The organism is Aeromonas sp. FDAARGOS 1407 (assembly GCF_019048725.1).
Lineage (GTDB): Bacteria > Pseudomonadota > Gammaproteobacteria > Enterobacterales > Aeromonadaceae > Aeromonas > Aeromonas enteropelogenes.
Genome location: NZ_CP077399.1, coordinates 2917249 through 3032591, shown reverse-complemented (window position 1 = coordinate 3032591; position 115343 = coordinate 2917249). Strand labels below are relative to the sequence as shown.

At 59.7% G+C, this 115343-nt stretch carries 106 protein-coding genes, 4 tRNA genes, 1 pseudogene and 1 riboswitch (2 of these 112 only partly in view); of the genes and pseudogenes, 37 read left to right on the top strand and 74 right to left on the bottom strand.

The window, feature by feature from the left end:
* Together I6L37_RS14410 and I6L37_RS14405 are read right to left on the bottom strand one after the other, a co-directional pair.
* Positions 1-540: the 5' portion of a thiopurine S-methyltransferase gene (locus I6L37_RS14410; RefSeq protein WP_216992197.1), read on the bottom strand. The gene continues 108 nt to the left of window position 1, outside the view; only the first 540 of its 648 coding nucleotides appear in the window; its start codon is at positions 538-540; its stop codon lies off the left edge, out of view.
* 249 nt (positions 541-789) lie between these two features.
* Positions 790-2115, bottom strand: a complete 1326-nt coding sequence (locus I6L37_RS14405; RefSeq protein WP_216992196.1) for a leucine-rich repeat-containing protein kinase family protein — start codon at positions 2113-2115, stop codon at positions 790-792.
* 287 nt (positions 2116-2402) lie between these two features.
* Between I6L37_RS14405 and I6L37_RS14400 the strand changes: the two are divergent.
* Positions 2403-3436 (top strand): annotated as a pseudogene (locus I6L37_RS14400) (IS481 family transposase).
* A 153-nt stretch (positions 3437-3589) separates the two neighbouring features.
* Here the strand turns inward: I6L37_RS14400 and I6L37_RS14395 are convergent.
* From I6L37_RS14395 to guaB, 3 genes are all read right to left on the bottom strand, one after another.
* A complete protein-coding gene (locus I6L37_RS14395) occupies positions 3590-4507 on the bottom strand; it encodes a hypothetical protein (protein ID WP_216992195.1) in 918 nt (305 codons plus the stop codon).
* 732 nt (positions 4508-5239) lie between these two features.
* Entirely contained in the window at positions 5240-6829 is a 1590-nt protein-coding gene (gene guaA / locus I6L37_RS14390; RefSeq protein WP_216992194.1) for a glutamine-hydrolyzing GMP synthase, read from the bottom strand.
* Positions 6830-6899: 70 nt separating this feature from the next.
* Positions 6900-8363, bottom strand: coding sequence for an IMP dehydrogenase (gene guaB / locus I6L37_RS14385; protein ID WP_026456761.1), 1464 nt, complete (start codon positions 8361-8363; stop codon positions 6900-6902).
* Between the two features lie 400 nt (positions 8364-8763).
* Between guaB and I6L37_RS14380 the strand changes: the two genes are divergently transcribed.
* The 3 genes from I6L37_RS14380 (at position 8764) to xseA (ending at position 13154) form a co-directional block, all read left to right on the top strand.
* Positions 8764-9681 (top strand): IS5 family transposase, encoded by a 918-nt coding sequence (locus I6L37_RS14380; RefSeq protein ID WP_216992193.1) that lies wholly within the window; start codon positions 8764-8766, stop codon positions 9679-9681.
* A gap of 286 nt (positions 9682-9967) precedes the next feature.
* Entirely contained in the window at positions 9968-11503 is a 1536-nt protein-coding gene (locus I6L37_RS14375) for an EAL domain-containing protein (protein ID WP_216992192.1), read from the top strand.
* A gap of 283 nt (positions 11504-11786) precedes the next feature.
* Entirely contained in the window at positions 11787-13154 is a 1368-nt protein-coding gene (gene xseA / locus I6L37_RS14370; RefSeq protein ID WP_216992191.1) for an exodeoxyribonuclease VII large subunit, read from the top strand.
* A gap of 109 nt (positions 13155-13263) precedes the next feature.
* On the opposite strand, the gene I6L37_RS14365 is transcribed toward xseA, so the two are convergent.
* Entirely contained in the window at positions 13264-14253 is a 990-nt protein-coding gene (locus tag I6L37_RS14365; RefSeq protein ID WP_042029184.1) for a D-alanine--D-alanine ligase, read from the bottom strand.
* 201 nt (positions 14254-14454) lie between these two features.
* On the bottom strand, positions 14455-15063 hold the full coding sequence (locus I6L37_RS14360; RefSeq protein ID WP_216992190.1) for a 2OG-Fe(II) oxygenase: 609 nt from the start codon (positions 15061-15063) through the stop codon (positions 14455-14457).
* A 290-nt stretch (positions 15064-15353) separates the two neighbouring features.
* On the opposite strand from I6L37_RS14360, the gene I6L37_RS14355 reads away from it, so the two are divergent.
* Together I6L37_RS14355 and I6L37_RS14350 are read left to right on the top strand one after the other, a co-directional pair.
* Positions 15354-15830 (top strand): glutathione peroxidase, encoded by a 477-nt coding sequence (locus I6L37_RS14355; RefSeq protein WP_216992189.1) that lies wholly within the window; start codon positions 15354-15356, stop codon positions 15828-15830.
* 162 nt (positions 15831-15992) lie between these two features.
* Positions 15993-17384, top strand: a complete 1392-nt coding sequence (locus I6L37_RS14350) for a DEAD/DEAH box helicase (RefSeq protein ID WP_216992188.1) — start codon at positions 15993-15995, stop codon at positions 17382-17384.
* A gap of 86 nt (positions 17385-17470) precedes the next feature.
* On the opposite strand, the gene hutW is transcribed toward I6L37_RS14350, so the two are convergent.
* Entirely contained in the window at positions 17471-18847 is a 1377-nt protein-coding gene (hutW, locus tag I6L37_RS14345; RefSeq protein WP_216992187.1) for a heme anaerobic degradation radical SAM methyltransferase ChuW/HutW, read from the bottom strand.
* Positions 18848-19109: 262 nt separating this feature from the next.
* On the opposite strand from hutW, the gene I6L37_RS14340 reads away from it, so the two are divergent.
* Positions 19110-20705 carry a methyl-accepting chemotaxis protein gene (locus I6L37_RS14340; RefSeq protein ID WP_216992186.1) on the top strand — a complete coding sequence of 532 codons (1596 nt, stop codon included), beginning with the start codon at positions 19110-19112 and terminating at the stop codon, positions 20703-20705.
* A 95-nt stretch (positions 20706-20800) separates the two neighbouring features.
* Here the strand turns inward: I6L37_RS14340 and aroG are convergent, their stop codons facing one another.
* The 5 genes from aroG to I6L37_RS14315 all read right to left on the bottom strand — a co-directional run bounded on the left by aroG (position 20801) and on the right by I6L37_RS14315 (position 26490).
* The gene (gene aroG, locus I6L37_RS14335; protein ID WP_216992185.1) at positions 20801-21856 is read right to left on the bottom strand and encodes a 3-deoxy-7-phosphoheptulonate synthase AroG; all 1056 of its coding nucleotides are present in this window, start codon (positions 21854-21856) and stop codon (positions 20801-20803) included.
* A gap of 194 nt (positions 21857-22050) precedes the next feature.
* Positions 22051-23334: a 3-phosphoshikimate 1-carboxyvinyltransferase gene (gene aroA, locus I6L37_RS14330; protein WP_216992184.1), complete on the bottom strand. Its 1284-nt coding sequence runs from the start codon at positions 23332-23334 to the stop codon at positions 22051-22053.
* A 164-nt stretch (positions 23335-23498) separates the two neighbouring features.
* Complete coding sequence (serC, locus tag I6L37_RS14325; RefSeq protein ID WP_216992183.1) at positions 23499-24587, bottom strand: 3-phosphoserine/phosphohydroxythreonine transaminase; 1089 nt, start codon at positions 24585-24587, stop codon at positions 23499-23501.
* Positions 24588-24811: 224 nt separating this feature from the next.
* Entirely contained in the window at positions 24812-25741 is a 930-nt protein-coding gene (locus tag I6L37_RS14320; RefSeq protein ID WP_216992182.1) for an electron transfer flavoprotein subunit alpha/FixB family protein, read from the bottom strand.
* Positions 25738-26490 (bottom strand): electron transfer flavoprotein subunit beta/FixA family protein, encoded by a 753-nt coding sequence (locus I6L37_RS14315; protein WP_216992181.1) that lies wholly within the window; start codon positions 26488-26490, stop codon positions 25738-25740. Before I6L37_RS14315 ends, I6L37_RS14320 begins: the two co-directional genes overlap by 4 nt.
* A 137-nt stretch (positions 26491-26627) precedes the next feature.
* Here I6L37_RS14315 and I6L37_RS14310 point away from each other — a divergent pair, with 137 nt between their 5' ends.
* Complete coding sequence (locus tag I6L37_RS14310; protein ID WP_216992180.1) at positions 26628-28286, top strand: electron transfer flavoprotein-ubiquinone oxidoreductase; 1659 nt, start codon at positions 26628-26630, stop codon at positions 28284-28286.
* Positions 28287-28442: 156 nt separating this feature from the next.
* Here the strand turns inward: I6L37_RS14310 and I6L37_RS14305 are convergent, their stop codons facing one another.
* Positions 28443-28637, bottom strand: a complete 195-nt coding sequence (locus tag I6L37_RS14305) for a hypothetical protein (protein ID WP_156130761.1) — start codon at positions 28635-28637, stop codon at positions 28443-28445.
* Positions 28638-28718: 81 nt separating this feature from the next.
* Here I6L37_RS14305 and corA point away from each other — a divergent pair, with 81 nt between their 5' ends.
* Positions 28719-29666: a magnesium/cobalt transporter CorA gene (gene corA, locus I6L37_RS14300; RefSeq protein WP_026456618.1), complete on the top strand. Its 948-nt coding sequence runs from the start codon at positions 28719-28721 to the stop codon at positions 29664-29666.
* A 133-nt stretch (positions 29667-29799) separates the two neighbouring features.
* A complete protein-coding gene (locus I6L37_RS14295; RefSeq protein ID WP_026456619.1) occupies positions 29800-30261 on the top strand; it encodes a DUF2919 domain-containing protein in 462 nt (153 codons plus the stop codon).
* A 14-nt stretch (positions 30262-30275) separates the two neighbouring features.
* Here I6L37_RS14295 and I6L37_RS14290 read toward each other — a convergent pair whose 3' ends face one another.
* A complete protein-coding gene (locus I6L37_RS14290; protein WP_216994174.1) occupies positions 30276-31010 on the bottom strand; it encodes a hypothetical protein in 735 nt (244 codons plus the stop codon).
* A gap of 203 nt (positions 31011-31213) precedes the next feature.
* Here I6L37_RS14290 and I6L37_RS14285 point away from each other — a divergent pair, with 203 nt between their 5' ends.
* Together I6L37_RS14285 and I6L37_RS14280 are read left to right on the top strand one after the other, a co-directional pair.
* Positions 31214-31765: a lipoprotein gene (locus tag I6L37_RS14285; RefSeq protein WP_042029199.1), complete on the top strand. Its 552-nt coding sequence runs from the start codon at positions 31214-31216 to the stop codon at positions 31763-31765.
* Positions 31766-31966: 201 nt separating this feature from the next.
* The gene (locus tag I6L37_RS14280) at positions 31967-33964 is read left to right on the top strand and encodes a hypothetical protein (RefSeq protein WP_216992179.1); all 1998 of its coding nucleotides are present in this window, start codon (positions 31967-31969) and stop codon (positions 33962-33964) included.
* A 72-nt stretch (positions 33965-34036) separates the two neighbouring features.
* Here I6L37_RS14280 and glgC read toward each other — a convergent pair whose 3' ends face one another.
* Entirely contained in the window at positions 34037-35311 is a 1275-nt protein-coding gene (glgC, locus tag I6L37_RS14275) for a glucose-1-phosphate adenylyltransferase (RefSeq protein ID WP_216992178.1), read from the bottom strand.
* Between the two features lie 192 nt (positions 35312-35503).
* On the opposite strand from glgC, the gene I6L37_RS14270 reads away from it, so the two are divergent.
* Positions 35504-37144, top strand: a complete 1641-nt coding sequence (locus tag I6L37_RS14270) for an EAL domain-containing protein (protein ID WP_042029203.1) — start codon at positions 35504-35506, stop codon at positions 37142-37144.
* Here I6L37_RS14270 and I6L37_RS14265 read toward each other — a convergent pair.
* From I6L37_RS14265 to lrp, 15 genes are all read right to left on the bottom strand, one after another.
* A complete protein-coding gene (locus tag I6L37_RS14265; protein WP_216992177.1) occupies positions 37107-37601 on the bottom strand; it encodes a hypothetical protein in 495 nt (164 codons plus the stop codon). The two genes, I6L37_RS14270 and I6L37_RS14265, sit on opposite strands and share 38 nt — an antisense overlap.
* Positions 37602-37783: 182 nt before the next feature.
* Positions 37784-38146: a DUF2750 domain-containing protein gene (locus tag I6L37_RS14260; RefSeq protein WP_026456412.1), complete on the bottom strand. Its 363-nt coding sequence runs from the start codon at positions 38144-38146 to the stop codon at positions 37784-37786.
* Positions 38147-38258: 112 nt separating this feature from the next.
* Positions 38259-39890 carry a methyl-accepting chemotaxis protein gene (locus I6L37_RS14255; RefSeq protein ID WP_042069605.1) on the bottom strand — a complete coding sequence of 544 codons (1632 nt, stop codon included), beginning with the start codon at positions 39888-39890 and terminating at the stop codon, positions 38259-38261.
* 154 nt (positions 39891-40044) lie between these two features.
* Positions 40045-41349 carry an inosine/guanosine kinase gene (locus I6L37_RS14250; protein ID WP_026456414.1) on the bottom strand — a complete coding sequence of 435 codons (1305 nt, stop codon included), beginning with the start codon at positions 41347-41349 and terminating at the stop codon, positions 40045-40047.
* A 186-nt stretch (positions 41350-41535) separates the two neighbouring features.
* Positions 41536-41922 carry an MAPEG family protein gene (locus I6L37_RS14245; protein ID WP_042029207.1) on the bottom strand — a complete coding sequence of 129 codons (387 nt, stop codon included), beginning with the start codon at positions 41920-41922 and terminating at the stop codon, positions 41536-41538.
* 40 nt (positions 41923-41962) lie between these two features.
* A complete protein-coding gene (gene hemH / locus I6L37_RS14240; RefSeq protein WP_216992176.1) occupies positions 41963-42937 on the bottom strand; it encodes a ferrochelatase in 975 nt (324 codons plus the stop codon).
* A gap of 93 nt (positions 42938-43030) precedes the next feature.
* The gene (adk, locus tag I6L37_RS14235) at positions 43031-43675 is read right to left on the bottom strand and encodes an adenylate kinase (protein WP_042029209.1); all 645 of its coding nucleotides are present in this window, start codon (positions 43673-43675) and stop codon (positions 43031-43033) included.
* 300 nt (positions 43676-43975) lie between these two features.
* Positions 43976-44734: a tRNA-(ms[2]io[6]A)-hydroxylase gene (locus I6L37_RS14230; RefSeq protein WP_216992175.1), complete on the bottom strand. Its 759-nt coding sequence runs from the start codon at positions 44732-44734 to the stop codon at positions 43976-43978.
* A gap of 184 nt (positions 44735-44918) precedes the next feature.
* Positions 44919-46439, bottom strand: a complete 1521-nt coding sequence (gene purF, locus I6L37_RS14225) for an amidophosphoribosyltransferase (protein ID WP_042029210.1) — start codon at positions 46437-46439, stop codon at positions 44919-44921.
* Positions 46440-46460: 21 nt separating this feature from the next.
* The gene (locus I6L37_RS14220; RefSeq protein ID WP_042069609.1) at positions 46461-46949 is read right to left on the bottom strand and encodes a CvpA family protein; all 489 of its coding nucleotides are present in this window, start codon (positions 46947-46949) and stop codon (positions 46461-46463) included.
* Positions 46950-47136: 187 nt separating this feature from the next.
* The gene (serS, locus tag I6L37_RS14215) at positions 47137-48432 is read right to left on the bottom strand and encodes a serine--tRNA ligase (RefSeq protein ID WP_216992174.1); all 1296 of its coding nucleotides are present in this window, start codon (positions 48430-48432) and stop codon (positions 47137-47139) included.
* A gap of 304 nt (positions 48433-48736) precedes the next feature.
* Entirely contained in the window at positions 48737-50074 is a 1338-nt protein-coding gene (locus I6L37_RS14210) for a replication-associated recombination protein A (protein WP_042029213.1), read from the bottom strand.
* Positions 50074-50682 (bottom strand): outer membrane lipoprotein chaperone LolA, encoded by a 609-nt coding sequence (lolA, locus tag I6L37_RS14205; RefSeq protein WP_042029278.1) that lies wholly within the window; start codon positions 50680-50682, stop codon positions 50074-50076. The genes I6L37_RS14210 and lolA overlap by 1 nt, the downstream gene beginning before the upstream one ends.
* A gap of 73 nt (positions 50683-50755) precedes the next feature.
* Complete coding sequence (locus I6L37_RS14200) at positions 50756-53260, bottom strand: DNA translocase FtsK (protein WP_216992173.1); 2505 nt, start codon at positions 53258-53260, stop codon at positions 50756-50758.
* Positions 53261-53462: 202 nt separating this feature from the next.
* Complete coding sequence (lrp, locus tag I6L37_RS14195; RefSeq protein ID WP_005300047.1) at positions 53463-53954, bottom strand: leucine-responsive transcriptional regulator Lrp; 492 nt, start codon at positions 53952-53954, stop codon at positions 53463-53465.
* A gap of 149 nt (positions 53955-54103) precedes the next feature.
* On the opposite strand from lrp, the gene ald reads away from it, so the two are divergent.
* From ald to I6L37_RS14180, 3 genes are all read left to right on the top strand, one after another.
* Positions 54104-55219 carry an alanine dehydrogenase gene (gene ald, locus I6L37_RS14190; RefSeq protein WP_042069613.1) on the top strand — a complete coding sequence of 372 codons (1116 nt, stop codon included), beginning with the start codon at positions 54104-54106 and terminating at the stop codon, positions 55217-55219.
* Positions 55220-55402: 183 nt separating this feature from the next.
* Positions 55403-56353: a thioredoxin-disulfide reductase gene (gene trxB / locus I6L37_RS14185; RefSeq protein WP_026456807.1), complete on the top strand. Its 951-nt coding sequence runs from the start codon at positions 55403-55405 to the stop codon at positions 56351-56353.
* 63 nt (positions 56354-56416) lie between these two features.
* A complete protein-coding gene (locus I6L37_RS14180; protein WP_026456806.1) occupies positions 56417-57664 on the top strand; it encodes a diguanylate cyclase in 1248 nt (415 codons plus the stop codon).
* Between the two features lie 81 nt (positions 57665-57745).
* On the opposite strand, the gene I6L37_RS14175 is transcribed toward I6L37_RS14180, so the two are convergent.
* Positions 57746-58219, bottom strand: a complete 474-nt coding sequence (locus I6L37_RS14175) for a glycine zipper 2TM domain-containing protein (protein ID WP_216992172.1) — start codon at positions 58217-58219, stop codon at positions 57746-57748.
* A gap of 19 nt (positions 58220-58238) precedes the next feature.
* Here I6L37_RS14175 and aat point away from each other — a divergent pair, with 19 nt between their 5' ends.
* The 3 genes from aat to infA all read left to right on the top strand — a co-directional run bounded on the left by aat (position 58239) and on the right by infA (position 59946).
* Positions 58239-58946: a leucyl/phenylalanyl-tRNA--protein transferase gene (aat, locus tag I6L37_RS14170; protein WP_201978776.1), complete on the top strand. Its 708-nt coding sequence runs from the start codon at positions 58239-58241 to the stop codon at positions 58944-58946.
* Positions 58943-59659, top strand: coding sequence for an arginyltransferase (locus I6L37_RS14165; RefSeq protein ID WP_201978775.1), 717 nt, complete (start codon positions 58943-58945; stop codon positions 59657-59659). Before aat ends, I6L37_RS14165 begins: the two co-directional genes overlap by 4 nt.
* Before the next feature lie 68 nt (positions 59660-59727).
* Positions 59728-59946, top strand: a complete 219-nt coding sequence (gene infA / locus I6L37_RS14160; RefSeq protein WP_005300033.1) for a translation initiation factor IF-1 — start codon at positions 59728-59730, stop codon at positions 59944-59946.
* Positions 59947-60014: 68 nt separating this feature from the next.
* Here the strand turns inward: infA and clpA are convergent, their stop codons facing one another.
* The gene (gene clpA / locus I6L37_RS14155) at positions 60015-62270 is read right to left on the bottom strand and encodes an ATP-dependent Clp protease ATP-binding subunit ClpA (RefSeq protein ID WP_042029222.1); all 2256 of its coding nucleotides are present in this window, start codon (positions 62268-62270) and stop codon (positions 60015-60017) included.
* A 59-nt stretch (positions 62271-62329) separates the two neighbouring features.
* Positions 62330-62647 (bottom strand): ATP-dependent Clp protease adapter ClpS, encoded by a 318-nt coding sequence (gene clpS, locus I6L37_RS14150; RefSeq protein WP_026457984.1) that lies wholly within the window; start codon positions 62645-62647, stop codon positions 62330-62332.
* A gap of 228 nt (positions 62648-62875) precedes the next feature.
* Between clpS and cspD the strand changes: the two genes are divergently transcribed.
* Entirely contained in the window at positions 62876-63094 is a 219-nt protein-coding gene (cspD, locus tag I6L37_RS14145; RefSeq protein WP_216992171.1) for a cold shock-like protein CspD, read from the top strand.
* A 127-nt stretch (positions 63095-63221) separates the two neighbouring features.
* Here cspD and folD read toward each other — a convergent pair whose 3' ends face one another.
* Entirely contained in the window at positions 63222-64076 is an 855-nt protein-coding gene (gene folD / locus I6L37_RS14140; protein ID WP_216992170.1) for a bifunctional methylenetetrahydrofolate dehydrogenase/methenyltetrahydrofolate cyclohydrolase FolD, read from the bottom strand.
* Positions 64077-64290: 214 nt separating this feature from the next.
* Here folD and I6L37_RS14135 point away from each other — a divergent pair.
* The 4 genes from I6L37_RS14135 (at position 64291) to I6L37_RS14120 (ending at position 66274) form a co-directional block, all read left to right on the top strand.
* Positions 64291-64367: transfer RNA gene (locus I6L37_RS14135), tRNA-Pro, on the top strand.
* A 36-nt stretch (positions 64368-64403) separates the two neighbouring features.
* Positions 64404-64480 (top strand) — tRNA-Arg (locus tag I6L37_RS14130).
* Positions 64481-64529: 49 nt separating this feature from the next.
* A tRNA-His gene (locus I6L37_RS14125) sits at positions 64530-64605 on the top strand.
* Positions 64606-65110: 505 nt separating this feature from the next.
* Positions 65111-66274, top strand: coding sequence for a PLP-dependent aspartate aminotransferase family protein (locus tag I6L37_RS14120; RefSeq protein WP_216992169.1), 1164 nt, complete (start codon positions 65111-65113; stop codon positions 66272-66274).
* Between the two features lie 73 nt (positions 66275-66347).
* Here the strand turns inward: I6L37_RS14120 and I6L37_RS14115 are convergent, their stop codons facing one another.
* The 3 genes from I6L37_RS14115 to I6L37_RS14105 form a co-directional block, all read right to left on the bottom strand.
* Complete coding sequence (locus I6L37_RS14115; RefSeq protein ID WP_216992168.1) at positions 66348-68009, bottom strand: AMP-binding protein; 1662 nt, start codon at positions 68007-68009, stop codon at positions 66348-66350.
* Between the two features lie 98 nt (positions 68010-68107).
* Positions 68108-68386: a YfcL family protein gene (locus I6L37_RS14110; protein ID WP_042029226.1), complete on the bottom strand. Its 279-nt coding sequence runs from the start codon at positions 68384-68386 to the stop codon at positions 68108-68110.
* 109 nt (positions 68387-68495) lie between these two features.
* A complete protein-coding gene (locus I6L37_RS14105; protein ID WP_216992167.1) occupies positions 68496-69611 on the bottom strand; it encodes an ATP-NAD kinase family protein in 1116 nt (371 codons plus the stop codon).
* Between the two features lie 109 nt (positions 69612-69720).
* Here I6L37_RS14105 and I6L37_RS14100 point away from each other — a divergent pair, with 109 nt between their 5' ends.
* On the top strand, positions 69721-70449 hold the full coding sequence (locus tag I6L37_RS14100) for a TerC family protein (RefSeq protein WP_216992166.1): 729 nt from the start codon (positions 69721-69723) through the stop codon (positions 70447-70449).
* An 82-nt stretch (positions 70450-70531) separates the two neighbouring features.
* Here I6L37_RS14100 and I6L37_RS14095 read toward each other — a convergent pair whose 3' ends face one another.
* The 18 genes from I6L37_RS14095 to pspA all read right to left on the bottom strand — a co-directional run bounded on the left by I6L37_RS14095 (position 70532) and on the right by pspA (position 86916).
* Positions 70532-71020, bottom strand: coding sequence for an OmpA family protein (locus I6L37_RS14095; protein WP_042069630.1), 489 nt, complete (start codon positions 71018-71020; stop codon positions 70532-70534).
* Positions 71021-71046: 26 nt separating this feature from the next.
* A complete protein-coding gene (locus I6L37_RS14090; protein ID WP_201941194.1) occupies positions 71047-72288 on the bottom strand; it encodes a diguanylate cyclase in 1242 nt (413 codons plus the stop codon).
* The gene (locus I6L37_RS14085) at positions 72285-72854 is read right to left on the bottom strand and encodes a YfiR family protein (RefSeq protein ID WP_254203583.1); all 570 of its coding nucleotides are present in this window, start codon (positions 72852-72854) and stop codon (positions 72285-72287) included. The genes I6L37_RS14090 and I6L37_RS14085 overlap by 4 nt, the downstream gene beginning before the upstream one ends.
* Before the next feature lie 175 nt (positions 72855-73029).
* Positions 73030-74577 (bottom strand): transcriptional regulator TyrR, encoded by a 1548-nt coding sequence (gene tyrR, locus I6L37_RS14080; RefSeq protein ID WP_216992164.1) that lies wholly within the window; start codon positions 74575-74577, stop codon positions 73030-73032.
* A 134-nt stretch (positions 74578-74711) separates the two neighbouring features.
* Positions 74712-74804: a 4a-hydroxytetrahydrobiopterin dehydratase gene (locus I6L37_RS14075; RefSeq protein WP_268854648.1), complete on the bottom strand. Its 93-nt coding sequence runs from the start codon at positions 74802-74804 to the stop codon at positions 74712-74714.
* Positions 74805-74832: 28 nt separating this feature from the next.
* Positions 74833-75171 (bottom strand): 4a-hydroxytetrahydrobiopterin dehydratase, encoded by a 339-nt coding sequence (locus I6L37_RS14070; protein ID WP_061475363.1) that lies wholly within the window; start codon positions 75169-75171, stop codon positions 74833-74835.
* Between the two features lie 51 nt (positions 75172-75222).
* Positions 75223-76017, bottom strand: a complete 795-nt coding sequence (phhA, locus tag I6L37_RS14065) for a phenylalanine 4-monooxygenase (protein WP_061475365.1) — start codon at positions 76015-76017, stop codon at positions 75223-75225.
* 146 nt (positions 76018-76163) lie between these two features.
* Positions 76164-77594, bottom strand: a complete 1431-nt coding sequence (locus I6L37_RS14060) for a gamma-aminobutyraldehyde dehydrogenase (RefSeq protein ID WP_005305495.1) — start codon at positions 77592-77594, stop codon at positions 76164-76166.
* A gap of 29 nt (positions 77595-77623) precedes the next feature.
* A complete protein-coding gene (locus I6L37_RS14055; RefSeq protein WP_017779087.1) occupies positions 77624-78442 on the bottom strand; it encodes an ABC transporter permease in 819 nt (272 codons plus the stop codon).
* The gene (locus tag I6L37_RS14050) at positions 78432-79400 is read right to left on the bottom strand and encodes an ABC transporter permease (RefSeq protein WP_017788200.1); all 969 of its coding nucleotides are present in this window, start codon (positions 79398-79400) and stop codon (positions 78432-78434) included. The genes I6L37_RS14055 and I6L37_RS14050 overlap by 11 nt, the downstream gene beginning before the upstream one ends.
* Entirely contained in the window at positions 79397-80410 is a 1014-nt protein-coding gene (locus I6L37_RS14045) for an ABC transporter ATP-binding protein (protein ID WP_216992163.1), read from the bottom strand. Before I6L37_RS14045 ends, I6L37_RS14050 begins: the two co-directional genes overlap by 4 nt.
* Positions 80411-80472: 62 nt before the next feature.
* Positions 80473-81618 (bottom strand): ABC transporter substrate-binding protein, encoded by a 1146-nt coding sequence (locus I6L37_RS14040; protein WP_216992162.1) that lies wholly within the window; start codon positions 81616-81618, stop codon positions 80473-80475.
* 204 nt (positions 81619-81822) lie between these two features.
* Complete coding sequence (locus I6L37_RS14035; RefSeq protein ID WP_216992161.1) at positions 81823-82746, bottom strand: LysR family transcriptional regulator; 924 nt, start codon at positions 82744-82746, stop codon at positions 81823-81825.
* 177 nt (positions 82747-82923) lie between these two features.
* Complete coding sequence (locus I6L37_RS14030) at positions 82924-83967, bottom strand: YcjF family protein (protein WP_216992160.1); 1044 nt, start codon at positions 83965-83967, stop codon at positions 82924-82926.
* A gap of 52 nt (positions 83968-84019) precedes the next feature.
* Positions 84020-85426: a YcjX family protein gene (locus tag I6L37_RS14025; protein WP_216992159.1), complete on the bottom strand. Its 1407-nt coding sequence runs from the start codon at positions 85424-85426 to the stop codon at positions 84020-84022.
* A gap of 174 nt (positions 85427-85600) precedes the next feature.
* A complete protein-coding gene (gene pspC, locus I6L37_RS14020; protein WP_216992158.1) occupies positions 85601-86005 on the bottom strand; it encodes an envelope stress response membrane protein PspC in 405 nt (134 codons plus the stop codon).
* Positions 86002-86238, bottom strand: a complete 237-nt coding sequence (pspB, locus tag I6L37_RS14015; RefSeq protein WP_025326779.1) for an envelope stress response membrane protein PspB — start codon at positions 86236-86238, stop codon at positions 86002-86004. Before pspB ends, pspC begins: the two co-directional genes overlap by 4 nt.
* A 3-nt stretch (positions 86239-86241) precedes the next feature.
* On the bottom strand, positions 86242-86916 hold the full coding sequence (gene pspA, locus I6L37_RS14010; protein WP_216992157.1) for a phage shock protein PspA: 675 nt from the start codon (positions 86914-86916) through the stop codon (positions 86242-86244).
* A 196-nt stretch (positions 86917-87112) separates the two neighbouring features.
* Between pspA and pspF the strand changes: the two genes are divergently transcribed.
* From pspF to I6L37_RS13980, 6 genes are all read left to right on the top strand, one after another.
* Positions 87113-88177: a phage shock protein operon transcriptional activator gene (gene pspF / locus I6L37_RS14005; RefSeq protein ID WP_216992156.1), complete on the top strand. Its 1065-nt coding sequence runs from the start codon at positions 87113-87115 to the stop codon at positions 88175-88177.
* Between the two features lie 69 nt (positions 88178-88246).
* A complete protein-coding gene (sapA, locus tag I6L37_RS14000; RefSeq protein ID WP_216994173.1) occupies positions 88247-89842 on the top strand; it encodes an ABC transporter substrate-binding protein SapA in 1596 nt (531 codons plus the stop codon).
* Positions 89843-89844: 2 nt separating this feature from the next.
* Complete coding sequence (locus I6L37_RS13995; protein ID WP_026456296.1) at positions 89845-90804, top strand: ABC transporter permease subunit; 960 nt, start codon at positions 89845-89847, stop codon at positions 90802-90804.
* 35 nt (positions 90805-90839) lie between these two features.
* Positions 90840-91733 carry an ABC transporter permease subunit gene (locus tag I6L37_RS13990; protein WP_042029244.1) on the top strand — a complete coding sequence of 298 codons (894 nt, stop codon included), beginning with the start codon at positions 90840-90842 and terminating at the stop codon, positions 91731-91733.
* A gap of 82 nt (positions 91734-91815) precedes the next feature.
* Positions 91816-92814, top strand: a complete 999-nt coding sequence (locus tag I6L37_RS13985; protein WP_042029245.1) for an oligopeptide/dipeptide ABC transporter ATP-binding protein — start codon at positions 91816-91818, stop codon at positions 92812-92814.
* Positions 92811-93638 carry an ABC transporter ATP-binding protein gene (locus I6L37_RS13980; RefSeq protein WP_061475377.1) on the top strand — a complete coding sequence of 276 codons (828 nt, stop codon included), beginning with the start codon at positions 92811-92813 and terminating at the stop codon, positions 93636-93638. The genes I6L37_RS13985 and I6L37_RS13980 overlap by 4 nt, the downstream gene beginning before the upstream one ends.
* Before the next feature lie 66 nt (positions 93639-93704).
* On the opposite strand, the gene htpG is transcribed toward I6L37_RS13980, so the two are convergent.
* Both htpG and recR read right to left on the bottom strand, forming a co-directional pair.
* A complete protein-coding gene (gene htpG / locus I6L37_RS13975) occupies positions 93705-95618 on the bottom strand; it encodes a molecular chaperone HtpG (RefSeq protein ID WP_061475379.1) in 1914 nt (637 codons plus the stop codon).
* Positions 95619-95786: 168 nt separating this feature from the next.
* On the bottom strand, positions 95787-96389 hold the full coding sequence (gene recR, locus I6L37_RS13970; protein ID WP_061475381.1) for a recombination mediator RecR: 603 nt from the start codon (positions 96387-96389) through the stop codon (positions 95787-95789).
* An 824-nt stretch (positions 96390-97213) separates the two neighbouring features.
* Here recR and alr point away from each other — a divergent pair.
* Entirely contained in the window at positions 97214-98335 is a 1122-nt protein-coding gene (alr, locus tag I6L37_RS13965) for an alanine racemase (RefSeq protein WP_061475383.1), read from the top strand.
* Positions 98336-98439: 104 nt separating this feature from the next.
* On the opposite strand, the gene I6L37_RS13960 is transcribed toward alr, so the two are convergent.
* Positions 98440-98527, bottom strand: a tRNA-Ser gene (locus tag I6L37_RS13960).
* Between the two features lie 134 nt (positions 98528-98661).
* Positions 98662-99087: a YbjN domain-containing protein gene (locus I6L37_RS13955; protein ID WP_042029255.1), complete on the bottom strand. Its 426-nt coding sequence runs from the start codon at positions 99085-99087 to the stop codon at positions 98662-98664.
* A gap of 188 nt (positions 99088-99275) precedes the next feature.
* Between I6L37_RS13955 and I6L37_RS13950 the strand changes: the two genes are divergently transcribed.
* Positions 99276-100613 (top strand): flavohemoglobin expression-modulating QEGLA motif protein, encoded by a 1338-nt coding sequence (locus tag I6L37_RS13950; protein ID WP_216992155.1) that lies wholly within the window; start codon positions 99276-99278, stop codon positions 100611-100613.
* Positions 100614-100680: 67 nt separating this feature from the next.
* On the opposite strand, the gene I6L37_RS13945 is transcribed toward I6L37_RS13950, so the two are convergent.
* Entirely contained in the window at positions 100681-101262 is a 582-nt protein-coding gene (locus I6L37_RS13945) for a thymidine kinase (protein ID WP_042069658.1), read from the bottom strand.
* Positions 101263-101353: 91 nt separating this feature from the next.
* On the bottom strand, positions 101354-102934 hold the full coding sequence (locus I6L37_RS13940; RefSeq protein ID WP_042029257.1) for a Na+/H+ antiporter NhaC family protein: 1581 nt from the start codon (positions 102932-102934) through the stop codon (positions 101354-101356).
* An 87-nt stretch (positions 102935-103021) separates the two neighbouring features.
* Positions 103022-103193: riboswitch (Lysine riboswitch) on the bottom strand.
* Between the two features lie 307 nt (positions 103194-103500).
* Between I6L37_RS13940 and I6L37_RS13935 the strand changes: the two genes are divergently transcribed.
* Complete coding sequence (locus I6L37_RS13935) at positions 103501-103905, top strand: H-NS family nucleoid-associated regulatory protein (RefSeq protein ID WP_042029258.1); 405 nt, start codon at positions 103501-103503, stop codon at positions 103903-103905.
* Between the two features lie 57 nt (positions 103906-103962).
* On the opposite strand, the gene I6L37_RS13930 is transcribed toward I6L37_RS13935, so the two are convergent.
* The 5 genes from I6L37_RS13930 to I6L37_RS13910 form a co-directional block, all read right to left on the bottom strand.
* A complete protein-coding gene (locus I6L37_RS13930) occupies positions 103963-104538 on the bottom strand; it encodes a cob(I)yrinic acid a,c-diamide adenosyltransferase (RefSeq protein WP_201978719.1) in 576 nt (191 codons plus the stop codon).
* Positions 104535-104765 carry a DUF3820 family protein gene (locus I6L37_RS13925; RefSeq protein WP_026458128.1) on the bottom strand — a complete coding sequence of 77 codons (231 nt, stop codon included), beginning with the start codon at positions 104763-104765 and terminating at the stop codon, positions 104535-104537. The genes I6L37_RS13930 and I6L37_RS13925 overlap by 4 nt, the downstream gene beginning before the upstream one ends.
* Position 104766: 1 nt before the next feature.
* Positions 104767-105438 (bottom strand): 7-carboxy-7-deazaguanine synthase QueE, encoded by a 672-nt coding sequence (gene queE, locus I6L37_RS13920; RefSeq protein ID WP_216992154.1) that lies wholly within the window; start codon positions 105436-105438, stop codon positions 104767-104769.
* Positions 105439-105499: 61 nt separating this feature from the next.
* A complete protein-coding gene (gene queC / locus I6L37_RS13915; RefSeq protein ID WP_216992153.1) occupies positions 105500-106189 on the bottom strand; it encodes a 7-cyano-7-deazaguanine synthase QueC in 690 nt (229 codons plus the stop codon).
* 21 nt (positions 106190-106210) lie between these two features.
* Positions 106211-106834, bottom strand: coding sequence for a tRNA-uridine aminocarboxypropyltransferase (locus tag I6L37_RS13910; RefSeq protein WP_216992152.1), 624 nt, complete (start codon positions 106832-106834; stop codon positions 106211-106213).
* On the opposite strand from I6L37_RS13910, the gene rrtA reads away from it, so the two are divergent.
* Positions 106833-107411: a rhombosortase gene (rrtA, locus tag I6L37_RS13905; protein WP_061475390.1), complete on the top strand. Its 579-nt coding sequence runs from the start codon at positions 106833-106835 to the stop codon at positions 107409-107411. The two genes, I6L37_RS13910 and rrtA, sit on opposite strands and share 2 nt — an antisense overlap.
* Here rrtA and pyrF read toward each other — a convergent pair.
* The 6 genes from pyrF to cmk all read right to left on the bottom strand — a co-directional run bounded on the left by pyrF (position 107389) and on the right by cmk (position 112662).
* On the bottom strand, positions 107389-108087 hold the full coding sequence (pyrF, locus tag I6L37_RS13900) for an orotidine-5'-phosphate decarboxylase (RefSeq protein ID WP_042029264.1): 699 nt from the start codon (positions 108085-108087) through the stop codon (positions 107389-107391). The genes rrtA and pyrF overlap by 23 nt on opposite strands.
* A gap of 122 nt (positions 108088-108209) precedes the next feature.
* The gene (gene lapB, locus I6L37_RS13895) at positions 108210-109376 is read right to left on the bottom strand and encodes a lipopolysaccharide assembly protein LapB (protein WP_201978708.1); all 1167 of its coding nucleotides are present in this window, start codon (positions 109374-109376) and stop codon (positions 108210-108212) included.
* Between the two features lie 9 nt (positions 109377-109385).
* Positions 109386-109670, bottom strand: coding sequence for a LapA family protein (locus I6L37_RS13890; RefSeq protein WP_026457385.1), 285 nt, complete (start codon positions 109668-109670; stop codon positions 109386-109388).
* Between the two features lie 157 nt (positions 109671-109827).
* Entirely contained in the window at positions 109828-110112 is a 285-nt protein-coding gene (ihfB, locus tag I6L37_RS13885; protein ID WP_026457386.1) for an integration host factor subunit beta, read from the bottom strand.
* A gap of 92 nt (positions 110113-110204) precedes the next feature.
* On the bottom strand, positions 110205-111875 hold the full coding sequence (gene rpsA / locus I6L37_RS13880; protein WP_026457387.1) for a 30S ribosomal protein S1: 1671 nt from the start codon (positions 111873-111875) through the stop codon (positions 110205-110207).
* Positions 111876-111969: 94 nt separating this feature from the next.
* Positions 111970-112662, bottom strand: coding sequence for a (d)CMP kinase (gene cmk / locus I6L37_RS13875; RefSeq protein WP_061475394.1), 693 nt, complete (start codon positions 112660-112662; stop codon positions 111970-111972).
* 244 nt (positions 112663-112906) lie between these two features.
* On the opposite strand from cmk, the gene ribA reads away from it, so the two are divergent.
* Positions 112907-113500 (top strand): GTP cyclohydrolase II, encoded by a 594-nt coding sequence (ribA, locus tag I6L37_RS13870; RefSeq protein WP_042029267.1) that lies wholly within the window; start codon positions 112907-112909, stop codon positions 113498-113500.
* A gap of 172 nt (positions 113501-113672) precedes the next feature.
* On the opposite strand, the gene I6L37_RS13865 is transcribed toward ribA, so the two are convergent.
* Complete coding sequence (locus I6L37_RS13865) at positions 113673-114566, bottom strand: LysR family transcriptional regulator (protein ID WP_061475396.1); 894 nt, start codon at positions 114564-114566, stop codon at positions 113673-113675.
* A 94-nt stretch (positions 114567-114660) separates the two neighbouring features.
* Between I6L37_RS13865 and I6L37_RS13860 the strand changes: the two genes are divergently transcribed.
* Positions 114661-115343: the 5' portion of an MFS transporter gene (locus tag I6L37_RS13860; protein WP_216992151.1), read on the top strand. Its footprint extends 535 nt past the window's final position; 683 of the gene's 1218 nt are visible here — the first part of the coding sequence; its start codon is at positions 114661-114663; the stop codon falls past the right edge of the window.

Below are 115343 nucleotides of genomic sequence, written 5' to 3'. Positions count from 1 at the left end.
GAATTCCCGCTCAAAGAGGGAGCGCACTTCCAGCTCCCCCACCGAGAAGGGCGGCTGTACCTGCTGCTCGGGTTGATACTCCAAGGTCACCAGCAGGATCTGGCCCCCTGCCTCCACCAGACGACTCATCAGGGCCGCATATTGGCGGCGCATGGCCGTCGGCAGGGCGATCAGCGCCGCCCTGTCATAGACCAGCCGATAACGGCGACCGAGCTCCGGAGCGGCGAAAAAATCCCCCTGATAGATGCGCAGGGTATCGTGCTGATGGCAGTGATAGGGTCCCACCTCACTCACCGTTTCGGATAGCCCGTTTTCACTGAAAAACTGGCCGATGGCGAGCTCCGAGAGTTCGAAACCATCGACCGGATGCCCCTGCCCCTTGAGCCAGAGCATGTCGCGGGACTTGCCGCACAAAGGAACCAGCACGGGTTCATCCGGTTGCTGGGCCGACCACCAGGATTGCAGCCAGCGGTTGAAATCTGCCTGATGAAAGCCAATCCGGTTCTCTTCCCAACGTTGATGCCAAAACGCAGCTTCCATCCTCATTACCCTTGTTACTTAAAGATGCTTCAATATCACAACTTAACCGGCGCGGTGCAAGCCCTGGCAAGGTTGCCCCCCTTTTTGCCTGATAGCCGGCCGCCAAACAAAAAGAGGCAACAAGGCCTCTTTTTCAACGTTTTCATGATGTTTGGCAGCGCCGGAATGCAAACCCGGGAGAAGATGACAAGCACAGCACCTGGGGCGATATTCCCGTCGGCGCAGCGCTTATCCTCTCGCCTTTTCCCGTTAGAGCTCGATCTCATCCAGCACGGTACAAATGTGGGCAAAATCCGGCCTGACCTGGGGCTGTTCTGCCAGACAGGCGGCCTTGAGGCGATGCAAGGAGGCGAGCCCCGCCTCATCGGCCTCGCAGCGCGCGAGCAGCTCTTCGAGCAGGCAACCGAAGGCCCGCACCTCGAGCCGCTCCAGCCCGAAGGCCCGCGTCTGATCAGCTCGCTCATAAAAAGAGGCCGCGCCAAAATCGGAGAGCAACACCCGCACCTCCCCACATGGCGCAGCGGCATAAAGCATATTGTGGCCATAGAGGTCCCCGTGCATGATGCCGGCGCCGTGCAGATGGCGCGCCACCGAGGCAATCCCCCGCACCAGTGCCATCATCCCGGGCAAGGTAAAGCGCAAGTCAGCGGCATAGATATCGCGAGTACAGGATTCCAGGCTCGGCGGCCCCGCCAGATTGGCAAACGCGGGATCTATCAGCCCCATTACCAGCGCCGGAATGCCGGAGGGGTGATCCGCCACCCGCCCCACCACCTCGACCAGGTTGGGATGATTGCCAGCCGCCAGGGATGCCGTCATCTCGCAGCGCGGCAAACCATCGCTGGTCACGGCCCCCTTGAAGAGCTTGACCGCCACCGCCTGACGCTCGCCCCCGTTCCAGCTCGCACCATGGATGACGCCGGAGGCGCCCTGCCCCAATGGCTCACCCAGCGCCAGCTCATGCCAGCGGATATCTGCCACCTGCGCACTCGCCGCCATGCGCGACTCCAGCGCATCGCTAAAGGGGTTACCGGAATAGGCGAGCCAGGTGAGGCGCGGTAGCGACAGCAGCCATTCGGGAAACGCCTCGAGCTGGTTGGCTGCGATACGCAGCAGCTCCAGACGGCGGCAGTTGGCAAGGGTCTCGGGGAGCGCAGTAAGGCGATTGCCCGCCAGCATCAGCTTTTGCAGGCCGTCGCACTGGCCCAGCTCATCGGGCAGGCTTTCAATTGCGTTGTCGGTCAGGATCAGCCAGCGCAAACTCGCCGGCAGCGATTTGGCCGACACGCGAGCAATCCGGTTGGCCTTGAAGCCCACCATGGTGAGCGCCGGGCAGCGCCCAAGCACCTCGGGCAACTCGGTAAAGCGGTTCTCTGAGCAGAAAATGATGCGCAGCTTGCTGAACCCGGCCAGCTCGTCCGGAAGTGTACTTAGCTGGTTGCCGGTGAGATCCAGCACCTCCAGCGTCTCTTTCAGGCTCAGGATCTCGGGTGGGAAAACCGCGAGGTTTTCAGAGATTTTCAGATGGCGAGCGCCGCTTAAGGCTCCTGAGCGCAGCTGTTCCAGAGTATGCATAACCGTTTCTCAATCCTGGTGATCTGTCTGATGGCGCAACGCGGCCATCAGAGCGCGCCGAACCCGGGTCCGGCGATTTTAAAGGGGGGCATTATAAAGAATTCGGGACGCAGATCGCCCCTTTTGTTGCCTTGGCAAGGTATGGCGCTCAGCAACACCACCCCAGCGGATTGACGAAGTGTATGGAGATGGTATTCACCTGACAGTTGCCCACAAAAGGGAGTGGTCATACGGCTTCAAACCGGATAACAAAACGGTACCCCTACCGTGTTATCCGGAGTCACCGTATGACCACCAACGAGAAAGTAGCACGTCGCAAACTCAGCCTGCTAGAGCTCGCCAAAGAGCTCAATAACGTCAGCAAAGCCTGCAAGCTCATCGGCTACAGCCGCCAGCAGTTCTACGAAATTCGCCGTAATTACCAGACCTATGGCGCCGAGGGGTTACTCGACAAATTGCCCGGTTGTAAAGGGGCTCATCCCAACCGGGTTGCGCCCGAGATTGAACAGGCCATCCTCGATTACTCCCTCACCAGACCAACCCATGGCCCGCTGCGTGTCGCACAAGAACTGGCTCTGCAAGGTATCAACGTCAGTGCCGGTGGGGCGTGTGGCAACGGCACGACTTGCTCTCCAAGCACGACCGCTTGTTACGCCTCGAGAAAACCCACCGGGAGCAGACCATTGAGCTCAACGACGAGCAAATTCGCCTGTTAGAACGCTTCAGCCCCGAGTTTCGCGAACGCCAGATTGAGGTCCACTACACCGGAGAACTGGTGGCGGTCGACACCTTCTTCGTCGGCGCGCTCAAGGGGGTGGGCAAGGTGTATCTGCAAACCGTGCTGGACTGCTACAGTCGCCACGCCTGGGGACGGCTCTACACCAGCAAGCTGCCGGTGACTTCGGTCCATGTACTCAACGAAACGGTGCTGCCGTTTTTCGAGGCCCACGAGGCACAGGTCTATACCATCCTGTCGGACAATGGGCGCAAGTTCTGCGGGCGCCCTGACCATCATCCCTACGAGCTGTTCCTGCAACTGGAGGGGATTGAGCACCGGACCACCAAGGTACGCAGGCCACAGAGCAACGGCTTTATCGAACGGCTGCATCGAACCTTGTTGGATGAACACTTCCGTATCAAAGGGAGGACAACCTGGTATGAGTCGGTGGAGCAGATACAGACAGACCTGGATCGCTATCTGGATCACTACAACAACCAGCGACCACATCAGGGCAGGATGATGGAGGGTCAGACCCCCTACAGCATGTTCAAAAAGGGTCTGAAATTGATACCGAAGGAAGTGCGCACTAAAGTAGCGTAAACAAGACACCGGTTTGAGGCCGGTGTCAGGTGATAACTAGATCTGTACACCCCGAGTGTAGCGGTCACCAGGAGCTGGGGAAGTCATGACTTGCTGGCTGATTTGGGAAACAACGCCGTGTCATATGATAACTAGATCTGTACAATCTATGCTCTATATAAACACCGAGCTAAATACATACCAACCGCCAATACCTACTATAATAAGACAAACTATAGCACCAGCTAATGGAGCTTCATTAGAAAGATCCATACGCACTTGCAATATCAGCTCATCTGCTTGTTCTTGGGATAGAGTGTCCACCCCTGTTGGTATCATGTTATGCAGAACCTCCCTTTTCTTTGTCGTCAACATTGACAAATCAGTATCTATATATGAGCGGACTACATTTATAGATTCTCCACTATGGAGCGGAGTATGACAATCACGAATCGCTTTTACTTGCTTCTTCAATTTTGGCACCTCTGCAAGCAGAGTCATGAATACTAAAAGGAAGAGCAATGAAAATGCAGCAACTACATATACCCAAAAACTAATGTTACCACTTACTTTAACCTGATCTTCGACCTGAACAACCTGCAACTCCTTAACATTTTTAATCCTTGATGAAGCTAAAAAAACTGGATTACTAGCATCTGTCAATACACTGAACTTTATGTAATCACCCGGATTTAAAAGCTCAAACTTCAGAGTTATTAATGACCCTGCATTTGAAATTACTGCGTCATTATTATTTGGGTATGTTTCATTTATTTCAACCTCAAGGATTCTCCCCCCTTTCAATTCTAACTTAGGGTCAGAAATTAGGTCACTAGCGGTTATTGCAGTTCTTCCTGTATTCTTTAATTCGAAACTAGATTTAGATAGCGTATTTATCTTTTGATCATCATAAAGAATTGTTAGGTTTTCAACATCAGTTTTTTTCTCCACTATTGTTACTGTATGTGCCGTGGTCAAAGTAATCTCAGCTGAAGAACTCCACCAATCCCATATTATAGGTGCTAATACACCAATTATCGCCACAATTAAACCTATAAGAGTTAAAGATATTCCATTTTTGTTATCTGCCATATTCTCCGATCCTATTTTCTATTTAATAGTGATTAGATGGAAGGTAGTACTTGTCCAATAGCAGAGCCTTTCATATAACTCAGCACTACCTCTATAACCACCATAAAAAACTCATTTCAAATCATAACACTATCAAATCGTCACTGGTATCAGACCGCATTCACTTATATTCACAGCGGTCCCACTGACATTCAGCTTGCTCTTTAGATTCCCGAATAACAGCCAAGCTACCGCCCGGAAGCCATCAGTTTGCTGCCAGTGACCAAGCGGTGTATCTGGCCTGACTCATAGGTGACTCCAAAGAGGCCATATCCAGACGGCTATCCTAGCGAGCATGAGAGACAAGAAAAAGCGGAAGGTGAGCATTTCCCAAGCCAGATCAAGAAATTACCTCATCTTGGGGGGCACATCAGCAACTCGTATCACCCTCTTGCATCAAGATGGGGTATCCAAGCAGCGGGTAGCCGGCTCCATTGCCCGCGCGGCTCCTGACGGACAGGGCTTGCTCCCCCTCCCCTGCCCGAAGAAACAACAGCCTGCCGCCCTGTGTGGACGCGATGGATGACACTCTGCCGATCGACTCGGGCACTCACCACGACAACATTGGCAACAGAGCCCTCACCCCCTTCGCCAGGGGCAAAATTTTCTCGCAAACGATTGGAAAAAGAAAAGGCACCTCAAGGGCGCCTTTTTGACAGTTTTGCGTTATCCGCAGGGAGAAGCGTTAGCCGCTTATTCCCATTCGATGGTTGCGGGCGGCTTGCCGGAGACGTCGTACACCACGCGGGAGATACCGTTGATCTCGTTGATGATGCGATTCGACACGTGGCCGAGGAAGTCATACGGCAGATGGGCCCAGTGGGCGGTCATAAAGTCGATGGTTTCGACGGCGCGCAGCGCAATGACCCAGTCATATTTGCGACCATCGCCCATCACGCCAACGGAGCGCACCGGCAGGAAGACGGCGAATGCCTGGCTGACCTGGTTGTAGAGATCGGCCTTGCGCAGCTCTTCGATAAAGATGGCATCAGCCTTGCGCAGCAGATCGCAGTACTCTTTCTTCACTTCGCCAAGCACGCGCACGCCCAGACCCGGGCCCGGGAACGGGTGACGGTAGAGCATGTCGTAGGGCAGACCCAGCTCGAGGCCAACGCGGCGCACTTCGTCTTTGAACAGTTCGCGCAGCGGCTCGACCAGACCCATCTTCATCTCTTCCGGCAGGCCGCCGACGTTGTGGTGGGACTTGATGACGTGGGCCTTGCCGGTCTTGCTGGCGGCAGATTCGATCACATCCGGGTAGATGGTGCCTTGCGCCAGCCACTTGGCGTTTTTCAGCTTCTTGGCTTCATCGTCAAACACCTCGACGAAGACACGGCCGATGATCTTGCGCTTGGCTTCCGGCTCGTCTTCACCGGCCAGGGCGGAGAGGAAGCGCTCTTCGGCATCCACCTTGATGATGTTCAGACCAAAGTGATCGCCAAACATCTCCATCACCTGCTCGCCTTCGTTCAGGCGCAGCAGGCCGTTGTCAACGAAGACGCAGGTCAGGCGATCGCCGATGGCGCGGTGGACCAGCATGGCCACCACGGAGGAGTCGACACCGCCGGAGAGGCCCAGGATCACCTCGTCGTCACCTACCTGCTCGCGGATGCGGGCAACGGCATCGTCGATAATGGTGGCCGGGGTCCACAGGCACTCGCAGCCACAAATGTCTTTGACGAAGTGCTCCAGCATGCGGGCACCCTGACGGGTGTGAGTCACTTCCGGGTGGAACTGCACGCCGTAGAAGCGCTTGGCTTCGTCGGCCATGGCGGCGTGGGGGCAGGTCGCGGTCTGGGCGATGGTAACGAAATCCGCCGGGATCTCGCTGACCTTGTCGCCGTGGCTCATCCAGACATCCAGCAGGGCGTTGCCGTTGTCGGCAATGGCATCTTCAATGTTGCGCAGCAGGGCGCTGGTCTTGCCGGCGTTGCCCAGCACTTCCACCTTGGCATAACCGAATTCACGCAGGTTGGAGGATTGCACCTTGCCACCCAGTTGCTCGGCCATGGTCTGCATGCCGTAGCAGATACCGAATACCGGCACGCCGGCATTGAACACGTACTCGGGGGCGCGCGGGCTGCCCGCTTCGGTCACGGACTCGGGACCGCCGGAGAGGATGATGCCGTTCGGATTGAATTCGCGGATCTGCTCTTCGGTCACATCCCAGGCCCACAGTTCGCAGTAGACACCGATCTCGCGCACGCGGCGGGCGATCAGCTGGGTGTACTGGGAACCGAAATCCAGGATAAGGATACGGTGAGCGTGAATATTTTTAGTCATTTTATTCCTGCATCATGCTGGTGTGGGGATAAAAAACGGTGACAAAACGGGGCCGCAGCCCCGTCTTTCATCAGCCCATCCGGTAGTTGGGGGCTTCTTTGGTAATGGTCACGTCGTGGACGTGGGACTCTTTCATCCCGGCGCCGGAGATGCGCACGAATTCGGCCTTGGTGCGCATGTCGTCGATGGTGGCGCTGCCGGTCAGGCCCATGGAGGAGCGCAGACCGCCCATCTGCTGGTGAATGATCTCCTTGAGGCGGCCCTTGTAAGGTACACGCCCTTCGATCCCTTCCGGCACCAGCTTGTCGGCGGCGTTATCGGTCTGGAAGTAGCGATCGCTGGAGCCCTTGGACATGGCGCCCAAAGAGCCCATGCCACGGTAGGATTTGAAGGAGCGGCCCTGATAGAGCTCGATCTCGCCCGGCGCCTCTTCGGTACCAGCGAACATGGAGCCCACCATGACGCAGCTGGCGCCAGCAGCGATGGCCTTGGCGATATCGCCGGAGAAACGGATGCCGCCATCGGCAATCACCGGAACGCCAGTGCCTTCCAGTGCGTCAACGGCGTCGGAGATGGCAGTGATCTGGGGCACACCCACACCGGTCACGATACGGGTAGTACAGATGGAGCCCGGGCCGATACCGACCTTGACGGCGTTGACGCCGGCGGCGACCAGCGCCTTGGCGCCAGCGGCGGTCGCTACGTTGCCACCGATGATTTGCAGATCAGGATAGGCTTCACGGGTCGCCTTGATGCGCTCAAGCACACCCTGGGAGTGACCGTGGGAGGAGTCGATCAGCAGCACGTCGACACCGGCTTCCACCAGAGCGGCGACGCGCTCTTCGTTGCCGGCACCGGCGCCGACGGCGGCACCGACCCGCAGGCGACCCTTGTCGTCTTTACAGGCGTTGGGCTTGCGCTCGGCTTTCTGGAAGTCTTTGACGGTGATCATGCCCTTGAGTTTGAAATCAGCGTTGACCACCAGCACCTTCTCGATACGGTGCTTTTGCATCAGGGCAACCACCTCTTCGCGAGGGGCTCCTTCACGCACGGTCACCAGGCGCTCTTTCTGGGTCATGATCTGTTCGACGGTCAGGGAGAGATCGGTGACAAAACGCACGTCACGACCTGTGATGATACCCACCAGCTGGTTGCCGTCAGTCACCACGGGGTAACCGGCGAAACCGTTCTTGTGGCTCAGCTCCTTGATCTGGGCGATGGTCATGTCGGGGCGCACGGTCACGGGGTCGGAGACCACACCGCTCTCGTACTTCTTGACCTTGCGTACTTCGGCAGCCTGCTGCTCGATGGACATGTTCTTGTGGATAAAGCCGATACCGCCTTCCTGGGCCAGTGCGATAGCCAGACGGGCTTCGGTCACTGTGTCCATGGCAGCGGAGATCATGGGAATGTTCAAGCTGATAGAAGAGGTCAGCTTGGTACGCAGATCGGCAGTATTGGGAAGAACTTCGGAGTGGGCGGGAACCAACAATACATCGTCGAAGGTTAACGCTTCTTTGGCAATCCTGAGCATGGCAATATCTCACCGTTAGGGAAGTGGGGGCGTAAAATATTGCCGACGAAGTTTACTCACGGATTGGTCACTGGTAAAGAAGTTTTTTGAATTTTTTATGGCGTAGCCCTCTTTTGGTACGCCAAGAGGCCAAAAAACCAAGATTATCACTCTGGAAATGACCATTCTGGGACAAAAGAGCGATCAGTTTGCTGTTTTATGCAAATTGCCATTGTTGCCCCTCCCCTCCTTCCCAACCTCAATGACACAACATCACTTCATTCAACGAGATGGCTCTCGTCAGGCAGTAAATAGGCGACGACGCTATATGATGGCGTTGTTGCCCAAATCGATGAAGCTTGAGTGGAACTAACTGAGGACTTGGTGATCTGATCACCACCATCCTCTTCAAGTCTGCATCATGAGCACGTCGCTTCACCCCATCACCAACTGGCCTAAATACAACAAGTCGTTGATTAATCGTGGTTCACTCACCTTCTGGGTTGATGCCGAGGCCATGAGCAACTGGTTTCACCACGACCATCATGGGCGGCGGGGCCGCTGCCAGCTTTACACTGACCAGACCATCTGTACCTTCCTGATGCTCAAGGGGATTTTCAACCTCACTCTGCGGGCCACTCAGGGACTACTCGACTCCCTGTTCGAGCTGATGAATGTGCCGTTGTGCGCACCGGACTATAGCTGTGTCAGCAAGCGAGCACGTACGGTGACAGTGGCCTATCGACAGCCCCCAAAGGGACGCATTACCGACTTGGTTATCGACTCAACCGGGCTGAAGGTGTTTGGTGAAGGCGAGTGGAAGGTCAGAAAACACGGCGCTGAGAAGCGGCGAGTCTGGCGCAAGTTGCATCTGGCAGTAGACCCGGTAACCCACGATATCGTGGCAGCGGAGGTGTCATTGGAAAATGTCCATGATGCCGAGGTGTTGCCGACCTTGCTCAATCCACTGCGGCGCAAGCTGGGACGAGTTTATGCAGATGGCGCCTATGACAGCAAAGCCAGCCATCAGCTTATCTCGCGCAAAGGGGCGACAGCTTGTATCCCGCCTCGCAAGAGCGCGGGGTTATGGAAAAAGGGACACCCAAGAAATGACGCTGTGCTGGTGATGCGCAAGGAAGGGCTGGCGCACTGGAAGAAGATATCGGGGTATCACCGTCGCTCGCTGGCAGAGACGGCGATGTATCGGTTCAAGCAGTTGCTGACGGGGAAAATCAGTCTGCGTAACTACAATGGTCAGGTGGGAGAAGTCATGGCGTATGTCAGCGCCATAAACAAACTGAATACCCTGGAACTACCTGTCAGACAGCCCCGAGTGTAGCGGTCACCCAGGGCAGGCGAAGTCATGACTTTCTGGCTGATTTGGGAAACAACGCCCTATATGATAATAAACATAATAATGATGGGTTTGATGGCCTTTAAGCCTCGTTGGACCAACATAAACATGCGGTAAAAAGTGTTACGTTACGGCGCTTCCACTCTCTCTTCGCCCGGCATCACATTCACAGGAAAAATTCGCTGCCGGGCGATGATCCAACGTGATACAACTAGGTCTGTGATGACAGCTGTGCCATCTCGTTTTGGCTCGATTACCAGGAAGGTTATGTATGTCGCGATTCACGTCTGTCTGGATATGCCTTGGACTCTTGCTCACCCCGGTCCTGCTCGTATTGCTACTCAATCCCCTGTTGACCTCCTTCGTCTCCTATCATCTGCTGAAGACCAAGAGCCAGGAGCTATTGGAATACCAGCTGGAGCGCAACAAGAACCTGGAGCAGAACATTCTGGCCCAGCTTTCCCACTTCAAGTTTGACTGTGGACCGGAAGATGTCGCCCTGCTGCGCAATCCTGATTATTACAGTCGCCATATCCGCCTCGCCGGCCTGCATCCGAGCCAGGGAGGTGGCTGTTCGACCCTGGGGTTTGATTTGCCCGTGCTGACCGACGTCCAGGAGAGTGATCAGGCTGCGACACTTCATTTTGCAACGACCCAACATTCTGCCAACAGTGAACCCGAGGTGCTGATCTATTCCAGGCAGGCCGGCAATCTGGCTTATTGGGTATTGAACAACAGCTGGGCCAATGAATTATTGGCAGTCCCCTGCGAGGATTGCTTCTATGTGGAATTTCGCCGCGATAATGGCGCTATAATGGAGCAGCTGTTATTGCCTCGCGGTAATAAAGCCATCACCCAGCAGCCCAATCCGCTCTCGCTGACCGATTACGACGAATACAACAAAGTCAAACAGACTATCTGGGGGGGCAACGAACTTCGTTATTATGCCAGCCAGCAGGTTTACTATTATGGCCTGATATTTTCGTTGCTCTTTGGCCTTCTGCTGGTAGGTGGCTACTGGACCCTGAGAAATTATCGAAACTCTCTCGATGGATTACTGAAAATGGGGCTGACCAGAGGAGAATTTATTCCTTTCTATCAACCCATCGTCGATAGCCGGAATAATGAAGTCGTGGGTTATGAGGCATTATTGCGCTGGCGCCGGGGCGATACCTTTATTTCTCCTGGGATGTTTATCGAATATTCGGAAAACCAGGGACTGATCCTGCCGATGACGACCCAGATGGTGCGCCAGATCGTGGAGGATCTCAAAAAACTGCCCGACTCCCACTGGGTCAGCGTCAATCTGGTTGCCGCCCATGTCGAGCAGCAGACCCATCTGCAGGACATGCTCAAACAATTGCGCTGGCCCGATCCCGACCGTCTGACCTTCGAGCTCACCGAACGCCTGCCCATTTCGGACGTCAAGCATGCGGCTCGTGAAATGGCCAATCTGGGGCTGCGGGGGTATCACTTCAAGATCGATGATTTCGGCACCGGTTATGGCGGCTTTGCCTATTTGCAGCAACTGGGGATACGCAGCATCAAGATAGACAAGATGTTTATCGATACCATCGGCACCTCGGATCTCAAGCGCAATGTGCTCGACGCCATCATCGCCTTTGGCCATCAATCCAAAATGGAGATGATCGCCGAGGGAGTCGAGAATCAGGCGCAACTGGACTATCTCACCGAGCATGGAGTCTATCTGATCCAGGGTTATGTGTTTGCCAAGCCCATGCCGCTGGATGAGGTGCTGAAATGGCGCGTACCCGACCATCAGGGTGAAACAGTAGAGGCGATATAAGGGCCACCAGACCCGGCGGCGTGACCAGCCTCTGCTGACACGCCGCACCTGCTCTTTTGCACCCTCCCACCACCGGGGTAAACCCTGTTCCCCCCTTCCGCAGCGCCGCGTTTACCAATATTGTTTGTGATGCCCCTTGCTCAACAGGGGGCAAACAGGCGACCAATCCCCCTTGATTTGCACGGCACAAGGCCCCTCTTGCTCCTCCCGGCGGCCGTTTCAGGTTAAGATAGCCACCATTGTTTTCCCTCTGGCCCGGCCTGAGATAATCACAGGATCCCCCTTGAACCGATTTAGCCCATCCAGTGCGGCCAATGGCCGCGAGCAGCAGGTCTTTACCGTTACCCGCCTCAACAGCGCCGTGCGCATGATCCTGGAGCAGGATCTGGGGCTGGTGTGGCTGACCGGGGAGCTCTCCAACCTGGCGATGCCAAGCTCGGGCCACTGGTATTTTTCGTTGAAGGATCTCAGCGCCCAGGTGCGCTGCGCCATGTTCAAGGGCAACAACCGGCGGGTGGCGTTTCGCCCGCAAGACGGCATGCAGGTTTTGGTGCAGGCGCGGGTCTCCCTCTATGAACCGCGCGGCGACTACCAGCTCATCATTGAATCGATGCAACCCGCCGGAGATGGCGTGCTGGCCCTGCGCTTTGAAGAGCTCAAGCGCCGCCTTGGCGCCGAGGGGCTGTTTGACGAGGGCCGCAAACGGCCACTCCCCCGCGAGCCGCGCGCCGTGGGGCTGGTCACCTCCGCCACCGGCGCCGCCCTGCACGACATGCTGACAGTCTTGAAGCGCCGCGCGCCGGATCTGCCGGTCTTTATCTACCCGACCCAGGTTCAGGGGAGCGCCGCCACCAGTCAGATCGTCTCTGCGATTGCCCTGGCCAATCGCCGCGCCGAGGTAGATGTGCTGATCGTCGGTCGCGGTGGCGGCTCCCTTGAAGATCTCTGGTGCTTCAACGAAGAGGCCGTCGCCCGGGCGATCGCCCGCTCCGCCATTCCCGTGATCAGCGCTGTGGGTCATGAGGTGGATGTGACCATCAGCGACTTTGCCGCCGACCTGCGCGCCCCCACTCCGTCGGCCGCCGCCGAACTGGTGGCGCCCGACCAAAGTGCCCGCGCCCAGCGCCTCGTTCATCTCAGGCAGCGGCTGGTGCAGGCCATAAACCGCCAGCAGACTGCGTCCCGCCACGATTTCATCCTGCTGCAAAAGCGGCTCGACCATCAGGATCCCAAGCGGCGGCTGGAACAGCAATCCCAACGCCTCGACGAGCTCTCCGCCCGTTTGCAGCAACTGCTGCGCCAGCGCCTGCATCAGGGGGAACGGCGGCTTGCCAGCCTCGAGCTGCGCCTGCAGGGCAAGAGTCCGGAGCGGCTGCTGGCCGCCGGCAAGCGCCGCCACCAGTTGGCCGAGGAACGCCTCCATACGCTGATCGCCAAGCGCCGGGATCTGGCGAGCCATCGCCTCGCCATGCTCACTGCCCGTCTCGACGGGGTGAGCCCGCTCGCCACCCTGGGGCGCGGTTACTCCATCACCCGCACCCCACGCGGCGAGGTGATTAGCAACGCCGCCCAGGTGAGCGCAGGGGATAGCCTGGTCACCACCCTGGCACAAGGCCGCTTGCAGGTGCGGGTCGAGAAGACAGAGGGGTAATCCCCGCCACTGACGAGTTTTCGCGCGAAGCTTGCGCCGTCAGTTATCAGATAAAAAAAATCCCCGCCGGTTGGCGGGGATGTTTATTTTGGTGAGCGTGGCGTTTGCCTTAGCTGGCCTTGCGCAGGATCTGCTCAAGATAGTGGGCAAAGTTGTGACCGTGATGTTCCAGCAGTTTCGGGAACATGGAGATGGAGGTCATGCCCGGGAAGGTGTTGATCTCGTTGAGCAGGATCTCCCCCTCTTCGGTCAGGAAGAAGTCAACGCGAGAGAGGTGGGTCAGGTTGAGCTGACGGAATGCCTTGAGGGCGTACTCGTGGATGGCGTCAGCCTGCGCCTGGGTCAACCCTTCGGCACGCAGGGCAGTCTCGGTGTGGCTCGCGTTGCTGTACTTCTCTTCATAGGTGTAGAACTTGTCCTGCGGCACGCAGATCTCGCCAGGATAGGTGGCCACCAACTCGTCACCGTACTGGTACACCGCCACTTCCAGCTCCCGCGGCTTGACCGCTTTTTCGATCAATACCTGCTCGGAGTAACCGAAGGCGTCCTTGATGCCCTGCACCAGGTCGGCTTCGTTGCTGGCGGAGTAGCACCCCACGGAAGAGCCCTGGGAAGCGGCCTTGATAAAGACCTTGCCCCACTTGGCCAAGGCTGCCTTGGCCTCGGCCAGGCTCGCCTCGTTCTGTTCGGTCAAAAACAGATAGGGGGTATTGGGGATACCGAGAGCGGAGAGCCACAGCTTGGTGCTGATCTTGTTGAAGCAGATCTTGCTCGCCTCGGCATCGCAACCCAGATAAGGGAGGCCGGCCAGCTCCAGGAAGGATTGCAGATCACCGGTCTCGCCCGGGTAGCCGTGAATGCAGGGCACCACGTAATCCACCGGACGGGCCACGCTGTCAAACGAGAGCAGCTTGTCCAGCCCCAGCTTGCACTCGCGACCATCGGCACTGAGCCAGCGGTCGGCAAACATCTCGACCCGGGTCACTTCGACACCAGGCAACAGGCCGAGTTGTTTTTCGAGGAAATTGGCGCTGCGCAGAGAGACTTCGTGCTCTGAGCCACCGCCGCCGCACAGCAGCAAGACATGCATGTTCTTCATTAGATGTGATCCCTTGGGAAAAGCGGCTTCGCCATCACCATTTAAAATCCAGTCGCATTAAAAACCGGACGAAGCCAGATACGAACATAAGTGCGCGCCAGTGTAGCAAGGGAGACAAAGCCTTGTCAGCTGATGGGGCCGTCACTGCCCCCTTTGGGGCCGCAAAAAAGCGGCCATGTGTCAAAAATGGGGAAAAAGAGCTCAACGCGGCGGGTCGACCCGGCCCACGCCGTTGCCATTGACCCGAAACCAGCCGGCGATGCTGAAGCGCTCGCGATTGGCGGGCAACACCTCGTGGGGGAACTCTTCGGATAAAAACAGCACCAGCCGCCCCCCCTTGGGCGAGACATCCATCAGCAACTGCTCGTCGTTGTCATACATTCGCAGCACCCCGCCCGCCTCTGGCTGCCAATCGTTGTTGAGATAAAAGACAGAGGTGAGCCGCCGGTTGGAGCGACCGGCGAAGGCGTCGCGATGGGTGGCATAAAAATCGCCGCTGCGATAGCGGGCAAAGTGGGCCTCGTAATCGAACAGCCCCAGCATCAGCATGCGATTGGCAGCCAGACGCAAGGACTCCATCCGGGCGAGGTAATCGGCCACGGGCGCGCCAAGGGAAGGCTCCAGCCAGTGGATCTGATCTCGGCGAATGTCTCGGTTGCCCTGATGCTGCGCCTCGCGCCCTATGCCCGCCGGTTGCCACTCGTCTGGCAGACAGGCCTTGAGGGTATCCACCTCGGCGGCGGTTAAAAAATCATCCACTATCACCCACCCCCGGGTGTAAATGGCATCCATGACGGCTTGATAGTCCAAGATTGACTCGCAACAAGTGGAAAAGAGAGCGCTTTTTAGCGACTTCCCGGCTGGCGCACAAACCGGTTTGCTTATCTTGAGAAGTCCCATCCTCAATACGTGATCTGCCGGATTTCGCGCGCCTTTTTCGCGCCGGTTGTGATCCCGCCCCGCATCGACTCAAGGCCAGTGCCAAAAATGTGATAACGGCCGCATGCCTCGGCGCCGCCCGGTGCAGCCACTTGCCCCAGACAGAGCCACCCGATACCGTAATCCCCATTCCGGTTTGCAGTCCACACAAGGAAGATGCCATGCCCCTGCCCGACCTTACTCTGCAACGCCTCGACGGCAGCCCCTACCCGCTGGTACAGCTGGCGGGCAAGGTGATCCTGGTGGTCAATGTCGCCAGCCGCTGCGGCTTTACCCCCCAGTACACCGGGCTCGAGGCCCTCTATCTGGATCTGGGCCCGGCCGGGTTGGAGATCCTGGGCTTTCCCTGCAACCAGTTTGGCCAGCAGGAGCCGGGAGATGCCGAGGAGATCGCCCGCTTCTGTTCCCTCGACTATCCGGTCACATTCCCCATCATGGCCAAGTGCGAGGTCAACGGCGAGCAGGCCCACCCCTTCTACCAGTGGTTGAAGAGAGAAAAGCCGGGCTTGCTCGGGCTGGAAAACATCAAGTGGAACTTCACCAAGTTCCTGATCGACCGGGATGGAAACGTGGTGGACCGATTCGCCCCCACCACCAAGCCGGAGAGCCTGACCGAGCAAATCCGCGCTCTGCTCTGACGCCTACCTGCCTGCTTGGCATGACGGCCGGTGCGACAGCTACTGCGCAGCGGCCGCACTTCTGCTATATTGCGCCCCCGTTATCGTTTCTATCTTGTGGCGGGTGCCAAGGCACCGGCCATCCGTTGAGCCAGGTGCTCACCAGAGGAGTTTCTCTCGAACATGTCATTCAATGAACTGGGTCTGTCTCCGCACATCCTGCGGGCCGTCAAGGAGCTGGGTTACGAACAGCCAACCCCCATCCAGCAACAAGCCATTCCGGCCATTCTGGCCGGTCAGGATGTGCTCGGCGGCGCCCAGACAGGCACAGGCAAAACGGCCGGCTTCACCCTGCCCATGCTCCAGCGCCTGCTGGCTAACCATGGTCGTGGCCGCCGTCAGGTACGCGCCCTGGTGCTGACCCCGACTCGCGAGCTCGCAGCCCAGGTGGGCGAGAGCATCATCAAATATGCCCATCACCTGCCGTTTCGTACCCTGATCGCCTACGGCGGCGTCAGCATCAAGCCCAATCTGGACGCCATCAAGCTTGGCATCGATATCCTGGTAGCTACCCCGGGCCGATTGCTGGATCTGCTGACCCAGGGCGCTCTGACCCTGAACGAGCTGGAAGTGCTGGTGCTGGATGAGGCGGATCGCATGCTCGACATGGGCTTTATCCACGACATCCGCCGCATCATGAAGGCGCTGCCCGCCGAGCGGCAGACCCTGCTCTTCTCCGCCACCTTCTCGGATGAGATCAAGGCGCTGGCAGACGATCTGCTGAACGACCCGACCCTGATCGAGGTCGACCCCAGCAACACCGCCGCCGAGCAGGTGACCCAGCGCATTATCCAGGTCGACCGGGAACGGCGCCGCGAGCTGCTCTCCCACATGATCGGCCGCGGCAACTGGCAACGGGTATTGGTGTTCGTACGCACCAAGCAGATTGCCGACAGGCTCGCCCACCAGATGCAAAAAGATGGCCTGGATACCGTCGCCATCCACGGCGACAAGAGCCAGGGTGCCCGCAACCGGGCGCTGGCCGATTTTCGTGAAGGCAAGGTGCGGGTGCTGGTCGCCACCGACATCGCCGCCCGTGGCCTCGACATCGATCAGCTGCCCCATGTGATCAACTTTGAATTGCCCCAGATGGCGGAGGACTACATCCACCGCATCGGCCGTACCGGTCGCGCCGGTCGCGACGGCGAGGCCATCTCCCTGGTGAGCCAGGACGAGCTGGGCCAGCTCAAGGCCATCGAATCCCTGATTGGCCAGTCCTTGCAAGTGGAGATCCTCGACGGGTACGAACCCAGTGGCAAACCAAGCCGCCAGACTCTGCCCGGCAGCAAGCCGGTACAAAACCCGCCGCGTGCCCGTGACGGCGCCAATGCCAAGGGTGGCAAGGGCAAACCCGCCGCAGGCAAAGCCAAGGGCGATGGCAGCAAGAAGCCCGCTCAGTCTCCTCAAAACAAGTCTCGCAAGCGGGAAGTGGTGGGCGAGGACGTCGGGTTTGCCCCCATGCGCCGCCTGCCCAAAGCCCAGCGGGACAGCTATCAGGAGAGCGACGACGAGTAATTCGTCCCGCGTTGCCATGCTGCTGAGTCAAACAAAGGGAGCCAGTTCGGCTCCCTTTGTGCTTTCTGGCGATCGGGCAAAGGCCCCTACACCAGCGAATGGCGCACGCTACCGGGATGCTTGCCTGGATGACGTGCAATCTGGCTACCATCGAGCGGGCGATGCTGCAAAAACTCGAACAGCCCCGCCTGCAAATTGACGTTCCAGAAGCGCCCGGCCAGAGTCAGTACCAACCGCTCGTCCGTCAAGCTGGCCAGCCCGTTTCGCTGCCACCCCTCAAACAGCGGCTGCAGATGTGCACGCAGCGGCGCAGGCAGGCTCGCCAGGGCCAGCCAACCGCGATCGAGGGCACCTCGCAGCAGTCCGTCTATCCGGGCGTCGGGATTGCGACTCATCACCATACCTGGGGCCCGCTCGCCCTTGGCCAGTGCGTCGTGCCAACCGTCAAGACTGCGGCCATTCATCACCCCGTGACCATGAATGTTGCCCCCCGCGCCCGCGCCAAAGGGGAGGATCTCGGCCCCGCGCTTGGCCATCTGGTTGTAGCGGCTTTGCTCTGCGTTGCTGCGCCGCCAGTGGCAACAGGAGAGCCGCTGCCAGCCCCCCTGCTCCAACACCCGGGCGCCATAGGCATACATGGCGGCCCGCTGCTGGCCATCGGCCGACCAGCCCAGCTTGCCCTTCGCCTCGGCCCGCTCGAGATTGGTGCCCTGCATGGCGATGAGCTGGTAGAGATCCACCCCGTGCACTGCGCTTGCCATCACGTCGCGGATGTCCTGGCGCCATACCTCGTCATCCTGCCCGGGCAGACCGAAGATAAGGTCGGCCACGATCACGGCCGCATCGTCCCGAGTCAGCTCGCCGAGTCGGCGCAGCAGGGTCTCCCTGTCATCAAAACGGGCCGCCTGCTGGCGCACGCCGGTATCAAAACTCTGTACGCCAAACGAGAAACGGTTGAAGCCCCCTGCCAGAGCTATCTGCCACTTGGCCTCGTCAAACCCGTTGAGACGCCCCTCCAGGGTCACCTCCACATCCGGGGTCAACGGAAAGCGCCCAATGGCATTGGCCAGCCGGGCCAGATCCTCGACCGCCATATCGGTGGGGGTGCCCCCGCCCACATAGACGGCAGAGAAAGGTTTGCTTTGGCCCAACGGAGTCTCGGCAGCCGCGTTTAGGCTGGCACACAGGGCCGCCATGTAACGGCTCATGCGCGCCGGATTGGCGCCATTTTCAAAGAAATTGCAAAAGCTGCAGCGCTTGCGACAAAAAGGAATGTGGATGTAAAGGGCCCGCTCGTCGGCTTCACTCTCTTGTTGCCACCAGGCTTGCCAGGCGGCTTCGTCGATGGACACGGGGCGCACACCGCCCCGGCTGGCATGGGCCGAAGTTTTGCCACTGAAGGCAAATTTAAGGGGATCGGGAGTCGCCATGCCGATCATGGTTGGCGTCAGATCGCTTGTCATCGTTGCAGGATTACCATCTGAAATAACACAAATGATAACCACTATCAATTAACTTCAAGTTTGTGCTGGATCAACTCAGGGTCAGAGAGCCCTGATTTGCTACCTGTCATTAACTGCTAATGTCGATCCAATTAACAGATAAGTTACTCAAGATGAGGTAGGGTGTGCCGATAGAAAGTCATCTCCCCCTCTCGACCATGATTCATCGGGGAAAGATGCCAATCATTGACGATCGCTTACCTGTGCATGGACTCTGCCAACGATGCAAAACCTGTCTCTCAACTGGAAAATGTTCCTCCCCCTCACCTTGGTCATCGGCTGCACATTTGCCCTCAGTTTTGAACTCTCCGCCTGGTTGCAGCGGGATCTCGCCATCCGACTGGCGGGTGAGAAAGTGGAGAGCGCCGCCAACACCTACATGGATCAGCTCAACGTCCTGATGATGACGGGAGGCATGGCCAATCGACAGATAGTTCAGACCAAGCTCAAGAGCGAACAGGGTATCGTCGAGGCCAGGGTCATTCGCGCCCCCGCCGTGAGCGATCTGTTCGGAGCGGGTCATCCGGATCAGAAAATCGCGGATACGCTGGATGAGCGCGCCATCAAGCAGGGCGAGGTCATCTTCGAGCAACAGGGCAACCAGCTCACCCTGATAAAACCCTTCAAGGCCTACAAGGAGTATCGCGGTACCCAGTGCACCACCTGCCACCAGGTGGCGGAGGGAACCGTCATGGGGGCGGTGCGGATCAGTTACGATCTCAGTCATACCTTCAGTGAAATCCATCGCAACAACCTGATCCTGAGCGGCAGCCTGGCCGCCGTGTTCAGCCTCGGCTTTGGCCTGCTCTGGTGGGTGCTGCAGCGCTACATCAAGCGCCCGGTTCGTCATCTGCAGCTCAATATGACCCGCATGGCCAAGGAGCGGGATCTCTCCCTCCCCCTTATCAATCGCAGCCAGGATGAGCTGGGCCAGATGACCCGCGCCGTCAGCGACATGGTGCAGGGGTTTCGCCACAGCCTGCAATCCGTCGAGAGTGCCACCCAACAGCTCTATCAGGAGTCAAACCAGATAAGCGAGGTCGCGACCCGCACCGAAGGAGCGGCCCGTCAGCAGGAGAGCATGACCACCCAGGTGGCCGCCGCCGTGAGCGAGCTGGCCGCCAGCTCCCATGAGGTACGCGAACATGCCCGCAAGAGCGCCGAGCTCTCCGCCCTCACCAATCAGGATGCCGCCGAGACCAGCCGCCTCGCCCAGCGCTCCATCACCGATATGGACGAGATGTCGGAGGAGATAGAGCGAGTCGACAAAGTGATCCAGCAGCTCGACAACCGCTGCCTCGCCGTCGACGGCGTGCTGGAGGTGATCAAGGGGATCGCCGATCAGACCAATCTGCTGGCCCTCAACGCCGCCATCGAGGCGGCCCGTGCCGGCGAGCAGGGACGCGGCTTTGCGGTGGTGGCGGACGAGGTGCGGGCCCTCTCCAACCGCAGCCGCGCCGCCAGCGAGGAGATCTCCCAGATGATCGCCGCCCTGCAAAAAGAGGCGCAGAGCGCCGTTGTGGTGATCGGGGATGCAAAAGCCAAGGCCGACGAGAGCATTCACAAGACCGAGGCCACCCTGGCGGCCATGCAGAACATCATTGGGCGCATCGCCAGCATCAATGATCTCAATGCCCAGATGGCGCAATCCGCCGAAGAGCAGGACAGGGTCTGCAGCGAGGTCGATCGCTCGGTGAGCGACATTCGCAACAGCGCCAACGACACCCTGGGCCAGGCCCATGCCGCCAACCTGGCCAGCCGCCAGCTGGTCGAGCAGTGCAAGACGCTGGAGCAGTTGCTCAAGACCTACCGCTGGTAGCCCGATGACAGACAGCAAAAAGCGCGACCCGGGTCGCGCTTTTTTATTGCCTTGGTGCTTGCCAAGAAAGAACCGGCAAGCGCCAGAGGTACAGATCAGCCTGCATTGCGGGTGGCTACCGCATCGGCCAGGTTGCGCAGCAGGCTCTCGGTGTCGGCCCAGCCGATACAGGCGTCCGTGATGCTCTGGCCGAAGGTGAGCTCACACCCGTCCACCAGATCCTGGCGCCCTTCCACCAGATGGCTCTCCACCATGACGCCGAACACCGCCTTGCTACCGGCACGCAGCTGACCTGCCACGTCCTCGGCTACCAGCATCTGGTTCTTGAACTGCTTGCTGCTGTTGGCGTGGCTGAAATCGATCATCACCTTCTGCGGCAGCCCCGCCTTCTCCAGCCCCTTCACCACCTCGCTGACATGGCCGGCGCTGTAGTTCGGCTCGCGGCCACCGCGCAGAATGATGTGGCAATCCGGGTTACCGGCGGTCGCCACGATGGCGGAGTGACCGTACTTGGTCACCGACAGGAAGTGGTGCGGCGCGCTGGCGGCGCCGATGGCGTCGATAGCCACCTTGATGGTGCCGTCGGTACCGTTCTTGAAGCCCACCGGGCAGGAGAGCCCGGAGGCCAGCTCGCGATGCACCTGGGATTCGGTGGTGCGCGCCCCGATGGCGCCCCAGCTCATCAGATCGGCCACGTATTGCGGAGTGATCATGTCGAGGAACTCGGAGGCGGTCGGCAGCCCCATGTCGTTGAGATCCAGCAGCAATTTGCGTCCCAGGCGCAGGCCGTCGTTGATCTGGCAGCTGTTGTCGAGGTAGGGGTCGTTGATGAGCCCCTTCCAGCCCACAGTGGTGCGCGGCTTCTCGAAATAGACCCGCATCACGATCTCGAGCTGATCTTTGAGCTCGTCGCGCAGCGCCTTGAGGCGCTTGCCGTATTCCAGCGCCGCGACCGGATCGTGGATGGAGCAAGGACCGATCACCACCAGCAGGCGATCATCGTCACCGGTCAGAATGCGGTGAATGGCCTGGCGAGATTCAAACACCGTATTTGATGCGGTCTCGGTGGCCGGAAACTTCTCAAGCACCGCAACCGGGGGCAATAACTCTTTGATTTCACTGATACGAACGTCGTCGGTTTGATGCTGCATGACAAGGCTTCCTGCTAGATGACTGCGATAATGAAACTTCAATCTAGCCCTCGACAGAGGCGGTGTAAATAGAAAATTACATCGATAGCAAAACTATTTCACCAAGCAATCTTGCAAGTTACTGAAATGGTGCTACCGCGAATACCAAAGACAACAAGGCCCGCACAATGGCGGGCCTCACGGGTACAAATCAATCAGTCATGCTGACTGATGCTGGCCAGCTTGTCGAAGTAATCCGGGAAGGTCTTCGAGGTGCACTTGGGATCATTGATGGTCACCGGCGTATCCGACAGTGCCACCAGGGAGAAGCACATGGCGATGCGGTGATCGTTGTAGGTATCGATCGCCGCATGGTTGAGTTGGGCCGCCGGGGTCACCGTGATAAAGTCGTGCCCTTCCTCCACATCAACACCCAGCTTGCGCAGCTCGGTGGCCATGGCGTGCAGACGGTCGGTCTCCTTCACCCGCCAGTTGTAAATGTTGCGAATGGAGGTGGGCCCCTCGGCAAACAGCGCCGCCACGGCGATGGTCATGGCCGCATCCGGGATGTGGTTCATGTCCATGTCAACCCCGTGCAACGTCCCCTGCTCGGCCTCGATGAAGTCATCGCCCCAGGTGATGCGGGCCCCCATCTTCTCCAGCACGTCGGCAAAGTGAATGTCGCCCTGGATGCTGTGCTTGCCAATGCCGGTGACCCGTACCTTACCCTTGATGGCGCCTGCCGCGAGGAAGTAGGAGGCGCTGGAGGCATCCCCTTCCACCAGGAAGTCGCCCGGGCTGACATAGGTTTGGTTGCCCTTGATGTAGAACACCTTGTAGTTGTCGTGTTCGATGACCACCCCGAACTGCTTCATGATGTGCAGGGTGATGTCGATGTAGGGCTTGGAGACCAGCTCCCCCTTGATGTGAATGCGGGTGTCACCGGCCGCCATGGGCGCCGCCATCAAAAAGGCGGTCAGGAACTGGCTGGAGACGGAGCCATCCACGTGCACGTCACCACCCCAGAGCCCCTTGGCATCTACCACCAGGGGCGGATAGCCGTCTTTTTTCAGGTACTGGATATGGGCGCCCGCCTCGCGCAGGGCATCCACCAGATGGCCGATGGGACGCTCTTCCATGCGCGGCTCGCCCCCCAGGGTGTACTCCCCGGAACCGAGGCACAAGGCCGCACACAAGGGACGCATGGCGGTGCCTGCATTGCCAAGGAACAGATTGACCGGCTCTTTCACCGCAAAGCTGCGACCCAAACCATGTACGGTGCACTCGGTCTTGTCGGCAGAGAGCTTGTATTTGACGCCGAGCTGGGTCAGCGCCGCCAACATGTGGCGGATATCATCGCTGTCGAGCAGATTGGTCAGACGGGTGGTGCCGCGAGCCAGGGCTGCCAGCAGCAGAGCCCGGTTGGAGACGCTCTTGGAGCCGGGCAGATTAACCTCGCCAGCCACACGGGAAATGGGTTCCAGACGCAACGAATTCATAGACTTCCTGTACTATCTCAAAAAAACACCTGTCCGGACGTTAACAGCCCGCGCCCAGCTCGGCAAGGGTACTTTCGGGGTAAATATGGCGGCGGGCGCCGCATTCAGGACAAGCAGAAAAAGACGCCGGGCTCGGCCCGGCGTCTGACATCAGCAGGGAAAACTCAGCCGTGGCGCTTGGCAAAGCCGTCCATGAAGCTGACCAGCGCCTTGACCCCTTCCAGCGGCATGGCGTTGTAGAGGCTGGCACGCATGCCACCGACAATGCGATGGCCCTTGAGCGCCAGCAGGCCAGCCGCTTCCGATTCGGCCAGGAACAGCTTGTCCAGTTCGGCATTTTTCAGCTGGAACGGGATGTTCATGCGAGAGCGGCAGCTGGCATCCACCTGGTTGCCATAGAAGCTCGACTGATCGAGATAGTCGTAGAGGAAATCGGCCTTCTCCTTGTTGCGCGCTTCCATGGCCGCCAGGCCGCCCTGCTCTTTCAGCCACTCGAACACCAGACCAGCCAGATACCAGGCATAGGTGGGCGGGGTGTTGAACATGGAGTCGTTCTTGGCGGTGAGCTGGTAATCGAAAATCGAGGGCACATCGGCGCGCGCCTGGCTCAGCAGATCGTCGCGCACGATGGCAATCGCCAAGCCCGAGGGGCCAATGTTCTTCTGGGCGCCGGCATAGATGATGCCAAAACGGCTCACATCAAGGGGACGGGAGAGGATGGTGGAGGAGAGATCCGCTACCAGCGGCACGTCGCCGGTGGCCGGGATGTCGAACATCTCGATGCCGTCGATGGTTTCGTTCGGGCAGTAGTGCACATAGGCCGCATCGGCGCGAAACGCCGGGGTCGGCAGCAGCTGGCTAATCCCCTGCTCATTCTTGGCAACCCCCTGATAGGTCTGGATGTCGCCATACTTTTTGGCCTCATCCACGGCGCTCTGGGACCAGACGCCGGTCAGCAGAAAGTCAGCCTTCTTGTTGGCACCACCCAAGAGGTTCATTGGCACGGCGGAGAACTGGCCGCGACCGCCGCCGTGCATGAACAGCACCTTGTAGTTGTCCGGTACCGCCAGCAGCTCGCGCAAGTCTGCTTCGGCTTTCTCGGCGACTGCCATGTAGGGCTTGCCGCGGTGGGACAGCTCCATGACCGAGGCTCCCAGCCCCTGAAAATTACAAAATTCGCGCTGGGCGCGCTCCATGACTTCGACCGGCAACATGGCGGGGCCGGCGCAGAAGTTGTAAATCTGTTTGCTCATGACGCTTTCCGTGAATGGATGAGAGTGATCGATGACTTGTCAGGTTTTACACAAGAGAGGCTTGCTGATCAAAGGCTTTTTGGGATCTGGCGCACTCTTTTCGGTCATGATGAAACGTCGGACAGAAGAGAAAAAGCCCTGAACGGGTCAGGGCTTGCTGAGAACATGCGCAGAATTGGTCGCGAGTCCGCATAAAACGCGAGTCACCGCCTTTTCTGACAAATTTACACTTTGGCGGTGAGCTCCGGCAGCAAGGTGAAGAGATCCCCCACCAGCCCGTAGTCGGCCACCTGGAAGATGGGGGCCTCGCTGTCCTTGTTGATGGCCACGATCACCTTGGACTCCTTCATCCCCGCCAGATGCTGGATGGCCCCCGAAATGCCGACCGCGATGTAGAGCTCGGGGGCCACCACCTTGCCGGTCTGACCCACCTGCAGATCGTTGGCCACAAACCCCGCATCCACCGCCGCCCGCGAGGCGCCCACCGCGCCACCCAGCTTGTCCGCCAGCGCCTCAATGAGGGCAAACTGCGCCTTGGAGCCCAGTGCCCGCCCGCCGGATACCACCACTCGCGCCGCCGCGAGATCGGGCCTGGCCGAACGGATCGCCTGGCGCTCTACCAGACGGGTACGGCACTTGAACTCGGGCACCGACAAGGCTTCGACGGGCGCGGACGCCCCCTGCTGCCCCGCCTTGGCAAAGGCGGTCGGACGGACCGTCATCACCTTGACGGGGGCCGAGCTTGCCACCCTGGCGATGGCATTGCCGGCATAGATGGGGCGCAGGAAGGTATCGCCGCTCTCGATACCGATCACCTCGGCAATCATCTCCACCCCGAGCCGGGCCGCCACCTGGGGCAGCAGCGCCTTGCCCGTACTGCTGGCCGCCATCAGGCAGTGTTCATACCCCTGGGCATGAGTGGCCAGCAGCTTGTCGACCCCATCCAGCAAGCCGTCTGCCAGCATGGGATGCTCGGCCAGCAATACCTTGTCGACCCCTTCCAGTTGCGCGGCCTGCGCCGCCGCCTCGCTCAGCCCCTGCCCGAAGAGCAGCAGATGGATGTCGCTCCCCAGTTGCCCTGCGGCCGTGACCAGCTGCGCGGCGTTGTCGGCCAGCCGGCCCTGATGATGTTCGGCAATGATCAGCACGCTCATGGCAGCACCTTCGCTTCGTTCTTGAGTTTGTCCACCAGCTCGTCCACCGAGCCGACCCGGATCCCGGCGGCGCGCGCAGGGGGCGCCATCACCCCGAGCAGCCGGGTCTGACCGGCAGGCTCGACGGCAAGGGCGGCAAACGGTGCGCTCTCGAGCGGTTTGCGCTTGGCCTTCATGATGTTGGGGAGCGAAGCAAAGCGCGGTTCGTTGAGCCGCAGATCGACACTGACGACAGCGGGCAATGGCATGCCGAGGGTCTCAAGGCCGCTGTCTATCTCGCGGGTCACCAGCAGCTCCCCCCCCTCAAGCTTGATCGCGCTGGCACAGGTAGCCAGCGGCCAGTCATTGAGGGCCGCCAGCATCTGGGCTACCTGGTTGTTGTCTGAATCGATGGACTGCTTGCCAAGGAGCACCAGGTCCGGCTGCTCCAGCTCGCATACCTGTTGCAGGGCGCGGGCCACGGTGAGCGGCGTGAGCGTCTCGTCCGTCACGTAGTGGCGGGCCCGATCCGCCCCCAGCGCCAAGGTATGGCGCAGCTGTTCGGCAGCCGCATCGGGCCCGAACGTCACCACCACCAGCTCGCTTGCCACCCCGGCTTCCCGCAGTCTGATGCCCTCCTCCACCGCTATTTCACAAAACGGGTTGATACCCATCTTCACGTTGGCGAGCTCAACATCCGAGCCGTCTCCCTTGACCCGGATCTTGACGTTGTAATCTACTACCCGTTTGATCGCGACCAGCAGCTTCATGGGGTCATGCCTCATCTGTTTGGGTTGAATTCATTGACCAGTCCTTGCACTTTTTTGTTTGATTTTTTACTTACAAGAGCTTTACGTTTACGTAAACTACCAGCACTACCCTAGGCCAACTAGAGCGCAGAGGCAAGATGGAACGGGAAGCAATGGAATTTGATGTCGTCATCGTGGGTGGCGGCCCGGCGGGGCTCAGCGCAGCCATCGCCCTGAAGCAGCACAACGCCGACCTGTCGGTCTGTTTGTTGGAGAAGGGAGCCGAAATTGGCTCCCACCTGCTCTCCGGCGCCCTGTTCGATCCCGTTGCCCTCAAGGAGTTGCTGCCGGATAGCTGGCAGGAGGCCCCCCTCGGCATACCGGTCAGCGACGATCAGGTGCACCTGCTGCAAAACGATAGCCGGGCGCTGCAACTGCCCCACTGGGCGGTGCCGCCACGGATGCACAACACGGGATGCCATATCCTGAGTCTTGGCAACCTCTGCCGCTGGCTCGCCCGGCAGGCAGAAGCACAGGGAGTCGAAATATACCCGGGCTTCACCGCCAGTGAACTTATCATGGAAAATGGCCGGGTCAAGGGCGTGCTCACCGGCGATCTCGGGCTGGATCGGGCCGGTAACCCCAAGGCGGATCACGTCCCCGGCATGGCACTGCTCGGTCGCTACACCCTGTTTGCCGAAGGGGCTCGCGGCCATCTTGGCAAGCAGCTCATCACCCAGTTCGGGCTGGAAAACAGCGCCCAGCCGCAACACTACGCCATCGGCTTCAAGGAGCTGTGGCAACTGCCGGCCGGCCAGAGCCATGCTGGCCGGGTGTTGCATGGCAGCGGCTGGCCCCTTGGCAAGGAAGGGGGCAATCACAGCCACGGTGGCTTCTACCTCTACCACATGGAAGGGGATCAGGTGGCAGTCGGCCTTATCGTCGATCTCAACTACCAGAACCCTTGGCTCAGCCCGTTTGACGAGTTCCAGCGTCTCAAGCACCACCCGCTGATCGCTGAAGTACTCAAGGGAGGCGAGCGCATCAGTTATGGCGCCCGTGCTATCACCAAGGGAGGCTGGCACTCCCTGCCCCACATGCATTTCCCCGGCGGCCTGCTGATTGGCTGCGATGCCGGCACTCTGGATTTCTCCCGCATCAAGGGCATCCACACCGCCATGAAGTCGGGGATGCTGGCGGCCAAGACCGTCGCCATGAGTCTCAAGGGCGGGGATGAAGGGGGACGGGATCTGGCCGAGTTTGGCGATGCGTTGCAGCAAAGCTGGCTGGCCCGTGAGCTGAAAACCGCCCGCAATGTCGGCGCAGCCCTGCATCGCTATGGCCCCTGGCTCGGTGGCGCCTTCAACTGGCTGGAGCAGCGACTCTTTCACTCCCGCCTCTTCAGGGAAGGTTCGCCCTTTACCCTGCTGGACAGGGAGCCCGACTACCGTCAGCTGCGCATGGCCAGTCGTTGTGAGCCTATCGACTATCCCAAGCCGGATGGCAAGCTCAGCTTCGACAAGCTCTCGTCCGTCTATCTGGCCAACACCAGCCACGACGAGGATCAGCCCTGTCACCTCAAATTGCAGGATGAACAGATCCCGGTCGAGGCCAATCTGGCCACCTGGGCCGAACCCGCCCAGCGTTACTGTCCGGCCGGCGTCTTTGAGATCATTGAGGCCGAACGCGAGCCACGGCTGCAGATCAACGCCGCCAACTGCATTCACTGCAAGACCTGCGACATCAAGGATCCCAGCCAGAACATCACCTGGACACCGCCTCAGGGGGGCAATGGGCCCAACTACCCCAATATGTGACAGAGTCTTATACGGCGGAGCCTTATGTTGAGGGACATGATGTTCAGGAGCATTGCCATGCAGATCCGAGATGGCATGGCTAACCAGCGCCTCAACATCTCCCCGGCAGTTGCCCAAGGGGGAGATGGCCCCAACTGCCCCTAAGGTGAAAGAGGCTTATCCCTCATCCCGGAAAGCGGCAAAGCAGATGCCTCCGGGCTGACCACTTTCCAGCCAGATCCGATGATCCGACCTCGCTGTTTTTTTGAGCGAACAGGCTGAACCCAGCATGAATAAGCCCTGACAAGCGCGGCCTGCCCCTGTATAGTTCGCCGCATTCAGGTTTTCCATCGGCCCGTTCAGCTTGTCCACGGGATCGCTTTCTACGCGCTCTAAGGCCGCATGACCTGTGCAACCATCCCTGATTACCCATGACTTTTTAAGGGGGGACAGATGATCACCGCCTACATTCTCAATAACAAGGTACTGGACATAGTCACGCTCGGGCCTGACGACATAGTGCCTGACAACACGGTCTGGCTGGATGCCTACAAACCGGACACGGCGGAGCGAGAATGGTTGACGGGCCTGTTCCTGGAAGAGGTGCCCGACAAGGAGGAGCTGGACGACATCGAGGCGTCGGCCCGTTTCTACTGGGACACCGACGGTCTGCACATTCACTCCCTGTTTCCCCAGCGGATCGGTCGTGACACCAAGGGTGTCCACGTCTCCTTTACCCTGCGCAACAACCTGCTGATCAGCATTCGTGAAGATGACATCGGCTTAGTGCGCCTGCTGCGCCACTATATGCGCCAGGACAGGCTGGAGGTGGAGGATGCCCTCGACATCCTGCTAGAGGTGCAGAACCTGAAAGTTGAGTACCTCTCCGACCTTATCGAGGATGGTTACAAAACCTTGGAAAACACCGCCGATCAGATCTTCGAGCCGGACCAGATCAACCCCATGCTTAAAGAGTTGATGGCCCAGGAAGAGGCCAACGGCCAGATCCGTCTCTCCCTGCACGATACCCGGCGCGCCTTGCGTTTTTTGAAGCGCAGCCTGCGCCAGCGCATGAGCCTGGAGCAGAACAAGTGGATCGACGAGATGCTGCACGACGTGGAATCCCTGCTGCCCCACACCCAGTTCCTGTTCGACAAGATCAACTTCCAGCTGGAGGCCTCCATGGGGGTGACCAATCTGGAGCAGAACAAGGTGATCAAAATCTTCTCGGTCGCCGCGGTCATCTTCCTGCCGCCGACGCTTATCGCCAGCATCTACGGCATGAACTTCGGCCGCATGCCGGAGCTCGCCTGGGAGTACGGCTATCCCCTCTCCCTGGTGCTGATGGTGATGTCATCGCTCGGCACCGGCCTCTTCTTCAAGCGCAAGGGCTGGCTGTAACGCCACCTTGAATGACAAACGCGGATTGGGGGGCATGGCCCCCCGATTAATTCCTCTCTCCCCCGCACCTTGCAAAGGGCCCTGTCCCGCCCCATATCTGCCACATCCTTCATCCAAGCGGATCACGGGCCTTATGACCCTCTACCCCGAACACAGATATGACGATCACGGCCAGCTGCGCCCCCCGCTCTGGTTTTGGCCCATTGCCCTGTTGCTGACCCGCTCGGTTTGGCTGTTTCTGATGGCGGGGGTCAGTCGGGAGAGCGGCAGCGACATTCTCGCCCTCTTCTATCCGGACAAGATCAGCCTCTATCTCAGTCTGCTGACCGACGTGCCCGCCATGCTGGCGCTGCTAGCCTGTGGCGGCACCTATCAACAGACCAAGAGTGCACGGGCATGGCTCAGGCGCCACAGCCGGGGCCTCTTGCTCTGCTCTGCCGCAAGCGGCCTGGTGATGCAGCTGCACAGCCTCAATCTGCAGAAGTGGAGCTTCAGCTGGCCCACCGCCCTGGTGCTTATCGCCAGCCTGTGGAGCCTCTGGTATCTGCTGCGCAGTCGCCAGCTGCGTGAATACGCCGCCGACCAGCCCCATTAAGGGAGTGCTCCTGCCTATTGGCGGGTGACCCTGATCTGCAGGGTCTGGCGATCGCTCTGGTTGCCACCCCCGGCCTGCAGTTGGGTACCCAGGCTACTGCCTTGCCGGGCCGAGCTGGTCGAAAGCTCCCCCACCGTCAGCCATTGGCCCGGGGCACCGCTCACCTCGGTGGCGCTCTGCCCTCTGTTGATGGTGCCCTGCTCCAGCCTGGCCTGCTCGCTGCTGAGCGCTATCTGCACCCTGTCGCCAATCAGGGTAGCGGTGGCATAGAGGCCGTTGACCAGCGGCATCAGCCCCACCACCTGGCCGCCGCGCCACTGATAGAAGGTCACTGGTTGATAGGAGCCCATCTGCAAAAGCACTGGCCGCCCCGACAAGCCGCGAACCTGCCAGCTGTCGTTTTGGCTCTGCTGGTATTGCCGGGCGTTACCATCCAGCAGCCATTGCCGTTTGGTCTCATCGCGGCCAACCCCGACACCCAGCTGCTGGCCGCTGGACGCGCCATCGACCCGCCATTCGATGAGCAGGCTCTGGGGCGGTTTGTTGAGCTGGGCCAGGGTCGTCTCGGCCTCCTGCAACTGGGCCGGGGTACCACTCAGCACCAGCTGGTTACCCATGGCACTTACCCCGAGATCCGGGTAGATCTCCCTGAGGGTCTGCACCGCAGCGCCGGCATCAAAGACCGGGATCACCTTCACTTCGGCGCGAAGCAACCCACTCCAGAGCCAGACCAGAGCGCAGAGCACCATCCCCAGCCAGCGACCGCCTTTGTCCATCTTGTTCATGCCACTCTCCCTTCCCTCTCTCCCTCGCCAGCCGCTCTCACTATGGCAGCCTGCTCCTTGCTGATGATGACCCCTCGCATCCCCCGAATACAAGAATAAGCAGGGCTCCCGCCCAGCACGGATTATCGCGTAAGATAGCGACATCTTTTTACCAAGCGGATCCCTTCATGTTGAAACAGTTGTTATTGCTCCCCCTCGTCCTGCTGCTGGGTGCCTGCTCGCTCACCCAGTACAACGTCAGCGAGGCCGAAATCAACCAATACCTCAAGGATCAGGTCTCCTTTGAAAAACAGCTGGGGATCCCCGGCATCATGTCGAGCAAGATCCGCCTCGATGAGATGCAAAGCCGCATCGGCCGCAGCCAGCCGGATCGCATCGAACTGGATGCCGCCGGCGATCTGCAGGTGCTGAGCCCCCTTGGCAGCCAGCAGATGAAGGTTCGCTTTGCCCTGCGGGCCCGTCCGGAATACCTGGCGGATCAGGGGGCCATCTATCTGCGCGATCTGGAGCTGCTCTCGGTCAAGACCGAACCTGCCGACATAGGCGCGGCGCTCACGCCGCTGCTGCCCACCTTCAACCAGTCGCTCTCCCTGTTCCTGTCCCAGACCCCCGTCTACCGGCTCGATGCAAGCCGCCAGAATGAGGCGAGGATCAAGGAGAAGGTCGAGGCCCTCAAGGTAGAGCCTGGCCGCCTGGTGATCCCCTTCAAGGTGTTCTAAACCCGCTCCTTGCCATCGCCCTCTGCGCGATAACCGTGATCACCACCCCCACCGCCCCGCCTTGTGTCGTTTGCACTGGTCGGGGCGGTTTTCACTTCTCAACGCCGTCCAAATCACACATAATGCGCACCATTCTCATTTAGATTCGTCATGAGAAGCGTCACAATAAACCCGATAATAAAACCAATGGTGAGAAGGGACATGAGAAAAACCGTACTGGTACAGGCGATCGCCTGCGCACTGCTGGGTAGCGCCGCGCACGCTGCCGTCAAGGTGGAAGACAAGACATTCAACACCGCCGCCAACATGCTGGCCTACACCGAATTCGAGCTCTCCGGCGAGCCGCTGGCCGAGGCCCTGGGTCTGGATCTGGACGTGCTCGACGCCAACCGCGCCGACGAGCCAACTCCGTTCGACTTCGCCGCCGGCATCGAATCTTACGAATACTCCGAAGAGGCGATGTACGCCCTCAACTACCAGTCCGGCATGGGCCCGCACCTGGTGAACGGGCCGCAGAACCTGGCCCGCGGCGGCACCCTGGCAGATCTCGGCAAGCGAGTGCTGGCCATGGCCGACGCCGTCGGCTTCCCGGCCGATGAAGTGCCCCAGGGCATGTATCCCCTCTCCTTCCCCTATGCCTCTGCCAATCCGGAGTTTGCCCAGGCCGTCAACACGACCCCGGTCAACGGCGACGAGATCATCATCAAGACCGCCAAGGGCAACGAGAAAACCGTCAAGACCCAGGTGCCGGCCTACTTCCGCGACTACGCCACCCTGCGCTGGAGCGGCAGCGACAACCTGCTGGTACCGGCTGCCGTGGGTGGCATCCTGCTCAAAGAGGTGATGTGGTCCCAGGACTTCCTCGGCGGCATGCATGTAGCCGAGAGCGATGAAGAGGTGGAGGCCGCCTCCGCCACCATGGATCAGGACGGCAAGCACAAGCTGGGGGTTTCCGCCGCCGATGGCTTCAATGGCATGATGCTGACTGAGCAATCCATCGACAAGCTGGCCATCTTGCAAAGCCAGCTCGGCTTTGATGGCAAAACCCTGGGCGCCAAGATCACCCCGCAATACGATCCGGCCAAGGGCGTGATTTACTTCCCCCATCAGGTGAAGGTGACCGAGACCAGCAAGAACGAAGTCGGTGCCATCGGCAAGCTGGAAGTGGTCGATGGTTCCGCCCAGCTGCGCGACGCCTGGATGATGCTGTGGCCGCTCTCCGAGTTCTACGCCTTCAGCGATCAGCGTAGCGCCAACACCAACCAGAACCCGACCTTCCACGCCGTGTTTGACGGTGCGCCGTTTGCCGCCGCGCCGGCTGCCAACAAGGCCAATGATCTGACCAAAGCCGTGGCAGGCGACGACGCCTTCTCCCTGGCCCTGAACCTCTCCAACCTGACCTTCAAGAACCTGGCCGCCCTGCACTTCGAGCCCAAGGCCGGCACCCTGGTCGACAGCTGGCAGAATGGCAAGCAGGCCAAGCACGTCACTACCTTCGACGCCGCCTACACCCTGGTCGCCCTGCAGATCTTCCAGCGCGCCCAGGACGCCCTGCCGGTGGGCTACGCCGCCGGCGACAATGGCGAGCTGAACCTCAAGACCCAGCAAGGGCAGGAGGCGCTCGCGCTTATCACCAAACAGGCCGACTTCATCCTCGCCAAACTTAAAGGCAGCAATGGTCTGGTGCACGACGGTCTGACCCTGGGTGGAACCGTTGACGCCGGCCAGTCTGTTGAGACCCAGTTTGCCGCCATTCGCGGCCTGACCGCCGCCTTCCTGGCGACTCAGGACGTGAAGTACCGCACCGCTGCGCGCGAGCTCTTCATCGCCACCGACAAGGCCTACTTCAACCAGAAGGCAGGTACCTGGCTTGCCGGCAAGCAGGGTGAATACACCCCCTGGATCCAGGCTGCCATCTCCGGCGCCCTGCGCTCTGCCATGCTGAACCTGCGCAACGAAGGGGCCGAGAAGGCGCCCGAACTGGAGCTGGCCAAGCTGACCACCCAGTACGTCAGCTGGTTCCGTGGCACCGTCAACGGCGGCATGCAGATGGCCGAGTGGATCGGTGACTCCGGTGAGAACATCATCGCCGGCGCCGGCAGCGATACCGATGAAGATGGCGTCCCGCAGGTCACCGCCGCCGGTGGCAAGCACGGCACCGCCATGGTGATGGCCGGCAAGGCCGCCATCAGCGAATAAGCCACAGGTCACATCATGCAAAAGGGAGCCTCAACGGCTCCCTTTTCATTATTACGTCGGCAAGGTACGGGCTTACGCCAGCTTCTCCAGCATTCCCTTGGTAACCAGCACTATGCCCTGTTCTGAGCGGTAGAAGCGACGGCTATCCTCGTCGGCATTCTCTCCCACCACCAGCCCATCGGGCAGCACACACCCCTTGTCCACCACCACCCGGCGCAAACGGCAGCCCGCCCCCACTTCCACCCCGGGGAAGATCACCGCCTGATCCAGGGTGCAGAAGGAGTGAACCCGCACATTGGTAAACAGCACAGAGTTGAGCACAAACGACCCGCTGACGATGGTTCCGCCGGAAAACATGGAGTTGATGGTCATGCCATGCTGGCCGTTTCGGTCCTGCACGAACTTGGCGGGCGGTGTCAGGGTCTGGCTGGTCCAGATGGGCCAGTTTTCGTCATAGATGTCGAGCTCCGGTACCACGGAGGCGAGATCCATGTTGGCCTCCCAGAAGGAGTCCAGGGTCCCCACATCACGCCAGTAAGGTTTCTGCCCCTCCTTGGCCCCGACACAGGACATGCTGAAGGGGTGGGCAAACGCCTTGCCCTCCCCCACGATGCGGGGAATGACGTCCATGCCAAAATCGTGCTTGGACTCTTGGTTGAGGATGTCCTCTTCCAGCAGCTGATAGAGATACTCCGCCTCGAAGATATAGATCCCCATGGATGCAAGGGACTTGTCTTCGCAGCCCGGCATGGCCGGCGGATTGGCGGGTTTCTCCACGAAGGCGCGGATCTTGCGCTGCTCGTCGATGTCCATGACGCCGAAGGCGGAGGCCTCCGAGCGGGGCACCTCGATACAGGCTACCGTCACCTTGGCGCCAAGGCGCACGTGATCGAGCAACATGGCGGCATAGTCCATCTTGTAGATGTGATCCCCCGCCAGCACCACTATGTACTTGGGACCATAGTCACGAATGATGTCGACGTTCTGATAGATGGCGTCGGCAGTACCGCGATACCAGTGCACCTCGTCCACCCGCTGCTGAGCGGGCAGCAAGTCGATAAACTCGTTCATCTGGTAGCGCAAAAAAGACCAACCCGATTGCAGGTGTCGCAGCAGGCTGTGGGATTTGTATTGCGTCACCACCCCCACCCGACGGATCCCCGAATTGATGCAGTTGGAAAGCACAAAATCGATGATCCGGAACTTTCCTCCGAAATACACCGCAGGCTTGGCCCGGTTGTCGGTCAGCTGCTTCAGGCGGCTGCCACGTCCTCCCGCCAGTACCAGCGCCATACTCTGATTCAACAACTGCCGTGCTTTGGCACTATTCCCTGGCTCTAACAACATGATTCACCTCTGCCTCGTTTGATCCATTTCGAATTCATCTTCGCCGGATTTCAAGCCCGTGAAAGTGGTTTCACTCACAATTTATTCAATCCCGAACGACACATTTGCACCAAGTTGCGAGGAACAGCATGGTTTGCCGAACGGGGTCGGTTAGAATCCCCAAGTGACCGCAGCCACCTCAAGGATGACAAGATGGTTCAAAAGCTTGGACGCTCCCTCTTTCTCATTGCCACCATAGTGAGCATACCCTTGCTGCTCCTGCAAGGGTTTTGGTTGGCACTTCAAAGCACACCGGTGACTCTAGTCATCATTTTGTCGACCACCCTGCTTGGCATGGGGCTGCTGTTGCTGCTGGCATTGCGCACCCTGACCGGCATGCAACAACACCAGGAGCTGGTCTGGGTCAAGGCACTCACGGAGCGGGACCCCGAACAGCTGGACGATCCCGCCTCCCGGGAAGCCCTGCAACAGTTACTGCTCCAGTTTGAGAGTGATTCGCAGCATGCCCATCGCCAGCTGACCGAGCTGAGCAATCTGGCCACCACGGATGAGCTGACCCAGTTGCTCAATCGCCACGCCTTTCGCCGTGACGTGACGGAGCTGCTGCAGCGGGATCAGGACACCCAGACCGCCACCCTGGTGCTGATCCGTGCCACCGAACTTGGCAAGATCAATACCCAGCGCGGCTTCCAGTCCGGTGATGCCTACATCAAGGACATGGCAAACCTCATCAAGCAGGTGGTGAGCCGCTTTCCGGGCAACCAGGTCTATCGCATCTCGGGGGCCGACTTTGCCGTACTGGTGCAACCCGTGGTCAATATTCCGCCTCACCTGCTGGGGCAGGATTTGAAGGTGGCCTTCGACAATTACCAGGAGCAGCACGAGCTGGAGAGTGCCGCCTACTCGGGCCTTACCCGGCTTAGCAGCGGCCAGAAGATCGAAACCGTGCTTGCCAGAGCCGATCTGGCGCTGGCGCGGGCCCAGACCGAAACCATCAATGGCTGGGCCATCCAGCATGAGGACAACATCACCGATCTGCAGGGCCAACACCACTGGCGCGAGGTGCTGGGGGAAGTGCTGGCCCAGGAGCGTCTCACCTTTACCTATCAACCCATCCAGCCTCTGCATCGCAGCATGATGGCCTACAACGAGATCTACACCCGCTTTTGCGGTAGCGATGGTACGGCCCTGCCGACAGACACCCTGTTTGCCATGGCCCAGCGGCTCGATATGGTGATGCGGCTGGAGCAACTGGTGATCGTCCACGTGATGCGCCAGTACCGGGCATTTGGCTCCAACCAGAGTCGCTGGGGGATCAACCTCTCACCCAATCTGCTGCAAAACAGCGCCCTGCTGATCTGGCTGGACAGGCAGCTGCTCAAGGATCCCAACACCAGCGCCAACCTGGTGTTCGAGCTGGACGAGGAGCATCTGGAGCGCAATCCGACCGGTGCCAAGCGGGTGTTCGAGCTGCTGCGCCGCAACGGCAGCCGCTCTGCCATCGCCAACTTTGGCAAGGGCATCGGCTCCTTCAGCCTGTTTCGCGAACTCAAACCCGATTACATCAAGCTCGATCCCGCTCTCATCACCGGGCTGGAGCAGGATCAGACCAACCAGCAGTTTGTGCGGATGATTGTCGACGTGTCACACCGGATGGGGTGCCAAGTGATCGCGGAAGGGGTGGAACAACTGGGCCAGAAGCAGCTGTTGCAAGGGATGTATGTGGATGGCCTGCAGGGTTATCTGATCGCCCGGCCGCAGCCTTTGCGACCGGATATCAGCCAGTTGGGCCTGTTCAGTGAGGATGCTTCAGCTTCAGAAGGGTCAGAATGATGTCGTTGAGCTGGCGGTAGCGCTCCAGCTCCTTCTGATCATAACGGGTCGCCAGGCTGGAGGGGTTATGGCGGTGCTTGAGGTACCGGTTGATCTGCAACCGGTTGAAACCCGCCACATGATAGACCTGGCCCAGCAGGGCATTGAGCTCCTCACTGGGTAGCCCGGCCCGGGCAAGATAGTCATCATCGGCCGGGCTCTCAATCTGATGACTCCACTTGCCGATGCGGCCGCTCTCCTGCAAATAGCTGAGCCACTGTTCGAGATGGAGGGGCTTGCATCCGGAGAGCAGGGTAAAGAAGCCCACTGCATCGCAGCGGCAATCACTCAGCAGCACCAGGGCCAGCTGATCGTCATCGCACTGGAACGTCACCGGCCCGGTCTGTGTCCAGTCCAGCGCCTGTATCCGGATGCTGGCCCGCTCACCCTCTATGCCTGTGACGTCGAACAAAAACATGGCTATCCCCCCCTGGCAAAAGGTTGATGATGGACCATCGCCTGCGCGGGTGCAAAGGCAAATCCCCCGTTGGCCCTCATTATGCCCACGGGATCATAAAAAAGACCGGCATCCTCGCGGATACCGGTCTCATCATTGCTTTGCTACGACACCGGATGTCGGCGTCGTCAATGGAGGCGCCTTCAGGCGTCCAGTTCAACCAGCGCCTTGGCCAGCTCGATGGGCTCCAGCTCCTGGCCTTCCAGATCGGCATTCCAGTTCGGGCCCACCAGCACATCGTCATCGTCCAGATCGTTGATCCAGATGTCGAGAAACTCTTCCAGGTCGATCACTTCCGGCTCATAGTCGGCCCACTCGTCCACACAGTGCAGACGGGCATCTTCCTCGGCGGACCAGAGCGGCATCACATCAGCATCTTCAAATTCGGCAGAGCGGCAGACCACCCAGTCTTCACCGTAGCGCAGACCCCAGACCTGACCCGACTCGCGGACTTGTTCAACAAACAGCTGGAAATTGGCGTCAAGATTGTCAGTTAATTTGCTCATGGGGCTCTCTCTTACAGGCGGCTGGCCAATACGGACCAAGAATGGGGCAGATGGTGTCGCAAAAGCCCCCCAGACTCAAGTCAAATCCCTAAAAAGACGGGGGATACCCCCATCAAGTACGATATCGCACCACCAGGGTACTCAACTCATCGCTGGTTTGCGACAAGGAGCCGGCCGCCTGACCGGTACGCCGGTTCTCCACCAGAGCCTCGCTGGCCAGTTGGGTAATGGCTGACAGGCGCTGGGTGATCTCCTCGGTCGAACTGCTCTGCTCACCGGCCGCTCCAGCAATTTCGCTGTTCATCGCCAATATGGTGCTCACCGCCTCGTCAATATTGCCGATGGCTCCTTCCGCATCCCCGGCTTTCTGTGCCGTCGAGCGCGACAGTCGCTGCAACTGTTCGATGCCGGTCGCCACCTTGCCGGCACCCTCCTGCAAGCGCTGGATCATCTGCCGGATCTCGTCGGTAGAGCTGTGAGTGCGAGTGGCCAGGGTACGCACCTCATCTGCCACCACCGCAAACCCCCTTCCCTGCTCACCGGCGCGGGCCGCCTCGATGGCCGCGTTGAGGGCCAGCAGATTGGTCTGCTCGGCCACCCCGCGGATCACGTCAAGCACGGAGCCAATCTGCTGCGAGTCCTGCTCAAGGCGGGCCACGGCCTGTACCGTCTCCTCCATCTCGTCCGCCAGCTGTCCTATGGTGGTGATGGTCTGGGCCACAATCTCGCGGCCATGCTGGGCCAGCTGGCGTGCCGATTCTGCCGCCTGGGCTGCTTGCTCGGCATTGAGGCCGATGGCGCGGCTGCTGCCGGTGATCTGCACCATGGCCGCCGCCACCCGCTGGGTGTCCTGTTCCTGATCGGTCACGATGGCACTGGTGCGTGCCACTACTTGCTCGAGCTGCCGGGCTGCATCCTTGTTGTGGCTGGTGATCTGCTGGGCACGACCGATCAGCTGGGCCATCTGGTTGGCAAACTGATTGAAATTGGCCGAAAGCAGGCTGAGTTCATCACGGCCGCTCTCGGGCAGGCGAAAACGCAGGTCCCCCTCTCCCCTAGCCATGTCACCCAGGGCAGACACCGACTGGGACAGGGGCATCACTATGCTGCGCCGGATCAGGGTCGCGGCCGCGAGCAGCAACACAGCCAGCAGGGCGCCTATGCCCATCAGGGTGCGCAGTACCTGCTGGTATTGCGCCTCCACATCATCCACATAGATGCCGGTGCCGATGATCCAGTCCCAAGGGGCAAACTGTTTGACGTAGGAGATCTTGCGCACCGGCTCGTCGACGCCGGGTTTGGGCCAGTAGTAGGCCACCTCACCGCTCCCGTTTTGCTGCTTGACCCGCTCGACGAAGGCGACGAACAGCTTGAGCCCCTGCTTGTCCTCCACCCCCGAGAGATCCTGACCATCGAGCTCGGGCTTCATGGGATGCATCACCATGGTGGGATGGCTGTCATTGATCCAGAAATAGTCGTTCTGGCCATAACGCAGTTTTTGCACGGCGGTCAGCGCCAGTACCTTGGCGTTCTGTTCGTCCAGCCTGCCTTGGCGCACCTGTTCTTCATAGCTGGCGACCAGGCTATAGGCCGTCTCCACCTGTGAACGTGCCTGGTTGCTCTTCTCCGCCATCAGCCCCTGGTAATAGACGCGCAGGCAAGCGAACAACAACAAACCCAGCACGGCGACCACCATCAACACCATCAGCATCAAGCGATGGCCAATACTCCATTGCCTCAACATACCGTCATCCTGACAAAATACATTTTGTTAACAAGGTATGCTGGCGGCTTCATCCATGTCCATGGTCATCACCAAACGACATCTAAAAACTTGATCCATCTCGAAAAAACAAAAGGCGCCTGATGGCGCCTTTGCATTCAATACGGTGGGAAGATCAACGCTCCCAGTACACCTCTTCCAGGCTGTCCTCTTTCTCCGGCAGACCGCGGGAGAGACGGGGGCTGCTCTGGGCCAGCACCTCGTAGCTGACCCGGTTGGCGTATTTGCACACCTGGGCCAGGGAGGAGTAGGTGAGGAACTCGGAGATGTGCTTGGCGGAGTTGGGCACGTTCATCCGGTGGTAGGAGTTGGCTACCATGTCGTGCAACACGGCGGAAAGGGCACCGTCCCCCGCACCGTTGGTGTTCTTGATCTTCTCCGGGCCACCCATGTAGGGGGAGATGTGGGAGTAGATCCGCATCGGCTTGCGGCATTTGCTGCGTGCCATCGGGCGGCTGAACTCATACATGTTGAACTCGGGGATCACCCCCGGCAGCAGGGTATGAGTGGTCTCGCGCTTGTAGTCCTCGTCGGTGTAGCTCGCCATGTAGAGGCCGATGGGGCCGGCGGTGCAGAGCACCATGTCAGCCCAGTCGAGGGCCTTGTCGGCGGCACCAAGGGGATCGGCGATGCCGGTCAGGGCCTCGCCCTCGTCCTCGTTCATCGCCAGCACGGTCACGTTCTCGGCGATGAATTCGCGCCACCACTGGGGATTCTCGTCGATGACGAAGCGGGTACCCAGGGTCAGTACCACGGGGATGTCGGCCTCACGGGCATAACGCACCGCCGTCATGGCTGCTTCCTTCATGGGGTCGCCATCGTCACCGCGTACCAGATAGGCAGTGATCACCAGAGCTGAGGCCCCCTTGATCACCTCTTCGGGGATGTGGCGCACGTCCAGCTGATTCATCTTGCCGGCATTGATGCCGAAGCTGCGCTCGCCACACTCGGTGATGAAGGTGAAGCAACGACCGATGGGGCCGTCCACCGGCTGCAGATAGTCGAGGTTGACGCGAGAAGAGGTGTTGCACAGATAACGGTAGGCATAGCAACCGATCCGGATATCCTGGCTCATTACCCCCAGCAGGATGGAGTGGGAGTCGGCCAGTACCGAGTAGTTGTGGACCGTGTTGCCGATGGTACCGCCGGCAAATTCGCTCACCACCATGTTGTTGGCCTTGAGCTCGTCGTAGATGCGCTCGGCCACCTCGTCGGTGATCACCACAGAGTGGCCCTTGCTCAGACCATAGCGAGCCAGAAAGTCATCATCCACATGGGCTTCGATGTCAACCAGGGTCTGATCGATACCCACGACATAGGCTTTGCCCAGTTCGGTGAGTTGGGCGCTTTGCGAGATCAGGGGATCACGGCGATCGACAGGGAAGTAGTGTTTGGACTTGCGCTGACCGGGAAATTTCATGGCAATGTTCTGTGCTCTGGGGAAAAGAGGGGCGGGATTTTAACACAATCAGCCGTCCCGAAAAGTCGCCCTGATTAAATTATGGGGTCAGTATAGACAAGGGCTGCAGGGGAAAACGTTTATTCTTCGCCCAACAAAAAACCACCTCGCCGGGAGGTGGTTTTTGTGTACCCAAGGAAGCTATTTTCAACTCGCCGACAGCAGCAGTGCCAGCACCGAAAAGAGTCCCAGGGACAGCCAGAACAGCAGGGTGCCAAACAACCGCGGCAGATTGGGGGCCTTGGGGATCTGCATGCCGATGGCATGGAGCACCCGACCCGCCAGCAGCATGCCGCCGCCAAGATGAAGCCACAAGGCCCCCGCCCCGGCCAGCTCGCAGAGGGCCATCAACAGCAGGGTCAAAGGAACATACTCGGCAAAATTGCCGTGGGTACGGATCGCCGCCAGGAGCTCTGGCGCCTCCCCTTCCCCTATCATCACCTTGAACTGGGCCCGGCGTTTGACCACCCAGAAGGAGAGCAGCAGAAACAATAGCCCCAGCAAGCCTGCATAGAGCAGGGTGATATGGATCATGCGATCGCTCCTCGTTGATACATCATACTGCCTACCCTCCTCACGCCAGCTCGCGACAGATGAGAGAGACCATCATGCGGATATGGGCCTGATCGCTGTTGAGGGCAGGAATATAGGCAAACTGTTCGCCACCGGCTTCCATGAAGGCCTCATGGTTTTGTACCTGGATCTCCTCCAGGGTTTCGAGACAGTCGGCGGCAAAGGCCGGACAGATCACATCGAGCCGCTTGATGCCGCGACCCGGCAGGCCGGCGACGGTTTCGTCCGTGTAGGGCTTGAGCCACTCCTCCTTGCCAAAACGGGACTGGAAGCTGGCCGTCCACTGCCCCTGCTCCAACCCGAGCGCCTCCGCCAGCAGGGCGGCCGTGGTGCGGCACTGCTGGCCGTAAGGGTCCCCTTCCTGCTCGTAGCGCTCGGGGATACCGTGGAAGGACATCAGTAGATGCTCCCCCTGACCGTGCTGCTCCCAGTGACGGCGCACGCTCATGGCCAGCGCCTGGATGTATTCCGGGTGAGCATGGTAATCACGAATGAGCCGCACCACCGGCAGGTTGCGCTCTTTTTTCATCGCCTTGGCCCAGGCATCGAACACGGAAGCCGTGGTGCTCACCGAATATTGCGGATAGAGCGGCAACAGGATCACCCGGTTGACCCCCTTGGCCTTGAGCGCCTGCCAGCCATCCGTCATGGAGGGCGAGCCATAGGTCATGGCCAGCTCCACCGGCACGTCCACCCCTTCCCGCTTGAGCTCCTGTTCCAGCGCGGTGCGCTGCTGCTGGCTGATGACCATCAGGGGTGAGCCCTGATCGGTCCACACCTGCTGGTACAACTTGGCCACCTTGGGCGAACGGGTCGGCAAGATGATGCAGTGAAGCAGCGGGCACCAGAGGTAGCGAGGCAGATCGACAACCCTGGGATCATGGAGAAACTGGCTCAGAAAAGCTTTGACGGCGGCGGTAGTGGGGGCGGCTGGGGTGCCCAGATTGACCAGCAAGATGCCTGTTTTCGTGGTCACATTGGCTTCCTGTCTATCTGTCGTGATGCAAAAAGGGCCCATCAGGGCCCTTCTCTTAAATTACCTGATGGTACAGGGTGTCATCGACCGGGCTCAGCCCAGGATGGCGGCGAGCTGCTGGCTCACCAGATCCACCGGCTGAGTGCCGTCGATCTTGACGTAACGGGTGTTGCCCGCTTCCGCTTCCTTGCCGTAGAAACCGATGAGCGGTGCAGTCTGCTGATGGTATACATCCAGACGCTTGCGCACTGTGGTCTCTTCATCGTCGGCACGGATCACCAGATCTTCGCCGGTCACGTCATCCTTGCCTTCCACTTTCGGCGGGTTGAACACCACGTGGTAGGTACGGCCGGAGCCGGAGTGAACGCGACGACCGCTCATGCGCTTGACGATCTCTTCGTCCGGTACGTCGAACTCCAGCACGAAATCAACGGACACACCGGCATCCTTCATGGCTTGCGCCTGGGGAATAGTGCGCGGGAAACCGTCCAACAGGAAGCCTTTGGCACAATCGGCCTGGGCGATACGCTCTTTGACCAGACCGATGATGATGTCGTCAGAGACCAGTTGACCTGCATCCATCACAGCCTTGGCTTTCAAGCCGAGCTCGGTGCCCGCCTTGATTGCGGCACGCAGCATGTCGCCAGTGGAGATCTGCGGAATACCGTGTTTTTCCATGATGAATTGAGCCTGGGTACCTTTGCCGGCGCCCGGAGCCCCCAACAGAACAATGCGCATACACGCTCCTATTGATTGGTTATTCAAATCTTGCGAAGGCAAAAAAGTACACGGTTTCGCCCGCTTCTACAAGGGTGCCCCGCCTGAATGAGTAATTAATCGCCTTAAAAATGCAGGGCATACGCCGCCAGGCTGAATCGTAGGCCAAAAGGTAAGTGATTAAACATTCACCATAGGTGCTGGATGGAGAGGAAAAAAACAGATAAAAAAATCCCGGCTAGGGGGCCGGGAATTGCGCTCAAAGAATACTACTTGTCGCTCGTAGTAGGAACGAGGCAATAGTAGTTGGCCCCCGTTGCGTCAACAACTGTCAGAAGTGACAGGGAGACCGCTATGAAACCGGAACTGGGGATCCGGCGAGCAGATAAGCTCGGCCTCCAGCCTGCCGAAAAAGGCCACCCGCTCGCTGATGTCCCCTCCTGCATAGAGTTCGGCCAGCGCCAGATAATCCTGATAGTGGCGCGCCTCGGAGCGCAGCAAGGAGACATAGAAGCGACCCAGCTCCTCATCCAGATGGGGGGCCAGCTTGGCGAAACGCTCGCAGGAACGGGCCTCTATGTAGGCGCCGATGATCATCTTGTCGACTATGGTGGCAGGCTCGTGGGTGCGCACATGTTGCATCAGGCTGCGGGCATAGCGGGAGGCGGTCACGGGGCCGTAGGGGATGTCGCGGGCCGCCATGATCTCCAGCACCTGCTCGAAGTGGTGCAGCTCCTCCTGAATGAGGCGCACCATGGGAAACAGCAGCGGATTGCGCGCCAGCTCCTCGAACACGGTGCGATCGGACTCCCCCATAGTACGTTTGCCGAGGATCTCCGCCTTCTCGGGGATGGCGTCCAGCTCGCGGTAGAATTCCAGCTTGGGCAGCAGGTGGCGCTTGCCCTTGGGCAGGCAGTAGCGGCGCACCAGGCTGTGAGCGGTGAGCGCAGCCTTGTTCTCGCAGTTGGCATGATCGATGAGCAGGGTCGGCAGGTGGGCGGGATCCCGCGCCATCTCCACCCACTCATCCGGGGTCTCACAGTGCAAAAACTGGCGCACGGGGGCTAGCAGATCATCCATCTGAACTCTCATCTGATCGGAAAACATGGCAGGCGCCTATGCTAGCGGATCCCGCCGTCACAGCCCACCCCTGCACGCATAAGCGCCGCTTTTTCAAACAGATATCCCCTGCCCTCCCAAGTTGCAGAAACAACAATGGGGGCCAGGGCCCCCATATCATGACATCCGGCAAAAGAGAAAACGTTTAACTGCCTTCGTTAAAAATTTCCAGGTTGCTGGTGCCTTCGTGCCACTCGCGTACCGCCTTGCTGTCATCGTTGCGCAGGGCGTTCAGGTGGTCCAGATAGGATTGATCCACGTCGGCGGTGACATAGTGGCCATTGAACACCGAGGTCTCGAAGTGGCGCAGCTCCGGGTTGATCTCCCGCACCGCGGCTTCCAGATCTTCCAGATCCTGGAAAATCAGACCGTCAGCGCCGATCAGGGCACACACCTCTTCCACTTCCCGACCGTGGGCGATCAGTTCGTTGGCGGTGGGCATGTCGATACCATAGACATTGGGGAAGCGGATCTCGGGGGCGGCGGAGGCAAAGTAGACCTTGGCGGCACCGGCTTCCCGCGCCATCTGGATAATCTGCTCCGAGGTGGTGCCCCGCACGATGGAATCATCCACCAGCAGCACCTTCTTGCCCTTGAACTCGGAGCTGATGGCGTTGAGCTTGCGACGCACCGACTTCTTGCGCTGGGTCTGGCCCGGCATGATGAAGGTACGACCAATATAGCGGTTCTTCACGAAGCCCTGACGGTACGGCAGATCCAGGGTGTGGGCGATCTCCAGCGCCACGTCGCAGGAGGTCTCGGGGATGGGGATGACCACATCGATATCGAGATCTTCCCACTCGCGGGCGATCTTCTGGCCCAGCTTGCGACCCATGTTGAGGCGGGCGGCGTAGACCGAGACCTTGTCGATGAAGGAGTCGGGACGGGCGAAGTAGACATATTCGAAGATGCAGGAGCTCATCTGCGGGTTGTCGGCGCACTGCTCGGAGAAGAGCTGACCCTGCTCGGTGATGTAGATGGCTTCGCCCGGGGCGACGTCACGCACGGTTTCAAAACCGATGGCGTCGAGCGCCACACTCTCGGAGGCGAGCATGTACTCCACCTGACCCTGTTCGTCCTGACGACGGCCGAGGATCAGCGGGCGGATACCGTTCGGGTCACGAAAACCGATGAGACCGTGGCCGATCACCAGGGAGACCACCGCATAGGCGCCACGGATCTGCTGATGGGTCTTGCGCACTGCGGCGAAGATGTCCGCCGGGGCCAGCGCCATCTTGTCACACAGATCCAGCTCGTGGGCCAGCACGTTCAGCAGCACTTCGGAATCCGAGGTGGTGTTGATGTGGCGACGGGCCACCTTGAACTGCTGCTCCTTGAGCTCCTTGGCATTGGTGAGGTTGCCGTTATGGGCCAGCACCATGCCGTAGGGGGAGTTCACATAGAAAGGTTGGGCTTCTGCCGCACTGGAGCTGCCTGCGGTGGGATATCTGACATGACCGATGCCGATGTTCCCTTGCAGACGCTGCATGTGGCGCACTTCAAACACGTCCTTCACCAGGCCATTGGCCTTGCGTTGCCGGAAGTTTCCACTGTCAATGGTTACGATCCCGGCGGCATCCTGTCCCCTGTGCTGCAACACCGTCAAGGCGTCGTAGAGGGCCTGATTGACCGGAGTGGTGCCTACTATACCGACAATACCACACATGTCTTTGCTACCTCGAAGTCACTATACCTGTTTAAGAAAACTCGATGAGTTCAGCATGAACCCGAAAAACCACTGGATGACCGGCTTGAACTCGGGCACCAGTTTGGAGGCCTGCCACCAGTCGCTCTGGGAGAGGCTGGTGAAGGTATCCATGAAAAAAAGCAGGGCACTGACAATCAGTACCCCGCGAATTGCACCGAAGCAGACCCCCAGCACCCGATCGGTACCCGAGAGGCCGGTCTTGTCCACCAGCAGGCCCACCACATAGTTCACCACGCTGCCGAGGATCAGGGTCGCCACGAACAGGGCGGCGATGGCCAGGCCGTTGCGCACCAGGGCATCGGAAAAGGAGGTGAAATAAACGGCGAGATCAGGATAGAAATGGCTGGCAATGAAGAAGGCGACAAACCAGGTGACGAGTGACATGGCTTCCTTGACGAAGCCGCGCACCAGGCTGATGAGGGCAGAGAAACCGACGATACCGACGATGGCGTAATCAATCCAGACCATAGAAAAAGATGTCCTGCGAAATTGCGGCGCAGTCTAACAAAAACGATTGCGCAATGCTTGATAAAATTGTGTTACATGTTCAAAGAAGCGCCGGTTGCGCAGATTTATTCACGATAAAAACGGTTGACCGGCGCCAAAATGCACAACGCCATGGCATGGCCATGGCGTTGTCGTTACCAGCGCGAACTTAACCTATGTGGGTCAGACCGCCCATGTAGGATTGCAGCGCTGCCGGGATGGCGATGCGACCATCTTCCTGCTGGTAGTTCTCGAGCACCGCCACCAGAGTACGGCCCACCGCAAGGCCGGAGCCGTTCAGGGTGTGGATCAGCTGCGGCTTGCCATCGACACGCACGCGAGCCTGCATGCGGCGCGCCTGGAAGTCGGTGCAGTTGGAGACGGAGGAGATCTCACGGTAGGTATTCTGGGCCGGCAGCCACACTTCCAGATCGTAAGTCTTGGCGGCGCAGAAACCCATGTCTCCGGTGGAAAGAGCCATCACGCGATACGGCAGCTCCAGCAGCTGCAACACCTTCTCGGCGTGGCCGACCATCTCTTCCAGTGCATCCCAGGATTTTTCCGGGTGAACCAGCTGGACCATCTCGACCTTGTCGAACTGGTGCATGCGGATGAGGCCGCGGGTGTCACGGCCGTAGGATCCCGCTTCGGAGCGGAAGCAGGGGCTGTGGGCGGTCATCTTGATGGGCAGTTCCTGCTCGTCGAAGATCTCGTCGCGGGCCATGTTGGTGAGCGGTACTTCGGAGGTCGGGATCAGGGAGAACTTGCGCACCTTGCCCTCGTCTTCCCCTTCCCCACCGATGCCGGTGTTGAACAGATCTTCGGAGAACTTGGGCAGCTGACCGGTGCCGTACAGGCTGTCCGGGTTGACCAGATAAGGCACGTAGCACTCGGTGTAACCGTGCTGCTGGGTGTGCAAGTCCAGCATGAACTGGGCCAGGGCGCGGTGCAGACGGGCAATCTGGCCCTTCATCACCACGAAACGGGCACCGGAGAGCTTGACGCCGTTCTTGAAGTCAACGCCCTTGGCCGCTTCACCCAGATCCACGTGATCGCGCACCGGGAAATCAAACTCGCGCGGGGTGCCCCAACGGCGCACTTCCACGTTGTCATTCTCGTCGCGACCGACCGGGGTGGTCTCGCTCGGCAGGTTGGGGATCATATCGGCGATGGTCTTGAGCTCGGCCAGCAGGGCCTCCAGCTCGACCTTGCTGGTTTCCAGCTCCTCATTGATCTTGGTCACTTCGGCCTTGAGGGGGGCAACATCTTCACCACGACGGGCAGCTTCACCGATGGATTTGGAGCGGGCGTTGCGCTCGGCCTGCAGCTCCTGGGTACGGGACTGCAGATCCTTGCGTTTCTCTTCCAGAGCATTGACAGCCGCTACGTCCAGAACGTAGCCACGTGTCGCCAGACGAGCGGCAGCTTCTTCAATGTCGCTGCGCAGATATTTGGGATCCAGCATGGTTTACCTACTTTTTTAAAATGGGATCTGAGCCTGGGTCATCATGACGGGCTTGGAAACAGATCCGGAAGTTAACATCGGTTGGCATACCCCAATCGTCTTCAGAATCGGACCCGGAGGATCGGGTCGTCGAAATCAGGAAGATGGCACCAGGCCAAGACAAACGGGGTCAGAGGGGCAGTGTAGCAGACCGCCCCCCTGCCCGAACAGGGACTATTTGCCTCGTTTTCGCGACGGATCACGCCAAGGGACCCAGATTATTCAAGGGGTTGGCCAATTTTCAGACAATATGCTCCCGCAGGGGTCAGGGGCGCCGTTTATTGGGACTCTGTCGGTCCAGATCATGGAGATAATCGAGCTTCTGGGCGATCTGCTTCTCAAGGCCGCGATCGGTGGGCTGATAGTACCGTTTGCCGGCAAGCTCGGGCGGGAAATACTCCTCGCCGGCGGCATAGGCACCGGGCTCGTCGTGGGCATAACGGTACTCGGCGCCATAGCCGAGCTCGCTCATCAGCCTGGTCGGGGCGTTGCGAAGGTGCACCGGCACCTCGAAATCGGGCAGATTCCTGGCATCCACCAGCGCCGCCTTCCAGGCGGTGTAGACCGCATTGCTCTTGGGCGCGCAGGCGAGGTAGACGATCGCCTGGGCGATGGCCCGCTCCCCTTCCGCCGGTCCCACGCGATGAAAACAATCCCAGGCGGACAGGGCCACCTGCATGGCGCGCGGATCGGCATTGCCCACGTCTTCCGAGGCAATCGCCAGCAGGCGGCGGGCGATGTAGAGGGGATCGCAACCGGCGCTCACCATGCGGGCATACCAGTAGAGGGCCGCATCGGGGGCCGAACCGCGAATCGATTTGTGCACCGCCGAGATGAGGTCATAGAAGTGGTCGCCCTTGTTGTCAAAGCGCGCTACGTGCTCCCCCACCACGGCGGCGAGCAGAGCGCTGTCGATCTGCTTGTGGCCGCCAGCGTCCTGTTCGGCCATGTCGGCCAACAGCTCCAGATAGTTCAGGGACTTGCGCCCGTCCCCATCCACAGCCTTGGCCAGTGCCTCCTTCACCCCGGGGGCGAAGGTGAGCGCCGGATCATTGAGGCCACGGGGATCCGTCATCGCCTGATCGATCATGGCGAGGATGTCATCCTCTTCAAGCCTTTTGAGCAGATAGACCCGGGCCCGGGAGAGCAGCGCGTTGTTGAGCTCGAACGAGGGGTTTTCGGTGGTGGCACCGATGAAGGTGATGGTGCCATCTTCGATATGGGGCAGGAACACATCCTGCTGGCTCTTGTTGAAGCGATGCACCTCATCCACAAACAGGATGGTACGCACCCCGCGCCAGCTGTTTTCTTTGGCCTTGTCGATGGCGGCGCGGATCTCCTTGATGCCGGAGGTGACGGCCGAAACCCGCTCCACCTCGGCCTGGCAGTAGTGGGCTACCAGTTCGGCCAGCGTGGTCTTGCCAGTCCCAGGCGGCCCCCACAGGATCATGGAGTGGCAGTGGCCCGCCAGGATCGCCTTGCGCAGGGGCTTGTCGGGCCCGAGGATATGCTGTTGGCCGATATACTGGTCAAGGTTTTGCGGCCGCATCCGGGCCGCCAGCGGACGAAAATCCGACGAGAAATCCAGCGACAGATTGCTCATCAGCGTTGATCGTCCAGCTCGACCCCCTTCGGGATCTTGAACACGAACTCGTTGCCCTTGAGCACCGGCTTACGGTTGAAGCTGCTCAAAGTGAACTCGCTCCACTGCCCCTGTGCCTCTTTCACGTCGAAGCGGCTGATGTTGTCCTGCCGATCGAAGGTAACGCGGAAGGAGGCGATCAGCTCATCCTGGTTGCGGCTGGTGACGGTATAGACATCCCCCTGCCGGGTCACGTCATAGTTCTTCCAGAATTTGTCGTCATTGCCCGCGATCAGGATGAAGGGGGTATTGAGCACCGCATCTTGCAATTTAAGGGCGGTGACCTGCTCGACGAAGGGGTCATAGACCCACACATCCTTGCCGTCAGCCACGATCAGGCTCTCGTCCGGTGAGGTGGTGTGCCAGTTGAAGCGATTGGGGCGCTGCACCAGCAGGGTACCGCTGGCCTTTTGCAGCTCCTTGCCCTTGCTGTCGTAGACGGTCTGGGCAAACTTGGCGGAGAAGAGGCTCACCCCCGCCAGTTTCTGCTTGAGATCGCTGGCCGCATCGGCCCACGCCTGGCTGCTGGCCACCAGCAGCACGGTTCCCATCAACAGTTGTTTTTTCATCAGGCTTTTCATAAGACGCTCTCGATAAAAGGCCACGCCCGGTGAGGGCATGGCCAGGATAGTAGGATGAGACTCAATCACGCACCGGCGGTGGCGCCAACACGTCGCGCTGGCCATTGCCACCCGGCGAACTGACGATGCCCTGGTTCTCCATCTGCTCGATGAGACGGGCCGCCCGGTTGTAACCAATCTTGAACTTGCGCTGCACGCTGGAGGTGGAACCGCGGCGGGATTCCACCACGAAGGCCACCGCCTCGTCGAACAGGGGATCGAGCTCTTCGTCGCCACCACCGCCATATTCGCCGCTGCCACCTTCGCCGCCCGACTCTCCGGAGAGGATCTCGTCGATATAATCCGGCTCGCCGCGCAGTTTCCAGTCCGCCACCACCTTGTGTACCTCGTGGTCATCAACGAAAGCGCCGTGAACACGGGTCGGGTTGGAGGTACCGGCCGGCATGTAGAGCATGTCGCCCATGCCGAGCAGGGATTCGGCGCCCCCCTGATCCAGGATGGTACGCGAATCGATCTTGCTCGATACCTGGAACGAGATGCGGGTCGGAATGTTGGCCTTGATAAGACCGGTGATCACATCCACCGACGGACGCTGGGTCGCGAGGATGAGGTGAATACCGGCCGCCCGCGCCTTCTGGGCGATACGGGCAATGAGCTCTTCCACCTTCTTGCCGACGATCATCATCATGTCGGCAAACTCGTCCACCACCACCACAATATGGGGCAGTTTTTCAAGCTCGGGCGGGGTTTCGTCCATGGAGTCACCCGGGCGCCACAGCGGATCCAGCAGGGGATCGCCCGCCTCGATGGCCGCCAGTACCTTGTCGTTGTAACCCTTGAGGTTGCGCACCCCGACCGCCGACATCAGCTTGTAGCGACGCTCCATCTCGCCCACGCACCAGCGCAGGGCATTGGCGGCGTCCTTCATATCGGTGACCACCTCGGTCAACAGATGGGGAATGCCTTCGTAGACCGACAGTTCCAGCATCTTGGGGTCGATCATGATGAAACGCAGATCTTCAGGCGATGACTTGTAGAGCATGGAGATGATCATGGTGTTCACCCCCACCGATTTACCCGAGCCGGTGGTACCGGCCACCAGCAAGTGCGGCATCTTGGCAAGGTTCACCACCACGGGGGAGCCGGCGATGTCCTGGCCAAGGCCCATGGTCAACGGATTGTGGCTGTCGCGGAAGGCTTCGCAATCGAGGGTCTCGCGCAGGTAGACGGTCTGGCGTACCCGGTTGGGCAGCTCGATCCCTACATAGGTCTTGCCCGGGATCACCTCCACCACCCGCACGCTGCTGGCCGACAGAGAGCGGGCCAGATCGCGGGACAGGTTGGTGATCTTGCTCGCCTTCATGCCAGGGGCCAGATCCAGCTCGAAGCGGGTAATGACGGGGCCCGGATAGACGCCGACCACCTTGGCCTGCACGTTGTAGTCGGCGAGTTTCGCCTCCACCAGACGCCCCATGCGCTCCAGCTCGTCCTTGCTCATCATCTGGGTTCTGGCCGGGGGACGGTCCAGCAGCTCGAGACTCGGCAGTGGCGGCAGGTTGGCCTGCACGCGGCGCTTGGGTTTACCGGGCGTGGCGGCAACCGGCGCGGCCGGCTCCTCGTCATCCCCTTCCGCCCAGGGCAGGTCGAGATCATCATCGCCATCGGCCATTGCCAGCGCGGGCTGACGACGGGCATTGGCGGCGACACTGCGCTTGGGCTTGGGTGCAGGTTCATCTTCATCATCAAACCGGGGTTCGAACTCGAAGGTGTCGTCATCGAGCTCCGGCAGCCACTCCTCCTGTGACGCCTTCTGGTTTTTCCCCTTGGGACGGCGACCCCAGTTGCTGTGCGGCTCGGCGTCGTCCTCCTCATCAAAGGCGATGTTGCCAACATTCCCTTCCAGCAGGGGATCCGGCCCCTCGTTGCGAGGCTGGCGCCAGCCGCCGGTCAACCAGCGACCCAGGGTCGTCGGGAAGTGATAGATGGCGCCGACCGACCCAGTGCAGGTGGCACCGATCCGCTCTACGATGGTGAGCCAGGACCAGCCGGTAAACAGGGTAATGCCGGTCGCCACGAAACAGAGCAACAGCAGGTTGGCCCCGACGCCGCCAAACAGCGGCACCACGGCGGTAGCGATCACATCCCCCACCAGACCACCGGCGGAGAAATTCTGCATGTCATTGAAATTCATGCTGGCAATGGCCGACATGCCGAGCACGGTGAGGATGAAACCTATGACTCGCACCCCCAGGGTGAGGTAATCCACATCGAGCAGACGACTCGGGCGCCACAACAGGCTCCAGCCCAGCAGCACAACCAGAGGAGGAACCAGGTAGGAAAAGGCCCCGAAGGTGAACATGGTGATATCGGCCAGCCAGGCCCCGGCGCTACCGGCGAGGTTTTTCACCTCCCCTTGCCAGGAGGTTTGGGACCAGCCGGGATCGGCAGGGTGGTAGGACAACAGGGCAAGCAGAAGATAGGCAGCCATCAGGGTGATGGCGATCAAGACGGCTTCGAAGATCCGTTGTGTACCTGATAAAGGAGTAAACAGCTTTTTATCGGCCAAACTCCGGCTCCTTTCTGAAAACATGTAATGCAGGAAATAAGGGGGGCTAGTATCCCCGAAAAGCCCACCGATTGTCAGCCCGTGTCTGCTATGGGCACGCCATCTTTGCACGCCGCGCAACAAGAAGAAACGAGCGGACCGGCCGCTCGTTTCTGACTGTTATGGTGTCTCATATGGATAAGACACCATAGCATAACCTGCTTTATCGGGTGCTGATCACCAGACGACTGCTCTGTTTGACCTCTTCCATCACCACGTAGGTGCGGGTGTCGTTGACACCGGGCAAGCGCAGCAGGGTCTCCCCCAGCAGCCGGCGGTAGGCCGACATGTCGCTCACCCGGGTCTTGAGCAGATAATCGAAATCACCGGATACCAGGTGACACTCCTGGATCTCTTCGAGCACCTGAACGGCCTTGTTGAACTGTTCGAATACATCGGGCGCCCCGCGGTTAAGGGTGATCTCGACGAAGACCAGCAAAGAGGCATCCAGGTAGTGAGGGTTCAGAATGGCGGCATATCCTTCGATATAACCCTGTCGCTCGAGGCGACGAACCCGTTCCAGACACGGTGTGGGACTCAGGCCAACTCGTTTGGACAACTCAACGTTCGAAATCCTGCCATCCTTTTGCAGTTCATTCAGAATGTTGCGGTCAATCCTGTCCAAATCCTTTAGCCGACTCTTAGCTTCCATCATTTTATTCCATCCTTTGGCTATTTTTTGGTAAGAATCACCAGTCATTTTATAATTATGGTCACAAATCCTGTCAATACCTGAATATACTAGGCGCAAATGTTATTAACATTTAAGCAACATAAAACACCAATCGATAGACGAGGGATAGCATGATTATCGGTGTACCGAAAGAGATAAAAAACCATGAATATCGCGTAGGCATGGTTCCGGCCAGTGTACGTGAACTGACAGCACGAAACCACACTGTTTTCGTCCAAAGCGGTGCCGGAAACGGCATTGGCTTCAGCGATGCAGATTATATGGCTGCCGGCGCCGATATTTTGGCCACCGCCGCCGAGGTTTTCGCCAAGGCCGAGATGATCGTCAAGGTCAAGGAGCCCCAGCCAATCGAGTGCGCCATGTTGCGCCCGGGTCAAACCCTCTTTACCTACCTGCATCTGGCACCGGATCTGCCACAGACCGAAGCCTTGCTGAAAAGTGGTGCCATCTGCATCGCTTACGAGACGGTCACCGATGGTCGTGGTGGCTTGCCCCTGCTGGCCCCCATGTCGGAAGTCGCGGGTCGCATGTCCATTCAGGCGGGCGCCCAGGCACTGGAGAAATCCCGCGGTGGTAGCGGCGTGCTGCTCGGTGGCGTGCCCGGCGTCGAACCGGCCAAGGTGGTGATTATCGGGGGCGGTGTAGTGGGTTCCAACGCGGCCCGTATGGCCATCGGCCTGCGCGCGGATGTCACCATTCTTGACAACAACATTGATGCCCTGCGCCGACTCGACAACGAGTTCCAGGGATCAGCCAAGGTGGTCTACTCCAACAGCGAAACCCTGGAACGTCATCTGCTGGCCGCCGATCTGGTCATTGGCGGCGTGCTGGTGCCGGGTGCTACTGCGCCAAAACTTGTCAACCGTGACCACATTGCGCGCATGAAGCCTGGCTCGGCCATCGTCGACGTGGCCATCGATCAGGGCGGCTGCGTGGAGACCTCCCACCCCACCACTCACGAAGATCCCACCTTTATCGTCGATGACGTGGTGCACTACTGCGTGGCCAACATGCCGGGCGCCGTGGCGCGAACCTCGACCGTGGCCCTCAACAATGCCACCCTGCCCTTCATCATCAAGCTGGCGCAACAAGGGTATCGTCAGGCGCTGCTGGCAGACTCCAATCTGCTGCATGGTCTCAACGTGATGGAAGGCAAGCTGACTTGCAAGGAGGTCGCCGTGGCCCATGGCCTTGTCTACACGGATCCCCTGACCCTGCTGAACTGATCTGCTCGATGTTCCCAAGAGACGATGAGTGAGAATCCGCCCGCGATGGGCGGTTTTTTTATTTCCCAAACCCGCCCCGCCGCTCATACGTACACGATTAAAACAATCGACTCACTGGCCTTTGACCCCTTATCACGAATTACCTACAATCGCGCAAACTCATTACGTCTCGGAAATTACATCATGAGCCAAGTCACTCACAGCAAACTGCTGATCCTGGGCTCCGGCCCGGCCGGTTACACCGCTGCCGTCTATGCCGCCCGCGCCAATCTCAATCCCCTGCTCATCACCGGCATGCAGCAAGGCGGTCAGCTGACCACCACCACAGAAGTGGAGAACTGGCCTGGCGATCCCGAAGGCCTCACAGGCCCGGCCCTGATGGAGCGCATGAAAGAGCATGCGGAGAAGTTTGATACCCGCATCCTGTTCGATCACATCAACGAGGTGGAGCTGACCCAGCGCCCGTTCCGTCTCAAGGGTGACAACGGCGAGTACACCTGCGATGCCCTGATCATCGCCACCGGTGCCTCTGCCAAGTATCTGGGCCTGCCCTCCGAAGAGGCGTTCAAGGGGCGCGGCGTCTCTGCCTGCGCCACCTGTGACGGTTTCTTCTATCGCAATCAGGAAGTGGCGGTGATCGGGGGTGGCAACACTGCCGTGGAAGAGGCGCTCTATCTGGCCAACATCGCCAAGAAGGTGCACCTCATTCACCGCCGCGACGAGTTCCGTGCCGAGAAAATCCTGATCAAGCGCCTGCATGACAAGGTAGCCAGCGGTAATATCGTACTGCACACCCACCAGACCCTGGACGAAGTGCTGGGCGATCAGATGGGAGTCACCGGCGTGCGCCTGCGCAACACCCAGGACGACACCACCTCCGAACTGGCACTGATGGGCGTCTTCATCGCCATCGGTCACCAGCCCAACACCCAGATCTTCGACGGCCAGCTGGAGATGCAAAACGGCTATCTGAAAGTTCGTGGTGGCCTTGACGGCTTTGCCACCCAGACCAGCATCGAAGGGGTCTTTGCCGCCGGTGACGTGGCCGACCACACCTACCGTCAGGCCATCACCTCCGCCGGTACCGGCTGTATGGCGGCCCTCGATGCAGAACGCTATCTCGACGCACAATAAACGCGCTCCAGATGTGATATAAGGCATACCCTCGGGTATGCCTTTTTCATATGTAGGAGTCTAATGAAGCAGAAGATATTGATAGTCGAAGACAGCCTGACCATACGTCGCATGCTGACTCAAGCCATTGCCCAGCAAACCGGTCTTGAGATTGATGCCTTCGACACCCTGGAAGGCGCCCGTCATTGCCGGGGAGAAGAGTATGTGGTGGCGTTGGTGGACTTGACGCTGCCGGATGCCCCAAGCGGTGAAGCCGTCAGCGCACTGCTGGCCCGTGGCCTGCCGGTGGTGATCCTTACCGCCGACATCAGCGAGGACAAACGCAGCGCCTGGCTGGAAACCGGGGTGCTGGATTATGTGATGAAGGATTCGCGCCACTCGCTGCAATATGCGGTCAGCCTGGTGCATCGCCTCTATCTCAACCAGGCCATCGAAGTGCTGGTCGTCGATGATTCGCGCACCTCCCGCCACCGCACCATGACCCAGCTGCGCAAACAGTTGCTGCAGGTTCATGAGGCGAGCCACGCCCGTGAAGCGCTGGCCATGCTGGAGCAACACCCGGGCATTCGCCTGGCGCTGGTTGACTACTACATGCCGGATATCGACGGGATCAGCCTGGTACGTATGCTGCGCGAGCGCTACAGCAAACAGCAACTGGCCATCATAGGGATCTCGGTCTCCGACAAGCGGGGACTGTCGGCTCGCTACCTCAAGCAGGGGGCCAACGACTTCCTCAACCAGCCGTTCGAGCCGGAAGAGTTGCAGTGCCGGGTCAGCCACAATCTGGAGGCGCTTGAGCAGTTCAACAGCATTCAGGAGTCAGCCAATCGCGACTACCTGACCGGCCTGTACAACCGGCGTTACTGGTTCAATGAAGGGCAGAAATGGTTCGAAGAGCATCAGCGCCAACAAACCCAGCTCGCGCTCTGTGTACTCGATGTGGATCACTTCAAACAGGTCAATGATCACTGGGGCCATGCCATCGGCGATCAGCTGCTCTGCCACCTCACCCGCCTGATGACCCAGTTCTTCCCCGATGCCATGATTGCCCGTTTTGGGGGGGAAGAGTTTGCACTCATGGTCCCGCACTGCACCGTGAGCGTCCTTAACAAACGGCTGGAAGGGCTGCGTCAGCAGTTGCGCCAGCAACCTCTTTCCAAGGAGCATCCCCTGTTCGTGCGCGCCAGTTACGGCGTGATCAATGTCGGGCGGGGATCCATGGACGAGGCACTGAGCGAAGCGGATCGCCTGCTGTACCAGGCGAAAAATACCGGTCGCGACAAAATCGTGTCTCAGGACCCAGCCGCCTGACCGGCAAGCAGTGAGTCCCGTGTGTTACCGCCCGACAGATTTTCTCTCCGAAAATCTGTCGGTTGTTTTTCAGCCCCTTTCTCAAAACGTCTTGTCGACCCGCACACCGTCATCGAAATAGAGAATGCGGACCTTGTCCCCCTTCATGAACACCATGGCGGGATCATAATCCTGGATCACGTTGACCAGCCCATTCTGTTCGTTGCGGATGAGCAGTTCCACCAGCTTGTTTTCCACCACGCTGCCACCGGACGACTGATACTGCTGCGCCATGGCTGCCCCCGCCAGCGCCCCCACTGCGGTCGCAATTTCCCGGCCATGACCACCGCCAAACTGGTTGCCAAGCAGCCCTCCCAGCACGGCGCCACCCAGGGTTTTCCAGCCTGAGTGCTCGGATTCCAGGATCTGGCGCTGAGTAATGTTGCGCACTGTATCCACTTCGCCAAATACCACCTGATTCACGGGCCTGGCGGTATTGCGCTCATACACAACCGCCCAGGCTGGCGCAGTGACAAACCAGATCAAGCTGGATACTATCAGGATAATGCCCTTCATCTGTGAACCTCGTTGCCTAATGTCTCGCTATCTTACCCAACTGGATGATGAGCTCTGCTGGTTTCCCGACCCAAAGCATGCCCTGGAAGAGCCCAACGGCCTGCTGGCGATTGGGGGCGATCTCTCCCCGACGCGCTTGCTGGCAGCTTACCACAAGGGGATCTTCCCGTGGAATGAGCCCCACCAGCCGACGCTCTGGTGGTCACCGGATCCCCGGGGGGTGATCCGGCCAGAGCAACTGCACATAGGACGCACCCTGCAAAAAGTGCTGCGCCGCACGTCATTCGATATTTCCGTCAATCGCGCCTTTAATGAGGTAATCACCGCCTGCGCCGCACCGCGACGCACTGCCGATGAGACCTGGATCAGCAGGCCCATGATCGAGGCTTATCAGCAACTTCATCGCCTGGGTCATGCCCACTCCATCGAGATCTGGCAAGAAGGACGGTTGCAGGCGGGATTGTACGGACTCTCGATTGGCCGACTGTTCTGTGGCGAGTCCATGTTCAGCCACATCGACAATGGCGCCAAACTGGCCATGGTGGCACTCTGTCGTCACTTTGCTCGTCATGGGGGTGAACTTGTCGATTGCCAGATGCAGAACCCGTTTCTCGCCACCCTGGGTATTGAAGAGTGGCCAAGAGCCCGCTTTCTGAAAGCACTGACAGTACTGGGGCAACAAACATTGGCGGCGACATGCTGGCACAAGGGGGAGATCAGCCTATGACGGAAGAAGTGATCCTCAAAGTAGGGCTCACCCCGAAACACCCTTGCAGTTATCTGGACAAGGAACAGGAACAGTTGCTGGTGCTGATGGACCACTCCCTGCTCAATGCCAGCGGTTATGAGCGCCTGCTGACCGCAGGATTTCGCCGCAGTGGCAACGACATCTATCGCCCCCACTGCCCCGCTTGCCATGCCTGCCAATCTCTTCGTATTCACAGTGAACTGTTTCGCCCCAGCCGCGGGCAAAAGCGGATCCGCCAGCTCAACAGGGATATCGACATCGTGCTGAGCTACGATGACAAACCCGAATATTACCTGCTCTACGAGCGCTACATCCGGGAGCGCCACCGCGATGGCAGCATGTATCCCCCCAATCGCAACCAGTATCGCGGCTTTCTCCATTGCGACTGGATGCCCCCTCTTTTTCTGGAAATGCGCAAGGAAGGGCGGCTCATCGGAGTAGCCACTACGGACCTGCTGCCTCACTCCCTGAGCGCCATGTATACCTTTTTCGACCCTGATTACGCCGACCGCTCTCTGGGCACCTTTGCCATCCTGAGCCAGCTCGATCTCGCCAGACGCACGGGGCGTAACTGGCTCTATCTCGGCTATCTGGTAGAAGAGTGTCGCAAGATGAATTACAAGCGCAATTATCTGCCCCATGAGGTGCTAATCCAGGGAGAATGGAAAAATATCGACAGCAAGCCCGAGTAAACTTTACACATAGCCTTAAATCCGGCATGATCCAGCGGTTTTTTGTTGTGGCTTATCAAGAGGATTCAATGGCTAAAGAAGACAGTATTGAGATGCAGGGCACTATTCTCGAAACCCTGCCCAATACCATGTTCCGTGTGGAACTGGAGAATGGTCACGTGGTTATCGCTCATATTTCCGGCAAGATGCGCAAAAACTACATTCGTATCCTGACTGGAGACAAAGTAACGGTAGCACTGACTCCCTACGATCTCTCCAAGGGACGTATTGTTTTCCGCTCTCGCTAAGCCAGGAATTCAGCAAAAAACCCCAACCTTTCGGTTGGGGTTTTTTGTCGTTTTCTAATCACGGATGCTTAGTGGGAAACAGCTTCAACATCGACCTGAAAGTCAAAGCTGAGGCTGTCATCAACCAGCTCAACCTTCACGACCCCACCATCGACCAATGAGCCAAACAGGATCTCGTTGGCCAGGGGTTTCTTGAGGTGTTCCTGGATCACCCTCCCCATCGGTCTGGCCCCCATGGCTCTGTCATATCCCTTCTCGGCCAACCAGTGACGAGCACGTTCTGACACCTCGAGAGAGACACCTTTCGCATCCAGCTGAACCTGCAACTCGACAATAAACTTGTCGACGACCTGGTGGATCACCGTCATATCCAGATGGTTGAACCAAATGATGTGGTCGAGACGGTTGCGAAACTCCGGGCTGAATGTCTTGTTGATCACCGCCATGGCATCGTGGCTCAGATCCTGCTGCTGGAAACCGATGGACTTGCGTTGGGTTTCCTGCACCCCGGCATTGGTGGTCATCACCAGGATCACATTGCGAAAATCAGCCTTGCGCCCGTTGTTATCGGTCAAGGTCCCGTTGTCCATCACCTGCAGCAACAGGTTGAAGACATCCGGGTGCGCCTTCTCAATCTCGTCGAGCAACACCACTGAGTGAGGGTGCTTGATCACCGCATCAGTCAACAGGCCACCCTGTTCAAACCCGACATAGCCGGGAGGCGCACCGATCAGACGAGAGACTGTGTGACGCTCCATGTATTCGGACATGTCAAAGCGCAGCATCTCCACCCCGAGGGCCTTGCCCAGTTGCTGGGTCACCTCTGTCTTGCCCACCCCGGTCGGGCCGGCAAAGAGGAAACAACCGACAGGGCGACGCTCGTTACCCAATCCCGAACGGGACAAGCGGATCGCATCGGTCAGCACTTCGATGGCTTTGTCCTGGCCGAAGACCACCATCTTGAGATTACGCTCCAGATTTTTCAGCACTTCCTTGTCGGAGGAGGAGACTGATTTTTCCGGGATACGGGCAATCTTGGCCACGATGGCTTCTATTTCCTGCACATTGATCACTTTCTTCCGCTTGCTCGCCGGCAACAACCGCTGTCCGGCCCCAGCCTCATCGATCACGTCGATGGCTTTGTCCGGCAAATGACGATCGTTGATGTATTTGGCCGACAGTTCCACCGCGGCACGGATCGCTTTGACGGTATAACGTACCCCGTGGTGTGCCTCGTAGCGGCTCTTGAGCCCCATCAGGATACGTGTGGTATCGTCAACGCTCGGTTCGACGATATCGATCTTCTGGAAGCGACGGGCCAGTGCACGGTCTTTCTCGAAGATCTGGGCATATTCCTGATAGGTGGTTGAACCAACACAGCGCAGCAAACCGTTAGAGAGCAGCGGCTTGATGAGGTTGGCCGCATCCAGCTGGCCACCGGAGGCTGCACCGGCACCTATGATGGTGTGGATCTCGTCGATGAACAGGATGGCCCCTTCCTGGCGTTCAATCTGCTTGAGCAGCACCTTGAGGCGTTTCTCGAAATCGCCGCGGTATTTGGTTCCCGCCAGCAAAGAGCCCATATCGAGTGAGTAAATGGTGCTGCCGGCAATTACCTCGGGTACATCGCCCTTGACGATCCGGTAGGCCAGCCCCTCGGCGATAGCGGTCTTGCCAACACCGGCCTCACCGACCAGCAGGGGATTGTTCTTGCGACGACGGCACAACACCTGGATGGTGCGATTCAACTCCTGATCACGACCAATCAGAGGGTCAATACGCCCCTCCAGCACCAGCTGATTCAGATTGGTCGCAAAGCTCTCGATCTGGGCGGCAGATACGTCGTCATCAGACTCAGGATTACTATTGCTGCCAAGATCCGGCTTGCTCTCCTTGCGAACACCATGGGAGAGGAAGTTGACCACGTCGAGGCGACTGATCTCGGCTTTTTTCAGGAAGTAAGCCGCTTGCGACTCCTGCTCGCTGAAAATGGCGACCAGGACATTGGCACCACTGACTTCGGTGTTGCCCGAAGATTGCACATGGAATACCGCACGCTGAAGCACTCGCTGGAATCCCAGCGTCGGCTGGGTTTCACGATCTTCATCGTCACGGGGAATAAGAGGGGTTGTTTGATTGATGAATGCGCGGATCTCTTTGCGCATCTGCTCGACATCGGCACCACAAGAACTCAGCGCCTCATGGGCTGAGCTGTTATCCAACAGGGCTAACAACAGGTGCTCGACGGTCATGAATTCGTGGCGCTCGTCACGGGCCAGTTTAAACGCCTCGTTCAGCGTCTTTTCCAGATCTTTATTCAACATAGGCACCTCCCCTAGTACAGCTACAATGTGGTGTCACACTCGCCATCAAGTCATCAGATTCAAGCCTTTTCCATAGTACATAGCAGTGGATGTTCGTGATTACGTGAATAGGTGTTGACCTGGACTACTTTGGTTTCGGCGATCTCTGCGGTAAACGTGCCACAGATCCCCTTACCACTATAATGCACGCTCAGCATGACCTGAGTTGCCTTGTCCAAATCCATACCAAAGAACTTTTGCAGCACCTCCACCACGAATTCCATCGGTGTGTAGTCATCATTGTTCAACACGACCTTGTACATGGGGGGCGGCTGCAGCTTCGTCTTCTCTGCTTCTGCAATCTCTTCATTAGCAAAGAGTTCTTTCTGCTTGCTCATAATCGCGCTTTGGTACCTCTAGATTACTACCGCCTAACACAAGCTTGTCAATAGACTTGTTAACCAGATCACATCAGCTGTTAACAACTTCTTGACTCGCTCAAAAGTTGGACTAGATTGGTTACTTGCTAATCTGTGCCCGTCTGCTACGGGCTCATGTCCTAGTTATAATGGGCTGGCGCAGGTTACTCAACGACTTCTGGGTAATCAATAAAAGGATGTAGAAGTATGGCAACCGGCACAGTTAAGTGGTTCAACAACGCAAAAGGATTTGGGTTTATCTGTCCGGAAGGAGGTGGTGAAGATATCTTCGCGCACTACTCCACGATTCAAATGGAGGGCTACAAGACCCTGAAAGCGGGTCAGGCCGTCAATTTTGAACTGCAACAGGGGCCGAAAGGAAATCACGCCTCCGTTATTGTGCCAAACGAAGCACAAAGTATTTAAAACCATGCGTTGGATAAATAAAAAACCGGTTTCTCCCAGAGAAACCGGTTTTTTATTATCTATACCTGTGACTTCTGTGCTCCACGACTGTCTCGTGCCCTAATCGCGGACACCTCATCGGCAGTCTTCAGTCGTGATAGTCGTGACAGGCGATCAGGGTGTTCTCCATCAGGCTGGCAACCGTCATCGGTCCGACACCACCTGGCACAGGCGTGATAAAAGAGGCATGACTGCGCGCCGTTTCAAACTCAACGTCCCCTACCAGAGAGCCATCCGCCAGACGATTGATGCCCACATCGATCACCAGCGCCCCCGGCTTGACCCACTCCCCCGGAATGAAATTGGGCTTGCCGACCGCTACCACCAGCAAATCAGCGCGGCGCACCTGCTCTTCCAGATCGCGGGTAAAACGGTGACAAGTGGTGGTCGTGCACCCCGCCAGCAGCAGCTCCAGGGTCATGGGGCGTCCCACTATGTTGGATGCTCCGACCACCACCGCATGCAGACCATGAGTCTTAACTCCTGTGGTTTCAATCAGCGTCATGATCCCCTTCGGCGTGCAGGGGCGCAGTGCCGGAATACGCTGTGCCAGACGTCCGACATTATAGGGGTGAAAACCATCGACATCCTTGTCGGGGCGGATCCGCTCCAGTACCAGGGTCGTATCGAAGTGGGCCGGCAGTGGCAACTGAACCAGAATGCCATCGACATGAGTATCGTCATTCAATTCATCGATCAAGGCCAGCAACTCTTCCTGAGTGGCCGTCGCACTCAAGTCATAAGAGCGGGAGAGAAAACCGACTTCTTCACATGCCCGGCGCTTGCTGCCGACATAGACCTGAGAGGCAGGATCCGCCCCCACCAGAATGACGGCCAGCCCCGGTGCCCGTTTCCCTGCTGCCAACCGCTGTTGGACCTGCGCCGCGACCTGGCTGCGAATCGTTTGCGCAACCTGTTTTCCATCTATGATTTTGGCAGACATCGTACTCCACTCACCATGTGTTCAACTGCCGCGCATTGTCGCATTTTTTTAGCCGGGATGTTAGCGGCACAGATAGGTCGCATGACCAGAGGGCAATAAGTAGGCACTTGAATTTACTGGGGGAAAAAGTCGTTGACGCTGGCTCCAACGCTTGGGTATGATGCCCGCCCGTTGCCCAGTACGACTCTTGTCGAGTATGCTGGACGCGACATTTCGGTGATTAGCGCAGCCCGGTAGCGCATCTGGTTTGGGACCAGAGGGTCAAAGGTTCGAATCCTTTATCACCGACCAGGTTTGTCAACTTGCCTGCATGGCAGGTTGAGATACGCGCCCTTAGCTCAGTCGGATAGAGCAACGGCCTTCTAAGCCGTGGGTCGCAGGTTCGAATCCTGCAGGGCGCGCCATTGATTCCCTCTCTTATCAGATAAATGGAAATCAATGACAGTTTTAGTGGTGGCTGTAGCTCAGTTGGTAGAGTCCCGGATTGTGATTCCGGTTGTCGTGGGTTCGAGCCCCATCAGCCACCCCATTATCTCTCTGCTCTCGCAATTCATAGCGAGCAGAATGCTCTTCAGAGTGAAACAAAAAAACCGGCCTGTGCCGGTTTTTTTGTTTTTACCCTTCAGCAAAATCAAAGAACCAAGCCCGTTCTTTGCTCTATGTATTCCACCTCATAAAGACACAAAATCATCAATACTCTGAATCTTATTTCGTTTGTGCTTATAACTCAGAATAATTTGTTGTTTATGTTTTATTACGCAAAACGGTAACCTCTCCCATTCTCATCTACTTCCTATTACCGGACTCGCTATCCCGTCGCTAACTGCACTGCTGCAGCCCATGAACCTGCACTGATATCCCTGCAGTTCGCAACATCACGCAATCAAGGCCAGGCATTCAAGCCCCATGACTATGCCTAACCACATTAGGATAGAACGAGGAACAAACCATAGACGGACTCGAGCAACATAGCTTGCCAACCATAATCACACCTGAATATCTGTGCCAGTTTCTGGCGACCACGGAGTAATACAATGAAATTCAAGACCATGAGCGTGCACAGCGGCCAGCGAATCGATCCCCAGACCGGGGCACTTACCACCCCCCTCTACCAGAGCAGCACTTTCAGCTACTTCAACGCCCAGGCGGGCAAGGAGCGCTTCGCCGGTCAGGCTCCGGGGTTTATCTACAGCCGCTTTGGCAACCCCACCACCGCCGAGCTGGAGCAGAAGCTGGCAGCCCTCGAAGGAGCCGATGAGGCGCTGGTGGTGGCCAGTGGCATGGCGGCGGTGAGCGCCATCATGTATGCCCTGGCCGATAGCGGCGATGAGGTGGCCTACATAGGCCCCCTCTACGGCGGCACCGATGCGTTCCTCAAACAGACCTTCAGCCGCGCTGGCATCAAGGTCACCGCCTACGAGAGCGATCAGGATCTGCTGGCCAACATCCGCCCCGCCACCAAGGTGGTACTGTTCGAAACCCTGACCAACCCCACCCTCAAGGTGGTAGACCCGCGAGTGGTGGTCGAGGCGGCCCGCAAGGTGGGCGCCATCAGTGTGTGTGACAACACCTTCCTCACCCCCTATCTGCTACGCCCGCTGGAGCTCGGTGTCGATATCGTGATGCACAGTGGCACCAAGTACCTGGGCGGCCACGGCGACATCATCGCCGGTGTGGTGGCCGGATCCCACGCGCTGATGAAATCCATCCGCACCGTGGCACTCAAACATATCGGCTCCCCCATCGGCCCACAGGAGGCCTACCTGCTGCAACGGGGAGTCAAGACCTTGCCACTGCGCATGGATGCCCACCTGCACAATGCGCAAAGAGTCGCCGAATTTCTGGCCGCTCACCCGGCGGTGAAGAAAGTGATCTACCCAGGGCTGGCCAGCCATCCGGGCCACCCTGCCCTTGGCGCCTTCGCCAGCGGCTTTGGTGGCATGGTGAGCATAGAGCTGGAAGGAGGGTTTGAGCGCTGCGCCACCTTGCTCGACAACTTGCAGCTGTTCGTGCAGGCGGTGAGCCTCGGCGATCTCGAGAGTCTGGCCTGCCATCCAGCCAGCACTACCCATGCCGCCATGGACGAGGCGAGCCGCCTCGCCGCCGGGGTCAATGACGATCTCATCCGCTTCAGCATAGGGGTGGAGGACGCGGACGATCTCATCGCCGATCTGTCGGCGGCGCTCGCCCTCCTTTAACTCTTTTACCTAACACAAAAACGGCGGCCATTATGGCCGCCGTTTTCACAACGCGATCAGGCGATGTCTGACATTACTCTTCCCACACGATGGAGCGTGAAGGCCACTGCTCGCCGATATCGGCATATTTTTGCTCCAGCAGGTGGCGGCGGATCTTCATGGTGGGAGTGAGCACGCCGTTCTCGATATTCCAGGGTGTCTTCACCACCAGGATGCCACGCAACTTGGCATGAGCCTCCAGCTGATCGTTGACCCGGTTGCGGGCCGCCTCCAGCTGGGCCTCGACCGCTCCCTTGTCCCCCTTCATGGCACTTTCGGCGAGCTGCACCAGGGCGATGGGTTGTGGCATGCCATAACCAATCACGCACAGCTGCTCTATGATGGACTCCTGCCCAAGCAGCCCTTCGATGGGGACAGGCGCCACATACTTGCCCTTGGCGGTCTTGAACACATCCTTCATCCGCCCCGTGATGGTGAGATACCCCTCCCTGTCCAGCTTGCCCATGTCGCCGGTATGGAGCCAGCCATCCGCATCGATGGCCTCGGCGCTGTGCTCGGGATCCTTGTAGTAGCCCAGCATCATGCCTTCACAGCGGCAGAGGATCTCCCCTTCATCGGAGATCTTGATGGTCACGCCAAGCCCCGCCTTGCCGACGGTACCGATCTTGTCTGCCCTAAACGGATAGTTGATGGTGGAGTAGGCATGGTTTTCGGTCATGCCCCAAGCTTCGGTGACATTCAGGCCGATGCTCAGGTACCACTCAAGCAGGGCCGGTGACACAGGCGCCGAGCCGCAGCCCAGCACCCGCGCCTGATCCAGCCCCAGCCCCTTTTGCAGCTTGCTCTTGATGAGGCTGGAAACCAGCGGGATTTTGAGCAACAAATCGAGTTTCTTCTGGGGCAATTTCTCGAGGATCTTGATGCGGAACATGGCCCACAGGCGCGGCACCGAGATGAACACGGTGGGACGGCAGCGCTTGACGTCCTCGATAAAGGTGTCGAGGGATTCGGGGAAAGCGATGGTGGCGCCGCCAAACAGGCTGCCACCATAGATGTAAACCCGCTCTGTGATGTGAGCGAGCGGCAGATAGGAGAAGCCGCGATCGGCCTGAGTCAGACCGACCGTTTCCACCAGCTTCTCGCAGGACCAGGCGTAGCGCTCGACGCTCAGCATGGCCCCTTTCGGCTTGCCGGTACTGCCGGAGGTGTAGACCAGGCTCAGCAAGGAGTCCGGCGCCTGCACCGGGCTGTCGGGAATGGGCTCGTGCGCCTCCAGCAGGTCGTCCCACTGGTGGCTGGCCGGCATGGTGTCATAGGGAAAGGCGATGCGCAGCAGATCGGCGGGGACGCCGGCCTCCTGGCTCTTCCAGTCATCCAGCTTGCCGACGAAGATGGCCTTGGCTTCGCTGTGGCGCAGCACATATTCGATAGTATCGACGTTGGCGGTGGGATAGATGGGCACACTCACATACTGCCCCATCTGCATGGCGAGATCGGCGATGAACCACTGGGCGCAGTTCTTGGAGAGCAGCGCCACCTTGTCGCCAGCAACCAGCCCCAGATGACGCAGGGCCGTCACCATGCGCCGCGCCTCTTCCGCCACTTCACCCCAGGTGAAGTCGACATATTCGCGGTTGATGGTTTGTCGCAGATAAATCCGATCAGGACACTGCCGCTCCCAGTGATAGAGCATCTCGAGCGGCAGTTTCTTGGCAATATGTGATGTGGAAGCCATAGTTTAATCCCTGAAACAAAAGGCGATACTTATTATTAACCTTTTGATAACTATCAGGGAAGCAGAAACTCATACTTCCGTTTGAAATTTGTTTTTGATCAAGCTTCCGCTTGTTGCTGCAGGCGTTTCCACATGGTCTGCACCAGCTCTTCATCCTGCTCGGAGAGCTCCCCCTGCAAGATGGCCTCGTTGAGACTGCGCAGCACATAGCTCTTGACGTCGCGCACCAGGGTCTTGCCTTCCAGCTCGGCCCGGGCTACCGCCAGCGAGATATGCCCCCGCAAGTATCCTCCGGCAAACAGCTCATCGTCTGTCGCGGTGGCAACCATGTCGTCGATCAGTCCCAACAACTTGTGCTCAAAATCGTGAATCGTCATGTAACGCAGCCTCATTTCCGGGGTTGCCGGCAAAATAATTCGGGGGTATGGAACCGCAATCCGGTTGATTGCGGCTCTCTGGCGCCAGGCCAGCGGCTTCCTTGACGTCCTATTCCGGGTTGGCCACCGGGTAGATGACCTGATCCTTGTATCCCGTGGTGATCCGCAGATAACCACTCAACGCCCGGTTCAATTCGGGATCATCGGTATCCACCAGCAGCGGTCGGCCCTCAAGCGCGGCCAACTTGCTCTTGGTCGCCAGCACCTGGATATTTTCCAGCCCGACACACCGAATCACCTCTGGACTCAATTGCTGATTTCCGCGCCCGAACAGATGTCCCTGACCGCCTATCAGGGTAATGATCAGACGGCAGCGACGGCCGCGGATCCGGGTCAGGATCTCGGCGGCGGACAGATCCTGCCCGATAAGCCGGCCATTTTCCACCAGATCCACACCGAGCAAGGTATTTTCCAGGCCAAGCTCCGCCATGCAGGCGGCCACCGTGCTGCCGGACCCCATCAGGTAGAGAACATCGGGTTCCATTTGCTCCACAAAACCGGCGGCCAGATCCGCCAGCACCAGCTCTTCGGACTCCTTGCCCCCCTGCTTGACCGCCTGTACGTAACGCAGATCGCCGGGCACCAGCAGCTGGCCATAGTGACGAGCACGCACCTTGCCCGCTCGAAATGCCTCTTCATCTATATCCATCACCTCGGCATCGATAAGGCTGAGCAGCTCCCCTGCGATCATCCGTGCCGCCACCCTGCCCGTCGCGGCAGGGGTCACCCCGTAGACCCCCGAGTGGATCTTGCAGCCCGCCGGAATGCCGAGCACATGGCACGACTCCCCCACCGCCGCACAGATATCCCGCGCCGTGCCATCGCCGCCGGCAAACAGCAACAGATCGACCCCGGCGTCGCGCATCCGCTCGGCTGCCTGGCGGGTGTCGGTGGCACTGGTGGCCTCCCCTTCGGGGTGGTAGACAATCCGGCAGGGCAAACCGAGGGAGCGGGCCAGCGCCTCCCCCATCTCGTCGGCGACCGTCAGCAACTCGAACCGCTCAGTCAGCTCGCACAGTGGCAACAGGGCCTGCCGTGCCCGCTCCTGAGCCCTGGGCACGGCGCCACGAGCAAGCGCCTCTTCCACCACGCCATCACTGCCCTTGAGACCGACTGCCCCGCCAATGCCGGCAACCGGATTAATGATGAGTCCTAATCGAAACATGCGTCCCTCCCTTGCGATGGCGACCATTCTTATCTTTTCGCCACACTGGGACAAGCGGTCTCCCCCTGTTAAAATGTTCCGTTTCGTTTTTCCCTATCAAGGTGCAATTATGTTGGAATGGGTTCTTGACCCCTCAGCCTGGGTCGCTCTCGCTACTCTTACCCTGCTCGAAATCGTACTTGGCATTGACAATATCATCTTCATCTCCATCCTGGTCGGCCGCCTGCCCGAGGCCCAGCGCCAGAAGGCGCGCATTCTGGGACTGGCGCTTGCCATGGGCACCCGCATCCTGCTGCTGCTCTCCCTGGCCTGGGTGATGCGCCTCACCAGCCCGCTCTTCACCGTGCTGGGCGAGGCCATCTCGGGGCGCGATCTGATCCTGTTGCTGGGGGGCCTGTTTCTCATCGGCAAGAGCGCCCACGAGATCCACGCCACTCTGGAGGGCGCGGCCGAGCCGGAGAGCACGACGGCCGTCGCCTCCGGCTTTGTCAGCACCCTGCTCCAGATCGCCATCCTCGATATCGTGTTCAGCCTGGATTCCGTCATCACAGCGGTCGGCATGGCGGATCACGTGCCCGTCATGGTGCTGGCCATCATGATCGCCGTCTTCATCATGATGTTCGCCGCCAAGGCCATCGGCGATTTCGTCGACAACCACCCCACCATCAAGATGCTGGCCCTCTCTTTCCTCACCCTGGTGGGCTTCGCCCTGATGGCGGAAGGGCTGGATGTGCACATTCCGAAGGGGTACATCTACTTCGCCATGGCCTTCTCGCTGGTGGTGGAGATGATCAACATTCGCCTGCGCAGCCACACGGCTGCCAACGGGCAGAAATAGCCATCACGATCGCAGGATCAAAAAGAGCGCCTCCCGGGGCGCTCTTTTGCTATGTACACGACATGTCTGGCTGGCTCTTGCCTTATTCGTTGGCAATCACGATGGCCACCCGACGATTGTCTGCCCGTCCGGCCGAGGTGCGATTGTCGGCTACCGGGGCCGTGTCACCACGCCCGCGGACCTCGAGGTTGGCTGGCTTCATGCCCACCGAGACCAGCACATCCGCCACCGACTGGGCCCGTTTCACCGAGAGCTGGCGGTTATAGGCGGCGTTACCCGTGTTGTCGGTATGACCGTCTATCCTGGCCTTGTCGAGGCCCACCTCCAGCAGGGAGCTGCCCAGCGTTTCCACCGCCTGGCGGGTCTGTGGCGTAAGCTTCCCGACGTTATTGGCAAACAACACCCGGTTGGCAAAATCCAGCGTCCAGCCTTCATCGGTCAGATGAAAACCTTGCTCCTTCAATACCGTCACTTGTTCTTCGGTCAATCCCCTGGGCGGACTCTGACAGCCAGCCAGCAGGGAAAACAGCAGGCCAAGTACGGCGGCCTTGAGGGAGAGGGACATCTTCATGGTTACGACTCCTTAACGACTTCCATTCACGCCGTCCTGGCGGCATCAACCTCCTCTCGACGGGCGCGTTTTGCCAGATACATGGCACTGTCAGCCAGCGCACAAAGCTCGCTGGCACTTGTCCCGGGCTGATGGATGGCAAACCCTATGCTGATCCCGGCGACCAGCTGCTGCCCATCCCGCAATACCACAGGATCCTTCATCGCCTGCTGAATACGAGTGATCACCTCTTCCACATCCATAGCCTGATGGGCGGGACTCAACAGTATGGCGAATTCGTCTCCCCCGAGGCGGCACACCAGATCCCGCGGCCGCAGCTGGTGCTGCACACGCTTGGCCAGGGTCACCAGCACATCATCGCCGGCGTTGTGCCCGAGGGAATCATTGATCTGCTTGAAGCGATCACAATCAAGGTAAAGCAGTGCAAAGGAGCTACCCTCCTGCTCCACCTCTATGATGGCCTGCTCCAGACGAGCCTCGAACAGTGCCCGATTGGGCAGCCCCGTCAAGGCATCGTGAGTCGCCTGATGCAGCAGGCTGGCATTCTCGCGAGCCTGATGCTGCTGCCATTCCTGCAACTCGTCGAGCAGGGAGTTGAAATCCTCCCCCAGCTCGTTGAGCTCAACGATGGCAGCAGGGCTGGCGCGCATCCCAAGGGTGCGCTGGCGGCGCACCGAGTGGGCAACTTGCGCCAGATCCCGCAGCGGCCCGATGATCGACACCTGCATCCGTCCTGCCACATAGAGCGCCCCCATGGCGCTGAGCAGCAGGCAGACCAGCATCACCAGCAACACCGCCAGCAAAAACAGCAACAGCGACTGTCCGTGTCCCCTGACCCGCACTTCGGCGATCACTTCCTTGCCCCGCATCATGGACTCCCGGGCAGGCCCCGGCAGTATCCGTTCGGCCAGGTAGTTCTCCAGCCCCGCCAGGGGGGTATTCGTGGCTCGACGCCAGTTTGCCAGCAGGGTGCCATCGGGCAGATAGATCTGCGCTTCGGCAACCTCTTCACGCTCGGCGATGGTTCTGAGCGCCTCGTTGGCCGCCTCCTCATCCCGGAACACCACAGCCGCCTCTGCGGTATAGCTGATGGCTCGCGCCACCAGCTCCAGATTGTGCTCCGCATGGAACCGCATGGCCAGCAAGGCGATCAGGGTGAGGAAGATCCCCACTACGCAGGCCGAGGTGAAGGCGGCCATCAGGTGGGTACGTCTGAGGTTTTGGTGCAGGGTCAGTCGTTGATCACGGGAGCCTGGCCAGGCCGTCATGGAGCCTCCCTATTCGCCTTGGCAAGCTTGAGGACAGCAGGATGGACCCGCACACCGCTCAGGGCCAGCGCATCCAGGTTGACGTCGAAGCGAACCCGCTCGCTCGCGGGATCCGGCTGCAAACAGAAGACTGCACTGGCACTGCACTCGGCGTTCTGTTCACTGATGCTGAGCACGGCCCGGCCTTTCAGGCGGGAAAAGAGGTCGAGCCGGGTCGTCTCATCCACTATCCCCAGATAGAGGACGTCACAGTGATCGCGGATGGCAGGATCCGTCACCCCGTAACGATTGACGCTCACCGCTCTCCCATTGCTCTGCCCCGTGATGGAGAAGAGGGCGCCGGCATATTCGGTCGGCGCCACCACACACAGATGCAGCACCTCGGGCTCCACCGGCCAGCGGGTGTAGCTCATGATATCGAGCACCAGCTCCTTGACGGCACTCGCCCGCACTTCGGCAGCCGTCTTCGCCGCGGCGATGGTCCCCGAAGGAAACACCAGCCCCAGTACCAGCAACAGGAGTGACAGGCGGACAACAACGCCGGGGGAAGGAAATAACATCAGGATAAAACCGCCTCTCTCTATCACCGCCATCGTGCGGTTTCGGTACATGAACTGGAGAGAGTAAGGGGCCCGGCAACCCCTTGACAAGTCCGGATCCGGTCCCGATGGTCAGGTCGTACAAATAAAAACGGAGCCCATATTTCAATGGACTCCGTTGGATGCAAGGGGCGAGAGGAGATTACTTCTTGCCGATCCCGTATTCCCGCAACTTGTTGGCGATGGCGGTATGCGACACACCCAGCCGTTTGGCGAGCTGGCGGGTCGACGGGAAGGCCGGATAGAGCCGTGCCAGCAACTGACTCTCGAAGCGCTTCACCGCATCGTCGAGATCCCCCTCGAACCACTCGTCAATAAGCGGCATGGCCTCGGCGGCCACCGGCAGATCGATCTGCTCGGGACCCAGCTCATCCCCTTCCAGCAGGGTCATGGCCCGATAAAGACAGTTGCGCAGCTGGCGCACGTTGCCGGGCCAGCGATAGGCGGTCAGGTAATCGGCCATGTTGCGGGTAAAGCGCGGACGCGGGCGCTGCAACTCGCTGGCAAAGCGGGAGACAAACTGCTGGGCCAGCGCCATGATGTCCGCCTTGCGCTCGCGCAGGGGGGGCAGACCCAGACTCAACACGTTGAGGCGATAGTAGAGATCTTCCCGAAACTTGCCTTCATGTACCAGATCCAGCAGCTGTTTCTGGGTGGTGCAGATGAAGCGCACGTTGACCTTCACCTCCTGCTCGTCGCCCACCCGGCGAAATACCCCGTCCTGCAGCACCCGCAGGAATTTGGTCTGCAGATGGGGAGACATGTCGCCGATCTCGTCCAGCATCAGGGTGCCGCCGCTCGCCAGCTCCAGTACCCCACGCTTGCCCTCGGTGTTGTTGCCAAAGGCGCCGGGGGCATAGCCGAACAGCTCGCTCTCGGCCACGTTGTCCGGCATGGCCGCACAGTTGAGCGCCATGAAGGGGTGGCTGGAGCGCAGGCTGGCACCGTGGCAGGCGCGAGCCAACAATTCTTTGCCGGTGCCGGTCTCGCCGACGATGAGCAGCGGCGCATCCTGCATCGCCAGCTTGCTCGCCTGGGCCAGCACCTGTTTCATCTTCTGGCTCTCGGCCTGCAGGTGTTCAAAGCCCCCCACTTCCACCGCGTGCAGCGCGCTGAAATGCATGCCGACCCGGCGGGCGGACTTGAGCACCACCACGGCGCCGGCCAGGGCCTGTTTGCCCTTCTCCTCGGCCACAAACAGCGGCATCAGATCCGCCAGATACTCCTCGCCATGGATGGTGAGCTTGCAGGTCTGGGGCTTGATCTCGCTCGCCTCCAGCCAGCGGCCGAAGGAGAAGCCCTTGACCAGGGAGCCCAGCGCCACGCCGCGCACCTCCTCCACCGGCAGGCCGAGGGTGGTGAGCGCCGACTGGTTGGCCTGGGTCACCTTGCCCTTGCTGTCGAGGGAGAAGACCAGATCCGGCAACGCCTTGAGCAGCGCCTCGATCTCGTGGTGTTCCCGTTCGGAGGGCATGTAGGGGATGGTCTTGACGTCATAGACGCCGGGAATGCGGCGGATCTCCGGCATCAGGTGCTGGAAATCGCGAAACTCCAGCTCGGGGAAGTTGAGATAGATGATGCCTGAGGTATCGATTTCGATGCCGCGCAGATCGATGTTGTGCTCCACCAGGCGGTCGAGCAGTTCCCGGGTCAGGCCCAGGCGGTCTTCACAGCTGACTTCAAGACGCATTCGGGACACACTTCCTAGCTAACTCTATGAATGACGGGATAATACAGACTCGCCCCCCCCAGTGCGAGCGCCAGCCCATAAAAATGCGGGCCTACCCCGCTTTCGCCGGGCAGGCCCAGGTCAACCCATGACGCTTATTTGAGCAGCTGATCGGTGCGCGCCGCCATGATGAAATCGTTGCGGTGCAGCTCCCCAATTTTGTGGATCCACCAACTCACGGTCACCATATCACCCACTCGATGAGTGGTGGCGTCTTCACTTCAGCAGCTCATCCGTGCGTGCCGCCATGATGAAGTCGTTACGGTGCAACCCGCCGATCTTGTGGGTCCACCAGCTGACAGTGACCTTGCCCCACTCGGTCAGGATGGCCGGATGATGAAACTCCGCCTCTGCCAGCTCGCCGAGCCGGTTGGTGAAGGCCAGCGCCTCCTTGAAGTTGCGAAAGACGAATTCGCGCCTCAGCTGCAGCGCCCCCTCCACGACCAGCGGCTGCCAGTCGGGGATGAGATGCATCAGTTCGCTCAGCTCCTGATCGCTGACTTTGGGGGCATCGGCGCGGCACGCTTCACACTGCTGGCTCGCCAGTTCGGACATGGGACTCTCCTTGTTGCTCTCTTGATGGGGATCACGAAAAACCGGTGACATTCAGCTCGCCTGCTTGCCCGCGGCGGGGGCAAAGCGTGGCGGGCGCAAGCCAAGGCGTTTGGCCTCGGCCAGCGCGGCCAAGATCTCCTCCCCGGTCAGTCGGTAGAGGGTATCGAGGCTTGGCAGCACAAAATAGGTGGGCTGCATGATATCGATGCGATAAGGGGTGCGCAGTACCTCGAGCAGGTCGAAGGGTTGCAACAGCGGCTGGCCCGAGAGGGCATAGGCGGTCTCGCCGATGGAAGAGAGAATGCCGCCGCCGTAGATCCTAAGCCCCGCCGGGCTTTCAATCAGGCCAAACTCCACGGTGAACCAGTAAAGGCGCGCCAGAAAGACCCGCTCCTCCTTGCTTGCCTTCTGCCCCAACTGGCCATAGAGATGAGTGAAGTGAGCAAAGGCGGGATTGGTCAGCATGGCGCAGTGACCGAAGATCTCGTGAAAGATATCCGGCTCCTGCAGGTAATCGAGCTCGTCCCGATGGCGAATGAAGGTCGCCACCGGAAACTGGCGATTGGCCAGCAGGGCGAAGAAGCGATCGAACGAGATGAGGGCAGGTACCGCGGCCACCGACCAGCCGGTGGCCTCTTGCAACACGGCGTTGATCTCTGCCAACTGAGGGATGCGATCCCGGGGCAGACCGAGGCGGGCCAGCCCCGCCAGGTACTCATCGCACGCCCTCCCCTCCAACGCCCCGAGTTGGCGGGCGATCAGGATCTGCCAGGTGCCATGATCTTCATCCGGGTAGTGAATGACGCCCCGGGCATCCGGCTGATATGCGGTGTAAAGCGTTGTCATAGCGGTTCCATCCCTCGGCCCGGTGCGGGCTCCCTGACACTCTCTGGATCACTGTAACGTTTCGCCCCGCAAAAAAGCAGCCGACCCGAGGGTCGGCTGGCGGCAACAAATGTAAATAATTTGTGACAACCATTCTAGCTAGGCTACTAGAGCTTGACCATGATGTGGCGCGGCACAGTGTAGTCCTCCAGGGCGTAGAGGGAGAGATCCTTGCCGTAGCCGGACATCTTCATGCCGCCGTGGGGCATCTCGGAGGTGAGCATGAAGTGGGTGTTGATCCAGGTGCAGCCGTACTGCAGGTGGCTGGCCACCTTGCTGGCAAGGCCGAGATCCCGGGTCCAGACCGAGCTGGCGAGGCCGTAGTCCGAGTCGTTGGCCCACTGCACCACCTGCTCGGCGTCGCTGAAGCGGGTCACCGACACCACGGGGCCGAACACCTCCCGGCGCACAATTTCATCCTCCTGACGGGCATGGGCGATCAGGGTCGGCTCGAAGAAGAAGCCGTTGCCGGGGCGGATCTTGCCCCCCGCCGTCACCTCCACGTGACCGCTGCTCTGGGCCCGCTCCACGAAGCTGGCCACCCGGTTGCGCTGCCGGTCCGAGATGAGCGGCCCCATCTCCACCCCCTCCTCGCGTGGGCCGCCCACCTTGATGGAGGCCACCGCATCCGTCATGGCGGCGACGAACTTGTCGTAGATCTTGCCCTGGGCATAGATGCGGCAGGCGGCGGTGCAATCCTGGCCGGCGTTGTAGAAGCCGAAGGTGCGAATGCCCGCCACCACGGCCTCCAGGTCCGCGTCGTCGAAGATGATGACCGGCGCCTTGCCCCCCAGCTCAAGGTGGGTGCGCTTCATGGTTCGGGCGGCGCTCTGCAGGATCTTCTGGCCGGTGGCGATGTCACCGGTCAGAGACACCATGCGCACCAGCGGGTGCTCCACCAGCGGCGCCCCCACGCTCTCGCCCCGGCCGCAGACGATGTTGATGACGCCGCGCGGGAAGAGCTCGCTGGCGAGCTCCGCCAGGCGCAGGGCGGTGAGGGGGGTCTGCTCGGAGGGTTTGAGCACTACCGTATTGCCGGCGGCGAGCACCGGGGCCATCTTCCAGGCCGCCATCATCAGGGGGTAGTTCCAGGGGGCGATGCTGCCCACCACCCCGATGGGATCGCGGCGGATCATGCTGGTGTGCCCCTCGATATACTCCCCCGCCAGCGGCCCCTGCAGGCAGCGGGCGGCACCGGCGAAGAAGCGGAAGCAGTCCACCACCGCCGGCAGTTCGTCGTTCAGCACCGCCAGATAGGGCTTGCCGCAGTTGAGGGATTCCAGCGCCGCGAACTCTTCGGCGTGGCGCTCGATAGCATCGGCCAGGCGCAGCAGCAGGGTACTGCGCTGGGCTGGAGTGGTGCGGCTCCACTGGGCGAAGGCGCGCTGGGCGCCGTTCACCGCCCGGTTCACCTGCTCGAACGAGGCTTCGGGTACCGAGGCGAGAAGCTCCCCGGTAGCCGGGTTGAGGATGGGCTCGGCCTGGCCGTCACCGGTGACGAACTGGCCATCGATCAAGAGTTGGGTAGAGAGTTTCATGGTTGCATCCTTGCGCACGCGTTGAGTCGTTATTTGCCACTGCCGGCGACGTCCTGGCCGTCGCGGGTGAGGTAGTAGGCAAGCAGAATGGGAATGGTGGTGAAGGCCACAATGATGAGCGCCACCACGTTGGTGACCGGTCTGTCCCGGGGGCGGATCAGCTCCTGATACATCCAGATCGGCAGCGTGGTCTGCTGGCCGGCGGTGAAGGTGGTGACGATCACCTCGTCAAAGCTCAGCGCGAACGCCAGCATGCCCCCCGCCAGCAGCGCGGTGGCGAGGTTGGGCAGGATCACGTAGCGCAGGGTCTGGAAGCCGTCGGCACCGAGATCCATCGACGCCTCGATAAGGCTCTGGTTGGTGCGGCGAAAGCGTGCCAGGGCGTTGTTGTAGACCACCACCACGCAGAAGGTGGCGTGGCCGATGACGATGGTCCAGAAGCTGAACGGGATCTCCATCACCCCATAGGCGGAGCGCAGCGCGATACCGGTAACGATGCCGGGCAGGGCGATGGGCAGCACCAATAAAAGCGACACCACCTCCTGGCCGAAGAAGCGACTGCGGGCGATGGCCCCCGCTGCCAGGGTGCCGAGCACCATGGCCACCAGGGTAGCGAGCCCGGCCACCTCCAGCGACAGCTGGATGGCGCGCCACACGTCGGGGCGGTTGAGGGTCACCTCGAACCACTTGAGGGTGAGCCCGGGGGGCGGGAACTGGTAACTCTTGCTCTCGCTGGTGAAGGCGTAGAGGAAGATAAACAGGATCGGGAAGTGCAGGAACAAGAGGCCGCCGATGGCCGCGTACTTGAGCAGGCCGGAGGGCTGGTTCGTAGAGGGATTAGAGCGCATCGAAGGCCCCCAGGCGTTTCGCGATAGTGAGGTAGATGGCGATGATAAGGATCGGCACCAGCGAGAAGGCGGCGGCGAAGGGCAGGTTGCCCGCCGTACCCTGCTGCATGTAGACCACCTGGCCGATGTACATGGTGGAGTTGCCGATGATGCCGGGGATGATGTAGTCCCCCAGCGTCAGGGAGAAGGTGAAGATGGAGCCCGCCACCACGCCGGGCAAGGCCAGCGGCAGGATCAGGGTGCGGAAGGTCTGGGCAGGCGTCGCCCCGAGATCGCTGCTCGCCTCAAGCAGGGAGCGCGGGATCCGCTCCACCGCCGCCTGGATGGGCAGGATCATGAAGGGCAGCCAGACGTAGACGAACACGATGAAGGTGCCGATGCGGGAGAACGACAGCGACGGCCCGCCGATCACCGGCAGGGAGAGGATGGCGTCCAGCAGCCAGTCCAGCCCCAGGGTGTCCGCCAGCCAGCTGATAACCCCCTCCTTGGCCAGGATCAGCTTCCAGGCATAGACCCGCACCAGATAGCTGGACCAGAGCGGCAGCATGATACCGACGTAGAACAGGGCCCGGGTCTTGCCGCTGGTGTAGCGCGCCATGTAGTAGGCGACGGGGAAACCGAGCAGGGCGCAGGCCAGGGTCACCAGCAGGGACATGCCGACGGTGCGCAGGATCACGTCCAGGTTCTCCGCCCGCAGCAGGGCAACGAAGTTCTGCAGGCCCAGCTCGTGTCGGATCTGGCCGCTGAACTCGTCCAGCCCGAAGAAGGCGTTGGAGAGCAGCATCAGCAAGGAGCCCACATAGATGATGCCGAGCCAGAGCAGGGGCGGCCCCAGCAGGATGGCCAGCAGCAGGCCGGAGCGGCCGTAGAGCAGGGTGGAGAGGCGCCGCAGCGGCCTGACGCGAACGGAGTCGGTAGCGTGGCTCATGGCAAGGCTCGCACTGTGGGGGGCGCTCATGGTTGAGCTCCCTGGTGGGCGGTGTGCAGACGGTGGATCGCCTGCTCCGGCCAGCTGAGGCTGACCCGGGTGCCGCGGGGCAGGCGGGCCTGGCCCTCGTTGGGATGGTTGACGATAAGCTCGAGCTGCTCGCCGAGATCGACCCGGTAGCGCACGAAGGGGCCGAGGTACTCCACCTCGCGCACCTCCCCGGACCAGCCAGGCGTACCGGCTTCGGCGAGCCGGATCCGCTCCGGGCGTACCATCATCTGGCGCTCATCGCCACACAGGCGCCTGGCCTGCTCTCCCTCGAACAGGTTGACGGTGCCGACGAAGCGGGCGACGAAGGGGGTGGCGGGGGCGTCGTAGATGGTATCCGGCGCGGCGATCTGCTCGATCTTGCCCTGATTGAAGATGCAGATGCGGTCGCTCATGGAGAGCGCCTCCTGCTGATCGTGGGTGACGAAGATGAAGGTGATGCCGAGCTGGCGCTGCAAGGCTTTGAGCTCGAGCTGCATCTGCTCGCGCAACTTAAGATCTAGCGCCCCCAGCGGCTCGTCCAGCAGCAGGATGCGCGGCTGGTTGATCAGCGCCCGGGCGATGGCGATGCGCTGGCGCTGGCCGCCGGAGAGCTGGCCGGGTTTGCGGTTGCCGACGCCGGGCAGGCGCACCAGCTCCAGCATCTCGTCCACCTTGCGGTAGCGCTCCGCCTTGGCCACGCCCTTGAGCATCAGGCCATAACCGATGTTGTCGCGCACATCCATGTTGGGGAACAGGGCATAGTCCTGAAACACGGTATTGAGGTTGCGATCGTAGGGGGGCACAGTGGAGCAAGGTTCACCGAACAGGCGGATCTCCCCCTCGCTCGGGTATTCGAAGCCCGCGATCATCCGCAGGCAGGTGGTCTTGCCGGAACCGCTCGGCCCCAGCAGGGTGAAGAACTCGCCGGCGGGGATCTGGAAGGAGATGTCGTCAACCGCGGCCACCTCGCCATAGTGGCGGCTGACCCGGTCAAATTGTACGGCTGTCATGGTACGTCCTTGTCAGAGGGGAGCGGGCCGGACTCCTGTCCGGCCCATCTGGTTATCCGGCCTTAGCGACCACCCAGGATGGCGATATAGTCCGAGACCCAGCGGTAGTAAGGAACGCAGGTTCCCTGGCTCTTGCACTGGGAGACGGGAGTTCGCCAGAAGCGAACCCGATCGAAGTTGTCGATGCCGTTGGTCTTGCACCCCTCTTTCCCGAGCAGGGCATTGCCCTCGCAGGCGGCCGGCACCACGGGCACGGAACCGAACCAGGAGGCGAGATCCCCCTGCAGCTTGTTGTTGAGGGAGTGCTCCAGCCATTTGTAGGCACAGGTGAGGTTCTTCGCCTCGCTGTGCACCATGCTGGTGTCGGCCCAGCCGGTGACCCCTTCCTTGGGCACGGTAGTGGCGATGGGCTGCTTGTCGGCGATCAGGGTATTGGCCTGGAACGGCCAGGAGCCGGAGGCGACCACCCCCTCGTTCTTGAAGTCGTCGATCTGGACGAAGGCGTCGTGCCAGTAGCGCCCCACCAGCTGACGCTGCTGGCGCAACAGGTCGAGGGCGGCCTTGTACTGATCTTCGTTGAGCTCGTAAGGATCCTTGATGCCGAGCACCGGCCGGTGGCTCATCAGATAGAGGGCCGCATCGGCAATGTGGATGGGGCCGTCGAACGCCTGCACCCGTCCCTTGTTGGACTTGCCGTCCGGCAGTGTCTGCTCCTCGAACACCACGCTCCAGGAGTCGGGGGCCTTGGGGAACACCTTGGTGTTGTACATCAAGATGTTGCCGCCCCACTGGTAGGGCACGCCGTAGTGCTTGCCATCCACCGTGTGCCAGGGGGCATTCTGCAGACGTGGATCTATCTTGCTGTAGCTCGGGATGAGCGCCAGGTTGAGCGCCTGCACCTTGCCACCGACGATGAGGCGCAGGCTGGCGTCGCCGGAGGCGGTCACCAGATCGAAGCCCCCCTCGTTCATCAGGGCCACCATCTCGTCCGAGGTGGCGGCCGTCTTGACGTTGACCTTGCAGCCGGTCTCTTGCTCGAAGCCGGTCACCCAGTCGTAGTTCTTGTCGGTCTCGCCGCGCTCCACGTAGCCGGCCCAGGCTACGATGTTGAGCTGGCCTTCACCCTTGCCGAGGGTGGTGGGGGCTGCCTGGGTCTGGCCTGCCAGCAGGGCGGGGATCAGGGCCAGGGTGAGGGGGGTCAATTTCATCTTGCTCTCCTTGCATGATTGGCAACCGTGGCGGCGCCACAGTAGGCATTAACATCCTGTTAACCAGTCATGAGCGTAGGAGAAGGCGGGTGCAATGAGAATTTCAATTTTTAACGGCTTGGGTATCTGCAAAATCGATATCGAGTGCAGATGAATCTGATTTTTAGCGACAACCCCGCCTGATGGTTGACGCCATCCCTTCGGTTAGCGGGAAGCCTGCTGGCGAGCCCGCAGCCGGCTTTGATCCCGCGCGATATCGATAAACTCGCGGGCGGTCCAATCCAGCCGGGAACCACGTCGCCACACCAGGCCGATGTCGATGGCGGGAATGGGCTCCTTGATGGCGCGGGCCTCGACCCGCTCCTGCTCCAGCGACCAGGGGCGATAGGCAAAATCCGGCAACAGGGCGACGCCGAGCTGGCTGGCCACCAGGCTGCGCACCGCTTCCACCGAGGCGGTGCGCAATACGGTGCGCGGCGCAACGCCGTAGCGACGCAGCCCGCCGCCGATGATCTGATCCAGCTGATCGGCGGTCAGGGAGATCATGGGCTCCTCCCCCAGGGCCTTGAGGGAGAGGGTCGACTCGGCGCAGAACGGGTGATTGGCGGCAAGCCAGAGCCGCAGCGGCGAGCGGGTCAGCAGCTCGGTATCGAACGCCTCCTGACGAATGGTGCGGTTGGTCATCAGGATCCCCACGTCCACCTCGCCGTTGACGATCTGGTGCTCGAGATAGGGCTGCTCGTCCTCTTTCACCTCGATCTGCACCGCCGGAAAGGCGCGGCGAAAGCGGCCTAGCGCCTCCGACAGGTAGTAACCGGCCACCAGCGTCGTCACGCCGATAGTGAGCCGCCCCTGATCCTGCTGGGCCACCGCCTTGAGGGAGTGGCTGGCTTCGGTCATGGCGCCGAGGATGCGGCGAGCGTGCAGTAAAAACTGGTGGCCCTGGGTGGTGAGGCTGACCCCACGCGGGTTGCGATCGAACAGGGGGGCACCGAGCTCGGTCTCCAGCTCGCGGATGGCGCTGGTGACAGCCGACTGGGAAATATGCAACTCGGCGGCGGCGCGGCTCACCGAGAAGCTGTCGGCCACCGCCACGAAATAGCGGATCTGGCGAAAGGTAAAGTTCATCTGGCATCCTTGCCGTAGATCATCGGTCGAATGGCCAGCTTACCCGCAATGCCCGCCGGACAACAATGCACACAGGGATCACAGTGGCTGAACCGGAGGGGCAACACGACGCATCCCCGCCACCCTTAAACAGGATCGGCGGGGATGCGATGCTCCTCATGTCATCGAAAAGCAGGATCAGCCTTTGTTGAGATAGCCCGCCAGCTGGCCGATCAGCCGCTTGCGCAGCTCGCCGAGTTTGGGTTTTTCATCCGCGCACCAGGGCAACGGGCGGCACGCCTCTATGGTGCGCAGACCAAGGCGAGCGGTGAGCAACCCAGCCCCCACCCCTTGCGCGGCGCGGGCGGAGAGCTTGGCCGTAAGCTCGGCCCCCAGCAAGTCCATCCCCACTTCGGTCACCAGCTCGGTAGCACCGGCGTAGAGCATGTTGCGAAACACCTGACGAATGAGGCGAATGCGGCTCCAGTAACCAAGCTCGATGGCGTAGACATCGGCGATGTCCTCGATCATCCGCAGGTTGCGCCACAGCATCAGCATCATGTCGACGGTGGCAAGCGGGCTCAGGGCCACCAGCACGGCGGCCTCCCCCGACCACTTGGCCACCCGCGCCTGGGCCAGCTTGTCGCGCTCGCCGAGCACCAGCTGGCTGTAGAGAGTCAGCACTTCCCGATCGCTGTGGCTCTCGTCGAGCTGGGCAAGCCAGCTCTGGTATCCTTCGCGCCCCTTGTCACCGCTGCGCTCGGCCAGCTGTTCGCAGAACGCCTGCCCCTGCCCGACTCCCTGATGGGCCAGCAAGTCTTCAGCCCGCGAGCGCACATCCTGGCGCTTTTTTAGGGTGCGCAGCCGCAACCACTCGCGCCCCACCACCCCGGCGGTGCCCACCGCCACCAGACCTGAGGCCAGCAGCCAGGCGCTGCCCCAGAGCGGGGAGGTGAGAAATTGATCGTAGAGGAAGGCGCCATACTGCCCCAGGGAGAGCAGGCCAACCGCCCCCAGCCCCCAGGCGAGCAGCCGATGACGCCGGCGCGGCCGCAGGGTCAGGGCCGGTTCCACCTCGGTGAGGGCATCGAGATTGTCGAGGCGCTCGAAGCTGGTCTCATCGAGACGCTGGGCGGGGGCAGGCGGTCGCTCCTCGCTCGCCACTTTGAGGGCTGGCTCCAGGATCACCTTGCCCTGCAGCGATGCGTTGGCATCCCCGTGCTGTTTTGTCTGATCGTTCATCACTTTTTCTCCTGTACGCGGCGTGTCGGTACGGCACGACAGCGCGCACGACTCATTCGAGATGATCCCCGAGCAAAAACTCCAGCGCCGCATCGAGCCGGATATGGGGCAGCGCCTGATGGGCACTCATGGGCATGGGGCGAAACGCCTGAAAATCAAAGCCCTGGGTGTTCCACCATTGCGCGGGCGGAATATGGGTGGGCACTTCGCCCGGGAACAGCAAGAGCGGCTCACCCGAGAGGCTGGTGCCACGGATGGCGGGAAACTCGCGGCCATTGGCCACCCCCTTGCCCACTTCGGTCGCCTTGATGGCGGCCAGTGCCAGGCACTCTGTGGCGATCCCCTCAAAGCGGGCCTGGCCGCGGCCACTGCGCACCAGATGCTGCAGCAGGGAGACCAGGGGACCGTGCTGCTCCGGCGTCACATGATCCGCCTTGCTCGCCACAAACAACAGCTTGTCGATACGCGGCGAGAAGAGCCGGCGCCACCAGTTGCTCTTGCCGTAGGCAAAGCTCTCCATGATGCGAGCAATAGCCTGTTGCATGTCGCCAAAGCTGGCGGCGCCGGCATTGAGGGGCTGCAAACAGTCCACCAGCACGATCTGGCGATCAAAGCCCGCGAAGTGTTGCTCATAAAAACCCTGCACCAGGTGTTGCTTGTACTGCTCAAAACGCTGCTTGAGGGTGGCGTAGAGGGTGCCATCGACGGGTTCGCCGGCAGGCTTGTCCCACACCCAAGGCACAAACTGCAGCATGGGGGCGCCAGCATACTCCCCCGGCAGCACGAAGCGACCGGGCTGGATAAGGTGCAGTCCCAGCTCCCGTTTGCAGGCGTGCAGATAGTCGGTGTAGCGCTCGGCAAGCTGGGCGACCGGCCGCTCCTCAAAGGGTTGATCCGCTTGCCAAGCGGGCGTCAGCCAGCCGGCGGCGAGGGTTTGCAGCTCGGGGCGGCGCAGCTGATCGCACACCTGCTCGCTCCACTGCTCGTAACTCATCTCGAGTAACGGCAGATCGAGCAACCACTCACCCGGATAGTCCACCAGATCCACGTAGAGAGTGGAGATCTCCCCCAAGTGCTTGCGCAGGGGGTGACGGGTGCGATAACGGATTTCGAGGCGCACCTCGGCTACCCCGCGAGTGGGCTCGGGCCAAGCCGGCGGATCGCCAAACAGGGAGTCGAGGCCGCGCTCGTAGGCAAAGGTGGGAATATGGGGATTTTGCTGCGGCACCCGGCGGGCACCGAGAATGCGCCCCTGGCGCAGGGCATCCCACAGGGGCAGACGACCGTCGATGGCCGCATGTTCCAGCTGGTTGACCAGGGCGGTAATGAAGGCGGTCTTGCCGCTGCGGGAGAGGCCGGTCACCGCCAGCCGGATGTGGCGATCCCGAACCCGGTTCACCACGTCGTTCGCCTTGTGTTGCAGGCGATTCAACTTCTGTTCCAGTTTATTGAGTATCAAGGCTGATCCCGTTCTCCCTAGCTTGGTGATTGGGTTGGTGATGGTGTTGCTGATTGGCTTGGATAGTCTCCCCGTCCAAACACTAGCCTCTGCCGATGGGCACCTGCCGCCACCTTGGTGGCGGCAGGTTACCTGTCTGCGGGGTGAGAGGTTCGCACAGGGCCGGTGGCTGGCTTACAGCTTGCGAAACTCCCGCTGCAGGGTGAACTCCTTGGAGGTCACCAGCTTCTCGATCTGCTGCAATCTGGGCTCCAGCGCATCGAGCTCGCGATGGATCCGCCCCAGAGCCTGATGGGGGGTGATCCCCGCCTGCCAGCTGCGCGCCTTCATTCGTACCTCGGCAAAGGCCTCTTCCTCCTGCTCATAGAGGGTGACCGGCTTCTTGTCGAGCAGGAACCAGGCCGCCATATAGGCGGTGAAGGTGATGAAGCCGGCGAAGATGAGGCCACTGATGGCCAGCAGGCGCACGATCCAGGTCTCCACCCCGAAATAGTCGGCAAGACCGGCGCAGACCCCCGCTATCTTGCCCTGGCGGGGATCGCGATAGAGATTGCGCCCCTCACGATACGCGCTGTTCATACCTTGTTCCTCCAGCCCGGGACTTCAGCGTCCAGAATCGACTCGAGTGCCCCGACCCGCTCCTGCATCTTCTCGGCACGGGCCAGCAGCCCCTGCAGCTGTTCCCGCTCGCTGTCGGCAAGGCCGGCACCGATCCGCCCCTTGGCGCGGTAGTGCAGCACCAGCCAGATGGGGGCCACCACCACCATGAAGACCACCATGGGAACCATCAACACACCCAGCAGATCTTCCATCTGTTACTCCCCCTGTTTGCTGTCACTCTGACCGAGCTTCTGGCGCATGGCCTCCAGCTCGCGGCTGATCTGATCGTCCGCCTCCAGCTCGGCAAACTGCTGGGCGAGCGCCTGGTCGGACTGACCCAGGTCGGCGCGGGCCTCCATCTCGTCGATGCGACGCTCCATGCGCTCGAACTTGCTGACCACGGACTGGCTGCCGCCACGAGCCACCAGGCTCTGTACGTTCAACCGGCTGCTGGCGGCCTCGCTGCGAATGGCCATCGCCTTCTGGCGGGCACGGGCATCTTCCAGCTTGGCTTCCAGCTGGCGGATCTCCTCCCCCAGCTTGTCGATGCCGCTGTCCACCGCCTGCAACTCGCGCTGCAGCGCATCGGCGAGCTCGGTCTGCTTGCTCTTCTCGATGAGGGCGGCCCGAGCCAGATCCTCGCGCCCCTTGGTCAGGGCCAGCTCGGCCTTGCCCTGCCACTCGGCTACCCGCTCCTGATGGCGGCTGACCTGACGACCGATCTCTTTCTGGTTCGCGAGGAAGCGGGCCAGGTTGGAGCGCTCCTTCACCAATTCGTCTTCCATCTCCTGGATGATCAGGCGCACCATCTTCTGGGGATCTTCCGCCTTGTCGAGCAGGGAAGTCAGGTTGGAGTTGATGATGTCGGCCAGGCGGGAAAAAATGCTCATGATTGTACTCCTGTGATAGGCATCGGGTTGTTTCTCCATTGACAATGGCAACTTGTGTGCCAATCTGGAACAATTGTTAACTTGTTGATTTATATGGGCACTCTCGCGGAAATTCAAGTGCCCCGGAAAGAAGAAATGATTAAAATAACCAACTTTTGGTAAGATTAACCAGATTTTTCAACGAACAGGGGCAGGGATGACCACGGCCACGGAGAGTCTGTTGGGTGAGTCCAACGCGTTTCTAGAAATCATCGAGCAGGCCTCGCGCCTTGCGCCGCTGCGCAAGCCCGTGCTCATCATCGGCGAGCGGGGAACCGGCAAGGAGCTCATCGCCCACCGCCTACATTATCTCTCGGATCGCTGGGATCAAAGCTTTGTCACCATCAACTGCGCCACCTTGAGCGAGAGCCTGCTGGAAACCGAGCTGTTCGGCCACGAGGCGGGCTCCTTCACCGGCGCCGCCAAGCGCCATCAGGGCCGCTTCGAGCGGGCAGACGGCGGCACCCTGTTCCTCGACGAGCTGGCCACCACCAGCGCCCGGGTGCAGGAGAAACTGCTGCGGGTCATCGAATACGGTGAATTCGAGCGCGTCGGCGGTGCCAAGGCCCTCAAGGTCGACGTGCGCCTGGTGTGCGCTACCAACGAGGATCTGCCGGCGCTGGCCGACAAGGGGCAGTTTCGCCACGATCTGCTGGACCGGTTGGCGTTCGACGTCATCACCCTGCCCCCCCTGCGGGAGCGGCGCGAGGACATCCTGATGCTGGCAGAGCACTTCGCCCACGGCATGACCCGGGAGCTGGGCTACCCGCTGTTTGCCGGCTTCTCCCGCAAGGCGACCCAGCTGCTGCTGGACTACCCCTGGCCCGGCAACGTGCGGGAGCTCAAGAACGTGGTGGAGCGCAGCATCTACCGTCAGGGCAACCCCCAGTTGCCGCTGTCTGATCTGGTGATCAATCCCTTCGACTCCCCTTGGCGGCCGCGCCAGACGGCGGTCGCCACAACGCCAGTCATGCCGGAAGAGCGCTCTGTTCCTGCGGGCGGGATGACGCCCCCCCTGGCCCTGCCGCTCGATCTGAAGCAGGCAGTGGCGGAGTACGAGATTAATTTACTCAAGCAAGCGATGCAGCAATCCCAGTATAATCAGCGCAAAGCCGCCCAACTGCTGGCCTTAAGCTATCACCAGTTCCGTGGCATGCTACGCAAGTATCAGCTGCAAGATGGTGACAATGATGCAGAACAGGACCAGACGGAGATCGGTTGAGACCGGCTCCCGCGACACGCCAGCCACGACGCTGGCACCTTCGTATAAAAACATGGTTAGACAATGAGAATGCTCAAACCCTTGCTGCTCGGCCTGCTGGTGCTGGTCACCGGCTGCCAGAAGCAGTCCGAGGCCTCGAAAACCGGGCTCATTTACTGCGCCGAGGGCTCTCCCCTCTCCTTCAACCCCCATGTCTCCAATTCGGGGGTAACGCTGGACGCCAGTGCCCGTCCGCTCTATGACCGCCTGCTGGAGGTCAACCCCAATACCCTGACGCTGGAGCCGGCCCTGGCGAGCAAGTGGCAGATAAGCGAGGATGGCCTCACCTATACCCTGACCCTGCGCCAGGGCGTCACGTTTCACCAGACCCCCTGGTTTACGCCGACCCGCACCCTCAACGCCGAGGATGTGGTCTTCACCTACGAGCGCCAGCTCGATCTCCTTCATCCCTATCACCAGGTTTCCGGCGGCGACTATCCCTATTTCTACAGCCTGGGGCAGGATCAGCTGATCAAGCGGGTCTACGCGAAAGATCCGCAGACAGTGGTGTTCGAGCTCAACCAGCCCAATGCCTCCTTCCTCGCCACCCTGGCCAGCGACTATGCGGTGATCCTCTCCGCCGAATATGCCGATCAGATGCTCAAAGCCGGTACCCCGGCGCTGCTCGACAGCCGCCCCATCGGCACTGGCCCCTTCCGCTTCAAGGAGTACCGCCACAACGAGTTCATCCGCTACCTGCGCCACCCCGGCTACTGGGGCGGCGAGGCCAGGATTGAACAGCTGGTCTACGACATCACTCCCAGATCTTCCAAGCGATTGGCCAAACTGCTGACCGGCGAGTGCGACGTGATGAGCACCCCGGTTGCCAGCCAGCTGTCAGTGATCAAGCAGCACCCGGATCTCAACCTGTCGGTCCAGTCCGGGATGAACGTCGCCTTCCTGGCCCTCAATACCCGCAAGCCGCCGTTCAACGACATCAAGGTGCGCCAGGCCATCGCCAGCGCCATCAATGTCGACAATCTGCTGCAGGCGGTCTATTTCGATACCGGCTTGCCCGCCAACAGTCTGCTGCCGCCCCTCTCCTGGGGTTACAACCCGAGCCTGCCCCAGCGCAAGCAGGACCTGAAACGGGCCCGCCTACTGCTCAAACAGGCGGGTCTGGAGCAGGGTTTCGAGATGCAGGTGCTGGTGCAGCCGGACGCCCGCCCCTACAACCCGGATGCCATCAAGACCGCCCAACTGATGCGCAATGATCTTGCCAGGGTGGGGATCAGGCTCAAGATAGTGCAGCAGGCCTGGCCCGTTATCGAGCGCCGCCTCATGAAGGGGCAGTATGACAGCCTGCTGTCTGGCTGGATTGCCGACAACGCCGACCCGGACAACTTCTTTCGCCAGCTGCTGAGCTGCTCGGCGGTGGAGCGGGGCAACAACTACAGCCGCTGGTGCAACCCGGCCTTCGATCAGTTGCTTGACGATGCGGTCACCACACCCCAGCTGGCGTTTCGGCTGCGCAACTACTATTACGCCCAGACCCTGCTCAACGAGCAGTTGCCGCTCATTCCGCTGGCCCATGCCCTGCGCACCCAGATCAGCCGCAGCGATATCGAAGGGCTGCAGCTGATGCCCTTTGGTGGTACCGTCTTCAATCAGGCCTACAGGGAGTAAGCATGTTTCTCTACACCTTGCGTCGCATCAACCTGCTGCTCATCACCCTGCTGGCGCTGACCCTGGTCGCCTATCTGCTGGAGTATCGCCTCATCGGCCATGAGCTCAGTTTCTGGCGCGGCTATCCCGACTTCCTGCGCCGCATCCTGGCCGGCGATCTGGGGCTCTCCAGCGTCTCCGGGCTGCCGGTGCTGGACGAGATCCGCCACTACTTCCCCGCCACCCTGATCCTCTGCTTTGCGGCCTTTGCCATCTCGCTGCTGGTGGGGATTCCCCTTGGTACCCTGGCCGCCCTCTATCAGGGACGGGGGCTCGATCTCTCCATCATGACGGCGGGACTGATCGGCTATGCCGTCCCCGTGTTCTGGCTGGCGCTGCTGGTGGTGATGCTCTTCTCGCTGGATCTCGGCTGGCTGCCTGCTTCCGGCCAGATCAGCCTGCTTTATGACGTGCCCACCATCACCGGCATCGCCTTGGTCGATGTGCTGCTGAGCAACGAACCCTGGCGGGAGGCGGCGCTGCACGATGCCCTGCGCCACCTCATCCTCCCCTCCCTGGTGCTGGCGGTGGTGCCCACTACCGAGGTGATCCGCCATGTGCGCAGCTCCCTCATCGACGTGATGAAGCAGAACTACATCAAGGCGGCGGCGAGCCGCGGCCTCTCCCGGGCCCAGATCGTCTGGCGCCATGGTCTGAAGAATGCCCTGCCCCCGGTGCTGCCCCTGCTTGGCCTGCAGCTTGGCAGCGTGCTCACCTCCGCCATGATCACCGAGGTGGTGTTCGAGTGGCACGGCATTGGCCGCTGGCTCATCAGCAGCATCGCCCTGCAGGACTACGCCGCCATTCGCGGCGCCACCCTGGTGGTGGCCAGTTTCGTGATTTTCATCAGCGTCAGCACCGAGTTGCTGACCACCCTTATCTATCCGGCAAGGCGCAAAGAGTTGTATGCCAGACAAGATTGAATGCGCTCATGGCGTAACTCGGAGCCAGGTATCCTATGCAAGATAAATCGAACATCTATCCCGAGCTCAAGATCCTCTCCCCCATGGAGCAGACCTGGGCTGCCTATCGCCGCAATCCCCTGGCGATGGCGGGGCTCTGGTGCTTCCTGCTGCTGATCGCCATCACCCTGTTCGGGCCGCTGCTGGTACCCTACGGCATTGACGAGCAGCACCCCACCCACCTGTTGCTGGCCCCCTCCTGGTCCAACAACGGCAACATCGACTACTTCCTCGGCACCGACGATCTGGGCCGTGACATGCTCTCCCGCCTGGTGGTGGGGGCACGGCTCACCTTCGGTTATGCGCTGGTGGTGGTGGTCATCGCCCTGGTGGTTGGCTCGGCCATCGGCATCCTGGGGGGCATGAGCAAGGGGCTCAAATCGAGCGTACTGCACCACTTGCTCGATACCCTGCTCTCCATCCCCTCTCTGCTGCTGGCGATCCTGGTGGTCGCCATCCTGGGACCGGGCCTGTTCAACACCCTGATCGCCATCACGCTGGCGCTTATCCCCCCTTTCATCCGCGCCACCTACAACGCGGTGCACGCCGAGATGCAAAAAGAGTACATCACCGCAAGCCGCCTCGATGGTTCGCCCCCTTTCCGGATCATGCGCCTCGCCATCCTGCCCAATATCGTCGAAACCCTGGTGACCCAGACCACCCGTACCCTGTCGGCCGCCATCCTCGACATCTCGGCGGTGGGCTTTCTCGGCCTCGGCGCCCAGTCGCCGCAACCCGAGTGGGGCGCCATGCTCGGCGACTCGGGGGATCTCATCTACCTCGCCCCCTGGACCGTGACCCTGCCCGGCATCGCCATCCTGTTCAGCGTGCTGGTGACCAACCTGGTGGGGGAAGGCATTCGTGAGGCACTCAAGGAGGGGAATGACTGATGCATCCCCTGTTCGACAAAGCCAATATCAGCACCGGCGCCGTGGCGCGCCCAGTGCCACATCGTCATGAGGAAGGTCACTGATGCCCCTGCTCGATATTCGCAATCTCACCATCGAAATTGATACCCCACAGGGCAAGGTCAAGGCGGTGGACAAGGTGAGTCTGACCCTGGCCGAGGGGGAGATCCGCGGCCTGGTGGGAGAATCCGGCTCCGGCAAGAGTCTGGTGGCCAAGGTGATCGTCGGTATCCAGAAGGACAACTGGACGGTGCGCGCCGACCGGATGCGCTTCAACGACATGGACTTGCTGACCATGGCCCCGCGGGAGCGGCGCCGCATCATGGGCCGCGAGATCGCCATGATCTTCCAGGACCCTATCAGTTGCCTCGACCCCTCCGAAGAGATAGGCACCCAGCTTGAGGAGGCTATCCCGACCGACTCGTTCGAGGGGCAGTTCTGGCAGCGCTTCCAGTGGCGCAAGAAGAAGGCCATCGCCTTGCTCCACCGGGTCGGCGTCAAGGATCACCGCAAGGTGATGCGCGCCTACCCCCACGAATTGTCGGATGGCATGTGCCAGAAGGTGATGATCGCCATGGCCATTGCCAACCAGCCGCGCCTGCTGGTGGCCGACGAGCCCACCAGCGCCATGGAGTCCACCACTCACTCCCAGATCCTGCGGCTGCTGGACAAGATGAACAAGCTGGGCAACACCACCATCCTTATTATCAGCAACGACATCGCCGCCATCGCCAACCTGACCGACACCATCAACGTGATGTACTGCGGCCAGATGGTAGAGGTGGGCACCCGGGAGCAGATCCTGGAGACCCCCCACCACCCTTATACCGACGCCCTGCTCAAATCCATCCCGGACTTTGACAAGCTGGTGCGCCACAAGTCGCGACTCGAAACCCTGCCAGGGGTCATTCCGCCGCTGCAGCACCTGCCCATCGGCTGTCGCCTCGGCCCCCGCTGTCCCCACGCCCAGAAGCAGTGCGTACAGACCCCGCTGATGAGCAAGATCAAGGGCCATCAGTTCAGTTGCCACTTCCCGCTGAATATGGAAGAACCCAAGAAATGAGCCTGACCGTCAACCTTCCCCCGCAAGCGGCCCAGCAGGAACTCGAACCCTCCCTGTTGCAGGTCCGGGGCTTGTGCAAGACCTACCAGAACCGCACCGGCCTGTTCCGGCGCCAGGCGGTGGAAGCCATCAAGCCCCTCTCGTTTGACCTTGAAGTGGGCCAGACCCTGGCCATTGTCGGCGAGGCAGGCTCCGGCAAGAGCACCCTGGCGCGCATTCTGGCTGGCATGATTGAACCCAGCGGCGGCGAGATCGCCATCAATGGCCAGCGGATGGTGCACGGCGATTACCAAACCCGCTGCAAGCTGCTGCGGATGATCTTCCAGGACCCCAACTCCTCCCTCAACCGCAAGATCCGGGTCGGCCAGATCCTGGAGACCCCGCTGCGTCTCAACACCGAGATGACCGAGGAGGAGCGCCGCGACAAGGTGATCCAGACCCTGCGCATGGTGGGCATGCTGCCGGATCACGCCCTCTTCTACCCCCAGATGCTCTCCGCCGGTCAGCAGCAGCGAGTGGCACTGGCGCGGGCCCTCATCCTCAACCCCAAAATCGTGGTAGCGGATGAGGCGCTCTCCACCCTGGATATCTCGGTGCGCTCCCAGATCATCAACCTGCTGCTGGAGATGCAGGAGACCATGGGGCTCAGCTATGTGCTGGTGGCCAACGACCTGGGGGTGGTGAGCCACATCAGTGACGAGGTGCTGGTGATGCACGAGGGACGCGTGGTGGAGCGTGGCAAGACCCTCAAGGTATTCGCCGATCCCCAGCACGAGGTGACCCGTCGCCTCATTCAGAACTACGACAACGAATACCGTCGATAACCTTTTCCCTTGCGGATATAAAAAAAGCCCACTGCATGCAGTGGGCTTTTTGTTGATGCTTGCCGCTTAGGCTTGCAGCAGCAGACGGTTGACGCGGGAGACGAAGCTCGCCGGATCGTTCAGCCCGCCCTGCTCGGCCAGCTGGGCCTGTTCGTGCAGCAGGGTGACCCACTCGCCAAACAGCGCCTCGTCTTCGATGGTGTCGAGCTTCTTCACCAGGGCGTGGTCGGGGTTGAGCTCCAGAATGTACTTCTGCTCCGGCACCGGCTGACCGGCCGCGCGCATCAGCTTGATCATCTGGGTGCTCATGCCGTAGGCGTCGGTAACGATGCAAGAGGGGGAGTCGGTCAGACGGTGGGTGACACGCACCTCTTTCACCGCCTCGCCCAGGCTCTTCTTGACCCGCTCAACCAGGCCGGCGTTGGCCTTCTCGGCCTCCTCCTGCGCCTGCTTGGAGGCTTCGTCTTCCAGATCGCCGAGATCCAGCTCGCCACGGGTGACGGAGATGAGCTGCTTGCCGTCGAACTCGGTCAGGTGGCTCATCAGCCACTCGTCGACCCGCTCCCACATCAGCAGCACTTCGACACCCTTCTTGCGGAAGATCTCGAGGTGCGGGCTGTTCTTGGCCGCGGCATAGGAGTCTGCGGTGATGTAGTAGATCTTCTGCTGGCCTTCCTTCATGCGGCCAACGTAATCCTCGAGGGAGACGGTCTGGGCTTCGCCCTCGCCGGCGGTGCTGGCAAAGCGCAGCAGTTTGGCGATCTCTTCGCGGTTGGCGTAATCCTCGGCCGGGCCCTCTTTGAGCACATTGCCGAACTCTTTCCAGAATTTGGCGTACTTCTCGGCGTCATCCTTGGCCAGCTTGGAGAGCATGGTCAGCACCCGCTTGGAGCACGCCTTGCGCAGGGAGGCGGTCACCTTGTTGTCCTGCAGGATCTCGCGGCTCACGTTGAGCGGCAGATCGTTGGAGTCCAGCACCCCTTTGACGAAGCGCAGGTAGGTCGGCATAAATTGTTCGGCGTCGTCCATGATGAAGACGCGCTGCACGTAGAGCTTCAGGCCATGCTTCTGTTCGCGGTTGTAGAGATCGAACGGTGCACGGGCCGGCACGTAAAGCAGGCTGGTGTACTCCTGGGCCCCTTCCACCCGGTTGTGACCCCACAGCAGCGGATCTTCGAAGTCGTGGGCGACGTGCTTGTAGAACTCCTGATACTCCTCGTCCTTGATGTCTTTCGGGTTGCGGGTCCACAGAGCGGTGGCACGGTTGACCTGCTCCCACTCGCCCGGGGTGCCGACGATGGTCTCACCATCTTCTTCGCGATCCGGGGTGCCCTCTTTATACATCTCCACCGGCACGCTGATGTGGTCAGAATACTTGCCTACCACGGAGCGCAGGCGCCAGTCGTCGAGGAACTCGTCCTCTTCGGCGCGCAGGTGCAGGATGACGTCGGTACCGCGACCCTCTTTGGTCACGTCAGCCACGGTAAAGGAGCCTTCCCCTTCCGATTCCCACTGTACGCCCTGGCTCGGCTCGGTGCCGGCGGCACGGGAGACCACGGTCACCTTGTCGGCGACAATGAAGGCGGAGTAGAAGCCCACCCCGAACTGACCGATCAGCTGGGAGTCCTTGCCCTGATCACCGGAGAGGTTTTTGAAAAATTCGGCGGTGCCGGATTTCGCGATGGTACCCAGGTGCTCGATCACCTGATCCCGGGTCATGCCGATCCCGTTATCGGAGATGGTCAGGGTACGCTTCTCTTTGTCCACCACCAGGCGCACACGCAACTGGCCGTCGTTTTCGAACAAAGAGGCATCGGAGAGCGCCTTGAAGCGCAGCTTGTCCGCCGCATCGGAGGCGTTGGAAATAAGCTCGCGCAGGAATACTTCTTTGTTGGAGTAGAGGCTGTGGGCCATCAGGCTCAACAGTTGTTTGACTTCAGTTTGAAAGCCGTGGGTTTCGGCATGAACACTTTGGGTCATGGACCAATCCTCAGAAACATCGGGTTGAACATACGCCCAACCTAGATGGGGACGGCCGATCAAATATCAAGGGGCGAGTGTGCAATCTGCCTCACTCGCCCCTCTTTTTCTGTTCGACTGCCGATTTTTCGGCCAATGCGTGTCGCCATCAACAGGCGGCCAGCGGGCTTAAGTCAGGCGCTGGCGCCCCATCAGGGAGTGGGAGAGCGTGGTGCCATCCACCAACTCCAGTTCGCCCCCCACCGGCACCCCGTGGGCGATGCGGCTCACCTCGACACCGGCCGCACGAGCCATGTCGGCGATATACCAGGCGGTGGCATCCCCTTCGATGGTGGGGTTGGTGGCGAGGATAAGCTCGCTGATGGCCTCGTCTTTCAACCGTCGCTCCAGGATCTCCAGCCCTAGTTCCTCGGGGCCAATGCCGTCCAGTGGCGAGAGGTGGCCCATCAGCACGAAGTAGCGACCGGAAAACTGGCCGGTCTGCTCAATGGCCGCCACGTCCGCCGGGCTCTCTACCACGCACAGTAGACCATTCTCTTCGCGCTTGGGATTGGCGCAAATATCGCAGCGATCATTTTCAGTAAAGGTGCGGCAGTGGCTGCAGTGCCCGATCTCGGTCAACGCCCGACTGAGCAGCTGGGCCAGTCGCAAGCCACCGCTGCGTTCACGCTCAAGCAGAGTGAACGCCATGCGCTGGGCGGACTTGGGGCCCACCCCGGGGAGCACCTGCAGGGCTTTCATCATCTCATCGAGCAGGGGACTGAATTTCATGGGCTAAGTATCCTTTGAGGCTGTATCGGCTGAAGATGCTGTGCTCTGCTCCCGAGGGAGCCTGACTACCCCGGCCGAACCAATCTTGTTGGCGCAGGACTATACCCGAGCCGGCTCCGAGCGCCAATGACCTTCTGGCCTCCATTGCCCTGGCCGTAGTCTCTCCTTGCGCAGCACTCAGCCCTCACACTCTGCGCCAACTCTCTGCGCAACGCCCCGAACCGGAGCGCGGGGGCCGGCTCGTCAGCACGCGATGCTCGCAGCTCTCGTCAGTCAGCAGCCGATATTCGGTATTTGCTATTCGCACTCTAATTCCGGGTCGTAGAGCGGTCGATTACGCACGTTGTCACGCCATAGACCGACAGCGCCATCAGGCTGGCTGGGATAAACCCGATACGCTGGATAGAAATCGCTGTCAATGTCATTAAACATGACACAAACCACCAAGCGAATAATTTACGCGGAGTTTAAAACCACAAAACCCATAAAGATCGATTTAATATATCACTTTATTTACCACCAACAGACCAACTGATAACATAAATAAAACACAAGCAGTCAGATACACCAGAAATGACATTCATAACTGTCTGAACTGGCAAAAGAGACTGAGGAAATAAAGGCTCGCAGGCCGACCTGGATAACAGTCCCCTTTATCACAGCAGGCGCCGATCAGTATTCAAATTGCTATCGGCTGCCAATAAGGACGTTATCCCGACACCAAGATTCACGCAGGACATCCCCTGGATGTGGGATGCCAAATGACCTTGCCCCTTGATAGAGGGCAACCCTTTTTCTCTATTTCACGGAAGAAATGGCACATCATGAACACTGTTACCGCCAGCATCGATCTGGATGCCTTGCAACACAACTTTGCCGTGGTACGGCGCCATGCCCCCCACAGCAAGATCATCGCGGTCCTCAAGGCCAATGCCTATGGCCATGGCCTGCTGCCGGTCGCCCATGCCCTCGCCCGGGCCGATGCCTATGCGGTGGCCAGGGTCGAGGAGGCGCTGGTACTGCGCGCCAACGGTATCACCAAGCCCATCCTGGTGCTGGGGGGATTCTTCTCGGCAGAGGCACTTCCCCTGCTGGCGGCTCACGATCTGCAAACCACCATCCACACCCGCGAGCAGCTGGCGCTGCTCGAGCAGGCCCGCCTGCCCGCTCCCATCAAGGTCTGGCTCAAGCTCGATACCGGGATGAACCGGCTGGGGCTGCGCGCCGAAGAGCTGCCCGCCTTTATCGAGCGGCTCACCCGTTGCAAGAATGTAGTACAGCCTTTCAATCTCATGACCCACTTCAGCCAGTCCGATGAGCAGGATGGGCCGGCCACCCGGTTGCAGATAGCGGAGTTCAACCGCCTCACCGCCCATCTGCCGGGCGAGCGAGCCATGGCCAACTCGGCAGGGATCCTGGCCTGGCCGGATTCACGCAGTGACTGGATCCGACCCGGGATCATGCTCTATGGCGCCTCTCCGTTTGGTGGGCAACTGGCCAGCGAGCACGATCTGCGCCCGGTGATGACCCTCAAGAGTCAGCTTATCGCCACCCGGGCATGCAAGCAGGGAGAAAACGTCGGCTATGGCGGCCATTGGATGGCCCATCATGACACTACCCTCGGCGTGATTGCGGTTGGCTACGGGGACGGTTATCCGCGCATGGCGCCCGAGGGCACCCCTGTGCTGGTCAATGGTCGTCGGGTGCCCATTGTCGGTCGTGTCTCCATGGACATGATCACGGTCGATCTTGGCCCCGGGGCCCACGACAAGAGTGGTGACGAGGTAACCTTGTGGGGGGAAGGGCTGCCGGTGGAACAGGTGGCCGAGAAGATAGGCACTATCCCCTACGAGCTGCTGACCCGGCTCACCGCACGGGTCTTTATCAAGCTCAGCCGCGCCGGTGAACAGGCCCCTTCACTGGTCGAGGCCCGACGGGTTGCCTGATGACGTGCACTCACCGGCACCTGTCCGTTTTCCCGCCAGGATTTGCGCAGTACGAGAAACGCCAGAAAGCAAAAAGCCCGACCATCAGGTCGGGCTTTGCAATTTGGCGGTGAGGGAGGGATTCGAACCCTCGATACGTTGCCGTATACACACTTTCCAGGCGTGCTCCTTCAGCCACTCGGACACCTCACCAAATTTTGGTCTGTTGTTTAACGTGTTCAGCCAACACCTTGTTCGCTGCGCCGTTGCGCTGGAACGGGGCGTAATTTAGGGGAAAGCCCTGCCCGCGTCAACGGCTTTTTTTGCAAAACGAATCGTTCGCGGAATTAATGAACAGATTCCGGTGCAACCTGGATTTCCGGCAGGTTGAGGAAGCCGGAACGCTCGCATTCGGATACCAGTTCATGGGTCGCCGCGATCGTGCTCTGCACGAACAAGAGGAACTGCTCGACGCTGAGCCCCGCCTTGGTGAAGACTGTGTGACCGACCACCAGCCGTGGCAGGTTGTCGTCGATGATATCGAGAAACACCTTGAGCGAGGGGTACTGCATGTTGAGACGCCCCAGTTCAGCCACCAGCGGCAGCAGTGCCGAAGGACGAACTTCCAGTTCGGATGAAAACAGCAGCCCTTCCTCTTCGACAAAGATCCGGCTCTCCTGAATACCGTCGACGGACTGCAGGGAGACAATATGGATGCCATGGCACTGGTCACACACATAGTGCTCGATACGAGCCTGCTGCAACCAACGCATTATCATTTCAGAGCTGGGGATATTCATTATTTCCACGACAAGATTGGGATCGAGGGGCGCAGTCTAAACCAATTTGCCAGCAACCAAAAGCGCACCTGCCCAATCGGCGCGGGGCCGGCTTCTTTTTGGCAAGTGCTATGCATATACTCAGCCCAATCCACGGCCACGCTTGCCCCACAGGGGGCCCTATGACCATCCAAGAAAAATATCGCCTGCATCTGAAATCCCTGTCGGACGAACTGCTCGCCCTGCAAAAGCCCATCCGCATTCTGGATGCCATCAAGTGGCCACGGCAGATGCAGGAGCGCTTTCTGGCCAGTGGCGGCCGGCAGCTTCCTGCTATCGACAGGCACTTCTACGAGGGGCTTCCCCTCGGCTTTGATCCTCGCAACAAGTATCTGGAGCTCAAAGAGCTCAGGGACCGGATCCGCAGAAAGCTGGGGCCCCAGGACGATCTCGGGCGAATTTTGCAGGAGACGGTCGATCAATACATGGTGGTGATCGAGATGTTGCGCCAGCGCGGGCAACCGGACTTTCTGCGCTACAGCCAGCTGCTCTATGGCTCGGCCAGCGATCACCTGCGCGGGGATCGCAAGACCCTGCGCGAGCTGGGGGAGCGATTGTGCGACATATTCTCCCTGCCCGGCGCCCGCCATCTGGTGCGCCCCTACCCCAAGGAGTTTGAGGGAGAGATAGCGGTTGCCAGGCTGCAGGACAAGCTCTCCGGTTATTTCAGCGACGGCACCGTACAGGTCAAACTAAGCGATGGCATCGTCTCGGACGCCGCCGCTGGCGGGGATTACATCAAGCTCAACTCCCATGCCCGTTTCTCGGAGCTCGATCTGCAGGTACTGGAGGTCCACGAGGGCTGGGTGCACGTCGGTACCACCCTCAACGGCCGTCAGCAACCCTATGCCACCTGGCTGAGCGCCGGCTCCCCCCGCATCACCGCCTGCCAGGAGGGGTTGGCCGTGCTTATCGAGACCCTCACCTTCAGCTCCTTCCCGGATCGGGCCAAGCGCATCTCGGATCGGGTGATGGCCATCGACATGGCCGAGCGGGGAGCCAACTTCCTCGAGGTGTTCCAGCATTTCGTACAACGGGGGGCCAGCGAGCACGACGCCTACAAGATCACCCAGCGGGTCTTTCGCGGCGGCATGGTCGAAGGGGGCGCCTGCTTTACCAAGGATCTCTCCTACGTGCGCGGTTATGTGGAGACGGTCAACTTCATCCGCAGCGCCGTGCTGGAAGGGGTCCCCGAGATCCTGCCCATGCTGTTTGTCGGCAAGGTGACCCTGGATGATATCCCCGTGCTCTACCAGCACTACCTGGAGGGGTTGATCGCCGCCCCCCGCTACCTGCCCCCCATGTTTCGCGATCTCACCGGCCTCTACGTCTGGTTCGGCTTCGCCTCCGGTATGTCGCTGGTGGATATCGGCCGGGTACAGCATCATTTTCGCCAGCTGTTCCACCGCCTGCCGGTGGCCGATCCCATCATAGCGCCGGTGGATATCGAGATTGACTAAGCTCCGGGCAAACAAAAGGGCGCCGACATGGCGCCCTGTTTGTTGTCAAAGGATCCGCAAAGCGGGGTTACTTGAATGCCCGCCCTTCCAGATAGTGCTTGCGGCACAGTGACACATAGCGATCGTTGCCGCCAATCTCCACCTGCTCACCATCGCGCATCACCTGCCCAGCCTCACTCACTCGCGAGTTCATGTGGGCCTTGTTGCCGCACCAGCAGATGCTTTTGAGCTCTTCAAACTTGTCCGCCAGGCAGAGCAAATGGTAGGAGCCAGGGAAGAGCTCGCCGCGAAAATCGGTCTTGAGGCCGTAGGCGATGACCGGAATATCCTGCTCATCGACGATGCGCGCCAGCTGATAAACTTGCTCCTTGGTCAGGAACTGGGCCTCGTCGACGATGAAGACGTCGATCCGTTTCTCGGCATGGCGCGCCTTGACCATCTCGAACAGATCGCAGGTGTCGCTGAACACCTCCACTTTCAATTCGAGCCCTACCCGGGCGCTGATCACGCCCACCCCGAATCGATCGTCGATCGCCGGAGTCATGGCCAGAGGATGCATGCCCCGCTCCAGATAGTTGAAATGCGCCTGGATGAGCTGGGTCGATTTGCCTGAATTCATGGTGGCAAATTTGTAGTGCAATGAAGCCATGTTACTGTTCCGAAACTGAATTGATGGGGCGCATGCTAACCAAAGCCCCAGACAAAACCAAGGGGCCCGCAGGCCCCTTGCACTATTGACGTTACGCGGTGGCAAGCACCGGCCGCGCTTTCGCCTTTCTCAGGTGATAGCTGGTAAAGAGTGCAAACCAGAGAGCACTGATGCTGAAACCGGCCAGAGCGGAGTGCATGAACCCCATGGCCAGGTAACCCAATGCCGCACCAAACGCGATGGAGAGGGCATAGGGCAGCTGGGTCATCACGTGATCGATGTGATGGCAACCGGCGCCGGTTGCAGAGAGGATACTGGTGCTGGAGATGGGCGAGCTGTGATCGCCGAATACAGAACCGGCCAGTACCGCCGCCAGCATCGGCAGCATCAGCGCCGCATCGCTGGCCGCGGCCATGTCGCCGGCCAGCGGCAGCATGATGCCAAAGGTGCCCCAGCTGGTACCGGTGGCAAACGCCATGGCGCAGGAGAGCACGAACACCACGGCAGGCAGCACTTCGACAGGCAGGTTGCCGTTGGCCAGGGAAGCCAGGTACTTGCCGGTCTCCACGTCGCGCACCACGGCGCCGATAGTCCAGGCAAACAGCAGGATGTTGATCGCGGGCAACATGGCCATTACCCCTTGCGGCGCGGCCTTGATCCAGTTCTTGGCACCGAGCTTGAGGCGCATGGCCAGACCGATGGAGACCACCAGGCTGCACAGGGCACCATACACCAGGGAGGAACCCACGTTGGTGTTCTCGAACGAACCGAGCACGCTAAACGGCAACCCTTGCTCGCTCAACACGGCGGCACCTGAGTCAATCATGAAGTAGATGGTGGCGGCGGTCAGGGTCAGGATCGGCAGCACCATGTCGATCATGCCGCCGTTGCTCTCTTCCGGGCTCTCCATGTCCAGACCGATGGGGCGCCCCTTGGACTCATCCCACAGCTTGCCTTCCAGCGCCCACTCTTCATGCTGGCGCATCGGGCCGATATCGAGCTGGAATGCGATCACCACCAGCACCATCACCAGGGTGAAGACGGCATAGAGGTTCATCGGGATCATCTCGACAAACGCGGCGATGGGGCTCTGCTCGGTCAGACCATGGGCTGCCATAATGCCACCCACCAGGGCGATGATGTAGGCCCCCCAGGAGGAGATGGGCATCAGCACGCACACCGGCGCCGCGGTGGAGTCGAGCAGATAGGCCAGCTTGGCACGGGAGATCTGGAAACGGTCGGTCACCGGACGGCAGATGGCCCCCACAGACAGACTGTGGAAAAAGTCATCGATAAAGAAGGCAAAGACCATCATGCCGGTAAGCGCCTTGGCCCCCTTGCGAGTCTTGGCACGACGTTCGGCCCACTCGGCAAAGGCCCGGGTCGCGCCAGAGACGCTCATCAGGCTGATGAGGCCACCCAGCAGCAGCATGAACAACAGCATGTTGATGTTGTCGCTATTGAGGGCACCATCAACCCAGAAAATCTTGAGCACTGTGTTCAGCAGGTAGTGCAGGGAATCGAGCGGTGAAAACTGGTTGAGCAGCAGGCTGCCGGCCAGGATACCGACCCCGAGCGACAGCAGGACGCGGCGGGTCAGGATCGCCAGGGCGACAGCCAATAAGGGGGGAACGACAGACCAACCGGAGTCGGCGAAATGACTAATGTCCATGATCTCTTTGCACCTAAAGATACAGGTGGAGATCTACCGAGAGGATCTAAAGAAACAAAACCCATGGGGAGGTCATACTCCTCAGCCCCTTCAGGTAGCGCTCCATAGTGGATGACTATGGCAGTCCTGCACCTATTAGATGCAGAACCAGCAGCCCGGTATGATGGCCTGGCCACTTCGGCGCTGACTCCTTTCCTTGTGCATCATCGGCATCACCCTCCGCACAAGTAGTCATAGGCAGCGCGCCTCTACTTAAAGGTATTCGCAGGACATTTTATCCAGCCATCAGCTTATAGCAAGTTTTTTGATTAAATAACCATAACAAACACGTCACCAAGCATCAAAAAGGTAGTCAAATGATGCGCTATTGAATTTTTTGGCGCTATTTTAAACTAGTCAGGCGCCATTGATATCCCGTTGAACAATGTCCCGACTACCAATTATTGCTGCCAGCATTATCCGGATAAGGCTCCTGTTATATTTCCACTGCCTTGACATATTTAATTTGAGACGCAAGAATCAGAGTCGACATATATATTTCCTTGTGACGCTACATGGTAAATCCTATGCATGATTTCTTGAAAGTACTGCTTAATATCCGCAGCCTGCGCGCGACTTGCCGCGAGCTATCCCTGGCACAACTGGAAGAGGGCTTGGAAAAACTTTCGATTATCGTAGCCGAACGCCAGCAGGATGAGGCCGCTGAACGTCAGGCTCGCGAAGAGCATCAACGGAAAATTGAAGAATACAGTGAAATGCTCAAAGCGGCCGGTATTGATCCTGCCGACCTGGTCAAAGTTGTCGCAGCCAGCCCGGCCAAATCCGAAAAAACCAAGCGGGCACCCCGTCCTGCCAAATATCGTTATCAGGATAACGGCGTAGAGAAAACCTGGACTGGCCAGGGACGCATGCCATCGGTGATTGCCAATGCCATTGCGGCAGGCCAATCGCTGGAAGATTTCGCTATTTGATGACATGCCATCCAATAAAAAACCTCGCCAAGGCGAGGTTTTTTATTATTTTTCCCATCAGACATTCGAGGGCTGGCGATCGGCAGCTTTGAGCCACACTACCTCCCCCTTGCCTTCCCGGCTCAAGAGGTAACGGGCGATGGTAAAGAACCAGTCGCTCATCCGGTTCAGATAAGGCAGGATCTCGGGGTTGATGGCCTCTTCCTTGCTCAGGGTCAGCAGCAGCCGTTCACAATGGCGTACCAGGGTTCGCACCACATGGGCCTGGGCTGCAGCGCGCGATCCCCCGGGCAGTATAAATTGACGCAGCGGGGTCAGCTGCTCGCTGTAAGCGTCAATCTGTTGTTCCAGACGGGTAGTCCAGGCGGCATTGACTTGCCAGATGACAGCATTCTGGGCGGCACTGGAAAATGCCAGCTCGCCGCCCAAATCGAATAACTCCTGCTGCAGCAACTGCAAATCGGCCAATAAGGCTGTCTCTTGCGCGGGTACCTCGCAAATCAATACCCCGATATGGGAATTGAGTTCATCGATATAACCATAGGTTTCGACGCGCAAATGATCTTTGGCCAGACGAACACCATCTGCCAGGCGAGTCATGCCCTTGTCACCCTGCCTCGTATATATTCTCATACCGACATCCTGTTAATAATGGGAATAATCATGGACTCCAGCCCGTTTAGCTTGATCTCGTAGGCCAGGGCCAGTGTCTGACCCAATTTACCGGCCGGAAAACCATTGCGGGCCAGCCACACCAGATAAGGTTCCGGAATATCAATGATCCGCCGCCCCTGATATTTGCCATAGGGCATTTTATTGGCCAGCGTCAACAGCACCCGCTCGTCGGACAGCCACTCCATATTAATCGATATCCAGATATTTATGAGTCTGGATAGAGAGTCGCCAATTACGGGCAATACAGGTCGTCATCGCCAACTGGGTGGCTCTGGGTTTCTGGCTGATAGGCTGCAGCGCAATCACCACATCGGTCCGCAGGCGAGCGGTGGCAAGCAACTCATCCAGCTCTTCGATATGGTGTTCGGTAGCCACCGGGTGCTTTATCTCGTTGGCACGCTCCAGCGCTGATACCAGCACGGGCAGCCCCCCTTTCATGCCGATCTTCGGAGACACTGTCACCCAAGTATCGTCATGGGTCTTGATCTCGCTGGTGCCACTGGTTTCGATTTGCACCTGATAACCCGCCGTCAGCAAGGCGGTGGAGAGCTCATGCAGATCATAGAGGCAGGGCTCGCCCCCGGTGATCACCACATGGCGAGCCTGATAGCCAAGTTGCTGAAAACTCGCCAGGATCTCTGCCGTGCTCATCTTGCTCCAGCCATCCGACTCGTTGGAGCAATCCAGCACCGCCTGCATACCCACCTCACGTTCGGGATCGACAATCCAGGTATGACGGGTATCGCACCAGGGGCAGCCCACGGGGCAGCCTTGCAGGCGTACGAAGATGGCGGGCAGGCCGGTGAAGATGCCCTCCCCCTGGATGGTCTGGAAAATCTCGTTGATTGGGTAGTGCATCTTGATCACTGCTGGTTGCAAAAGTCGCGGATTATACCTCAAGCACAGGCAAGAGGCAGGTTTACAATCCGGTTTTCTCGCGCAGGCGTGCCGTTACGCCGACCTTGTCGGCGAGATAGTGGTTCAGCCCGCGGCTGCGCAATTCGCAAGCCGGGCAAGTACCGCACCCATCGCCGGGGATGCCGTTGTAGCAGGTGAGCGTCTGCTGGCGCACCGTCTCCAGATGGCCGTAGTGATCCGCCAGCGCCCAGGTCTCGGCCTTGTCGAGCCACATCAAGGGGGTTTCAAAGCGGATGCCGCGATCCAGCCCCAGGGACACCGCCTGATTGAGCGCCTTGACGAACTCGTCACGGCAATCCGGATAGCCGGAGAAATCGGTCTCGCACACCCCGGTGATCACCGCCTCGGCTCCCACCTGGTAGGCATAGATGGAAGCCAGAGTCAGAAACAGGATGTTGCGACCCGGCACGAAGGTGTTGGGCAGGCCGTTATCCTGCAGCTCGCCGCTCACCGGAATGTCGTCACGGGTCAGGGCTGAGACGGCCAGTTCGTTGAGTAGCGTCACATCCATCACCTTGTGGGCCGCGACGCCCAGCTGGCTGGCCAGACGACGGGCCGTGTCGATCTCTTCCCGATGGCGCTGACCATAGTCAAACGTGATGGCGTGCACCTCGTCATATCGGGCCAGTGCCTGCACCAGGCAGGTGGTGCTGTCCTGCCCACCGCTGAAAACCACAACTGCTTTTTTCATCTTGATGACTCCTCGGAATATTTAACGACGGCGCCCTTCGGCAAAAGCCAGCCACTGGCTGTTGAGCTGATGGAACAGGGTGAGCAGTGGGGCATAGCGCTCGGGCGTGCCTTCCCATTGGGCGAGGAGGTGATAGCCCGCCTCCAGGGTCGACAACGCGTCGGGAAAGGGTTTCTTGCGAATGGCGTACTGGCCTGCCACCGCCTCCAGGCCGATGCGGGGCAGCCGGGCCAGCATGGGGTTACTCTGCAACATGCGATACGCCTTGCGCCAGGTGCCATCGAGCAGGATAAAGGCAATCGGCACATGCGCTCCCGATGCGGATTCGCACTGCTGGCGCACTTGAGCCAGTGACAACGCCTCCTCATCCGGCCACAACAGATAGCAGCGGCGTGCGGGATCGGCCAGCAACTCATTGAGCCAATCCACTTGCGAATAATCTTCGCCAACATGCAGCTCGGCGCCTTTGAGAGAGGCCGCCAGCAGGGAAGCCGTGCCCTTGGGATGCGCCACTTCATTGGGGTGTTGCAGGATATAGAGCGGCGTCTGGTTTTCAACCGGCACGATATAATCGCACAGGCACGCTTTAAGGGCCCGGGTGCAGCGTGTACAGTATCGACTCTTCTTGTTGTTGGGCTGTGTCATGTTGTCAGAAAAATCCGGATGGCTCTGGGTTATCACACTCTCTCTCGCCAGCTTGCTGCTCTTTTTTACCGTCCCCAATCTCCAGCTGTCGTTCGACAGGGATCTGATCGCCCAGGGCGAAGGGTGGCGGATCATAACAGGCAATCTGGTTCATACCAATCAATGGCACCTGTTGCTCAACCTGGGTGGACTCACAATCCTGTATAGCCTGTTTCGCGACTACCTGGGGTACGCCAGACTCCCTGTGCTGATGCTGTTGCTCTGGTGCGCCGTCGGATTGGGGATCTGGTGGTTGTGCCCGCAGACCCACTGGTACATGGGGCTATCCGGCTCACTGCATGGTCTGTTTATGTGGGGCGCCATGCAGGATCTGCGGCACGGGCGCCGGATCTCGGGCTGGCTGATGCTGGCAGGAATGGGGATCAAACTGGCGGTGGACTTCTACAATGCCGGCGAGAGCCCGATCGCCACGCTGATCGGTGCCAGAGTCCATATAGAATCCCATCTGATAGGAGCAGGTGCAGGCCTTTTGCTCGGCCTGCACCCGGTATCCATTACGCACTCAACTCGGCATTGATGCTGGCCAGCATGGCTGCCGGATCGGCGGCCTGGGTGATGGGACGGCCGATGACCAGATAATCGGAGCCCGCCTCGACGGCCGCTCGCGGCGTCATCACCCGGCGCTGATCCCCGGCATCGGCGCCGCTTGGGCGGATCCCCGGTGTCACCAGCTTAAAATCTGCCCCCAGCAAAGCTTTCAGCTCATGCGCTTCATTGGCGGAGCACACCACACCATCGAGCCCTGCCGCCTTGGTCAGCTTGGCCAGGCGGATCACCTGTTCGGCTGGTGTCACATCCAGCCCCATGGGGGCCATGTCGGACTGCTCCATGCTGGTCAGCACGGTCACGCCGATCAACAGCGGTGCCTTGTCACCATAAGGTGCCAGCGCCTCGACGGCGGCACGCATCATGCGTTCGCCCCCACTGGCATGCACGTTGACCATCCAGACGCCCAGCTCGGCACTGGCGGCCACGGCCTTGGCAACGGTGTTGGGAATATCGTGAAATTTCAGATCCAGAAAGACATCGAACCCCTTGGCCACCAGTTGGCGCACAAACTGCGGGCCAAACAGGGTGAACATCTCCTTGCCCACCTTGAGACGGCACTGGGCCGGAGAGATACGGTCAACGAACGCCAAGGCATCTGCCTCGTGTTGATAATCCAGCGCTACCAGTACTTTGGGATCTAGCATCTCACTTCCTATTAGTTGTTATTCACCCTCCTGGATCGCGTTCATCGTCCTGATCCAGGTTCCGTTTGCTGACATAGATGTGGCGCTCAATTCGCGCCACATCAGATGTTCAATTGCTTCTTTTATTCACCATCCAGGCCACGTATTGGCTTGATGGAGCCCCACTGGCGGCAGGATGGACACTGCCAGAACAGCGAGTGCGTGGCAAACCCGCATTGGCGACACTTGTGGGTCGATTTGATTTTTATCTGCTCGCCCACCAGCTGCTGCAGCAGCTCGAGGCTCTCCTTGGCGGGCCCCTCCTCCGCACTGGCCAGCTGAAATCCCACCAGCTGATAGAACCCCTTCATGGAGGGATGGCGACGCAGCTGACGCAACACCAGTTCGCGGGCCTGGCTCAGGCCATCGCGCTCCTCCACCAGCTTGGCAAGCGCCAGGGTCACGCTGACACCGGCATGCTCCTCTACCGCCTTCTCGAGGATGGGGATCAGCGCCTGGCTGCGCCCCAGTTGCTGGTAGCACTGCAGCAACTTGGGGATGGCTTCGGAGGCAAAATCCATATCCTGTTCAAATACCCGCAGCAGCTCCTTGCTTGCCCGCTCATATTCCCCTTCGGCCATGGCCAGTTCAGCCAGCCGCAGACTGGCACGGGCACAGGCGGGGTTGATGCCAAGGGCCCGTTTGAATTTGGCCAGCGCCTCCCCTTGATTGCCTTCGCGCAGGGCGTTTTCAGCCTGCTCGCAATAAAAATGGGAGATGGGCTCGGCCAGCTTCTTGCCCTGGAACTGTTGCAGACGCACTGCCACATCGATGGCCTTGTCCCACTCTCGCAACTGCTGGTGGATAATGAGCAACTGGGCGAGCGCCGTCTCTTCGAAATCGCTGTCTTCACACAGCTCTTTCCAGATGGCTTCCGCGCGATCCAGCAAGCCGGCGGCAAGAAAATCGCGGGCCAGCTCCTGCAATGCCAGCTGGCGCTGTTCGCGGGTCAACTGGCGGGCAACCAGATTCTGGTGGATCTTGATGGCACGATCGACCTCGCCACGCTGGCGAAACAGGTTGCCGAGGGAGAGGTGAGTTTCGATGGTTTCGCTGTCCACCTCCAGCAGCTGGATAAAGAGATCCACCGCCTTGTCGGATTCATCGGACAGCAAATAATTGAGACCCGCCACGTACTGGCGGGAAAACTGGTTACTCTGTTTTTGGGTGTCCTGGCGAACACTCCTGCGGCCCATGTACCAGCCATAACCGGCAGCGATGGGCAACAGCAGGAAAAGCAGTTCAAGCATTGAGGAGCATTATTCCTTACCCGCTGTACGGGCCAGCTCCAATTCGCGGGATTGACGACGCATGGTGCGATTGAGGGTGCGGTTTTGCATCTTCAAACGCAGGAACAGCAGGCCGAATACCAGCCAACCAAGGAGGAAGCCACCAGCGAAGAAGAACCCGAGCAGCATGGCGAGCGAGAACTCTCCTTGCGCAATCAGGTAGTTGAACTGAACCAGCTGACCGTTTTGTGAACCCAGCGCCAGGGTCAGAATAAAGACCAGCACCAGCGGGATAAGGGCCAAAATACGCTTCATAAGAGCTCCCTGTCAGTATCGAGTGAGAGGCTGATTATCCTTAAAATCACAGGCAGACTCTAGAGTGAATGGGAAAAGAGTTTAAGAAACAAGATGATTGGCACAGGTTCAAAGGCCAAAAACAAAAAAGGCATACCCGAGTATGCCCATTTTTGCATTATTCAATGGTGTTGACGCGCTCGCGCAACTCTTTGCCAGGTTTGAAGTGCGGGACATATTTCCCGGTCAGTTCAACCTTGTCCCCGGTCTTGGGGTTACGGCCCACGCGGGGGGCACGATAGTGCAGTGAAAAACTGCCAAATCCGCGAATTTCAATCCGGTCGCCGTTTTGCAAGGTCGACGCCATTTGTTCAAGGATCTCCTTGATGGCTGCTTCGACATCCTTGGCCGGCATATGCATGCGGCTGGCTGCCAGTTGTTCGATGAGATCTGATTTGGTCATAACGTTAAATCTCCTTCCCCGATCACATGCAATATTCATTTTGCCAGGATAAAAAAGGGCGGCGCAATGCCGCCCTTTTCTTGCATCAAGGATTACTCACCCTTGGCGGCTTTGAACGCTTCAGCCATAGCGTTGCTGAACACAACTTCTTCTTGCTGGTTCAGGTTGTCGATAGCGACACGCTCGTCAGCCTCGTCCTTAGCGCGGACAGACAGGCTTACGGTGCGGTTCTTACGATCAACGCCCATGAATTTGGCTTCAACTTCATCACCAACAGACAACACCAGAGTGGCGTCTTCTACGCGGTCACGGGCAGCGTCGGAGGCACGCAGGTAGCCTTCTACGCCGTCAGCCAGTTCGATAACGGCACCTTTGGCATCAACCTCGGTAACCTTACCCTTCACGATAGCACCTTTCTTGTTGTCAGCCAGGTACTTGTTGAACGGGTCTTCTTCGATCTGCTTGACGCCCAGGGAGATGCGCTCACGCTCCGGATCCACTTGCAGAACAACGGCTTCGATCTCGTCGCCCTTCTTGAATTCACGCACGGCTTCTTCGCCCTGGTTGTTCCAGGAGATGTCAGACAGGTGAACCAGACCGTCGATGCCGCCATCCAGACCGATGAAGATACCGAAGTCAGTGATGGACTTGATCTTGCCGGAAACACGGTCGCCTTTGGCGTGAGTTTCGGCAAACAGCTGCCACGGGTTGGATTTGCACTGCTTCAGACCCAGGGAGATACGACGACGCTCTTCGTCGATGTCCAGAACCATCACGTCAACCACGTCGCCAACGTTAACAACTTTGGACGGGTGGATGTTCTTGTTGGTCCAATCCATCTCGGATACGTGTACCAGGCCTTCAACACCTTCTTCGATTTCAACGAAGCAGCCGTAGTCGGTCAGGTTGGTCACGCGGCCAGACAGACGGGTGGTCTCCGGGTAACGCTTGGCGATAGCAACCCACGGATCTTCGCCCAGCTGCTTCAGACCCAGGGATACACGGGTACGCTCGCGGTCGAACTTCAGAACCTTGACGGAGATCTCGTCGCCAACGTTGACGATTTCGGAAGGATGCTTAACGCGCTTCCACGCCATGTCGGTGATGTGCAGCAGGCCGTCAACACCGCCCAGATCTACGAATGCACCGTAGTCGGTCAGGTTCTTGACGATACCCTTAACTTCTTGACCTTCTTGCAGGTTAGCCAGCAGGCTTTCGCGCTCGGAGGTGTTCTCGGTCTCGATCACGGCACGACGGGAAACAACAACGTTGTTGCGCTTCTGGTCCAGCTTGATGACTTTGAACTCGAGTTCTTTGTTTTCCAGGTGAGCGGTGTCACGGATCGGACGCACGTCAACCAGAGAACCCGGCAGGAAGGCACGGATGCCGTTCAGTTCAACGGTGAAACCACCCTTGACCTTGCCGTTGATGATACCGATAACGGTAGCTTGCTCTTCGTAAGCTTTCTCAAGCTGCAGCCAGGCTTCGTGGCGCTTGGCTTTTTCGCGGGACAGCTTGGTTTCGCCGAAACCATCTTCGATAGAGTCCAGAGCCACGTCAACGGAGTCACCTACGTTGATTTCCAGCTCGCCCATGGCGTTTTTGAATTCTTCAGCCGGGATAGCGGACTCGGATTTCAGACCGGCGTCAACCAGTACGAAACCGTTCTCGATAGCAACGACAGTACCCTTGACGATGGAACCTTGACGGGTTTCAACGGCGTTCAGGGACTCTTCAAAGAGTTGAGCAAAAGATTCGATCATTGTTTATGTCACAAATGAAACATCCACTTGTCATCCAGCACAAGCGGGGTTGTTTTAAATAATCTGCGCCATCCTTGGTGCAGACGACCGGATGTCAGCTTGCGCTGGCATCTCCGAGTTGTTGCTCCGCATAGGCGAGCACTGTTGCCAGCACTTCATCTATGGTCATGGCGGTTGAATCCACCACGAGAGCATCTTCTGCCGGTTTCAGGGGGGCGGTGGCGCGATTTCTATCGCGATCATCACGCTCCCGAATCTCGGTTAAAAGACGCTCAAAGTTAACATCAAAGCCTTTATCTTGCAACTGCTTATAGCGACGTTGGGCCCGTTCTTCGGCGCTGGCGTCGAGGAAAATCTTCACCTCGGCCTCCGGGAAAACCACGGTTCCCATGTCACGGCCATCGGCGATGAGGCCAGGGGACTGACGAAATGCACGCTGACGACGCAACAAGGCTTCCCGAACCCGCGGGAAGGCTGCGATTTTACTGGCAGCGTTGCCAACCTCTTCGGTGCGGATGGTACGGGAGACATCCTCCCCTTCCAGGATCACCTTGACCAGCTCCCCTTCAACCTGAAATTGTACGTCCAGGTGGGCGGCCAGGGGCACCAGCGCAGCTTCACTGTCCAGCTCCACATCATGATGCAAGGCGGCCAGGGACAACACCCGGTAGATGGCGCCCGAATCCAGCAAGTGCCAACCCAGCTTCTCGGCGAGCAACTGGCACAAGGTGCCCTTGCCGGCACCACTGGGGCCATCAATTGTCATTACGGGGGCCATCTGAGGCATAACTTCTCTCCTGCACTGTGTTGCGCCCATCCCGAAGGAATGGGTTAATGGGCGCCGATTATACCCAAATGTGCTGCCACTGGCAGTCACCAATACATACAATGGCTCAAAAGCCCGCTCTGCTCCGCCATTTGCCGTCGGTACATTTCATTAATCAATGCAGGGACTTGTTCTTATGGTCGTTCCCGACAAGGCGCGCTAAACTGGCCCCCTTTTTTTGAGCAGTTGTAGTAAGGAGCAACCTATGAGCAGCGTTACCCTCGTGGCCAGATCCAAATTGCCAACCCCCTGGGGCACTTTCACGCTGGTAGGTTTTCAGGAAACCGGCACGGGTAAGGATCACGCCGCCCTGGTCATGGGCGACATCACCGGCACGGAACCCGTTTTGGGCCGGATCCACTCGGAATGTCTGACCGGCGATGCCTTGTTCAGTCTGCGTTGTGATTGCGGCTTCCAGTTGCAGGCCGCCCTCGAGAATATCGCCAAGGCGGGCCGCGGCGTTTTGTTGTATGTGCGTCAGGAAGGGCGTGGCATCGGTCTGCTCAACAAGATCCGGGCCTATCATCTGCAGGATCAGGGAGCCGATACTGTCGAGGCCAACGTGGCCCTGGGCTTTGCCGCCGACATGCGTGATTACACCATCTGTGCCGACATGCTCAAGCTGCTCGAGGTTCAATCTCTCAAGTTGATGACCAACAACCCGCGCAAGATGAAAGCGATGGAGAGTTTTGGCATTCCGGTGGCCGAGCGGGTTCCCCTGCAGGAGGGGCGCAATCCCCACAACGAGTTTTACCTCTCGACCAAGGCCAACAAGCTGGATCACATGCTGAAAAAGTGAGTCTGCTACTTTTCAGCTGATGAAAACGCCTCCCATGAGGCGTTTTTTTATGTCTCCATCACGGCAGTCAGGCGCCATGCCCTTTCTTGCATCCAGCCAGCAGACACCAGGCCAATTTCTCCATGAGCGCATCCCCCACCAGGCCTTGGCAAATCTCGCATCGAGCCCCGGATTAGGCCTGGGTGTCCTGCGCCCCTGAACGTTCACTCAGCAAAAAGTCCCGCAGGGCACGGTTGGCCATGGAGAGCGGATCCCCCCGCCGCCAGGCTACGCAAAGATCGAGGAAGATGGGGGGCTGAAACGACACGCCTCCCAGATCGGCGTCCTCTTCCAGCACCATTCGCAGGAAGGTGGTCACCGCAAAGCCTTGGCGCACTACCGCCTTGAGCAGGGGGATCAGGTTGCTCTCAAAAGCGATATTGGGCTCGACACCCAAGGTCTGGGCCAGGGCCTCCATATGCTCCCTGTGGTAAAAACCGCGGCGAAACAGGGCCAGCTCCTGCTGGAAGAACTGCTCGAGCGTCACCCCGGGCGCGCCATGGAGCGGGTGTTCCTCCCCTACCACCATCAGCATCTCCTCGGTAAGCAGGTGGGCTCCCTCGATAGCGGGGGGCAAATCGCTGGTGATGAGGATGGCCAGATCCAGGGTGCCGTCCACCATGCGACTGAGCAGCTCGCGGGTTCCCGCTTCCTCCACCCGGATCTTGAGCCCGGGATAGCGGTGCTTGAAGGCCATCAACCTCGGCGGAAAGTAGTAGGAGCCCATCATGTAGGGAATGCCAATCCGCACCTCCCCCCGCTCCAACCCTTTTAGCTCGGCCATCTCCGCCTCGGCTTGGTGCATCTGCAACAGCAGTCGCTCGGCATGACGGCAGAGTACCTCCCCCTCCGGAGTGAGGCGCACCGCCCGATCCTGCCTGTCGAACAGACGCAGCTCCAGTTGCTGCTCCAACTTGGCGATGGCCATGCTGATGGCAGGCTGCGCAACATGCAGCCCGCTGGCCGCCTTGGTGAATGAACCGGCATCCCTGACCGCCAGCAGATAAGTGAGCTGTTTCAAGTCCATATCAATTCATCTTATGAGATAGATAATTTAAATATATTATATTTATGTGTCGTGGCGCTCTACCCTGATGAAAAGTTGTCAGGACATTGCAAGCATGATCGAAGTTGGAAGTCGCGAATGGATACGCGCCACCCTGGCGCTCAGCCTGGGTTCTTTTCTGGTCTTTCTCAATCTCTACCAGACCCATCCCCTGTTGCCGCTGATCGCCGAGGTGTTCTCGGTCAACTCTCTCTCGGCCAGCTGGACTCTGGCTGGCTGCACCGCCGGGTTGGCCGCCTCCCTGCTCCTGTGCGCCAGACTGGCCGATCGTCATGGCCGTCGCCAGGTGATGCTGGGCACCCTTACTCTGGCGATCCTGCTCTCCCTGCTCATTCCACTGGTCGAGCAATTTGAAGCCCTGCTGCTGCTGCGGATCCTGCAGGGCGCCCTGTTGGCGGGTCTGCCCGCCACAGCCATCGCCTACATGGGCGAGGAGTTCAGCAAGCGGGCGCTGCTCTCGGCGGTCGGGGTCTATATCGCCGCCAACTCCCTCGGGGGGATCGCGGGTCGGGTGGTCGGTGGCTTGCTGGCTGGCTGGTTTGGCGACTGGCAGCATACCTTCCTCGGCATTGGCGCGATCAGCCTTGCCTTGCTGCCGCTGGTGCTCTGGCTGCTGCCTCATCAAACGCGCTTTGTCGCGGCCTCCCCGGTGCCAGGTCAGTTTGCCCACGCCTTGCAACAACATCTGAGCAATCCGCTGCTGGTGGGCGCCTATCTGATTGGCGGGCTCAACTTCAT

Excerpts from the sequence above, each read along its gene's own strand:
- I6L37_RS14405 (WP_216992196.1), bottom strand. The coding sequence starts at position 2,115 with ATGCATACTCTGGAACAGCTGCGCTCAGGAGCCTTAAGCGGCGCTCGC.
- I6L37_RS14395 (WP_216992195.1), bottom strand. The coding sequence starts at position 4,507 with ATGGCAGATAACAAAAATGGAATATCTTTAACTCTTATAGGTTTAATT.
- guaA (WP_216992194.1), bottom strand. The coding sequence starts at position 6,829 with ATGACTAAAAATATTCACGCTCACCGTATCCTTATCCTGGATTTCGGT.
- guaB (WP_026456761.1), bottom strand. The coding sequence starts at position 8,363 with ATGCTCAGGATTGCCAAAGAAGCGTTAACCTTCGACGATGTATTGTTG.
- I6L37_RS14380 (WP_216992193.1), top strand. The coding sequence starts at position 8,764 with ATGAGCACGTCGCTTCACCCCATCACCAACTGGCCTAAATACAACAAG.
- I6L37_RS14375 (WP_216992192.1), top strand. The coding sequence starts at position 9,968 with ATGTCGCGATTCACGTCTGTCTGGATATGCCTTGGACTCTTGCTCACC.
- I6L37_RS14365 (WP_042029184.1), bottom strand. The coding sequence starts at position 14,253 with ATGAAGAACATGCATGTCTTGCTGCTGTGCGGCGGCGGTGGCTCAGAG.
- I6L37_RS14355 (WP_216992189.1), top strand. The coding sequence starts at position 15,354 with ATGCCCCTGCCCGACCTTACTCTGCAACGCCTCGACGGCAGCCCCTAC.
- I6L37_RS14350 (WP_216992188.1), top strand. The coding sequence starts at position 15,993 with ATGTCATTCAATGAACTGGGTCTGTCTCCGCACATCCTGCGGGCCGTC.
- hutW (WP_216992187.1), bottom strand. The coding sequence starts at position 18,847 with ATGACAAGCGATCTGACGCCAACCATGATCGGCATGGCGACTCCCGAT.
- I6L37_RS14340 (WP_216992186.1), top strand. The coding sequence starts at position 19,110 with ATGCAAAACCTGTCTCTCAACTGGAAAATGTTCCTCCCCCTCACCTTG.
- aroG (WP_216992185.1), bottom strand. The coding sequence starts at position 21,856 with ATGCAGCATCAAACCGACGACGTTCGTATCAGTGAAATCAAAGAGTTA.
- aroA (WP_216992184.1), bottom strand. The coding sequence starts at position 23,334 with ATGAATTCGTTGCGTCTGGAACCCATTTCCCGTGTGGCTGGCGAGGTT.
- serC (WP_216992183.1), bottom strand. The coding sequence starts at position 24,587 with ATGAGCAAACAGATTTACAACTTCTGCGCCGGCCCCGCCATGTTGCCG.
- I6L37_RS14320 (WP_216992182.1), bottom strand. The coding sequence starts at position 25,741 with ATGAGCGTGCTGATCATTGCCGAACATCATCAGGGCCGGCTGGCCGAC.
- I6L37_RS14315 (WP_216992181.1), bottom strand. The coding sequence starts at position 26,490 with ATGAAGCTGCTGGTCGCGATCAAACGGGTAGTAGATTACAACGTCAAG.
- I6L37_RS14310 (WP_216992180.1), top strand. The coding sequence starts at position 26,628 with ATGGAACGGGAAGCAATGGAATTTGATGTCGTCATCGTGGGTGGCGGC.
- corA (WP_026456618.1), top strand. The coding sequence starts at position 28,719 with ATGATCACCGCCTACATTCTCAATAACAAGGTACTGGACATAGTCACG.
- I6L37_RS14295 (WP_026456619.1), top strand. The coding sequence starts at position 29,800 with ATGACCCTCTACCCCGAACACAGATATGACGATCACGGCCAGCTGCGC.
- I6L37_RS14290 (WP_216994174.1), bottom strand. The coding sequence starts at position 31,010 with ATGGTGCTCTGCGCTCTGGTCTGGCTCTGGAGTGGGTTGCTTCGCGCC.
- I6L37_RS14285 (WP_042029199.1), top strand. The coding sequence starts at position 31,214 with ATGTTGAAACAGTTGTTATTGCTCCCCCTCGTCCTGCTGCTGGGTGCC.
- I6L37_RS14280 (WP_216992179.1), top strand. The coding sequence starts at position 31,967 with ATGAGAAAAACCGTACTGGTACAGGCGATCGCCTGCGCACTGCTGGGT.
- glgC (WP_216992178.1), bottom strand. The coding sequence starts at position 35,311 with ATGTTGTTAGAGCCAGGGAATAGTGCCAAAGCACGGCAGTTGTTGAAT.
- I6L37_RS14270 (WP_042029203.1), top strand. The coding sequence starts at position 35,504 with ATGGTTCAAAAGCTTGGACGCTCCCTCTTTCTCATTGCCACCATAGTG.
- I6L37_RS14265 (WP_216992177.1), bottom strand. The coding sequence starts at position 37,601 with ATGTTTTTGTTCGACGTCACAGGCATAGAGGGTGAGCGGGCCAGCATC.
- I6L37_RS14260 (WP_026456412.1), bottom strand. The coding sequence starts at position 38,146 with ATGAGCAAATTAACTGACAATCTTGACGCCAATTTCCAGCTGTTTGTT.
- I6L37_RS14255 (WP_042069605.1), bottom strand. The coding sequence starts at position 39,890 with ATGTTGAGGCAATGGAGTATTGGCCATCGCTTGATGCTGATGGTGTTG.
- I6L37_RS14250 (WP_026456414.1), bottom strand. The coding sequence starts at position 41,349 with ATGAAATTTCCCGGTCAGCGCAAGTCCAAACACTACTTCCCTGTCGAT.
- I6L37_RS14245 (WP_042029207.1), bottom strand. The coding sequence starts at position 41,922 with ATGATCCATATCACCCTGCTCTATGCAGGCTTGCTGGGGCTATTGTTT.
- adk (WP_042029209.1), bottom strand. The coding sequence starts at position 43,675 with ATGCGCATTGTTCTGTTGGGGGCTCCGGGCGCCGGCAAAGGTACCCAG.
- I6L37_RS14230 (WP_216992175.1), bottom strand. The coding sequence starts at position 44,734 with ATGGATGATCTGCTAGCCCCCGTGCGCCAGTTTTTGCACTGTGAGACC.
- purF (WP_042029210.1), bottom strand. The coding sequence starts at position 46,439 with ATGTGTGGTATTGTCGGTATAGTAGGCACCACTCCGGTCAATCAGGCC.
- I6L37_RS14220 (WP_042069609.1), bottom strand. The coding sequence starts at position 46,949 with ATGGTCTGGATTGATTACGCCATCGTCGGTATCGTCGGTTTCTCTGCC.
- serS (WP_216992174.1), bottom strand. The coding sequence starts at position 48,432 with ATGCTGGATCCCAAATATCTGCGCAGCGACATTGAAGAAGCTGCCGCT.
- I6L37_RS14210 (WP_042029213.1), bottom strand. The coding sequence starts at position 50,074 with ATGAGCAATCTGTCGCTGGATTTCTCGTCGGATTTTCGTCCGCTGGCG.
- lolA (WP_042029278.1), bottom strand. The coding sequence starts at position 50,682 with ATGAAAAAACAACTGTTGATGGGAACCGTGCTGCTGGTGGCCAGCAGC.
- lrp (WP_005300047.1), bottom strand. The coding sequence starts at position 53,954 with ATGATGGAAGCTAAGAGTCGGCTAAAGGATTTGGACAGGATTGACCGC.
- ald (WP_042069613.1), top strand. The coding sequence starts at position 54,104 with ATGATTATCGGTGTACCGAAAGAGATAAAAAACCATGAATATCGCGTA.
- trxB (WP_026456807.1), top strand. The coding sequence starts at position 55,403 with ATGAGCCAAGTCACTCACAGCAAACTGCTGATCCTGGGCTCCGGCCCG.
- I6L37_RS14180 (WP_026456806.1), top strand. The coding sequence starts at position 56,417 with ATGAAGCAGAAGATATTGATAGTCGAAGACAGCCTGACCATACGTCGC.
- I6L37_RS14175 (WP_216992172.1), bottom strand. The coding sequence starts at position 58,219 with ATGAAGGGCATTATCCTGATAGTATCCAGCTTGATCTGGTTTGTCACT.
- aat (WP_201978776.1), top strand. The coding sequence starts at position 58,239 with ATGTCTCGCTATCTTACCCAACTGGATGATGAGCTCTGCTGGTTTCCC.
- I6L37_RS14165 (WP_201978775.1), top strand. The coding sequence starts at position 58,943 with ATGACGGAAGAAGTGATCCTCAAAGTAGGGCTCACCCCGAAACACCCT.
- infA (WP_005300033.1), top strand. The coding sequence starts at position 59,728 with ATGGCTAAAGAAGACAGTATTGAGATGCAGGGCACTATTCTCGAAACC.
- clpA (WP_042029222.1), bottom strand. The coding sequence starts at position 62,270 with ATGTTGAATAAAGATCTGGAAAAGACGCTGAACGAGGCGTTTAAACTG.
- clpS (WP_026457984.1), bottom strand. The coding sequence starts at position 62,647 with ATGAGCAAGCAGAAAGAACTCTTTGCTAATGAAGAGATTGCAGAAGCA.
- cspD (WP_216992171.1), top strand. The coding sequence starts at position 62,876 with ATGGCAACCGGCACAGTTAAGTGGTTCAACAACGCAAAAGGATTTGGG.
- folD (WP_216992170.1), bottom strand. The coding sequence starts at position 64,076 with ATGTCTGCCAAAATCATAGATGGAAAACAGGTTGCGCAAACGATTCGC.
- I6L37_RS14120 (WP_216992169.1), top strand. The coding sequence starts at position 65,111 with ATGAAATTCAAGACCATGAGCGTGCACAGCGGCCAGCGAATCGATCCC.
- I6L37_RS14115 (WP_216992168.1), bottom strand. The coding sequence starts at position 68,009 with ATGGCTTCCACATCACATATTGCCAAGAAACTGCCGCTCGAGATGCTC.
- I6L37_RS14110 (WP_042029226.1), bottom strand. The coding sequence starts at position 68,386 with ATGACGATTCACGATTTTGAGCACAAGTTGTTGGGACTGATCGACGAC.
- I6L37_RS14105 (WP_216992167.1), bottom strand. The coding sequence starts at position 69,611 with ATGTTTCGATTAGGACTCATCATTAATCCGGTTGCCGGCATTGGCGGG.
- I6L37_RS14100 (WP_216992166.1), top strand. The coding sequence starts at position 69,721 with ATGTTGGAATGGGTTCTTGACCCCTCAGCCTGGGTCGCTCTCGCTACT.
- I6L37_RS14095 (WP_042069630.1), bottom strand. The coding sequence starts at position 71,020 with ATGAAGATGTCCCTCTCCCTCAAGGCCGCCGTACTTGGCCTGCTGTTT.
- I6L37_RS14090 (WP_201941194.1), bottom strand. The coding sequence starts at position 72,288 with ATGACGGCCTGGCCAGGCTCCCGTGATCAACGACTGACCCTGCACCAA.
- tyrR (WP_216992164.1), bottom strand. The coding sequence starts at position 74,577 with ATGCGTCTTGAAGTCAGCTGTGAAGACCGCCTGGGCCTGACCCGGGAA.
- I6L37_RS14075 (WP_268854648.1), bottom strand. The coding sequence starts at position 74,804 with ATGGTGACCGTGAGTTGGTGGATCCACAAAATTGGGGAGCTGCACCGC.
- I6L37_RS14070 (WP_061475363.1), bottom strand. The coding sequence starts at position 75,171 with ATGTCCGAACTGGCGAGCCAGCAGTGTGAAGCGTGCCGCGCCGATGCC.
- phhA (WP_061475365.1), bottom strand. The coding sequence starts at position 76,017 with ATGACAACGCTTTACACCGCATATCAGCCGGATGCCCGGGGCGTCATT.
- I6L37_RS14060 (WP_005305495.1), bottom strand. The coding sequence starts at position 77,594 with ATGAAACTCTCTACCCAACTCTTGATCGATGGCCAGTTCGTCACCGGT.
- I6L37_RS14055 (WP_017779087.1), bottom strand. The coding sequence starts at position 78,442 with ATGCGCTCTAATCCCTCTACGAACCAGCCCTCCGGCCTGCTCAAGTAC.
- I6L37_RS14050 (WP_017788200.1), bottom strand. The coding sequence starts at position 79,400 with ATGAGCGCCCCCCACAGTGCGAGCCTTGCCATGAGCCACGCTACCGAC.
- I6L37_RS14045 (WP_216992163.1), bottom strand. The coding sequence starts at position 80,410 with ATGACAGCCGTACAATTTGACCGGGTCAGCCGCCACTATGGCGAGGTG.
- I6L37_RS14040 (WP_216992162.1), bottom strand. The coding sequence starts at position 81,618 with ATGAAATTGACCCCCCTCACCCTGGCCCTGATCCCCGCCCTGCTGGCA.
- I6L37_RS14035 (WP_216992161.1), bottom strand. The coding sequence starts at position 82,746 with ATGAACTTTACCTTTCGCCAGATCCGCTATTTCGTGGCGGTGGCCGAC.
- I6L37_RS14030 (WP_216992160.1), bottom strand. The coding sequence starts at position 83,967 with ATGAACGATCAGACAAAACAGCACGGGGATGCCAACGCATCGCTGCAG.
- pspC (WP_216992158.1), bottom strand. The coding sequence starts at position 86,005 with ATGAACAGCGCGTATCGTGAGGGGCGCAATCTCTATCGCGATCCCCGC.
- pspB (WP_025326779.1), bottom strand. The coding sequence starts at position 86,238 with ATGGAAGATCTGCTGGGTGTGTTGATGGTTCCCATGGTGGTCTTCATG.
- pspA (WP_216992157.1), bottom strand. The coding sequence starts at position 86,916 with ATGAGCATTTTTTCCCGCCTGGCCGACATCATCAACTCCAACCTGACT.
- pspF (WP_216992156.1), top strand. The coding sequence starts at position 87,113 with ATGACCACGGCCACGGAGAGTCTGTTGGGTGAGTCCAACGCGTTTCTA.
- sapA (WP_216994173.1), top strand. The coding sequence starts at position 88,247 with ATGCTCAAACCCTTGCTGCTCGGCCTGCTGGTGCTGGTCACCGGCTGC.
- I6L37_RS13995 (WP_026456296.1), top strand. The coding sequence starts at position 89,845 with ATGTTTCTCTACACCTTGCGTCGCATCAACCTGCTGCTCATCACCCTG.
- I6L37_RS13990 (WP_042029244.1), top strand. The coding sequence starts at position 90,840 with ATGCAAGATAAATCGAACATCTATCCCGAGCTCAAGATCCTCTCCCCC.
- I6L37_RS13985 (WP_042029245.1), top strand. The coding sequence starts at position 91,816 with ATGCCCCTGCTCGATATTCGCAATCTCACCATCGAAATTGATACCCCA.
- I6L37_RS13980 (WP_061475377.1), top strand. The coding sequence starts at position 92,811 with ATGAGCCTGACCGTCAACCTTCCCCCGCAAGCGGCCCAGCAGGAACTC.
- htpG (WP_061475379.1), bottom strand. The coding sequence starts at position 95,618 with ATGACCCAAAGTGTTCATGCCGAAACCCACGGCTTTCAAACTGAAGTC.
- recR (WP_061475381.1), bottom strand. The coding sequence starts at position 96,389 with ATGAAATTCAGTCCCCTGCTCGATGAGATGATGAAAGCCCTGCAGGTG.
- alr (WP_061475383.1), top strand. The coding sequence starts at position 97,214 with ATGAACACTGTTACCGCCAGCATCGATCTGGATGCCTTGCAACACAAC.
- I6L37_RS13955 (WP_042029255.1), bottom strand. The coding sequence starts at position 99,087 with ATGCGTTGGTTGCAGCAGGCTCGTATCGAGCACTATGTGTGTGACCAG.
- I6L37_RS13950 (WP_216992155.1), top strand. The coding sequence starts at position 99,276 with ATGACCATCCAAGAAAAATATCGCCTGCATCTGAAATCCCTGTCGGAC.
- I6L37_RS13945 (WP_042069658.1), bottom strand. The coding sequence starts at position 101,262 with ATGGCTTCATTGCACTACAAATTTGCCACCATGAATTCAGGCAAATCG.
- I6L37_RS13940 (WP_042029257.1), bottom strand. The coding sequence starts at position 102,934 with ATGGACATTAGTCATTTCGCCGACTCCGGTTGGTCTGTCGTTCCCCCC.
- I6L37_RS13935 (WP_042029258.1), top strand. The coding sequence starts at position 103,501 with ATGCATGATTTCTTGAAAGTACTGCTTAATATCCGCAGCCTGCGCGCG.
- I6L37_RS13930 (WP_201978719.1), bottom strand. The coding sequence starts at position 104,538 with ATGAGAATATATACGAGGCAGGGTGACAAGGGCATGACTCGCCTGGCA.
- I6L37_RS13925 (WP_026458128.1), bottom strand. The coding sequence starts at position 104,765 with ATGGAGTGGCTGTCCGACGAGCGGGTGCTGTTGACGCTGGCCAATAAA.
- queE (WP_216992154.1), bottom strand. The coding sequence starts at position 105,438 with ATGCACTACCCAATCAACGAGATTTTCCAGACCATCCAGGGGGAGGGC.
- queC (WP_216992153.1), bottom strand. The coding sequence starts at position 106,189 with ATGAAAAAAGCAGTTGTGGTTTTCAGCGGTGGGCAGGACAGCACCACC.
- rrtA (WP_061475390.1), top strand. The coding sequence starts at position 106,833 with ATGTTGTCAGAAAAATCCGGATGGCTCTGGGTTATCACACTCTCTCTC.
- I6L37_RS13910 (WP_216992152.1), bottom strand. The coding sequence starts at position 106,834 with ATGACACAGCCCAACAACAAGAAGAGTCGATACTGTACACGCTGCACC.
- pyrF (WP_042029264.1), bottom strand. The coding sequence starts at position 108,087 with ATGCTAGATCCCAAAGTACTGGTAGCGCTGGATTATCAACACGAGGCA.
- lapB (WP_201978708.1), bottom strand. The coding sequence starts at position 109,376 with ATGCTTGAACTGCTTTTCCTGCTGTTGCCCATCGCTGCCGGTTATGGC.
- I6L37_RS13890 (WP_026457385.1), bottom strand. The coding sequence starts at position 109,670 with ATGAAGCGTATTTTGGCCCTTATCCCGCTGGTGCTGGTCTTTATTCTG.
- ihfB (WP_026457386.1), bottom strand. The coding sequence starts at position 110,112 with ATGACCAAATCAGATCTCATCGAACAACTGGCAGCCAGCCGCATGCAT.
- rpsA (WP_026457387.1), bottom strand. The coding sequence starts at position 111,875 with ATGATCGAATCTTTTGCTCAACTCTTTGAAGAGTCCCTGAACGCCGTT.
- cmk (WP_061475394.1), bottom strand. The coding sequence starts at position 112,662 with ATGCCTCAGATGGCCCCCGTAATGACAATTGATGGCCCCAGTGGTGCC.
- ribA (WP_042029267.1), top strand. The coding sequence starts at position 112,907 with ATGAGCAGCGTTACCCTCGTGGCCAGATCCAAATTGCCAACCCCCTGG.
- I6L37_RS13865 (WP_061475396.1), bottom strand. The coding sequence starts at position 114,566 with ATGGACTTGAAACAGCTCACTTATCTGCTGGCGGTCAGGGATGCCGGT.